At 35.5% G+C, this 115,343-nt stretch carries 93 protein-coding genes, 3 tRNA genes, 2 pseudogenes and 1 riboswitch (2 of these 99 running past the window's edge); of the genes and pseudogenes, 45 read left to right on the top strand and 53 right to left on the bottom strand.

Going from position 1 to position 115,343, the window contains the following annotated elements:
• On the top strand, positions 1 to 409 hold the 3' end of the coding sequence (locus AAGD68_RS05870; RefSeq protein WP_265045132.1) for an ankyrin repeat domain-containing protein. Its footprint begins 1,172 nt before the window's first position; only the last 409 of its 1,581 coding nucleotides appear in the window; its start codon lies off the left edge, out of view; it ends in the stop codon at positions 407 to 409.
• Here the strand turns inward: AAGD68_RS05870 and AAGD68_RS05865 are convergent.
• From AAGD68_RS05865 to tldD, 4 genes are all read right to left on the bottom strand, one after another.
• Positions 354 to 1,286: a tyrosine recombinase XerC gene (locus AAGD68_RS05865; RefSeq protein WP_253309339.1), complete on the bottom strand. Its 933-nt coding sequence runs from the start codon at positions 1,284 to 1,286 to the stop codon at positions 354 to 356. The two genes, AAGD68_RS05870 and AAGD68_RS05865, sit on opposite strands and share 56 nt — an antisense overlap.
• A gap of 2 nt (positions 1,287 to 1,288) precedes the next feature.
• Positions 1,289 to 2,677 (bottom strand): dihydrolipoyl dehydrogenase, encoded by a 1,389-nt coding sequence (gene lpdA / locus AAGD68_RS05860; RefSeq protein ID WP_253309340.1) that lies wholly within the window; start codon positions 2,675 to 2,677, stop codon positions 1,289 to 1,291.
• On the bottom strand, positions 2,670 to 3,779 hold the full coding sequence (locus AAGD68_RS05855) for a PQQ-binding-like beta-propeller repeat protein (RefSeq protein WP_253309341.1): 1,110 nt from the start codon (positions 3,777 to 3,779) through the stop codon (positions 2,670 to 2,672). Before AAGD68_RS05855 ends, lpdA begins: the two co-directional genes overlap by 8 nt.
• 1,111 nt (positions 3,780 to 4,890) lie before the next feature.
• On the bottom strand, positions 4,891 to 6,309 hold the full coding sequence (gene tldD / locus AAGD68_RS05850; protein ID WP_265045130.1) for a metalloprotease TldD: 1,419 nt from the start codon (positions 6,307 to 6,309) through the stop codon (positions 4,891 to 4,893).
• A gap of 62 nt (positions 6,310 to 6,371) precedes the next feature.
• On the opposite strand from tldD, the gene AAGD68_RS05845 reads away from it, so the two are divergent.
• The 5 genes from AAGD68_RS05845 (at position 6,372) to AAGD68_RS05825 (ending at position 9,104) form a co-directional block, all read left to right on the top strand.
• Positions 6,372 to 6,456: transfer RNA gene (locus tag AAGD68_RS05845), tRNA-Leu, on the top strand.
• Between the two features lie 70 nt (positions 6,457 to 6,526).
• Complete coding sequence (locus tag AAGD68_RS05840) at positions 6,527 to 7,000, top strand: hypothetical protein (protein WP_264688469.1); 474 nt, start codon at positions 6,527 to 6,529, stop codon at positions 6,998 to 7,000.
• A gap of 81 nt (positions 7,001 to 7,081) precedes the next feature.
• Positions 7,082 to 7,465 carry a hypothetical protein gene (locus AAGD68_RS05835; protein ID WP_253309343.1) on the top strand — a complete coding sequence of 128 codons (384 nt, stop codon included), beginning with the start codon at positions 7,082 to 7,084 and terminating at the stop codon, positions 7,463 to 7,465.
• A gap of 152 nt (positions 7,466 to 7,617) precedes the next feature.
• Entirely contained in the window at positions 7,618 to 8,325 is a 708-nt protein-coding gene (locus AAGD68_RS05830) for a uroporphyrinogen-III synthase (protein WP_264687969.1), read from the top strand.
• Positions 8,325 to 9,104: an exodeoxyribonuclease III gene (locus AAGD68_RS05825; RefSeq protein WP_253309345.1), complete on the top strand. Its 780-nt coding sequence runs from the start codon at positions 8,325 to 8,327 to the stop codon at positions 9,102 to 9,104. Before AAGD68_RS05830 ends, AAGD68_RS05825 begins: the two co-directional genes overlap by 1 nt.
• A 37-nt stretch (positions 9,105 to 9,141) precedes the next feature.
• Here AAGD68_RS05825 and AAGD68_RS05820 read toward each other — a convergent pair whose 3' ends face one another.
• The 10 genes from AAGD68_RS05820 to AAGD68_RS05775 form a co-directional block, all read right to left on the bottom strand.
• Complete coding sequence (locus AAGD68_RS05820) at positions 9,142 to 10,209, bottom strand: hypothetical protein (RefSeq protein ID WP_406719585.1); 1,068 nt, start codon at positions 10,207 to 10,209, stop codon at positions 9,142 to 9,144.
• 59 nt (positions 10,210 to 10,268) lie between these two features.
• Positions 10,269 to 12,833 (bottom strand): DNA polymerase I, encoded by a 2,565-nt coding sequence (gene polA / locus AAGD68_RS05815; protein WP_265045127.1) that lies wholly within the window; start codon positions 12,831 to 12,833, stop codon positions 10,269 to 10,271.
• Between the two features lie 1,610 nt (positions 12,834 to 14,443).
• Complete coding sequence (locus AAGD68_RS05810; RefSeq protein WP_253309349.1) at positions 14,444 to 15,694, bottom strand: citrate synthase; 1,251 nt, start codon at positions 15,692 to 15,694, stop codon at positions 14,444 to 14,446.
• A gap of 80 nt (positions 15,695 to 15,774) precedes the next feature.
• Entirely contained in the window at positions 15,775 to 16,044 is a 270-nt protein-coding gene (gene rpsT / locus AAGD68_RS05805) for a 30S ribosomal protein S20 (RefSeq protein WP_164225118.1), read from the bottom strand.
• Between the two features lie 51 nt (positions 16,045 to 16,095).
• Positions 16,096 to 16,821, bottom strand: coding sequence for a lysophospholipid acyltransferase family protein (locus AAGD68_RS05800; protein WP_320109404.1), 726 nt, complete (start codon positions 16,819 to 16,821; stop codon positions 16,096 to 16,098).
• Between the two features lie 55 nt (positions 16,822 to 16,876).
• Positions 16,877 to 17,863 carry a tyrosine recombinase gene (locus AAGD68_RS05795; protein WP_253309350.1) on the bottom strand — a complete coding sequence of 329 codons (987 nt, stop codon included), beginning with the start codon at positions 17,861 to 17,863 and terminating at the stop codon, positions 16,877 to 16,879.
• The gene (locus AAGD68_RS05790; protein WP_309166781.1) at positions 17,853 to 18,023 is read right to left on the bottom strand and encodes a hypothetical protein; all 171 of its coding nucleotides are present in this window, start codon (positions 18,021 to 18,023) and stop codon (positions 17,853 to 17,855) included. The genes AAGD68_RS05795 and AAGD68_RS05790 overlap by 11 nt, the downstream gene beginning before the upstream one ends.
• A 213-nt stretch (positions 18,024 to 18,236) precedes the next feature.
• Positions 18,237 to 18,872, bottom strand: coding sequence for a DnaA ATPase domain-containing protein (locus AAGD68_RS05785; RefSeq protein WP_253309351.1), 636 nt, complete (start codon positions 18,870 to 18,872; stop codon positions 18,237 to 18,239).
• A gap of 129 nt (positions 18,873 to 19,001) precedes the next feature.
• Positions 19,002 to 20,075: an AI-2E family transporter gene (locus AAGD68_RS05780; protein WP_341814184.1), complete on the bottom strand. Its 1,074-nt coding sequence runs from the start codon at positions 20,073 to 20,075 to the stop codon at positions 19,002 to 19,004.
• Between the two features lie 49 nt (positions 20,076 to 20,124).
• Positions 20,125 to 21,033, bottom strand: coding sequence for an alpha/beta hydrolase (locus AAGD68_RS05775; RefSeq protein ID WP_253309353.1), 909 nt, complete (start codon positions 21,031 to 21,033; stop codon positions 20,125 to 20,127).
• Positions 21,034 to 21,117: 84 nt separating this feature from the next.
• On the opposite strand from AAGD68_RS05775, the gene ispF reads away from it, so the two are divergent.
• Together ispF and prmC are read left to right on the top strand one after the other, a co-directional pair.
• Positions 21,118 to 22,446, top strand: coding sequence for a 2-C-methyl-D-erythritol 2,4-cyclodiphosphate synthase (ispF, locus tag AAGD68_RS05770; protein WP_253309354.1), 1,329 nt, complete (start codon positions 21,118 to 21,120; stop codon positions 22,444 to 22,446).
• A 597-nt stretch (positions 22,447 to 23,043) separates the two neighbouring features.
• Positions 23,044 to 23,883, top strand: a complete 840-nt coding sequence (gene prmC, locus AAGD68_RS05765) for a peptide chain release factor N(5)-glutamine methyltransferase (RefSeq protein WP_253309355.1) — start codon at positions 23,044 to 23,046, stop codon at positions 23,881 to 23,883.
• 171 nt (positions 23,884 to 24,054) lie between these two features.
• Here the strand turns inward: prmC and AAGD68_RS05760 are convergent, their stop codons facing one another.
• The 8 genes from AAGD68_RS05760 to AAGD68_RS05725 form a co-directional block, all read right to left on the bottom strand.
• Positions 24,055 to 24,906 (bottom strand): P44/Msp2 family outer membrane protein, encoded by an 852-nt coding sequence (locus AAGD68_RS05760; RefSeq protein ID WP_341814183.1) that lies wholly within the window; start codon positions 24,904 to 24,906, stop codon positions 24,055 to 24,057.
• Positions 24,907 to 25,028: 122 nt separating this feature from the next.
• Positions 25,029 to 27,044, bottom strand: a complete 2,016-nt coding sequence (locus AAGD68_RS05755; protein ID WP_265045125.1) for a type IV secretory system conjugative DNA transfer family protein — start codon at positions 27,042 to 27,044, stop codon at positions 25,029 to 25,031.
• A 30-nt stretch (positions 27,045 to 27,074) separates the two neighbouring features.
• Positions 27,075 to 28,067, bottom strand: a complete 993-nt coding sequence (virB11, locus tag AAGD68_RS05750; RefSeq protein WP_253309358.1) for a P-type DNA transfer ATPase VirB11 — start codon at positions 28,065 to 28,067, stop codon at positions 27,075 to 27,077.
• 1 nt (position 28,068) lies between these two features.
• On the bottom strand, positions 28,069 to 29,565 hold the full coding sequence (locus AAGD68_RS05745) for a TrbI/VirB10 family protein (RefSeq protein WP_253309359.1): 1,497 nt from the start codon (positions 29,563 to 29,565) through the stop codon (positions 28,069 to 28,071).
• 16 nt (positions 29,566 to 29,581) lie between these two features.
• Positions 29,582 to 30,382, bottom strand: coding sequence for a P-type conjugative transfer protein VirB9 (gene virB9 / locus AAGD68_RS05740; RefSeq protein WP_253309956.1), 801 nt, complete (start codon positions 30,380 to 30,382; stop codon positions 29,582 to 29,584).
• The gene (locus tag AAGD68_RS05735) at positions 30,369 to 31,049 is read right to left on the bottom strand and encodes a virB8 family protein (protein ID WP_253309360.1); all 681 of its coding nucleotides are present in this window, start codon (positions 31,047 to 31,049) and stop codon (positions 30,369 to 30,371) included. Before AAGD68_RS05735 ends, virB9 begins: the two co-directional genes overlap by 14 nt.
• Positions 31,050 to 31,121: 72 nt before the next feature.
• Positions 31,122 to 32,204 (bottom strand): GTP cyclohydrolase II, encoded by a 1,083-nt coding sequence (locus AAGD68_RS05730; protein WP_253309361.1) that lies wholly within the window; start codon positions 32,202 to 32,204, stop codon positions 31,122 to 31,124.
• 31 nt (positions 32,205 to 32,235) lie between these two features.
• A tRNA-Leu gene (locus tag AAGD68_RS05725) sits at positions 32,236 to 32,323 on the bottom strand.
• Positions 32,324 to 32,513: 190 nt separating this feature from the next.
• Here AAGD68_RS05725 and AAGD68_RS05720 point away from each other — a divergent pair.
• The gene (locus tag AAGD68_RS05720) at positions 32,514 to 33,779 is read left to right on the top strand and encodes a metallophosphoesterase family protein (RefSeq protein WP_253309362.1); all 1,266 of its coding nucleotides are present in this window, start codon (positions 32,514 to 32,516) and stop codon (positions 33,777 to 33,779) included.
• A 27-nt stretch (positions 33,780 to 33,806) separates the two neighbouring features.
• Here AAGD68_RS05720 and dnaA read toward each other — a convergent pair whose 3' ends face one another.
• Entirely contained in the window at positions 33,807 to 35,189 is a 1,383-nt protein-coding gene (gene dnaA, locus AAGD68_RS05715) for a chromosomal replication initiator protein DnaA (protein ID WP_253309363.1), read from the bottom strand.
• 326 nt (positions 35,190 to 35,515) lie between these two features.
• Between dnaA and AAGD68_RS05710 the strand changes: the two genes are divergently transcribed.
• Positions 35,516 to 36,253, top strand: coding sequence for a glutamine synthetase (locus AAGD68_RS05710; RefSeq protein WP_265017437.1), 738 nt, complete (start codon positions 35,516 to 35,518; stop codon positions 36,251 to 36,253).
• A 3-nt stretch (positions 36,254 to 36,256) separates the two neighbouring features.
• On the opposite strand, the gene AAGD68_RS05705 is transcribed toward AAGD68_RS05710, so the two are convergent.
• Positions 36,257 to 36,820, bottom strand: a complete 564-nt coding sequence (locus tag AAGD68_RS05705) for a hypothetical protein (protein ID WP_341814182.1) — start codon at positions 36,818 to 36,820, stop codon at positions 36,257 to 36,259.
• 175 nt (positions 36,821 to 36,995) lie between these two features.
• On the opposite strand from AAGD68_RS05705, the gene AAGD68_RS05700 reads away from it, so the two are divergent.
• From AAGD68_RS05700 to ubiA, 5 genes are all read left to right on the top strand, one after another.
• A complete protein-coding gene (locus AAGD68_RS05700) occupies positions 36,996 to 40,070 on the top strand; it encodes an efflux RND transporter permease subunit (RefSeq protein ID WP_264687957.1) in 3,075 nt (1,024 codons plus the stop codon).
• 88 nt (positions 40,071 to 40,158) lie between these two features.
• On the top strand, positions 40,159 to 41,721 hold the full coding sequence (gene nusA, locus AAGD68_RS05695; protein WP_264731488.1) for a transcription termination factor NusA: 1,563 nt from the start codon (positions 40,159 to 40,161) through the stop codon (positions 41,719 to 41,721).
• Between the two features lie 9 nt (positions 41,722 to 41,730).
• Positions 41,731 to 44,055 (top strand): translation initiation factor IF-2, encoded by a 2,325-nt coding sequence (infB, locus tag AAGD68_RS05690; RefSeq protein ID WP_265045123.1) that lies wholly within the window; start codon positions 41,731 to 41,733, stop codon positions 44,053 to 44,055.
• Positions 44,056 to 44,064: 9 nt separating this feature from the next.
• Entirely contained in the window at positions 44,065 to 44,481 is a 417-nt protein-coding gene (locus AAGD68_RS05685) for a ribosome-binding factor A (protein ID WP_164225054.1), read from the top strand.
• Positions 44,482 to 44,484: 3 nt separating this feature from the next.
• Positions 44,485 to 45,342 carry a 4-hydroxybenzoate octaprenyltransferase gene (gene ubiA / locus AAGD68_RS05680; protein WP_253307364.1) on the top strand — a complete coding sequence of 286 codons (858 nt, stop codon included), beginning with the start codon at positions 44,485 to 44,487 and terminating at the stop codon, positions 45,340 to 45,342.
• Positions 45,343 to 46,650: 1,308 nt separating this feature from the next.
• Here the strand turns inward: ubiA and AAGD68_RS05675 are convergent.
• The gene (locus AAGD68_RS05675; RefSeq protein WP_265017439.1) at positions 46,651 to 48,069 is read right to left on the bottom strand and encodes a hypothetical protein; all 1,419 of its coding nucleotides are present in this window, start codon (positions 48,067 to 48,069) and stop codon (positions 46,651 to 46,653) included.
• Between the two features lie 122 nt (positions 48,070 to 48,191).
• Here AAGD68_RS05675 and AAGD68_RS05670 point away from each other — a divergent pair, with 122 nt between their 5' ends.
• Positions 48,192 to 49,469, top strand: a complete 1,278-nt coding sequence (locus tag AAGD68_RS05670) for an APC family permease (protein WP_253307367.1) — start codon at positions 48,192 to 48,194, stop codon at positions 49,467 to 49,469.
• An 8-nt stretch (positions 49,470 to 49,477) separates the two neighbouring features.
• Here the strand turns inward: AAGD68_RS05670 and AAGD68_RS05665 are convergent, their stop codons facing one another.
• Positions 49,478 to 49,924 (bottom strand): hypothetical protein, encoded by a 447-nt coding sequence (locus AAGD68_RS05665; RefSeq protein ID WP_253307368.1) that lies wholly within the window; start codon positions 49,922 to 49,924, stop codon positions 49,478 to 49,480.
• A gap of 140 nt (positions 49,925 to 50,064) precedes the next feature.
• Between AAGD68_RS05665 and AAGD68_RS05660 the strand changes: the two genes are divergently transcribed.
• The 5 genes and pseudogenes from AAGD68_RS05660 to AAGD68_RS05645 all read left to right on the top strand — a co-directional run.
• Positions 50,065 to 51,099 carry an aspartate-semialdehyde dehydrogenase gene (locus tag AAGD68_RS05660; RefSeq protein WP_341814181.1) on the top strand — a complete coding sequence of 345 codons (1,035 nt, stop codon included), beginning with the start codon at positions 50,065 to 50,067 and terminating at the stop codon, positions 51,097 to 51,099.
• Positions 51,100 to 52,302: 1,203 nt separating this feature from the next.
• Entirely contained in the window at positions 52,303 to 52,425 is a 123-nt protein-coding gene (locus AAGD68_RS05655; RefSeq protein ID WP_265016654.1) for a hypothetical protein, read from the top strand.
• 122 nt (positions 52,426 to 52,547) lie between these two features.
• Positions 52,548 to 52,832 (top strand): annotated as a pseudogene (locus tag AAGD68_RS06785) (DnaJ domain-containing protein); the annotation flags it as partial.
• Between the two features lie 72 nt (positions 52,833 to 52,904).
• A complete protein-coding gene (locus AAGD68_RS05650; protein ID WP_410529955.1) occupies positions 52,905 to 55,004 on the top strand; it encodes a hypothetical protein in 2,100 nt (699 codons plus the stop codon).
• Between the two features lie 87 nt (positions 55,005 to 55,091).
• Positions 55,092 to 55,304: pseudogene (locus AAGD68_RS05645) on the top strand (toprim domain-containing protein); the annotation flags it as partial.
• A gap of 535 nt (positions 55,305 to 55,839) precedes the next feature.
• On the opposite strand, the gene AAGD68_RS05640 reads toward AAGD68_RS05645, so the two are convergent.
• Entirely contained in the window at positions 55,840 to 56,904 is a 1,065-nt protein-coding gene (locus tag AAGD68_RS05640; protein WP_253309191.1) for a 5-(carboxyamino)imidazole ribonucleotide synthase, read from the bottom strand.
• 96 nt (positions 56,905 to 57,000) lie between these two features.
• On the opposite strand from AAGD68_RS05640, the gene apaG reads away from it, so the two are divergent.
• Complete coding sequence (gene apaG / locus AAGD68_RS05635; protein ID WP_253307374.1) at positions 57,001 to 57,402, top strand: Co2+/Mg2+ efflux protein ApaG; 402 nt, start codon at positions 57,001 to 57,003, stop codon at positions 57,400 to 57,402.
• 323 nt (positions 57,403 to 57,725) lie between these two features.
• The gene (locus tag AAGD68_RS05630) at positions 57,726 to 58,619 is read left to right on the top strand and encodes an Rpn family recombination-promoting nuclease/putative transposase (protein WP_265045118.1); all 894 of its coding nucleotides are present in this window, start codon (positions 57,726 to 57,728) and stop codon (positions 58,617 to 58,619) included.
• A gap of 10 nt (positions 58,620 to 58,629) precedes the next feature.
• Here AAGD68_RS05630 and AAGD68_RS05625 read toward each other — a convergent pair whose 3' ends face one another.
• On the bottom strand, positions 58,630 to 60,228 hold the full coding sequence (locus tag AAGD68_RS05625; protein ID WP_264687949.1) for an ABC transporter permease: 1,599 nt from the start codon (positions 60,226 to 60,228) through the stop codon (positions 58,630 to 58,632).
• A 129-nt stretch (positions 60,229 to 60,357) separates the two neighbouring features.
• Here AAGD68_RS05625 and AAGD68_RS05620 point away from each other — a divergent pair, with 129 nt between their 5' ends.
• Entirely contained in the window at positions 60,358 to 61,185 is an 828-nt protein-coding gene (locus AAGD68_RS05620) for a rhodanese-related sulfurtransferase (RefSeq protein ID WP_265017441.1), read from the top strand.
• 164 nt (positions 61,186 to 61,349) lie between these two features.
• Here the strand turns inward: AAGD68_RS05620 and topA are convergent, their stop codons facing one another.
• Positions 61,350 to 63,800, bottom strand: coding sequence for a type I DNA topoisomerase (gene topA, locus AAGD68_RS05615; protein ID WP_253309187.1), 2,451 nt, complete (start codon positions 63,798 to 63,800; stop codon positions 61,350 to 61,352).
• Between the two features lie 292 nt (positions 63,801 to 64,092).
• Between topA and AAGD68_RS05610 the strand changes: the two genes are divergently transcribed.
• Together AAGD68_RS05610 and AAGD68_RS05605 are read left to right on the top strand one after the other, a co-directional pair.
• Positions 64,093 to 64,215, top strand: a complete 123-nt coding sequence (locus AAGD68_RS05610; protein WP_264687946.1) for a hypothetical protein — start codon at positions 64,093 to 64,095, stop codon at positions 64,213 to 64,215.
• Positions 64,216 to 64,516: 301 nt separating this feature from the next.
• Positions 64,517 to 65,530, top strand: a complete 1,014-nt coding sequence (locus AAGD68_RS05605; protein ID WP_253309186.1) for a pyruvate dehydrogenase complex E1 component subunit beta — start codon at positions 64,517 to 64,519, stop codon at positions 65,528 to 65,530.
• Positions 65,531 to 65,573: 43 nt separating this feature from the next.
• Here the strand turns inward: AAGD68_RS05605 and AAGD68_RS05600 are convergent, their stop codons facing one another.
• From AAGD68_RS05600 to AAGD68_RS05590, 3 genes are all read right to left on the bottom strand, one after another.
• Complete coding sequence (locus AAGD68_RS05600) at positions 65,574 to 65,915, bottom strand: TrbC/VirB2 family protein (RefSeq protein WP_341814179.1); 342 nt, start codon at positions 65,913 to 65,915, stop codon at positions 65,574 to 65,576.
• Positions 65,916 to 67,148: 1,233 nt separating this feature from the next.
• Positions 67,149 to 68,945, bottom strand: a complete 1,797-nt coding sequence (gene lepA, locus AAGD68_RS05595; RefSeq protein ID WP_265045113.1) for a translation elongation factor 4 — start codon at positions 68,943 to 68,945, stop codon at positions 67,149 to 67,151.
• A gap of 79 nt (positions 68,946 to 69,024) precedes the next feature.
• A complete protein-coding gene (locus AAGD68_RS05590) occupies positions 69,025 to 70,428 on the bottom strand; it encodes a malonyl-CoA decarboxylase (protein WP_264687944.1) in 1,404 nt (467 codons plus the stop codon).
• A gap of 652 nt (positions 70,429 to 71,080) precedes the next feature.
• Between AAGD68_RS05590 and AAGD68_RS05585 the strand changes: the two genes are divergently transcribed.
• Positions 71,081 to 71,212 (top strand): hypothetical protein, encoded by a 132-nt coding sequence (locus tag AAGD68_RS05585; protein WP_341814178.1) that lies wholly within the window; start codon positions 71,081 to 71,083, stop codon positions 71,210 to 71,212.
• Positions 71,213 to 71,386: 174 nt separating this feature from the next.
• Here AAGD68_RS05585 and AAGD68_RS05580 read toward each other — a convergent pair whose 3' ends face one another.
• The 8 genes from AAGD68_RS05580 to pgsA all read right to left on the bottom strand — a co-directional run bounded on the left by AAGD68_RS05580 (position 71,387) and on the right by pgsA (position 77,497).
• Complete coding sequence (locus AAGD68_RS05580; RefSeq protein WP_253309182.1) at positions 71,387 to 72,076, bottom strand: thiamine diphosphokinase; 690 nt, start codon at positions 72,074 to 72,076, stop codon at positions 71,387 to 71,389.
• Between the two features lie 13 nt (positions 72,077 to 72,089).
• Complete coding sequence (locus AAGD68_RS05575) at positions 72,090 to 72,332, bottom strand: SemiSWEET family sugar transporter (protein WP_253309181.1); 243 nt, start codon at positions 72,330 to 72,332, stop codon at positions 72,090 to 72,092.
• A riboswitch (TPP riboswitch) is annotated at positions 72,321 to 72,423 on the bottom strand. Its footprint overlaps the gene before it by 12 nt.
• 76 nt (positions 72,424 to 72,499) lie before the next feature.
• On the bottom strand, positions 72,500 to 73,345 hold the full coding sequence (locus tag AAGD68_RS05570) for an SPFH domain-containing protein (RefSeq protein WP_264688468.1): 846 nt from the start codon (positions 73,343 to 73,345) through the stop codon (positions 72,500 to 72,502).
• Between the two features lie 7 nt (positions 73,346 to 73,352).
• On the bottom strand, positions 73,353 to 74,291 hold the full coding sequence (locus AAGD68_RS05565) for a M23 family metallopeptidase (RefSeq protein WP_253309180.1): 939 nt from the start codon (positions 74,289 to 74,291) through the stop codon (positions 73,353 to 73,355).
• Positions 74,288 to 75,028, bottom strand: a complete 741-nt coding sequence (locus AAGD68_RS05560; RefSeq protein ID WP_253309949.1) for a YebC/PmpR family DNA-binding transcriptional regulator — start codon at positions 75,026 to 75,028, stop codon at positions 74,288 to 74,290. Before AAGD68_RS05560 ends, AAGD68_RS05565 begins: the two co-directional genes overlap by 4 nt.
• 59 nt (positions 75,029 to 75,087) lie before the next feature.
• Complete coding sequence (locus AAGD68_RS05555; RefSeq protein ID WP_253309179.1) at positions 75,088 to 75,795, bottom strand: outer membrane protein assembly factor BamD; 708 nt, start codon at positions 75,793 to 75,795, stop codon at positions 75,088 to 75,090.
• A 60-nt stretch (positions 75,796 to 75,855) separates the two neighbouring features.
• Positions 75,856 to 76,854, bottom strand: coding sequence for a hypothetical protein (locus AAGD68_RS05550; protein ID WP_253309178.1), 999 nt, complete (start codon positions 76,852 to 76,854; stop codon positions 75,856 to 75,858).
• 100 nt (positions 76,855 to 76,954) lie between these two features.
• Positions 76,955 to 77,497: a CDP-diacylglycerol--glycerol-3-phosphate 3-phosphatidyltransferase gene (gene pgsA, locus AAGD68_RS05545; RefSeq protein ID WP_253309177.1), complete on the bottom strand. Its 543-nt coding sequence runs from the start codon at positions 77,495 to 77,497 to the stop codon at positions 76,955 to 76,957.
• A gap of 126 nt (positions 77,498 to 77,623) precedes the next feature.
• Between pgsA and AAGD68_RS05540 the strand changes: the two genes are divergently transcribed.
• The 3 genes from AAGD68_RS05540 to grxD all read left to right on the top strand — a co-directional run bounded on the left by AAGD68_RS05540 (position 77,624) and on the right by grxD (position 79,582).
• Positions 77,624 to 78,946, top strand: coding sequence for a malic enzyme-like NAD(P)-binding protein (locus AAGD68_RS05540; RefSeq protein WP_265045111.1), 1,323 nt, complete (start codon positions 77,624 to 77,626; stop codon positions 78,944 to 78,946).
• Positions 78,947 to 79,024: 78 nt separating this feature from the next.
• The gene (locus tag AAGD68_RS05535; RefSeq protein WP_341814177.1) at positions 79,025 to 79,243 is read left to right on the top strand and encodes a BolA/IbaG family iron-sulfur metabolism protein; all 219 of its coding nucleotides are present in this window, start codon (positions 79,025 to 79,027) and stop codon (positions 79,241 to 79,243) included.
• Between the two features lie 15 nt (positions 79,244 to 79,258).
• Entirely contained in the window at positions 79,259 to 79,582 is a 324-nt protein-coding gene (gene grxD, locus AAGD68_RS05530) for a Grx4 family monothiol glutaredoxin (RefSeq protein WP_164224629.1), read from the top strand.
• Between the two features lie 73 nt (positions 79,583 to 79,655).
• Here grxD and AAGD68_RS05525 read toward each other — a convergent pair whose 3' ends face one another.
• Positions 79,656 to 80,738: an efflux RND transporter periplasmic adaptor subunit gene (locus AAGD68_RS05525; protein ID WP_264687940.1), complete on the bottom strand. Its 1,083-nt coding sequence runs from the start codon at positions 80,736 to 80,738 to the stop codon at positions 79,656 to 79,658.
• Positions 80,739 to 80,922: 184 nt separating this feature from the next.
• A complete protein-coding gene (gene dnaG / locus AAGD68_RS05520) occupies positions 80,923 to 82,671 on the bottom strand; it encodes a DNA primase (RefSeq protein ID WP_264735691.1) in 1,749 nt (582 codons plus the stop codon).
• Positions 82,672 to 82,846: 175 nt separating this feature from the next.
• Here dnaG and ubiG point away from each other — a divergent pair, with 175 nt between their 5' ends.
• On the top strand, positions 82,847 to 84,016 hold the full coding sequence (gene ubiG, locus AAGD68_RS05515) for a bifunctional 2-polyprenyl-6-hydroxyphenol methylase/3-demethylubiquinol 3-O-methyltransferase UbiG (protein WP_341814176.1): 1,170 nt from the start codon (positions 82,847 to 82,849) through the stop codon (positions 84,014 to 84,016).
• Between the two features lie 25 nt (positions 84,017 to 84,041).
• Here the strand turns inward: ubiG and AAGD68_RS05510 are convergent, their stop codons facing one another.
• Positions 84,042 to 84,512 (bottom strand): TrbC/VirB2 family protein, encoded by a 471-nt coding sequence (locus AAGD68_RS05510; protein ID WP_264687938.1) that lies wholly within the window; start codon positions 84,510 to 84,512, stop codon positions 84,042 to 84,044.
• A 139-nt stretch (positions 84,513 to 84,651) separates the two neighbouring features.
• On the opposite strand from AAGD68_RS05510, the gene metG reads away from it, so the two are divergent.
• Positions 84,652 to 86,229, top strand: a complete 1,578-nt coding sequence (gene metG / locus AAGD68_RS05505) for a methionine--tRNA ligase (RefSeq protein ID WP_264687937.1) — start codon at positions 84,652 to 84,654, stop codon at positions 86,227 to 86,229.
• Here the strand turns inward: metG and AAGD68_RS05500 are convergent.
• The 4 genes from AAGD68_RS05500 to AAGD68_RS05485 form a co-directional block, all read right to left on the bottom strand.
• Complete coding sequence (locus AAGD68_RS05500; RefSeq protein WP_341814175.1) at positions 86,226 to 86,471, bottom strand: hypothetical protein; 246 nt, start codon at positions 86,469 to 86,471, stop codon at positions 86,226 to 86,228. The genes metG and AAGD68_RS05500 overlap by 4 nt on opposite strands.
• Positions 86,472 to 86,635: 164 nt before the next feature.
• Complete coding sequence (locus AAGD68_RS05495; protein WP_341814174.1) at positions 86,636 to 86,956, bottom strand: hypothetical protein; 321 nt, start codon at positions 86,954 to 86,956, stop codon at positions 86,636 to 86,638.
• A 62-nt stretch (positions 86,957 to 87,018) separates the two neighbouring features.
• Positions 87,019 to 87,705: a hypothetical protein gene (locus AAGD68_RS05490; RefSeq protein ID WP_341814173.1), complete on the bottom strand. Its 687-nt coding sequence runs from the start codon at positions 87,703 to 87,705 to the stop codon at positions 87,019 to 87,021.
• Between the two features lie 124 nt (positions 87,706 to 87,829).
• Positions 87,830 to 89,281, bottom strand: a complete 1,452-nt coding sequence (locus AAGD68_RS05485; RefSeq protein ID WP_253309169.1) for a replicative DNA helicase — start codon at positions 89,279 to 89,281, stop codon at positions 87,830 to 87,832.
• Between the two features lie 107 nt (positions 89,282 to 89,388).
• Here AAGD68_RS05485 and AAGD68_RS05480 point away from each other — a divergent pair.
• Together AAGD68_RS05480 and AAGD68_RS05475 are read left to right on the top strand one after the other, a co-directional pair.
• Positions 89,389 to 89,471: transfer RNA gene (locus AAGD68_RS05480), tRNA-Leu, on the top strand.
• A 24-nt stretch (positions 89,472 to 89,495) separates the two neighbouring features.
• A complete protein-coding gene (locus tag AAGD68_RS05475) occupies positions 89,496 to 90,092 on the top strand; it encodes an RDD family protein (protein ID WP_253309168.1) in 597 nt (198 codons plus the stop codon).
• Positions 90,093 to 90,125: 33 nt separating this feature from the next.
• On the opposite strand, the gene AAGD68_RS05470 is transcribed toward AAGD68_RS05475, so the two are convergent.
• Positions 90,126 to 91,661: a lysine--tRNA ligase gene (locus AAGD68_RS05470; RefSeq protein ID WP_265016662.1), complete on the bottom strand. Its 1,536-nt coding sequence runs from the start codon at positions 91,659 to 91,661 to the stop codon at positions 90,126 to 90,128.
• Positions 91,662 to 91,777: 116 nt separating this feature from the next.
• Between AAGD68_RS05470 and AAGD68_RS05465 the strand changes: the two genes are divergently transcribed.
• From AAGD68_RS05465 to rsmD, 8 genes are all read left to right on the top strand, one after another.
• Positions 91,778 to 92,074: a type IV secretion system protein VirB3 gene (locus tag AAGD68_RS05465; protein ID WP_253307377.1), complete on the top strand. Its 297-nt coding sequence runs from the start codon at positions 91,778 to 91,780 to the stop codon at positions 92,072 to 92,074.
• A 9-nt stretch (positions 92,075 to 92,083) separates the two neighbouring features.
• Positions 92,084 to 94,489, top strand: coding sequence for a VirB4 family type IV secretion/conjugal transfer ATPase (locus AAGD68_RS05460; RefSeq protein ID WP_264688467.1), 2,406 nt, complete (start codon positions 92,084 to 92,086; stop codon positions 94,487 to 94,489).
• The gene (locus tag AAGD68_RS05455) at positions 94,482 to 97,034 is read left to right on the top strand and encodes a type IV secretion system protein (RefSeq protein WP_264687933.1); all 2,553 of its coding nucleotides are present in this window, start codon (positions 94,482 to 94,484) and stop codon (positions 97,032 to 97,034) included. The genes AAGD68_RS05460 and AAGD68_RS05455 overlap by 8 nt, the downstream gene beginning before the upstream one ends.
• A 33-nt stretch (positions 97,035 to 97,067) precedes the next feature.
• Complete coding sequence (locus tag AAGD68_RS05450) at positions 97,068 to 99,467, top strand: type IV secretion system protein (protein ID WP_265045104.1); 2,400 nt, start codon at positions 97,068 to 97,070, stop codon at positions 99,465 to 99,467.
• Complete coding sequence (locus AAGD68_RS05445; protein ID WP_265045102.1) at positions 99,464 to 102,457, top strand: type IV secretion system protein; 2,994 nt, start codon at positions 99,464 to 99,466, stop codon at positions 102,455 to 102,457. Before AAGD68_RS05450 ends, AAGD68_RS05445 begins: the two co-directional genes overlap by 4 nt.
• A gap of 90 nt (positions 102,458 to 102,547) precedes the next feature.
• On the top strand, positions 102,548 to 105,922 hold the full coding sequence (locus AAGD68_RS05440; protein WP_341814172.1) for a type IV secretion system protein: 3,375 nt from the start codon (positions 102,548 to 102,550) through the stop codon (positions 105,920 to 105,922).
• The gene (locus AAGD68_RS05435; RefSeq protein WP_253309160.1) at positions 105,906 to 106,538 is read left to right on the top strand and encodes a hypothetical protein; all 633 of its coding nucleotides are present in this window, start codon (positions 105,906 to 105,908) and stop codon (positions 106,536 to 106,538) included. The genes AAGD68_RS05440 and AAGD68_RS05435 overlap by 17 nt, the downstream gene beginning before the upstream one ends.
• Positions 106,539 to 106,658: 120 nt before the next feature.
• The gene (gene rsmD / locus AAGD68_RS05430) at positions 106,659 to 107,207 is read left to right on the top strand and encodes a 16S rRNA (guanine(966)-N(2))-methyltransferase RsmD (protein ID WP_253309159.1); all 549 of its coding nucleotides are present in this window, start codon (positions 106,659 to 106,661) and stop codon (positions 107,205 to 107,207) included.
• Here rsmD and AAGD68_RS05425 read toward each other — a convergent pair.
• The 3 genes from AAGD68_RS05425 to murD form a co-directional block, all read right to left on the bottom strand.
• Complete coding sequence (locus AAGD68_RS05425) at positions 107,204 to 108,562, bottom strand: hypothetical protein (RefSeq protein WP_265045100.1); 1,359 nt, start codon at positions 108,560 to 108,562, stop codon at positions 107,204 to 107,206. The genes rsmD and AAGD68_RS05425 overlap by 4 nt on opposite strands.
• 90 nt (positions 108,563 to 108,652) lie before the next feature.
• Positions 108,653 to 109,252 carry a COQ9 family protein gene (locus AAGD68_RS05420; RefSeq protein WP_264329272.1) on the bottom strand — a complete coding sequence of 200 codons (600 nt, stop codon included), beginning with the start codon at positions 109,250 to 109,252 and terminating at the stop codon, positions 108,653 to 108,655.
• 6 nt (positions 109,253 to 109,258) lie between these two features.
• Positions 109,259 to 110,665, bottom strand: coding sequence for a UDP-N-acetylmuramoyl-L-alanine--D-glutamate ligase (gene murD, locus AAGD68_RS05415; RefSeq protein WP_265016666.1), 1,407 nt, complete (start codon positions 110,663 to 110,665; stop codon positions 109,259 to 109,261).
• 919 nt (positions 110,666 to 111,584) lie between these two features.
• On the opposite strand from murD, the gene AAGD68_RS05410 reads away from it, so the two are divergent.
• Genes AAGD68_RS05410 through AAGD68_RS05400 form a run of 3 tightly spaced genes read left to right on the top strand, consistent with a single transcriptional unit; the run spans position 111,585 to position 113,366 of the window.
• Positions 111,585 to 111,944, top strand: coding sequence for a ferredoxin family 2Fe-2S iron-sulfur cluster binding protein (locus AAGD68_RS05410; protein WP_341814171.1), 360 nt, complete (start codon positions 111,585 to 111,587; stop codon positions 111,942 to 111,944).
• 2 nt (positions 111,945 to 111,946) lie between these two features.
• Entirely contained in the window at positions 111,947 to 112,987 is a 1,041-nt protein-coding gene (locus tag AAGD68_RS05405) for a hypothetical protein (RefSeq protein WP_341814169.1), read from the top strand.
• Positions 112,971 to 113,366, top strand: a complete 396-nt coding sequence (locus AAGD68_RS05400) for a cytochrome c-type biogenesis protein CcmH (protein ID WP_264735675.1) — start codon at positions 112,971 to 112,973, stop codon at positions 113,364 to 113,366. The genes AAGD68_RS05405 and AAGD68_RS05400 overlap by 17 nt, the downstream gene beginning before the upstream one ends.
• 9 nt (positions 113,367 to 113,375) lie before the next feature.
• Here the strand turns inward: AAGD68_RS05400 and AAGD68_RS05395 are convergent, their stop codons facing one another.
• Together AAGD68_RS05395 and gltX are read right to left on the bottom strand one after the other, a co-directional pair.
• On the bottom strand, positions 113,376 to 114,257 hold the full coding sequence (locus AAGD68_RS05395; protein ID WP_265016667.1) for an Rpn family recombination-promoting nuclease/putative transposase: 882 nt from the start codon (positions 114,255 to 114,257) through the stop codon (positions 113,376 to 113,378).
• Between the two features lie 163 nt (positions 114,258 to 114,420).
• Positions 114,421 to 115,343, bottom strand: partial view of a glutamate--tRNA ligase gene (gene gltX / locus AAGD68_RS05390; RefSeq protein WP_264687925.1) — the 3' portion only. Its footprint extends 400 nt past the window's final position; the window shows 923 of its 1,323 coding nt (coding positions 401–1,323); its start codon lies beyond the right edge, outside the window; the stop codon is at positions 114,421 to 114,423.

Genomic DNA, 115,343 nt, shown 5'->3' with positions numbered 1-115,343 from the left:
GAGCGAAACTAGCAAAATTTCACAATTAGAAAGAGATTTGAAACAAGTAAGGGAAGAAAGAGATAGGCTTTCATCAGAAAATATACTGCTCCGTACTAAAAGTCTGAGTAATAAAAACGAAAAATCCTCGGAGGCAATTTCTCCTGGTAAAAAACAAAGCAACTATGCTTATGCATTTTTTATATTATCTGGAGCATTGACTGGTTGTGTAGGTTTAGCAATTTTATACGATTATCTAGTAATAGGTGCTTGTCTTACAGCAGTTGCACTGGTTCTTTTTTTAGTAGGATATTATTTATGTAAAGCGGATGAACGAGATATAGGACCTGGTGGTACCACCGACAATCCTCAAGTTACAAGGGTTTTGATTTCTTCTCCAGGCCCTGCTGAAAATTTTTGTACATGTTAAAAACATCTTGATAATTGAGGTGAGTGTAAACCTGGGTGGTTTCCAGGCTTGAGTGGCCAAGCAGTTGTTGTATTGATCTTATGTCAATATCTTCTTGAAGCAAATGAGTAGCAAAACTATGACGAAATGCATGTGGAGATAAGATTTCTGGCAGATTTAATATTCTCCTTATTTTCTGCAAACGATTAGCCACATAAGTTCTTCCCAATTTTTTTCCTCTTACTCCCAAAAAAAGATATTGTGTTTCATTATTAATGCCAAGATAAGGACAGGCTTTTACATATTCCTGTATACACTTTTTTACTACCGGAAGAATGAATACCTGCCTTTGTTTATCTCCCTTACCTGTTACTATTAAACTTTCATTGTTAATATCACTAACCCCAAGGTTCAACGCTTCACTGATTCTTAAGCCTGTACCATATAGCAGGACGATAATTGCAATTTCTCTTTTTACCACCCAAGGTTCGCTCAAGTCAGATAATTTCATTTCTTTCACCAAAGTTTTTATATCAGGTATTGATAATGCTTTGGGCAGAGTTCTTCTCTGAATTGGCCTTGATAAGGAAAATACAGCTTCATTGTCTATATTGTAGTTGTTTTTTATGTACTTGAAGAAATTTCTGATTACTGACAATGCACGAGCGTTAGATCTTGCATTCACACCTCTTGCATAACGAGAGGTAAGCCAACTTCTTAACTCAGGTATACTTAAATTTTTCAGAGTACCAACATTTACTTCTCCACCAATGTGAGTATTTAGGAAACTTATAAGATCCTTCAAGTCCCTCATGTATGACTCTAAAGTGTTTGGTGAATAAGATCTGTTGCACCTCAGCCACTCATACCATTTTTCAATGATTGAACCGAGGTCCACAATTATTTTTTAAAGAAAGCATCGATGCACGCATCTCGAAAGGCTTCATTTATATCAGGATGAGAATGACAAATTCTGTATATATCCTCTGCTGCTGCGCCATATGCCATTGCAACCGCTGCTTCGTTGATTAGCGTATCAGCGTATGCTCCTATGATATGCACACCTAGTATTGTATCTGCTCTGCTACAAGTCAGCACTTTCACGAATCCTTCAGCATCATCAGTGATTTTTGCTCTGCCGTTTGCAGCAAATTGACATTTACCAACTTTGTACTTATAGCCAGCATTTTTGAGTTCCTCTTCGGCTTTACCGATCGAAGAAACCGCAGGGTGAGTGTAAATGACAGATGGTATAATTTCATAATCAACGTGAGGTGACTGTCCTGCTATTATCTCTGCAACTGCCACTCCTTCTTCCTCTGCTTTATGAGCAAGCATTGCTCCACCAATCACATCACCAATAGCAAATATTCCTTTCACATTAGTTTCATATCTGTTGTTAACTTGAACGAAACCGCGATTATCTTTTTCTATTTTTTCATCAATACTAAGATTCTCAGTGCATGGTTTGCGTCCTGCTGCCACCAATACCTTATCCGCCTCTATAGTGTTTGTTTGATTATCTTTTACAGAGCAAACTTTCACACTCAAAGAGTTACTACTTTGTTTTATTCCCTCAACTTTAGTGCTAAGTAAAAATTTTATTCCTTGTTTTTGTAGACTAGAAAGTAGAGACTTACTTAATTCTCCATCCATTGCTGCAGCGATTCTGTCAAAAAATTCTACTACAGTGACTTCAGACCCTAGCCTCCTCCATACAGAAGACATTTCAAGCCCTATTGCCCCGGCTCCGATTACGACAAGTTTTTTTGGTACTTCAGTTAAAGACAATGCACCAGTTGATGAAATAATACTTTTCTCATCGATATTAATTCCTGGCAAAGAAATAACGTCAGAACCGGTTGCAATTACTATATTTTTTGTCTTCAGCACCTTATCTTCAACTGAAACTTCAAGATTACCTTGGTCAAAAGAAGTAATTTTCCCAAGTCCATTGATTTTAGTGATTTTGTGAAGGTTAAACAGATATTCTATACCTTTTCCAAGTTCCTGAACTCTGGCGTCCTTATAGCCTAGCATTTCTTTTAAATCGAAACTTGCATCCTTAATTTTTATGCCAAGCTTCGACAGATCATTTTTCGTGTGAGCATACTGATAGGAAGAATGAAGTAGTGCTTTGGAAGGTATGCACCCAACTCGCAAGCATGTACCACCAAAAATGCTATTTTTATCTATGCAGACAACTTTCAATCCAAGTTTTGCAGCAGCGATAGCACACTTATAACCGCCTGGACCACCACCTATAACAATCAGGTCATAATCAATCATAAAGAACAAACCTATTTTCTAAAGAATAAACACCATTTCCCTCAGTTGTTACATATATTTTATCGTGAGTAAACACTGGAGTGTGAAACACATTACCAGGTACTTTGATTACCTTTCCTGCACTTTCAGATCCAGGAAAAGCAAGCATTGAACCTTTATTGCTTGTCACCCACAGTGTATGGGCATGCACAATTGGAGCAAACAATTGCGTATTTTCTATTAAATCAGATGCCCAGACTGTTTCTCCATTTTTTATATCCAGGCCGATTATTTTATTATCTTCAGTTACTATAAAAATTCTTCCGCCTTCTTTTTGTTTCTCTGCAGGAATAAGAGGACTATAATATGACTCAATGTCTGATACACTTTTTACTTGCAGTGACTTTGACCACAAAATATTTCCTGATTTCACGTCAATACCATAAATATAAGAATTGTTTGTAGCTATTAAAGTATCGCCAAGCACTCTCGGTGTAGTAGTTACATCTGTGAGCTGTGTATCCAAAAGGTTTGTAGCCAATTTTTGGCTCCACAATTTTTTACCGTCTTCATTAAAAGCTATTAACTCACCATTTGAAAATGGTGCTATTATTTTATCGTTAGAAATTGTTGGCGATATGGAATACAAACCTCGAACCTCATTGATACCGTTTTGATAAGCCCAAACGGAGCTGCCATCTTTTATATCAAACACGTACAGATAATTATCAATAGTCAATACTACCAATTTATTATTTATTACTGCTGCTTTCCCTCTTACTGGAGCTCTCAATTCTTTTTCCCACTCAATCTTGCCAGTTTTTGCATCTATTGCGTGTAAAGTGTTATCCACTATAAAGAAAACATTTTTTTCATAATGCGATAGGCTCATGTTACCAATTTTTTTCCTACGTGAGAGGTGTAATTTCCAATTCATAGCCTTTGAGTTATCAATATCAAAGGAATATAAAGCGCCGTGCTTGTCTGATAAAATAACGCTATCTTCTGTAAGCACTGGAGCTACATATCCTTGAGATAGTTTTTTATCCACTAGACTTATTCGCTCGCTTGCCATTGTGTAACTGCTACACAATAACATTATTATAACAATTATTACTTTCATTACTTAGTTGAGAACAAGATTTATTAATATACATACTAGAAATCTTAATCACAATGAAAATGTTCTTGTTGTACGTTGAAACATTGATTTATGAACAGAATATTATATTATTATGTAAAAATCATACTCTTAGAGGTAATACACCTCATCCACTATGCGGCAACGTGCATAGCTGTATGAACATTGAGATATAAAAGTAATTTATACCAAGAAGAAAGATGTCATCCAAGTAGCTTGACTACTTGGATCCAGATTGGATACTGAGTTGGAGTATAAAAGTATAGCTAACGCGAGCTCTGCGTCATACCGTGATTAATTCGCGGTATCTCAGCCGCTAACACATAGCGGGATGACAGCAATCCTACGTCATGCCGCCGCGAACCGTCATACTGCCGCAGATCGTCATACCGCGATTCATTCGCGGTATCTCTTAGCATAGATCCCGCTAACAAGCAGCGGGATGACGAGGTTATCGTCATGCCACCACGAACCGTCATATCGCCGCAGACCGTCATACCGCGATTCATTCGCGGTATCTCTTAGCATAGATCCCGCTAACACGTAGCGGGATGAAGGTTTTCAGGGTAGCTGTCATCCGAGTAGCTTGACTACTTGGATCCAGAAAACTTAACTTTAAATAAGTGGCTGCATAATAAAGACTAGATTACAGCGTCACGCGCTGGAATGACACCATTTTCGGTCTCTTAAATTGCTTTAGCTACAAACATTAAGAAATTTACCAAGCGGAAAAAAAGGCAAAAGAAGCCCCGTGGTGCGAGTTTTGACTCTATATTACTGTAAGTGGCGCTGCAATAATGTGCTAACGCTTAAAATAAGCGCGATTTGGCTGAATGTAGAAAAAATTTAAAAGACATGCAGCCGCTATAATTTTATGTAATCCGCCAAAAAATACCCTAAGTTTTTTACTGAATTTTGTCATTGAGCCTGCAGGTCAAAAACAAGTTTTGAGTCATAAATACCCTTATTGTCATAATAAGGAGGCTGGCGAAGTTTGTCAAGTAAGTTTTTTCGTTTCTGCGGGCTACTTGAATAACGGCTACAATGTTTGTACAATTGTTCGTCATGCGCTGGAACCCGTTTTAGCCCTTATCTATATCTCAGTTCCACCAACAGTTATTGCGTCGACTTTGAGTGTTGGTTGACCAACTCCAACGGGCACATTTTGTCCATCTTTTGAGCATGTGCCAACACCGGGGTCCAACTTTAAGTCGTTGCCAACCATGGATACTTTTTTTAGCACTGTTGGCCCATCACCAATTAGTGTTGCTCCTTTGACTGGCTGTGTAATTTTACCATTTTCTATTAAGTAAGCTTCTGAAGATGAAAAAACAAATTTCCCTGACGTTATATCAACTTGCCCACCACCGAAATTTACTGCATACAGACCTTTCTTTACGCTAGATATTATTTCTTCCGGCGTATGTTTCCCTGGTAACATATAGGTGTTTGTCATGCGCGGCATAGTAACTTCTTTATAACTTTCTCTTCTACCATTACCAGTTGGATTCACACCCATGAGTTTAGCATTCATATGATCCTGCATGTAGCCTTTGAGAATTCCATCCTCTATCAACACATTATAACTGGGTGGAGTACCTTCATCATCTATGCTAATAGAACCACGCAAATTAGGCAGAGTTCCATCATCAACTACTGTGATGCCACTAGCTGCTACTTGTTTACCAATAGAATTTGAAAATGCTGAGACTCCTTTACGATTAAAATCGCCTTCGAGTCCATGACCCACAGCTTCATGCAACAATACTCCCGGCCAGCCCGGACCTAGAATAACTGTCATTTCTCCGGCTGGAGTTGGAATTGCTTCAAGATTTACCAGTGCTTGTTCCAAAGCCTGGTTTGCAACTTCTTTCCACTTTTTCTCAGAAATAAACTTACTATAAGAATCCCTTCCACCGTGTCCTGCGGAGCCTCTCTCGGTACGGCCATCCTTTTCTACAATGACTAGCACATTAAAACGTACCAGAGGCCTGATATCGCTTAATCTGTGATCACCCTTTATTATTTGTACGACTTGCCATTCTCCACTTAGAGTTATTTTTACTTGCTTCACGCAGTTATTTTTGGACCTTATATACTCATTAACCTCATTGAGTAGTTTAATCTTTGAATTCAGATCCATTTCATTTGTAGGGTTAATCCTCGAATATAGGCTTTTTGTCTCTTCGTTTAAATTTATTGAATTTGTCTTGTTTAAAGACACTGAGCTTTTTACCATAGAAGCAGAATTACTAATTTCTTTTTCGCTAATCTCAGAAGAACAAACGAAAGATGTACTATCCTCACAAAAAGACCTTAAACCAAATCCCCTTCTGGTATTCAAATCCACGTGTTTTAATATGTTATCATCGAAAATCAGGGACTCCGACTGGCAAAATTCTAGAAATAGCTCACCACCATCGCTATTGCTCAAAGCGTTATTGACTATTTTATATACGTTATTAATATTAACATTGTTTTGAGCGAAAAATATTTGATCTAGATTTGGCATTACCTTTGAACTAAAAATTGTTTAAGTATATTATTTAACTTTAACATAGTAAACTATAAAAAGCCCGGGTGGCGGAATTGGTAGACGCGCTAGCTTCAGGTGCTAGTAACTTTTTAAGTTGTGGAAGTTCAAGTCTTCTCTCGGGCACTTTTAGCTTCCATATTGCTTGTTGAATTAATTAATGCTACAATATAACGTATTAGGTAATATTTATGCTATGTATGGTGAAAAAGATAAGTTAGCCTACAGAAAGAAGGTACGAACTTACTCGAAACGCTTAGTTACTACACTATCTACTGCTTCTTTTATTGGATATATAGCAGCATTAGCCTTTAGTATTCCTGTCTTAAGTCTGTATTTTAGTATTGCCGGCACTATATTAAGTGTACTTTCGTTTGCTTTAAATATATGGTCATTAAAGGATCATTTCCTACAGCAGAAGCAACTTGGTGTAGCAGGACAAAAAAAACTAACAAAGATCTGTCTTGATATTACATCTAACGTTTCGTTTTTAATAGGAGGAATTGCATCTATATTGCCTCTCGAATCTCCTATCATTCCTTTTGTTTCTACTGCCTTTTTTATTCTAGGCTGTACCTTTATGGCAGCTAATATCGTTCGGACTTTGATCAGCAAACCACAGGCAGAAAAACCTACTGATACCCTCTCTCCATCTGTAAAAGCAGTTTAAGTGTCAACAAGTTAACTTATTTGACTTGTATAGGAATATTAGCTATAATATTAATAGTTTAATAATAAAAGAGGTTAGTATATGGATTTTTTAAACAGTCACCCAGATTTTTTTGAGGATAATGCTTATTATGTAATATCTGAATATAATACGGATAATCGAGATCTTACAGATCTTAGTACATATGTAGTAGAACGTGATGCATATGAGAATTTGGTATTCAAAAACTTATATACATATATACGTTCCGATGGAAACGTACATAAAGATATAATGCTTAATCCAAAATCTTTACAAATAGAAGAGAGGATAGAAGATAGCAGAATCGAACAGTGTTATACAAATAACTATAAGATAGATAATGGAACTTTATCTTTAGATGAGAGAGAATTAGTATTCAATATAACTCCAGGTAAATGGAATGATTCAACAGAGTTCAATGTAATTAGCATTAGAAAAGTATAAGTGAATTTAAAGCTTAGTGGTAAATAGGGGACTGAGTATCCTTATTTCAACATCAATTACTTGAATAGTTGCTCAAGCCATCAAAATAAAAATTTTTATTCAGTAATTTGTGTATAAAGGGTACTATTTTACTAGTAGTGAAATAAATCAGAATGAAGTCTATTTTATTAACGAGGCCTTTATTGGATTCGTTCAATACAAGAAATATATTGAGAAAGTATGGATACAAAGTTTTTATAGAACCAGTATTCACAATAAAGTACTTAAATCCTGATATATCTGCGTACGAATTTGACGTTGTGATATCTACAAGTAAAAACAGTGTAAAGGCTTTTAGTCAAATATGCAAAGAGGATGACTTTCCGATTATTACAGTTGGTAATTCAACCATGCAGGCTGCAAAAAATTTGGGATTTTCTGATATAATCTCAGCAGACAGCAACGTTGATGGTCTGATATCATTCATAAAAGCTCATTATTCAAACGCAATAAAGTTCTTGTATATAAGGGGACAAGAAGTATCATGTGACCTAAAAAAGAGATTATCTGAAGAAGATTTTAATGTAAGAGAAGTTGTACTCTATAAAACAATTATAAAAAGGAGTCTAACTAATAGGTGTAAAAATTTACTGTTGGATGGTAAAATTGATAGTGTTGCTTTTTTTTCCTCACAGACAGCAAGGGTATTTTGTTCATTAGTTCTAAAAAGTGGGCTATCTCATGTGATGAATAATACAGTTGCATATACCATGAGTAAAAACATTGCTGATAGTTTAAGGTTAATCAAATGGAAAAAAATTATAACATCGAGGTTGCCTACTGGGGAGAGTTTAATTGATATAATTAATAAGGATTGTTGATGCTAAAGATTGCAACTTGGAATGTAAACTCCATACGTAAAAGAGTTAACCAACTTTGTAGTTTTATAGTTGACAGTCAGATAGATATAGTTTTGCTGCAAGAGATAAAATGTACGGAAGAGCAATTTCCTTATGTAGAGATAGAAAAGTTAGGATATGAATATGCTATCTATGGACAAGTTGCAAGAAATGGCGTTTGTGTTTTATCTAAATATCCGATACTGGAAAAATTAAAAATTGATGTTGTAGAGAGTCATCAAGAAGCACGTTATATAGAATGTGTGATAAAACACACCAATCATAAGGTAAGGGTAGGAAGTGTATACGTTCCAAATGGTCAAAGCCCAGACTCTCATATGTTTGAGTATAAACTCAAGTTTTTTGATAACCTATATGAAAGGATGAGCACTTTGTTGAAAAATGAAGAGTTAACTATTATAGCTGGCGATTATAATGTTGCACTGGATGAAATTGATGTTTTTGATTCAAATTTATTGAATGGCCAAGTGTGCTTTCATATAAAAGAACGTGAGAAGTTAAGAGCAATCTTGAATCTTGGGTTTAAAGACACGTTTAGAATATCCCACCCCAATTTGCAACAATTCACTTGGTGGCATTATCAAGGCAATTCACTCAGAAACAATCAAGGAATGCGAATAGATTATATGCTATTATCGCCACAAGCTGTAGATAAATTGGAAACATGCTACGTAGATGATAGATTGCGTAAGCTAGAAAACCCGTCTGATCATACTCCTGTTGTATGCGTTATAGAATAATAGTAGACCTCTTACACAACTCACTTTATTGGCAAACTCAGGTAGTCTTACTTGGTTGCTGCCCTGTGGTTTTTTGCTGATCTAAAGTAACTTGTTCAAGCACAGTAGACTGCTCACTCTTTTGAGTAAGTTGCTCCTCAGTTGTTACAGCAGGTTGATTACCCTGCCCAGTTTCATTAACTTTGGATCCTAAAATTTTACTAATACCATCAAGAATTTTCCCATCCCATCCTTCTTTTTTCTTTTCATCTCGTGAATGAGGGTTATATAAAGTACCTTTTTTGTCATTTGAAAAAAGAACCTCCACTCCCCCTTTTATGGCGAATATTGTACCAATAACGGCAGCAACTATCGCGAGTGTAGTAGGACCAAAAATTAATATTGAAGCAATGGAAAAAGAAATAGGAAGAAAAATCTTACGTAAGAATGCTGTTGCCATCTCTTCATCACTGAGTGGTGGTTCATCCTCTTCTTTTTTATCTTTACCTAAGAATGGTATTTTTTCTTTCACCCCATTCATAAAAGAGCTGGAAATATTTTTTGGGTCTATCTTTATTCCAAGCGGCCACCCAGCAAGCTTTATGAGTGAATCTTTAGCTTCTGTACCGCGTATATCAGCTACACATTCAGCTACTTCTTGCTTTATTTTGTCATTCTTTAAATTCTCTTCACTAGCTAAATTTTTTTCTCTAATTTTTTCAAATACGGAAAGTAAAAGCTGACAAAAGTTTTCTTCACTTAGTAACTTTATATCTTCTTGATTAATATTATTGAATATACCTTCATGATTTTTTGATATAAAAGTAAAAATTTTCTTTTCATTTCCATTCTGTAATCGCTCTAATCGTTCATCTAATGACTTCAGATCATCCTGTAATTCTTGTTTTTCTCGATCTGGAAGTTCTTCTTTCAATTTCTGTTCCTTCTTTTCTATTTCCTGTTTCGTTTGCTTTTTTAGATTTTCTAGAGTTTCTGGATTTTCTAAAGTATCTAGGAAAGCACGATAGATTAACTGGTGCTCCTCGTTTTTAAATTTAAAAACTTTCTCATCTTTGTTAGTTACCTGATTTGAAGGCTCCAAATTCTTTGTTTGTGGAGTTAATATTTTTGTCATAACTGAGTTACTCACATTTACTATACTTTAATTGTAGCATATTTTTCATATTAATTCAAATAATCTATACTCTTAGAATCTGCCATGTTTAAGTCATAATTAAGAGCCCAGTTGTCGCCAATTTTTATTTCTACTTCAAGTGGTATAGAAATTTCTATTGCATTTTCCATTACGTCTTTCATAAGTTTTGCTGTTTCTTGTACCTTTTCGTCTTCTACTTCAACCAGTAGTTCATCGTGAATTTGGAGGATTATTTTACCTACTTTTAACTGATCAAAAAGCTGAATCGTCGCACGTTTTATTATATCAGCAGCAGTTCCTTGCAGTGGTGCATTTATCGCTGCCCTTTCTGCAAATTGTCTTACATAAGGAATTGTATTGTTTATGTCTCTTACAAAGCATCTCCTGCCAAACAAAGTTTCTACATAACCATGCAATCTTGCGATAGACACTGCTTTTTCCATATAGGCCTTTATTTCTGGGTAACAGGAAAAATAGTAATTAATGTATTCAGCAGCTTCCGCAATGGTAATTCCAAGCCGTTTTGCAAGGCCAAACGGGCTGATTCCATATATAATTCCAAAATTAATGGATTTTGCTTTGCGTCTTAATTGCTCATCTATTTCTTGCACTCCAAAAACTTGCCTAGCGGTGATATCGTGAATATCTTGTCCGTTTGCAAAAGCTTCTTTAAATGCTGCAACGTTTGCAACGTGTGCCAGGAGCCTCAATTCTATTTGCGAATAGTCAGCAGAGATTATCTTGCACCCTTTTGGCACAATAAATGCTTGTCTGATAAGATTTCCCTCTTCGCTTCTGATAGGAATATTCTGTAAATTAGGATTGCTGGAGCTCAGCCTTCCAGTTGCAGTTGCAGTTATTGAAAAGCTTGTGTGTATTCTATCATCGAGCGGATCAACCTGTTTTATTAATGCATCAGTGTAGGTACTCTTCAATTTACTTGAATGTCGCCAACTTAAAATTTTACCTGCAATTTCTACCCCTTCTTCTTCGAGTGCCTCTAGAACTTCATAATTGGTGCTATACGATCCAGATTTTGACTTTTTCTTTTTATTAAGCCCCATTTTATTAAATAAAACATCACTTAATTGTTTTGGTGACGCAATGTTGAATTTCTCCCCTGCCAAATTATATATCTCACTTTCAAGTACAGCAATTACCTGCTGAAATTTATCGGACAGCTCCTGTAATTTTTGAATATTTAGCAATATTCCATTTTTCTCCATATTAAATATCACTTTCATAAGTGGCTTATCGAAGCGCTCGTAAATTGTGAACAATTTTTCCTGAAATAACCTTTGCTTTAGCTTTTCATGAATTGCTATTAAAGTTTTTGCCGAGAAAATTTCTGCATTTTCACTCAAATTATGCGCAACTATGTTTGGAATACTGTGATCATGTTTTCCTGTATCCAAGCTATACGACATTATCATCAAATCATCAACTGAATCTAGCATCTTCTCCACTGCAGGGAAGATTTTCCTCATCTCTTTAATGTTATGTATTATTTTAAGCACCCCATTTGAGAGTAAAGTTGAGTTGATTGTAATGAGTGCATTTTGTATGCTATCTTGCTCTATACAAAAAATATTACTTTCGCTATAAGATAGACTTAATACATTGTTTTCAAGGTGGTAATGAATTGCAATTTTGCCTTCATATCTACAATGCTCCAAAAATTTCTCTAACTCTTCACTACTATATTCTATTTTCTCTTTTGTGCTAGATCCATTATAGGAAAAAAGCTTTTCTATTTTACCTATTAAGGAATTGAATTCATACTTCTTTAAAAAGGATAATAGTTTTTCCATATTTGGAGGGCGAACTTCACATTTTGCAATATCATGTTGAAGGTCTACTTTTTCGCATAGTGATAAAAGTTCTCTTGAAATTAGCGCTTTTTCCTTATGTTCAGCAAGAATATTACGAATCCTCGTTTGCTCGATGTTATCAATGTTCTCTATAATATTATTCAATGAATCAAATTCATCTAGTAATTTAGCTGCAGTCTTCGGACCTATTCCCGGAACGCCTGGAATGTTGTCAGATGCATCACCAGTTAGAGAAAATAAATCAAGAAGCTTGTGTGAGTTTACACCAAATTTTTCTATTACTTGTTTTTCATCTATATATATATTTTTAATGGGGTCGAATATTAAAATATTGTGGTTCAAGAGTTGAAATAAATCTTTATCTGATGAAACGACTACCACTTTAAAGTCTTGGTGGTTGGCGTATTTTGCAGCTAGTGTTGCGATTATGTCATCTGCTTCATAACCTTCAATTTCTTCATAGCTGAGGTTAAAAGCTTCTACCGCTTCCCTCAGTATGGTGAACTGTGGAATTAGATCCTCAGGAGGCGTTACTCTGTTTGCTTTGTATTCAGGATATAAATTGTGCCTAAAATTCTTTTTTCCTGCATCAAGTGCTATAGTTAAGTAGTCCGAATGGGCAATGTACTTAAGAACCATATTCAGAAAGCCATATACACCACCTATTGGCATTCCTGTTGTGGTAATTAAGTGAGGTAGTACATAGTAAGCTCTGAAAAGAAAACCATAGCCATCGATGATTGTGAAAGTTTTTTCTTTCATTGTAGATATTTATGCGTGCTTTTGATGGTCCACTATTTAGCTGCGAAAATCAAGTTTTTGTTTTTCTGCTTTTGAGCATTGTAAGAGATTCTGCCGAAAATAGCATTCATGCATGGTTATACCAATTAGACTTCTTGCATAACCATATAACATTGGGAATAGAAACGAAAAAGCTACTTGACAAACTCCGCCAGCCCCCTTATCATGAAACTGAAGGTATTCAGTTATCTTCATCTGTGCAGATTAAACAGCAAGAAAACAACGTAGTTGGCGTCTTATTTTTAATTTTTTGCACTATGTGCACCTTATGTCTTCACAACATTTCTAGGTTTTTGCCTATATAAGCTGAAACGCGCTTATAAGTCGTTTAAGACAGTATAGTACGCCAATTTGCAGGATTAGAGAGTGACAACTAGCTAACACGGGGTTTCTTTTGCCTTTTTTTCTGCTTAGTAAATTTCTTAAACATTTTAGCTAAGGTAAGTTGTATTTAAAAGCAGCTAAATTGCAGTGTTTAAGACTTAAAAAACGCCAATGTTTTTAAATAGATATTAATCGGGGCTTCTTTTGCCTTTTTTTTTATTTGGTAAATTTCTTAATATTTGTGGCTAAACGACAATCGTCATCCCGCTACTTGTTAGCGGGATCTAGAGATACCGCGGCGGTATGACGGTGTAGATGATGGTTAAGTAATTCGTCATCCCGCTGCTTGTTAGCGGGATCTAGAGATACCGCGGCGGTATGACGGTTCGCGGTGGTATGACGGTCTGCGGTGGCATGACGGTTCGCGGTGGCATCTCGTCATCCCGCTACTTGTTAGCGGGATCTAGAGATACCGCGGCGGTATGACGGTGTAGATGATGGTTAAGTAATTCGTCATCCCGCTACTTGTTAGCGGCTAAGAGATACCGCGGCGGTATGACGGTTCACGGCGGTATAGTAACTCGTCATCCCGCTACTTGTTAGCGGCTAAGAGATACCGCGGCGGTATGACGGTTCGCGGTGGTATAGTAACTCGTCATCCCGCTACTTGTTAGCGGCTAAGAGATACCGCGGCGGTATGACGGTGTAGATGATGGTTAAGTAATTCGTCATCCCGCTACTTGTTAGCGGGATCTAGAGATACCACGGCGGTATGACGGTTCGTGGCGGTATGACGGTCTGCGGCGATATGACGGTTCGCGGTGGCATGACGATAAGCTCGTCATCCCGCTACTTGTTAGCGGCTAAGAGATACCGCGAATGAATCGCGGTATGACGATGAATGAATCGCGGTATGACGGTTCGCGGTGGTATAGTAACTCGTCATCCCGCTACTTGTTAGCAGGTGAGATACCGCGGCGGTATGACGGTTCGCGGCGGTATGACGGTTCGCGGTGGTATGACGATAACCTCGTCATCCTGCTACGTGTTAGCGGATGAGATACCGCGAATGAATCGCGGTATGACGGTCTGCGGCAGTATGACGGTTCGCGGTGGCATCTCGTCATCCCGCTACTTGTTAGCGGGATCTAGAGATACCATGAATAAATCACGGTATGACGTGTTAGCTATACCTTTTTTCTACTTAGCTTGGGTTATACAAGAAGTCTAATGAAGTGAAAATAAATTTATTTACCAAAATAGAGTTGCCTTGGTCTACAGATCTTAGTTTCTTTATCATTTATCATTTCATACCACTGAGTAACCCAACCAGTGGTTCTTGCAAGTGCAAAAATAGGCGTGAACATATTTGAGGGAATATCGATAGCATTCATTATTATACCTGAGTAAAAATCAACATTTGGATATAACTTACGCACGATAAAATATTCATCCTTTAAAGCTATTTCTTCAAGTTTTTTTGCAATTTTGAGCAATTCATTATTTTGTTCTAGTTTACTTAGAACCTCATGACAAGCGTCTTTCAATATCCGCGCGCGCGGATCATAATTTTTATAAACACGATGTCCAAATCCCATCAATTTAAATGGATCTTTATCATCTTTAGCTTTTTCGATGAATTTATCTATATCTTCACTTTGCTCTATCTCTTTTAGCATATTTATAACTGCTTCATTAGCTCCACCATGTGCTGGTCCCCAAAGTGTAGCAACTCCTGCAGAGAGGCTTGCAAACAGATTAGAGCCAGCCGATCCCACCAATCTGACAGCCGCCGTAGAAGCATTCTGTTCATGATCAGCATGGAGAGTAAATATTTTATCCAGAGCTTTTGCAAAAAGGGCGCTTTTATCATTATCAACAGCATCGCCAAATATCATCTTTAAGAAATTTTCACTGTAACTTAATTCATTGTTAGCATTTATGAATTCCTGATTGTTGATATGCCTATAAATCATTGCAACAATTGCAGGAACTTGTGCTATTGCAGAAATTCCAAAATCTAAATCTTCACCATTGACATTGTTGCCATGTGTTTCATGGTAAGATGCTGACAAATTTGCAAAACATGCAACTAAAATCGACATAGGGTGAGCAGTTTTTGGAAATGCTTTGATTACATTTGTAACTTGCTCTGATACTTTGGATGATTCTTGTATTTTGAGAAGAAATTTTTTGTGTTGCTCTGAACTGGGTAGTTCACCATAGAGTAATAAATAAATCACAGCAGTAAAACTATTATTCTCTGCCAAATCAGCTATATCATGTCCCCTATATTTAAGAACTCCTTCATCTCCATCAATAAATGTAATCGAAGAAGAACATGAAGCTGTGGAAACAAACCCCGGATCATAAGTGAATAATCCTGTCGTCTTATATAAATCCTTGATATTTAACACGTCAGGACCTATTGTTCCACTTAATATGGGTAGCTCAATTTTTAATCCATTACTTAGTTCTAATAGCACTTTTTTATCCATCACTTAAGCTACTTAAATTTTATACAGAATATACAAACTGAAGAGTATATATTAATACAGTTAACTTTACATTAACCGTATTAAGCGGTCATCAATGCTTTTACTTTTGCATTTAAGCGACTTATTTTACGCGCAGCAGTATTCCTATGAATAACACCTTTATTCACACACTTGTGTAAATTAGATTCAGCATTCCGAAATGCCAGAACAACATTTTCTTTGTTGCCAGACTTGATTATATCAACCAATTTTCTAATAGCGGTGCGAGTTTTACTTTTCCGCATCTTATTTATTAAAGTGCGCTTTGCTATTACCTTTATCATTTTTTTAGCACTCTTATGATTTGCCATATATTAATACCTAAAATACTGTACTTTTTTTTTAATTATAAAGTTTTTTTGTTAATTTGCAATATCAGTTTTTTCTATGGTTAATCTACTGCTTCTCTCTTCAATAATTTTTTCTAAACTTTGCAAGAATTCATTTTTGTTTAACCCAGGATATATTGGGGGCAATATTTCTATTACTGCCTTTCCGGGATTCTTTCTCAGAGAAAGTATGCTTTTTGGCCAAAACAAACCAGTCTTTAAAGCAACCGGTAACACAGGAACAGATAATACGCTATATAAAGCAGCAATACCTGGTTGATATTTTATATTTTGGTTTATAGTCGTTCTTGTACCTTCAGGAAATATTATTATGCTTCTATTTTCTTTTATACGCATTTTTGCTAGTTTAATTATATGGCGTATAGAACTGATACCATCTGAACGGTTAATAAAAATCATTTTCAGCGCTATAAGATGTAAACCAATGAATGGAATCCATTTCAATTCACGTTTTAAAATAAAAACCGCTTTTCTAAATAGTAGTATAAAAATAAATGTTTCAAATGGAGATTGGTGTTTAGATGCAATGATAAAAGGTTGCTTAGGAATGTTTTCCATTCCCCTCACTTCATATTTAATGCCACATAATAAACGCAGCATGAATAATACAACTCTCACCGAACAGACGAGGAAAATGGTTATTACATACTCAGGAAAGAAAATTACAGGGAGAGCAATTAAAGTATAGAATACTTCCCATAATATAAGGAAGAAATTAAACAATAAACTTGAAATCACAAACTCACATAAACTTATTTGAATTTAACTTTACTACAAATTAAAAGCAATAAGTTTAATTATTGATCATCTGAGTAATAGGATGCGAATCAGCTAATTTGTCCTTTAACTTTTCGTTAGCAATATGAGTATATATTTGTGTTGTAGAAAGGTTAGTATGGCCAAGAACTTTCTGTATCAACACAATATTTGCTCCGCTATCCAGTAGATGGGTAGCAAAAGAATGCCTAATCACGTGTGGAGAGATCTTATTTTCATCAATATTGCATTTTCTTGCTAACTCCTTCATTAATTGACCGACCCTCTGCCTTGTAATTGGTTTATTAGGTTTATCACCTGGGAATAGCCAATCGGATTCCTTTTCGTTAGGGATCAGATTGTCACGAACTGATAAATAATTTCTAAGGCTCTGCAATGCTTGTTCATTAAAAAGAATTTGCCTCTCTCTACCACTTTTTCCTTTTATTATTATATAGCATTCTTTGTTATTACTGTTTATTAAATGTGACACTTCACATAACTTCATATCAATTAGTTCAGAAACACGCATTCCAGAAGAGTAAAGGATATCTAAAATCGCACATAGCCTTTTACTGCTTATCTCTTTATTCGATTCGCTTGCTGATTTTCTCACTGCGTCCATTAGCAAAAATATTTCTTCGACACTTAAATACTTAGGCAAAGGACGAGAAACTTTTGGATTCTTTAATTCAGCATCATTAGCCGGTGCTGGATTAAAATCTATTATTCCGTCATTAAATAGACACTTATAGAAATTTTTCATAGCGGATATTTTTCTTGATATAGAGCTACTTTTATATTTTTTTTGTGTACATAGATATTTCACATAATCTTTAATATTGGTTTTGTTTACGCCAACCAAGGTAGTGCCGCTTTCTAATAAAAATTCTTCAAACTGGTGTAAATCCGAACGATAACTTTCCAGAGTATTTTGTGTAGCGGACCTCTCTGAAGCCAAAGCATCTATGTAATATGTTATGTAAAGATTTTCTTTTTTATTTTGCGACTGTTTATTTTTCATTATCAGCTCCTATATTTATTTCTTTGGCTATAATTTGATTGGAAGTGTTTCCTATGTGTCTTATGAGAAAATATGAGACAAATAAGGCATTTATCAATAGAGTGAACATCACAAACCTTTGCTTTAACCTTTTTTTTAAATTTAATCTTACTCTTATCATAGTTAAATTATAACGTCAAATCTATAAAAAACACCTTATAAAGTGAGCTCTACTATAAATATAGAATACTTCTTAGCTGTATCTATCTATATTTATTATAACATAACATTTATTATAATTCTAACATGGACAGATAGAGATTTCAATTACGTTAGTGTTATGGGTGTTAATAAATTTTTAATATATACAATGAGTACTTTACAAAAGAAGAAATCAAATGGCATCTTTTTTAAATAAAGTGCTAATAAAAGGAACGGTCACATTTGACCCTATAGATTCATTATCTATCTTCTCTATAATTTTATCAATGCTATAGAAAGAACGTTCTATTCTTGCTAAAATATAATTAATCACTTTTAAATCAATTTTTAACTGTTTATCTGAAAATCGTTTTATTAGCATGATTCTTAATAATTCTTCGCTTGCAGGCAAAATTTTTACGCTGATAGTTGATAATATTCGAGAACTTAAATCTCTTAGTTTGAAGTTAAGTTTTTTTGGCGAAATTGAAGAAGTGATTAGCAGCTTCTTATCATTTTCTTTCATGTAATTGTAACAATGTAATAACATTTCTTCATCTTTAATGTTTTGTACGTCTTCTAAAATAAAAGCATCGCTATACCTAATCTCGCTTACAAAGTTATTCACATTGATAAAAATTGCATCGTTTATTGACTGCCAAATATGAGCAAGATGAGTTTTACCAGAGCTTTTAGGTCCAAAAAGAATGAGAGATTTCCAAGATAAATCCTCAATTACTGAATTATATATGTGCTTATTTTCATCTAAGATGATGTAATTTTGCCGACTATAATCAGCTTGATTGTTGTTAAATAAATTTAATTGCACATTAAACCTCTTACGTAACCTCTTTCTGGTAGTAATTTTTGCGCAGAAATTTACTTACGCTCCTCAAATATCTCAGGTATTCTGGGCTCATTTCTCCTCTTACCATAAATTGATTATGCAAAAGGTCTGTTAGCCGTTTTTATAAAGCTCACTTTTAAAATATTTATTGATTGCATATTCTACTGATACATTGAACATTGCTATTATTGGAATAAAAAGTAATATACCTGTAAATCCAAAATATGAAGCGCATATAGTAATTCCCAGAATAATTACAGTTGGATGTATATGAACTTTTTTTCCTATTAATAAAGGAACTAATATGTTTGAATCTATTAATTGTCCAACACCAAATAATAGCAAAACGGCAGCACTTTCAAACCATTCACTAAATTGAGTAATAGCGCTCAAAAACCCAATAATGGTATATAATAATGGTCCTACGTAAGGTATGAACGTTAATATTCCTGATAAAATTCCAATAACAATAGAGTGTTTCAATCCGATTATGCTCAGGCTCACAGAGTAAAAGACCATCATGACAATACATACATTTACCTGCCCCTTTAGATAATTAGATATGATGAAATCCACTTTGGAAAAATAATTTGCAACTTTTTCTCTATAAGAAACAGGAATTAATTTATTAGCTTTTTCTATAATTAAAGGCCAATCACGTAATATATAGAAAAACACTACAGGAGTAATCACCATTAATGATACCGTGTGAATCAAGCTAAAGCTTGAACTTAACACTTGGATTATAAAGTTACTAGCAATATCAAGAGCATTTATGAAATAAGATACATAGTCGCTGTCATTTTCTGCTAGATTTTTAGATAAGTGATCAAATAAGCTATCCTCGATTTTTATATTAAGAAATTCTAATACAGAGGGGATTACTTTAAGTTTTAATGAAGGCACTTTACTCACTAAGAAATTTAATATTGAAGTAATTTGAACATATATAATAGGTAAAACAAATGTTATAACTAGTATAAAAGCTATTAATAAAACAAGTATTATAAAAATTACAGAACATGAACGCGGTATTCTATACTTTTCAAACTTGACTACTAGCGGATTAAACAAATATGCAATAACAATAGACATTAAACATGGAAAAATCATAGGACGCATCAGGAATAACATCCCTATTATAAAAAGCAGTATAAAACAAATAGTTATATGACGTTTTTGCATGCGTTTAGCATAGTCAATTTACTGAAAAATATACAGTTTATTGTAAATACTATCTATTCATTGTTTTATCAATTTTATTAAGTATTAGGTCAATCAAATTTTCACCCAATTCCCAACTAGATAAAACTCCGTTATGTGGATCATCTTCATACCTTTTCGAATTAACAATCTTGATCAATTTTCCACGTAGCAATACATCATTTTCTATTGCGTGCGCCAATTGTGCAGGTTGTGGTATTAAGTAATCTCTTTTGCTATTAATAACTATTATTGGCATATTCAATTTTCCCTCATCTCGCAACTTTCGTATATCGTTCACTAAATCAAAATCTAGATCTAAAGCCTTTAGCAATTTTTTAAAAATGGATGAGGGCAACATACTTAAAATTTTTGCTTGAGGGATCGGAAAATGCCCTATTGCTGTATGAAAAGAGCTGAAAGTGCTAGTAAAAATAACACTTCCAAGTTTAACGTTTTTGTCTGCAAAGTGCTTCAAAACTGCCGATGCAACTGCTCCTCCAAAGGAATGGCCAAAAAGTATAATGTTTTCAGGCCTCACACCCTTGTCCATTAATTCATTGATTTCTTCTATCGAGGGCTTAAGCAAACTTTGATCTCTATTTATAAAGGGAATAATAATAAGCATTACGGATAAAAAAATGCAAGTTAGAGCAGCTAAGCTTGCTAAACCAACTACTCCAGCTGTTATGGGGCTTATAAGTAGTAATATTGCAATGGGCGCTGATACAGATGCCACGAGGAACAAAAAGCTAACTGCAGCATAAGTTATGTAGTTTTGGAATATAGCCGGATATTTATGTGTATGAGCAATAGCTTTTAGCCTATTTCTGCCACATAAATGCTGTAAGCATTGTTGAGCATTTTTATGATTATCCCCTATTCCATGAAAGAATATAAGGTGTATCTCATTTTCTTTATTACACTTAGTAATGTGCATTCTAGCATCGTATTATATCTTATAAGATAATACACTCTTTTTTTAAAACTGTAAATAACTTGTTACTATACACTTACGCTGAAAATGATAAATATGCACACTAACAGACTTAAGAAATACAAAATAGCAGCATTAATAGTTGCAGCAGGAGTAGGCAGTAGATGCAGTAACACAATTCCTAAGCAGTATACAAAACTTGCAGGTAAATCTGTTTTATTTCATGCAATTAAAAGATTTCTGGCTAACCAATATATAGATTACATAAGAATAGCAATTAATAGAGACCATGAAAGTTTTTATAGGGAAGCAATGGATCTCTTATCCAACCATTATTTAAGTGAAAAATCAGCAGTACACTCCTTCCAGCGCGTGACGCTGGAATCTAGAAAAAAAGAAAGTATGGATCCAAGTAGTCAAGCTACTTGGATGACAGGAGGTGTAGATACTAAATTACTAAGTCCAATATATGGAGGAGAAAACAGGCAAAATTCAGTTAAACTAGGGCTTGAAAGCTTACAAAAAATTAACCCAGATTTTGTAGTTATACACGATGCTTGTAGGCCTTTTGTGTCAGATGTTCTGATAGATAACTTGGCTCAGTCCATGATTAATGATCAATATACAGGAGTAGTACCAGCAATAGAAGTCGAAGACACTATGTCATTGGTGGGTAATAATTTCGTTGAATCTACGATTTCAAGAGGAAAACTCAGAGCCATACAAACTCCTCAAATTTTTAATTTCAAAGAATTATTATCGTGCCATCAATCAGACAAAGAATTTACTGACGATTCATCACTAATGGTAGAGCACAAAAAACATGTTGCGATTATTAAAGGTGAGAAAAGCAATTTTAAGTTAACCACAAAAGAGGATATCAATATGGCAAAGCTTCTCTTTGAAGAGCCAAAATTTCGTGTCGGAACTGGTTATGATATACATAAGTTCATTAAAGTTCAAAATGGTGCTGAGAGCTTTATAAAAATTTGCGGTGTGAAAATTGAACACAACATGGCAATAGAAGCGCACTCTGATGGTGATGTTGCAATACATGCAATCGTTGATGCAATACTCGGAGCACTGGGATGTGGCGACATAGGAGAGCACTTTCCTCCTAGTTCCTCTGAATGGAAAGATTGCAATTCATCTCACTTTCTTGACTTTGCTGCTAAAAAAGCAAAGGAAAAAGGGTACAGCGTGTCTAATTTAGATATTACTATAGTTTGTGAGGAGCCTAAAATATCGCCTTACAAAGTAGAAATGAAGAAATTCATATCAAAAGCATTAGAGATTGATGATGAATTCGTAAATGTCAAAGCAACCACTGCAGAAAAATTAGGTTCTCTTGGAAGAAATGAAGGAATAGCAGCATATGCTTCTGTGTTATTGCATACAAACTTTTATTGGGAATAGAAACGAAAAAACTTCCTTGACAAACTCCGCCAACCCCCTTATCATGAAACTGAAGGTATTCAGTTATCTTCATCTGTGCAGATTAAACAGCAAGAAAACAACGTAGTTGGCGTCTTATTTTTAATTTTTTGCACTATGTGCACCTTATGTCTTCACAACATTTCTGGGTTTTTACCTATATAAGCTGAAACGCGCTTATAAGTCGTTTAAGACAGTATAGTACGCCAATTTGCAGGATTAGAGAGTGACAACTAGCTAACACGGGATTTCTTTTGCCTTTTTTTCTGCTTAGTAAATTTCTTAAACATTTAAACTAAGGTGAGTTGCATTTAAAAGCAGCTAAATTGCAGTGTTTAAGACTTAAAAAACGCCATACTTGAAAGTATAATGTAAGTAATTAGCCAACCACGGGGCTTCTTTTGCCTTTTTTTTCATTTGGTAAATTTCTTAAATATTTATAGCTTATATCTAAAATAATACCTTGTATCTTTTTTCTGTTTAGGTTATGCAAGAACCCATGCTTGACACTTGGATTTAGTGCAGCTACCCTAAATTGGAATTGCTATTCTTGGCTGAAAGGAACACATTTTTAGAATAATGAAAACAATCAGCACTTTAATTCAAGAAGGATCGGAGTTATTATCGTCACATAAAGTTGAATCACCACATTTAGATTGTGAAATCATCATGCAGCACGTACTTGGAGTGGAAAGATCATTCATAATTATGAACCATGCTGATCAAGTGCCGATGGAGAAAGAACTTTTATTTTGGAAATTAACAAAAAAAAGAGCGGAAAGATATCCAATATCGCAAATAATAGGTAATCGTGAATTCTGGAGTAAAAATTTTATAGTTAACCAGCATGTTTTGGATCCAAGACCAGATAGTGAAACAATAATCCTAGCAGTGTTAAAATATTACCCAAATAAAAAGCAGAGACTAAAAATTGCAGATTTTGGTACAGGCACAGGTTGTTTATTGATATCCGTACTTAGTGAGTATGAAAATGCCGTTGGGATCGGTTTTGAAAAAAGCTTGGAAGCATACAAAGTTGCCTATCAGAACACAAAGAAACATAATCTTCTCAGCAGAGCCAAAATATTTCCAAGCTCATGGACAGAGTGCAGAGGTTCATTCGATCTTATAATCAGTAATCCTCCATATATTAAAAGAAGCAAATTGAAAGACCTGCAAGCCGAAGTGCAAAAGGAACCAAGAATTGCTCTTGATGGTGGAATTGATGGTTTAAACTGTTACTTGAGTATTTTTTCAATATTAAGGAGGTGTCTTAAAAAAAATGGGTTTGCGATATTGGAGATAGGTGAAGATCAAAATGATATTGACAAAATAATACCCTCATACAAATTAGCTTTTCAGGAATATGTACATGATTTGGCAGGAATGAAGAGGTGCATTGTTGTGCAAAAAACATAGCTAATGTTTTCTTGTATTATCTCCTTCATCCCATATTATCCTATGTCATTCCAGTACCCTCTACCTCGTCATCCCAGTGCGTGACACTGGGATCTATATTTAACTAGATCCTATGGTCAAGCCATAGGATGACAGGAACGGTTTTATGCATTTTTTAAAAGGGCAACATGTTTAAGCTTTGCTGGCAAAGTGGAAAGTAAGGCCAGCCTCTATGCCGTGTGTATGAAAAAAGCCATTCTGTATGGTAGTAGATACTTGATTATCACCTGTTTGTTCAACCATTTTACCTTTTGGCTTACCTGCGCCATTATTAAAATTGGGATCCCACTTTGAGGTTTCTAGTTTGAACTCACTGCTACCAATAGCACCAAAACCTCTATATCCAATATGCATATTTACATCTTCGTTTATGCGATAATCAAGGCCAGCTTTTAATTGACCTGCGGGTCTTATTGACGATTTTTCAAACATTTTCATTCTTGTTGCACCGACTCCAATACCAACGTAAGGAAAAAAAGAGAAACGGTCACTTTTCCAATGATGATAAACATTTGCCATTAAAGACGCGTTTTCTATCTGGTCATGATTGACTATTGCTCCATATCTCTCTTCTGGGTTAGCTTTATCCTTTATGTAGGATATTGTTATCTGGCTGCTTGCTAAACCAATATTACCCACTTTTACAGAAGAATACATTCCTTCCAATTCAGCTCTGTAGCTATTGCCATTCAATTCCCCTGTATAACCAAGTGCCACATTTGCAGCAAAAGGTGGATTATAATCTCCTTTATACTTACTTAGTGATTGACCTTCTGTATTCTGAGCACTCCTGTCATTTACAGATACATTATTGGCAGCTGTAGCAGCAGTATCTCCAATTTTTGCTTTCAACTCACCCATGTAATTTAAATATTGACCGTAATACCCACTGCCAAAGTAAAACCCTTCTGTTTCACTTGCAAAAGATTGTTGTGACAACAGCAAAGCAAGTGCTGTAACCGCTAATGTTTTTTTACTAATCATTACTACTCCCCTAGTTAAAATAGCTAATCTAATACTAATTAATTAAAAATGGCTTAATATGAAAAACCTAATTATTTGCATAACTTGCACTTTTCTGAGCTAAAAATAGGCAAAGTTAACCTTTATTTTTGATCATTTTTTAATTTATCGTCAATATCCTCATCTTCAAATTCATCCTCCTCGTCTTCGTCATCAAACCCATCATCGCTCCTCTCGTCATCAAACCCGTCATCATCATCTTCAAACTTATCGTCAATATCTTCATCATCAATATCTTCGTCTGCAAATTCATCTGATTCATCATACACTGCATCCTCTGTTTTAGTTTCAGCAGGATAATCAGCAGCGCTAGGCCCCTCAAGAGCATTATTCCCCTCGTTATTAACCTTATCTTTGCTCGCAGCAGCAGAAAGAACTTTGTTTGGGTCATATGGTTCTTGTGTAGGCACACGAGTTTGCTTGAGCAGTCTTTTTGTGAAGGTGCTATCACTATAGTACAAAATTTTCCTTGATTTAATTGGGTAAGTTGACTCTATTAAAATTATCTGATCGTCGCGTGGCAACATAATAACTTCTTGAGGCAATAGCAATGCCCTCTGTGTTTCAGAGATATGCAACGACCTTGAAGCAGGATTTAAATCTAAAAATTTAGGCTTATTCAACGATTCTTGTTGTACAGTTTTGTTTCCTATAAGTTGCGATATTAAATTAGCTGTTTCAATATTATTGGCTGCAAAAGTTATTCTGTAAGTCGAGTTTGACAAAAAGGAGTTCATTCCTGCTTCTTCGTATATTCCTTTGAGCTGCTCAGTATCTTGAACAATTAAGAATAACCTAACTCGATAACCACGAAAATATGCAATACCTGTTTGAAATTGCTCCATTTTTCCAAGTGTAGGAAACTCATCCATTAAAAACAATACGCCATAAGGCTCGTCATCCGATGGCAATTTTCTACATAAAAACTCAGTTGCCTGTTGGTAAAAAACCTGCATTAAAGGCCTGAGCCTAGTCAAGTTGTCAGGAGTTAAACCAACATAAACTGTAGTTTTCTTCTTTTTAAAATCTAAAATATTAAAATCACTTGACGCAGTTGCAGTATCAATCAATGGGTTTGCCCACAATTCAAGCGATGAGTTCATAGTTGATACAACACCCGACCTTTCTTTATCAGCTTTTTGTAAAAAAGCTGCAATATTCATATATGCTACAGGGTGTAGTATTTTACCCATTGTATCAAGAGCAACAGCAAGATTATAAACTACGTCATCACTACGCATCGTACGCACAACTTCACCAAAAGATTTAACTTTCTCTGGTGCAGCAAGTAAGTATAATACCACTCCAACAAATAAGCTTCTTGCTTCATTTTGCCAAAAGTCTTGTTCAGGCATGATGAGGTTAGCTATTTTTTGCACATCGTCAACCATCTGCCCAGGTTTTTTACTAATCCATTGTAATGGATTGTAACAGTGACTTATTCCATCTGGCTGCGCTGGATTCCATACGTATACTTTTTGTCCTTGTCGTTCTCGCCAACCACTTGTTATTTCATAGTTTTCTAATTTTATGTCGTGTACAATTACCGAGTCAGTCCAAAATAATAAATTAGGAATTACAAAGCCAACACCCTTACCAGAACCTGTAGGTGCAAATAACAATGCATGCTGAAACCCATCAGCAATAAAGTATCCTCTTTTATCTTTACCAAGCAATAATCCCTTTTTGCTTCTTAATCCTGCTTTTCGTATGTCTTTCTCTGATGCCCACTGCGAGTCTCCATGAAGTGATTCTTTCTTTTTAAATGGTCGCCACTCAATTATCCTTTCTCTTAAATTCCATAAGATAATCATTAAAACAACAATAGGCATTGTAGAAGATAGAATTAATTTTAATTTGAGCTCAAGGCTATATAACTCTGGGTGGTGCCAACAATATTGTATATGATCAAAAATCGTTGGCCAAAGAGCTTGAGGGAAAGGCGTCAAACTAGGATTAATTGCCTTAAAATCCACAGCATCCGGACCGTCAACTAATAGAAAGAACAATATACCAGATAGATAGAAGCAAAACTCAAGTACGCTAAAAGCTACTACACCTCCTATGAGAATATTACGTAGGTGATTTCCATTACTCATAAACTACTCTTTTTTAACTTATGTATAAATTTAAGCATTTTCGCTTGCAGATCTAGTAAATAATATCTCAGAAATGCTTCTTTTGCCCCCACCGGTTCTTTTTAGCTGAATAACAATATCAATCACATTTCTAATGTATGGTATAATTTGGTCTGGAGGAATGCCAAGATTTGCCTGCATAACCATCAATTTTATTTGCTCAAGGGCCATTGTTGGACTATCCGCATGAAGGGTTGATATTGATCCAGGGTGACCAGTATTTATCGCCCTAAGAAAACTAAAAGCTTCCGCTCCACGGAGCTCACCAACTATTATTCTGTCTGGCCTTAAACGTAAGCACGCCTCTATCAAATCTTGAGTGGTTACTTTTGCTCTGCCCTGCCCTCCTTTGGAGGCAATCAGATGCACTCTATTTGGATGATCGTTCAAAACGATTTCCCTTGCATCCTCAACAGTAATAATTCTTTCCTCAGTTGGAATAGCACGCAAAGTAGCATTAGTAAAAGTAGTCTTACCAGTGGAAGTTCCACCGCTAATTATAATATTTTTCTTACTTATTACAGCGTATTCTAAAAACTCTTTTATTTTTTTTTGCCTTAACAGTAAATCCAAATGACGGTCAACTGGATTATCAGTTGCTTCTGTAACAGTTTCAGAAAAAGCCCCCATTTTTTCGTAATCATCGAGTGCTAATTGCATGCTAGAAGGCTTACGAATCGACATGACTACTTTATCAGGTTCACATGCTGGTGGAAATACTATCTGTATACGATAACCATTTGGTAATGTTGCCGAAAGTAAAGGTGCTTCTTCGCTAAGTTTTTGTTCTGTAGCTTGAGCAATCAGTCTGCCAAGAGATTTCAAATGGTTAAGATCGAATACTTCTAATTTTTCACACCTTATTTCACCGCGATTTTCAATCCATACTTCCTTTGGCTTATTTATTGATATTTCATTTACGCCTTCTTCTTGAAATATGCCTTGTAATGGCTCCAAATATGTATCAAGTGCAGCATAATTCATTTCATTGATTTAATATTGCCTGTGGAGGAAATACTATATCTTGGTTAACAAATACTTTCAACGCGGTGCCTTGATCAACATAAATAGTTGGTTTTTTATCTGTGTATCTGCCTACTATATCCCGCATATCTTTAGAAAAATCCTCGATTGATTTCCCGATTGCTTTATCATAAACAGACTTGCTTCTTTTCTGAGTTTGCCTCAACAGTTGACGTACATCGTCTAAAGTTATACCGATATTGTCACTAGTAATTGCATCAACTCCACTAGCTCCAGAACTTTTTATCACACTTACTATTTCTTCCTTTATTATTCTCAGTAAATCCTGATCACTTTTAGCATTCCGAATTTTTTCAATAGCCCTAAGACCCAATTTCCATTTTTCGTCTCCTACCCTCCCAACTTCAGTTTTTATAGCATCCTCCAATCTCTCAACAATAGCCCCTTTGAGAGAAGAGATATCTATTTCAGTTGCAGTGATGGATCTCACCGCATCCATAGCAGTTAGCGTATCAATAAGATTAGAGGCCTTTTGCCCTATAACAGCCGAACCAATTGAAACACCAGCAAGTGCCACTGAAGAGAATAATGCACTTACTATTTTATTATCAACTATTCCAGCTATTCCTGCTCTGCCAAGTTCATCCGTACCAAGTGATGAAATAGCAATATCTATTCCATGAGGAAGAATGACCCTACTCCAGTTTATATTTACACGAGCTCTTGCGACATTCGAGTCAAATGAATAACTGCCTATCAATCTTGAGCCTTTAGGTATTAAAACTGTATCACCAGTTTCTGCATAAACATCTCTACTCACCATAGCACGCAGCATTCCTTGCAGATCAGAGTTTATTGCAGTTTCAAGAACAGCATCAATAATTTTACCTTGAGTAACCATTAAACCAAGCTTTCCTACTCTGGTAGCTTTGCTCGATTGTGCTGAAGTGTCAGATAAAATAGCATCAGCAGCCTTATTCTCTCCACCATCACTTGAAATTGTTAACATTTGTGCACTACGTCTGTCTCTAGGATAACCGCTACCCCCTATTGTAGGAAACGAGGTAGGTAAATTGCCCATAACATTACTAGAAGGAAAATTTTGCTTTGGCAAAATAGGTATATTTGACACAGGAGTTTCTTTTGGTTTCTCTTCTTCTTTTCTAATTTGTTTTATTTCTGGTATGATTGGTGGTGTAGGAAGAGGAGGTAAGGGTGGTAAGGGATCAGTTATTATTCTTTCAGGAACCATTACATTATCTGGAACTTGTTCCAACTTTCCCTTCAATTCTTGAACATTTTGCTTTGTTTCCTCTTTTTTAATAACTTCTGAACCCTCTTTATGAGAAGGACTAAAATAGAGATAATACACTCCACCAACCAGAAGCACTAAAATAATGACCATCAATGCCCTATGACCTTGATTAGAGCCAACTGTTACTACCTTGTTCTCTATTTCTGATTCATCTTCTGAATTGTTACGCCTTTCTTTATTCATATTGCATATACCACAGCTAAAGTGACCTATTTATAATTTCAACTTCACCATCTTCATAACGCATAAATAGCTTTTTATGTACTCCTTTTATTATAACATAATCATCAAATAACAGCCTTTTACAAGGTTTATCCTCCTCTTCTACAAAAATCTGAGGTATTTTATTATTATTTCTAAATTTTAAATAGGTTAAATAACCATCATCAAATAGCTCAATCGGAACTATATCCGCATTACCACCTTCATCAATATATGTATAATTGTACTTCGTATCATTTTCTTGTATTATTTTTTCTGGCTTGTCTGTAGTATATTGCATTTGAGTAGGTAAAGAAACCTCATCTAAATCAAGATCAAATTCACCTTCTTCTTGAGGATAATAAAAACGTACTACGTAAGATATATCCTTTTCAGCAGAATAATCGTGACCCACTTTCTTAGCATCAGTATCTGGGTATTTATCGTAGTTTGGCCTTGAGATTAAATCAAAAATGTAATTTCTTTTTTTAGTTGTTGTAATAATCATGTTAGTGCGACTACTAACTTCAAATGGCATGATAAGCAATTTATTGTCATAAGGATTAATTTTCCAACTTGATGCATCACCAACAGCGATATTTTTAACTTTTTCTCCTTCCGCAAATTCAATATAAGAATAGTAACCCTGACTAAAAACCACCGTAAATACTTCATTAGGGCTATACACAAAAGTCTTTATTCTACTATCTACAGAAATAGGCTCATTATAATTAATGGATGCGTTTAAATTGCCACTTACAAGTAAAGCTAAAACTAATAATATCCTATACATATTCATCATCTACTCTATATGAAATAACTTGAAATCCTAATGGGTTAATATATCTTTGCTGATCATCCATTTCAAGCGATGCATATCTATATGACATAATAACTATCTTATTTTTTCTTGTGGAACTTCCATCTTTCCGTATAAATTCCACAAAAAACCTCACCTGAAGAGCATCGTTACCCAATTTTTGAATTGAGCGAATTTTAAATTCACTTTTGGTATCTGAGTACAAATTAAAAAGATCATCCATATTCTGTGATCCTACATAATTTCTAAATTCATTATACACATTAGGTGAGGAAAACAACCTCACCTTTGTATAATAGTTATAATTATAATGATATGGATCAAAAACCTCCCTTGCTTTTATATACTCTGAAATAAAATAAACGTTTAGCGCTTCATTTGCAGAATATTGTTTTACTGTGACAGGATCAACCAATTGCACTATTCCTGATTTCTTGTCAATTTCTATAACAAATGGCTCAATAGTGCTACTTGTGCTAATTTTAAATATGACTAATATGCTGATAGAGATCGTTGCTAATAATATTAATGCAAATAAAAGTAGAATATTCCTTTGAGCAATAACTGTGCTGTAGCGGTTTGAATTCCAATCTATATCCTTATCTAAGGATTCAGTATTTTTTTCTCGCTTAAAAAATCTTAGCATTTTAGTATTCCTAAAAATCTTAACTTATGTTAATAAACATAGCAAATTAACAAAGTAGTTACAACAAAAAAGCTAAAAAACTCTTAATCTATGGCCTAGCTTACCAAACTTTGTTTCCATATATGAATCGTTATATTTATTACGTTCCACAATAAGTGGTAGACACTTTGTAACTCCTATACCACTACTTTCCAATTCTGACAATTTCCTATCATTGTTTGTAAGTAATTGGATTTTGTTAATGTTCAATTTATTAAGCATTTTAGCTGCAACAGCAAAACTCCTTTCATCATCTTCAAAACCTAATATTCTGTTTGCATCAACAGTATCAAGATTATGTCCTCTTTGCACACTGTAAGCTCTTAACTTATTAGTTAAACCAATGCCTCTTCCATCTTGCATCAAATACAATATAATACCACTTCCAGAGTCAGCTATCATTTGAATTGCTTGATGTAACTGACTTCTGCAATCGCATGATAAGCTATCTAACAAGTCACCCGTATAGCACGAAGAATGAATTCTTACTAATGGTTCGCCATCTTTATCTGGATTGCCAATGATAATTGCATGATGTTCTCTTCCACCACTTTCTGTTCTATAAGATATGATATTTACTTCTTGAGTCTGTTTTAAAAATAATGATGTTTTGCACACTTCATATACATCCTGATTTTCTTGAAAATTATTTATGAATGACGTGTCCAGTGCAATAACGTCATTTTTCTCGCACCAATTTCGCATTTCATGGTTATTCTCAAAAGTCATATCAGCCACTAACGCGTATGGCAATAATTCTGAGAACTTAAGCAAGGCAATAGCACATTCATCTATTGTCTTTGAGCATTGCAACTCTCTTATGCAATCTTCCTTTGAACAGTTTATTAAATGGAGCAGTTCATCAAAATTATTCACCAACAGACGTTTGCTGTTATGTTCTTTATTCTGAGATATGTATTTTACCTTACTTGAAGTTAAAGTAACATATACATTACTTGATATAAGCTTGTATTGATTAAATAAATCTCTTTCTAAAGCCTCAGCAGCAGCGAACAATAGGTAATTACTTTTATCATATATTACAATTGGCCGGCCGCGCCTGATTTCGCTGATAGCTCTTTCTACCTTATTGCTACTCTGATTTCCTATAAACATTTTTACCCATATTAAGCAGCTATGAAAAAACTGGTGCGGCCGAGAAGACTTGAACTTCCAAGGCCTTATGAGCCACAGCGACCTCAACGCTGCGTGTCTACCAATTCCACCACGGCCGCACTATATTCTAGTTTTTATATAATTATTTTAAATTATTTAATCATTTTAGAATTTTTCATCTAGAGTGTCAATCTGATACTAGAATAATTTAGAAATTACTTGTATAATTTGATTATGAATTTTGTGATTATAAATTTTAATCATTTAAGATAACCTTACTACTAATTTTTAACTTAGGTTTTTATACAAATGAATGTAGCTAATATCTTTATTTTTTTAGCTCTCTCTCTTATAACTAGCTTTCATTTCGTCCATGCACAGATATTATACACATGGTCTCAAGTTATCCCAGAAAATAAATTAAGCATACGTGCAATTACAGACAATGACATGTGTCCCATTGTTTATGTCGATGGCGAGGAAATAGAAATGCTGAATCGCAGCTCAATTAACAATGGTGATCATAACGAAACAGTTTGTGAACTGACAGTACAAACAAGTGCCAAAAACATTAGTATTGAGGATCTACGAGTTCCTATATTACCAGAAAAGGTTAATAAAATTGCTTTTATTGGTGACACGGGTTGTAGAATAAATATGTTATTTCAGCAGGAATGTAATTCGGTAGATAGCTGGCCTTTAAAAAAAAATTTAGATTCAATCGCCCTTCATAAACCAGATTTAATTATCCATGTTGGTGATTATCATTATAGACAAACAAAATGTAGAAATACAAAAAAGTGTGGCGATATTTATGGATATAATAAAAAAGCTTGGTACGCTGATTGGTTTGAGCCTGCAAAGGATATTTCATTACAATCCCCTTTCCTTTTTGTTCGTGGAAACCATGAGAGTTGTAATAGAGCTTATGAAGGATGGTTCAGGTATCTAGATTCATACCCCTTTTCGTCTGAAAAATGTGGAAACTTCGTTTCTAGTTGGTCCTTAGATGCTGGACCGATGAAATTTTTTATCTTCGACTCTTCATCCGGTGAGGATATTTTTACAACCCAAAGCACAATTGATGCTTTTGAAAGGCAATTTGATAAATTGATACAAGATAAGCCCACGTGGTTTTTAACTCATAAACCGCTTTGGAGATCTCCAAAAAAAGAATTTTTGACATTAAAAAGCCATGGTAATCTTACACAAATTGAAGCTTTTGGAGATAAATTTCCAAGCAATGTCACTACCATAGTTTCTGGCCACATTCATATAGCCCAGATTTTATTAATGGATAATGTTCCAGACCAGATTATAGTTGGAAACGGTGGTGCATTATTACACGCTCAAGATCAAGAGCCTGTTTATCAAAATGTAGAATTTGACTATTCAAATGGTAGAAACTACTTAGCACACGAGGTTAGAAACTTTTTCGGTTTTGGCTTTGCAATACTAAACTTAGATGATCACAAATTTACCTTCTATAATCAACACAATAAGGAAATGTATTCTGCGAAGCTAACAGAAGATTTTAAACTTAAACGGATTAAAACTATAGTCGATTCATTTTAGGACTTGTTATTAGCTATTTTAACAACGCTACTTAAACATTTTTTTTAATCGATTGATTTCATCAGCAAATTTTGAGTCGGTCTTTATAAAATTTTCTACTTGTTTTACTGCATGTATAACGGTAGCATGGTCTCTGCCACCAAAGTTTCTCCCAATATCTGGTAGGCTTTTTTGCGTAAATTTTTTGGCAAAATACATAGCTATTTGTCTTGGCCTTGCAAGACTGCGAAGTCTTCTATTGGATTGCATATCTGCAACCTTTATATTGAAAAATTCAGCTACTTTCTTTTGTATTTCTTCTATTGTGATTGACCTATGATTTGACCTAAGAAGATCGATTAGGGTTTCACTAGCTGATTCTACCGTCATACTTCTTCCAATTAATGAGGTATGGGTAACCTTATTTAATGCTCCTTCTAATTCTCTTATATTAGATTTTATGTTCCTTGCTAAAAACTCTAGGACATCTTTCGGAACATACATATTCATCTGCTCCACTTTTGCCTGCAATATACCAAGCCTTAATTCAAAAGTTGTTTCATTAATATCTGCCACCAACCCCCAACCGAGTCGTGATCTTATTCTTTCTTCCACTCCATCAAGATCACTAGGAGACCTATCAGCTGATATAACCAATTGCTTATTTTGGTCTATCAATGCATTGAAAGTGTGAAAAAATTCTTCTTGTGTACTATCTTTACCACTGATAAATTGCACATCATCTACCATCAATACATCTACTGATCTAAATTGCTCTTTAAATAACATAATATCTTTGCTTCGCAGCGCTGTAATATATTGGTACATGAATTTCTCTGCTGATAAATATACTACTTTTCTTTTTTCTGATGGGGAATTGACTATGTGCCAGGCTATAGCATGCATTAGATGTGTTTTACCAAGTCCCACTCCACCATATAGAAACAAAGGATTGCTGCCTAATATTGGATCTATAGATTCTGCCACACGCTTTGCCGCCGTAAATGCTAATTCATTTGGCTTTCCCACTACAAAATTATCAAAGGTGAACCTTGGATCCAGCGGCGAACCAAGATTATGATTACTTTCCTCTCTGTTTTTTAGTATAACATTAAAATTTGAATTCCTTTCCTCAATTACTTGAATATCAATAGAACGTATGCTTTTATCTTCGCTTTGCCATAATGATAATATTTTTTTCATGTAATGAACTGTAATCCACTCTTTTATAAACCTTGTTGACACGGATAAAAGAACTTCCCCATTTCTGCTACTGACAAATTTTAGCGAACTCAGCCAGCTGTTATATGTTGCTTCTCCATAAAGATTATAAAGACAATTTTGGATTTTTTCCCAAGTAACATTGTGATCCGTTACTGTAATAATCTGATCAAAAAACATAGTAGAAACCTTAGGGCTAGTTAAGTTCATATACCATACCAAGAAAAAAGCAACAATTAGAAAAATATAAGATAATCAATAGCTTACTGCAAAATGAAAAGCTAATACTACTTAATACATACTAAAAATTATGGTGATTTTTTGATGAGTTGTAAAGGGTATAAAAACACTAAAATTGATCATTTTTATTTCAAAAAAATGAAAAATTTGTAAATGTCGCTTGTATCGAGGATTAGAAGCATGCTATTAAAAATAGTAATACATTATGTATAAATAAGATGTTAAATTTACTGGCAAATAAGTAAAGTATTCATATAAATATAGCTAACCTAATATAGATTTACTGAAGCAAATTTATGATTATATTAAGTAATTTGAGTTGTCATGCTGTATTCGGTATTGAACTAGAGTTTTACATTGAAGGAATAGAAAAAGAATATTTATTTCTGAATAGCATCAAAAATAAAATAGCATTTCTTGAATTTTCCTGCGAGAAGGAGAATTCTACACATCAATATGAGATAAAAAGTGGTTGTTATACGAACTCCGACAATTTAATTAAGCATTTTGAGTTAGCAAAACAATTACTTACTGAAGTAGTACAAAAACTTGGTGGGAACGTTTCTTTTAAAGCAAAGCCTTATTTGGATAGAGCAGGCAGTGCATTAAATGTGCATGTTAATCTCGTGAATTCAAATAACGATAACTTATTTTATATCAATGAGCAAAAGTATAGTGATTATTTGATTCATAGTATTGGCGGATTATGTGCAATGATGAAAAAACATATGTTGTTTTTTGCTCCAAATGATGATTCATATTTAAGATTTCAGTACCCGGATATTCACACTCCAACTACGATTAGTTGGGGAGTAAATAACAGAACTGCTGCGATAAGAATTCCCTATTTTGGCAACGATTCCAAAAGATGCCGCCTAGAGCACCGTGTTCCTGGAGCAGACTGTAACCTTGAAAAAGTACTCACAGCAATAATTGAAGGTATAGTTTTTGGTATAGAGAACAAAATTGCTCCGCCAAATAGGGTCTACGGCATTGCATCTGATTCTCAATATAAGATGAAGAGTTTGATATAAACTCTAACCACGTTGGTTAACAATATCTTCCATAGTTAGCCGCTCTGGCATTCTCATTAAGTTATCACTGAAAAAAGTCCTCGGAGCATTGGTAAGTTCTTTGATTTTTTTGTCATATCCATTCATATGCATAGGAGGGGATCGCATTAAGTCCATATAGTTCGTTGCGTATTTAGTCCGACTTGTATCATCAGCGTTAGTGCTTTTAGAAAGTGAATTACCTTTGAAATCCATATGTTCAGGTAGTCCATTTTTCATTTCTTCTTGTGCTCTTTTATTTTTTAATTCTTCTTCTAGCTCAGTTTCAGTTCTTTTTGGTTCTTTTACGGATATTTCCGTATCTTTTTCTTCACCTTCATCTTCTGAAACACGAGTAATTTCAGCTTTAGTTCTTATTTTATGAATCAGCAAAAGTAATAAGTAAGTAACTGCAGCAGCAGAAACGATAATGGCTATCTTTGCGGCAATGTGGATTGCTGTTAAAAATATTAAAGCTGATAAAGCTCCAGCTAATCCAGACACAATAACTTTTCTCTTGCCTTTTGTTACATTTAAAATTGCCACCATAATAACCTCTCAAATACTGTTCTAGAATTATTATACAGAAATTTTCTTATACTTGCAATTTTGCGAAAATTTTAATTATTTGCGTAAAGTTTTAAAGCTATACAAGGATTAATTAATATGCAACGTATCTCGACTATAATATTGTACAAACACACATATTTAGTTAACATTCAACATGCAGAGCTTACTCATAGAGCGAAACAGGGCGGTGGTATTATTACTTATAGTAATTTTTATCTTCGGTTCATACGTTTATGTAAAAATGCCAAGGGAAAGTAACCCTGATATACAGATTCCTATAATCAGCGTGTTTGTTGGACTTCCTGGGATTTCTGCTCAAGATAGTGAAAAGCTATTAGTGCTGCCTATAGAAAATGAACTAAGATCCATCGAAGGTGTAAGAGAATTGAGAGCTTTTGCAACTAATGATGGTGCTCACATGATACTCGAATTTGGAACAGAGTATGATAATAAAGAAGTGCTCGATAATGTCCGTTCAAAGCTTTCAAACATAAAATCGAAGTTACCTGTTGAAGCGGAATCTCCGATAATCAATGAAATAAACTTGAGCTTATTTCCGATACTCAATGTCGGCTTAATTGGTAATTTGCCAGAAAGAGCCTTAACTGAAATAGCACGCAAGCTAAAGAAAGAAATAGAATCTCTGCCAAATGTTCTCAAAGTTGAAGTGGCAGGTATGCGTAAAGAAACAGTGGAAGTTATAATTGAGCCCACAGTTCTAACAAAATATAACATTCAATCAAACGAAATATTCCAAGCTATATCAAGCAATAATAGACTAGTGGGAGCTGGGTCACTGGAAAATGATACCGGTAAATATTCGATTAAAATATCAGGGTTATTAAAAGATATAGAAGATATTATGAATATTCCTATTAGATCTCAAGGCGATGCAGTTTTGAGAATCAAAGATATAGCAAAAGTATACCCTAGGTTTGAGGATCACCAAGGGTTTGCTCGCATTAATGGATTACCTAGTGTCGTGCTAGAAATTTCAAAACGTAACGGAAAAAACATAATAGACACAGTAAATCAAGTAAAATACTTAATGGATAAGGCAAAAGATCAATTACCTGAAAATTTAAAAGTGGTGTACTTAAATGACCAGTCAAAAAACGTCCGCGATGTGCTTGATGACTTGGAAAACGGCATAATATTCGCTGTGTTGTTAATATTGATCATAATGATGCTTTCTATGGGAACAAGGATTGCTATTCTTGTGGCACTCTCGATACCCGGTTCCTTTCTCATTGGGATAATAGCTCTTTACTTTATGGGCATAACCTTAAATATCGTTGTGCTCTTCAGTTTAATCATGGCTGTTGGCATGCTGGTTGATGATGCAATTGTGATCAGCGAATATGCCGATAGAAAGATGATCTGCGGAATGGACAAAGTAGAAGCCTTTCACACTTCAGTTCGTGATATGTTTTATCCGGTTCTATCATCGACGTTAACTAAATTAGCAGTGTTTTTTCCTCTATTATTCTGGCCTGATACTGTTGGTAAATTCATGCAGTACATACCAATTACAATAATTCTAACTTTGACTGGATCGCTCATTATGGCTTTGGTTTTTATACCAACACTTGGTGCAATATTTGGTAAGCCTTCAATAACTTCAAAAAAAGAAATAAAAAAAATGAGTGCTATAGAAAGTGGTGAGATAAAAAATGCTGGGTCTATAATAAGAGCTTACATACGCATGCTAGAGAAGGTTTTAGATCATCCTAAAAAATTCATATGTGCTACTGTATTCGTCCTGTTTTCATTTAGTGTGCTGTACTTTACCTTTGGTCCTGGAGTGAAGTTTTTTCCGAAAGTGGATTCAGATAATATTTTAATCAGTGTTAAAGCAAAAGAAAGCTTATCAGCCAAAGAACGAGATCTGATACTCAAAGAAGTGGAAGAACGCATTTTGAGCGTTGAAAAAGAAATTCATGTTTCTTATGCTAGATCAGGAGCATTTTCAGACAACGTTATCGCCAGAATTCAACTAGAACTTATGGATTGGCGCTTCAGGCGCAAAGCTAAGCACATATTAAACGATATAAGGAGCAGTGTGCAAGACATGAAAGGAATAATAATTAATGTTCAAGAGGAAAAGTCAGGACCGTCGGCTGACAAGCCAATACAAATTAACCTCAGCGGAAGTGCATCCAATCTGAATTTAGCAGCAGAGAAAATTCTAAAAATTATGGACCAACCTTCATCCGGGTTTATAAATATTCAAGATAGCAGATCAGCACCTGAAATAGAGTGGAATATGAGTGTTAATAAGAGTAAGGCTACAAGTTCTGGAGTAAGTGTTGCAACCATTGGCGATTTTATAAAGATGGTTACAAATGGAGTGTTGATTGGAAAATATAGACCAAATAACACGGATGAAGAAATCGATATTGTACTCCGTTTCCCCAGAAGGGACCGCAACATGAAGACTATAGATAATCTTTTTATCAATACAGTTAATGGCCCGCATCCTATGAGCAACATAGTAAAATATGCTCCCGAAAAAAAGGTAAACAAACTAAATAGGATTGATGGATTACGTACAGTGACAATTTCCGCTGATGTGGATACAGGCTATCTTGTTAATGAAAGAGTAAAGTTCATTCAGAATTCTATTGCCCAGGATTGGGACAAGGGAGTAAAAATTGATTTTAAAGGCGACAAAGAAGATCAACAAAAATCAGGAACATTTTTGTTAAAGGCTTTTATATTAGCAATTACACTAATGATATTGGTATTAGTGACACAGTTTAATAATGTATACCATACATTTATCGTAATGACAGCAGTGTTTTTATCCACAACATGTGTGTTTTTTGTTTTCTTTCTTATCCAACAAGTTTTCGTAGTTGTTATGTGTGGAGTGGGGATAATTGCTTTGGCAGGAATTATAGTAAATAATAACATACTATTGCTTGATGCCTTTCATCACCAAATTAAGGTACACAAAAATGACATCAAGCGATGTGTAATAAACGCTGCAATTTCTCGCGTTAGGCCAATATTGCTTACCGTTGCAACCACAGTTCTTGGTTTAATACCGATGATTACCAGGTTAAATATCAATTTTTTTACGCTACAAATCACATATGATGCTCCATCAAGCCAGTGGTGGGTTGACATTTCAACAACCATAGCAAGTGGAATATTGGCTGCAACGGTCTTAACTTTATTCTTTACTCCGGCGTTGCTTGTCATACAAAGACATGAAAAAACTTGACTTAAATTAGCAATCATTTAACATTTAAGATAGCGTTCTTTGCCCGTTGAAGCTATAATTATAACTAATTACATTGGATTTATTTATTATGATTGCTAATCGTAAAAGCAGTGTTAAGCAGAAAAGTAACAAGAATAACATAGTTGGAAGCCTTGATGTAATAAAAACAGCAGGAGAACTTTCACTTCAAAAAGGTTTAGATTTTAATGTTGTAATAAAGGCACTAGAAAGTGCTATAGAAGCAGTGGCTTATCAAAAGTATGGTAGCAAAAGTAAAATTGTAGTTAATATAGATAGAAATACAGGCAAAGTTACTTCATACAGAAAACTAAAAGTTATTGATGACGAATCAAATGAAGAAGAGAACACTGAGTATGAATCAATTACGCTGACACAAGCTAAATTAATAAAAGGAGATGCAAAAGTTGGAGATACTGTTAGTGAATTGCTCTCTCTTAACACTGATCTTGCTTCAGCAAGGATTGCCCAGCAAAAGATTGCTCAAATAATTAAAGATGAAGAGTCAAAAAAGCAATATGAGGAATTTAAAGATAAGGTGGGAGAAATAAGGTATGGTATTGTTAAACAAGTAGAATATTCAGATCTTATTATAGACATAAATGGCACTAGGGCATATCTTCCATTGCGAAATTTGACCGGTGGTGAATCATTTCGTGAAGGCGATAAGGTTAAAACTTACATACAGACCGTTAAGCGCTCTGATGATGGACGTCAAATTATTCTTTCTAGGACTCATGAAGGCTTTTTAGAGGCATTATTAAATCAAGAAATACCAGAAATTGCTGACGGGTTAGTAACAATTAAAGGTATAGCTAGAGACGCCGGCTCAAGGTCTAAGGTTGCTGTTTTCTCTCCTGACAAGAACATTGATCCAGTAGGTGCTTGTGTTGGAGTTAAGGGAGATAGAATAAAAACTATTATACACGAATTAAATGGTGAAAAAATTGACGTTATAAATTACTCCTCAGATTTGGGTCAATTTGTTATTAAAGCCATTACTCCTGCAGAAGTATCGAAGGTTATTATTGATGAAAATGAAAATTGCATAGAGTTAATAGTTGCTGAAGATCAATTGAGTTTAGCTATAGGAAAAAAGGGCCAGAATGTAAGATTAGCTTCAGAGCTTGTTGGATGGAAAATTGAGATATTAAGCACTCAGCAAGAATCAGAAAGGCGAAGTAAAGAACTTAGTCAATGTTCAGCTTTATTTGCTGAAGCTTTAAACTTAGAAGAGATTATGGGTCAGCTATTGGTAACAGAAGGTTTTTCAAGCGTAGAAGATATATCCAACGCTTCAATTAAAGAGCTTTCTTCAATAGAGGGCTTTAATGAGGATATTGCAAACGAACTTCATAACAGAGCAAACAAGCACCTGAAAGCAGAAAATGATAGAAAAATAGAAGAGCTAAAAAGTCTAGGTATGGAAGATGATGTAATCAATTTAACTTTATCAATAGACAATAAAATTGCTCTTAGTAAACATGATATTAAGACTTTAGAGGACATAGCAGATTTATCAAGTTATGAGTTTTGCAGCATACTCTCTTCCTCAGCTGATAGTAAAGAAAATCTAAAAGATACAGTAGACTCAATAATCATAGAAGCACGTAAAAAGCTTGGGTTAATATAATAAAATAATATGAATAATGAAGATATCAGTAATAAAAAATTAACGCTCCAAGGCTTAAGCAAGCTTAAATTAGACCTCAATTTAAACTCTTCAGCTAGCCCAAGTACTGGAGCTACAATAGTAAAAAAAAGAAGAAAAAAATCTCATGATGCAGAAGAACATAATTTATTTGACGAGAGTAAATTAGATTCTTTAACAGAGAAAGAACAAATTTTCCGCATTAATGCTGTGCAGAATGCTGCTTTGCTGAAAGAAAGAAATCAGAGAGAAGAAAAAGAGAAAACAGCAAAAGAAGACAGCAATAAAGAGATTGACGAGAAAAATGAAGCGGACACTTTATCTAAAGAAATAAATAAGAAAGTTTTAAGTAATACTCACTTAGTTGAACTAAGAGAAGATAATATTGACTATGAGAGCGACGATAAAAAGTCTTCTAAAGTCAACAAAGATATATATTCTAAGCATTCTAAACTGGTAATTGCACAGGCAATAGATGAAAAAACTGAACAACCCCCTGTATTTAAGCAAAGATTTGGTATAAGAAGTAGAAAGTCAAAGTTTACTAAGGGTAAAAATATATCAAGAGAAGTTATTATACCAGACAAAATAACTATCAGGGAGTTATCTGTTCGTATGGCAGAAGATAGCAAGAGTGTGCTAAAAATGTTCAAAGAAGAAGTCGGTGAGAGTTATAGAGTAGATGATCTGGTGGATCCAGATATAGCATATGAAATAGTGGAAAAATTCAATCATACGGCTAAACGAGTGAGCGATACCAACAGAGAAAAGGATTTATTTTTCATAGAAGACAGGGAAAGCTTGTCTAAAGAACCTAAACCACCAGTCGTCACTTTTATGGGACACGTTGATCATGGTAAAACCTCATTGCTCGATGCATTTCGTGAATCTAATGTTGCAGAAAGAGAGTCAGGTGGCATAACTCAACACATAGGTGCTTATCAAATAACGACAAAAGATAAGCAAAAAATTACTTTTATTGATACACCAGGACATGAAGCGTTCACTGCGATGCGTGCACGTGGTGCCAATATTACTAATATAGTTGTAATAGTAGTTGCAGCTGACGATGGAATCATGAAACAAACAGTTGAAGCAATAAATCATGCAAAAGCAGCAAATGTTTCTATTATAGTTGCTATTAATAAAATTGATAAATCTGAACCTGGTGATGTAGAAAAAATAATTAATAGTTTGCCTCAATATGATCTCATCTCTGAAGAGCTTGGTGGTGATATTATGATTGTGCCAGTATCAGCAAAAAAGAAAACTAATTTAGATAAACTAGAAGAGGCGATTTTGTTAATCGCTGAATTAATGAAGCTAGAAGCAATAGAAGATTGTCGAGCACTTGGATGGGTAATAGAATCCAAAATAGATAAAGCGAAAGGAATATCAGCTACATTGATAGTTGAGGAAGGAACGTTAAAGGTTGGTGATATATTGGTAGTTGGTACAACATACAGCAAAGTACGTAGTATGGTTAATCACCTTGGTCAAAGAGAAAAAGCAGCACTACCCTCCGCTCCAATTGAAATTACTGGTCTAAATGGTGTGCCAAATGCTGGAGATAAATTTGTTGTTGTAAATTCTGAAAAGCAGGCGCGTGAAATTGTTGAATACAGGCTAGAGTTGATCAAGAAAAAGAAAGAAGATTTAGACGACAATAATTTAGATATATTCAGTCGTAATAACAGTGAAACAGAAGAACTATCTGTAGTTTTAAAGTGCGATGTAACTGGTTCTATTGAAGCGATATCAAGTTCAATTGATAAACTCGGTAAAGACCAAGTGAAATTAAATATCCTACACAAAGCAGTAGGAGGGATAACAGATTCAGATGTGCTGCTTGCAGAAGCATCAAGTGCAGTAATTTTAGCTTTTAATGTAAAAGTGGACTCAAAAATAAGGGACTTGGCAAAACAAAAAGGTGTAGAAATACATATTTATAACATAATATACGAGCTCATTGACGACATGAGAATGTATTTAACTAAAATGTTAAAGCCTGTTACACGAGAGGTTCGTGTTGGTTCTGCATCTGTGAGGCAAATATTTAACGTATCTAAAGCTGGTAATATCATTGGATGTTACGTAAGTGATGGAGTCATAAGAAAAGATTCTTTAATTAAGGTAGTGCGTGGTGGCAAATTGGTGCATGAAGGAAAGTTAAAAGCACTACGTAGATTTAAAGATGATGTTAAAGAAGTAGGTGTAAACTTTGAATGCGGAGTATCACTAGAGGGTAATATCGATATTAAAGTTGGAGATATTTTGGAAGCTTATCAATTAGTGCAAGAAGAAAGGGTGTTATAGTAGATGGATATGAAAAAGGAAATTAGAAACCTAAAAATAGCATCGGTATTGCATAGAGCAATATCAAGAGTCCTAATGGAAGGTAAGGTGTTCAATAAAAATGTAGCGGTATCTGACGTAAAATTAAGTAAAGATTTGAAAAAAGCAGATGTATATATTGTGTTATCTTCATTGAATATCCAAGTAGCTGACTACTCAGATTCAGAAAAAAGTACATGGATTTCAGCATCACGCACTGGAGATCCTTCTGAGGATAATTGTGATATTAACACTGTTGTTAATGAAATGAACCAATCTGCATGGTCAATACGTAAATCTATATTGTGTTATGTTGATTTGCGATTTATACCTGAGTTAGTTTTCAAGCCTGATTTAGCGTTCGATAATTTTGTTAATGTAAGCAAAATATTACATAATCACACTTAATTAATGTATTTCAACCGTTACTTTTCATTAATGAGACTGCACAGTTTAACAGGTTTGTGGCTTGTGCTATTTCCCAGTTTGAGCGGTATTCTTTTAGCCTCAACTTCTCTATCGTATCAGGCTCTTTTTCTCCTTGTTTTATTTACTATAGGTGCATTTTTAATGAGACCTGCAGGGTGCATAATCAATGACATTTTCGATAGGGAAATAGATGCGCACGTTGAACGAACAAAATATAGGCCACTTGCAAGTGGTGCATTAAACATAAAGCAGGCTTTGGTTTTACTCTCACTGCTACTATCTATCGCCTTGGTAATTTTATTGTTAACTAATAAAACCACACTCATACTTGGAATAATCTCAATGTGTATGATAGCTACTTACCCTTTATTAAAGCGGTATGTTTGGTGGCCACAATTGTTCTTAGGGTTTACCTTCAATATGGGATCGCTCATGGGCTCAGCAGCAATAATAAACCAGATCAGTATAGAATCCTTGCTGTTTTATATAGGATGCGTCTTTTGGACACTTAGCTATGACACCATATACGCTCATCAAGATAAAAAAGATGATGAAAAACTCGGAATGAAATCTACCGCATTATATTTTGGTGATACAACAAAATCTTGGTTGAAAAGATTTTATTTAATATCTCTTATGACGTGGCTATATGCTGGTATCTTATCATCATTAAATAACATCTTTTATATTGCTCTACTTGCTGTAGGGTTTATATTTCACCGCCAATACAAAAATTTCAATCCTGACGATCCCAGTCAATGCATGTCCATATTTAAAAATAATTCCTACGTAGGGTTGCTTCTCTTTTTTGGCATCCTTTTAGATAGAATTATCACCTAGGTCTCAAGAGTTTTGGCTCTAATGAAGTCAATAAACTCAGGTAGCTCGCAGAAACGAAAAAACTTCCTTGACAAACTCCGCCAGCCCCCTTATTATGATAACAAGGGTATTCATGACTCAAAACTTGTTTTTGACCTGCAGGCTCAATAACAAAATTCAGTAAAAAACTTAGGGTATTTTTTGGCGGATTACGTAAAATTATAGCGGCTGCATGTCTTTTAAATTTTTTCTACATTCAGCCAAATCGCGCTTATTTTAAGCGTTAGCACATTATTACAGCGCCACTTACAGTAATATAGAGTCAAAACTCGCACCACGGGGCTTCTTTTGCCTTTTTTTCGTTTGGTAGATTTCTTAATGTTTGTAGCTAAAGCAATTTAAGAGACCGAAAATGGTGTCATTCCAGCGTGTGACGCTGGAATCTAGTCTTTATTATGCAGCCACTTATTTAAAGTTAAGTTTTCTGGATCCAAGTAGTCAAGCTACTCGGATGACACCTTGACGATTTGAAGAATCGTCATCCCGCTACGTGTTAGCGGGATCTATGCTAAGAGATACCGCGAATGAATCGCGGTATGACGGTCTGCGGCGATATGACGGTTCGCGGTGGCATGACGATAACTTCGTCATCCCGCTGCTTGTTAGCGGGATCTAGAGATACCGCGGCGGTATGACGGTCTGCGGCGATATGACGGTTCGCGGTGGCATGACGATAACTTCGTCATCCCGCTGCTTGTTAGCGGGATCTAGAGATACCGCGGCGATATGACGGTTCGCGGTGGCATGACGATAACTTCGTCATCCCGCTGCTTGTTAGCGGGATCTAGAGATACCGCGGCGGTATGACGGTCTGCGGCGATGTGAAGGTTCGCGGTGGGATGACGATAACTTCGTCATCCCACTGCTTGTTAGCGGTTAAGAGATACCGCGGCGGTATGACGTAGGGAAACCTTTCTTGGTTAGCTACAGCAGCTTGCAAACCATTCAGAAAAGGGAAGACAAAACTATAAAAAACCATAGGCGCCAGATGGTTTTTAGCTAAAGTCAAGTGTCTGGAATTTTAGACATAGAATCCCCCATATGAACAAGATTCAGAAAAAATGCAACGTACATTGGGCAGAGATTAAGTATATGTATACACGCTGAAGAAGATACGCCACATTTTTAACTGAAATTTAGATGAAAAGTCTGCAGACGGAGATAGATTTTGAGCTCTCTAAATATCTCTAATTGTCATTATAATAAGGCTTTGAATATGCAGAAGTAATTTTTTTAGTTAAAATAAAAAAGTTTTCTGCTATAGCACTACTAAGCAGCAGAAGACCTTGCATGACCTCCAAAAAATGCTTTTACTCTTTCAAGATAAGTAGGTGGTACTGGAGGAATTTCTATACCATCTATAACAGCGCTTATTGCTTCTTTTACATCATCGCTTGTAATTAACTCTTTTAATTTATGCTTTATAGGGCCTCTTCCAACATCTTGCCCATACCTATTGTAATAATCCACATATAATTCATTAAAGACAGATTGTTTTGCTTCTTCTATCAGTTTACTGATGTTGCTTTTTATTTGAGGATCCATATCACCATCAGAATAAAAATTATCAAAATTGTCCTTTAAAACTGTAATTTTTTTATTGTTACAGCTTCTCAGGAATTTTTCTGTAATGCTTGGCATTCTCTCATACACTTGAGCGTTTACCTCAACTGTAAAGTTATTTTTAGCTTCAAGACAACTGAGTGAATAAATAATACGATTGAACATTCCTAGATTGCACTTACCATTTCCCTCTTTGAAACGTATCAGTAACATGCACTTTAGAAAATCTATATCTGACTTTTGATCCTTAGCTGCAGTCAAAACTAAATTTGCAGCTTGCGTGAGAGTAAGGCTAGTTTTTGATTCTCTATAAGCTGCTCCATTGGAACCATTAAAGTTAAGATAAAGTTTTAATTGCTCTTTTTGCTCAGTTGTAAGCTCATCTGAATTATTTATGTAGTCTTCAAACTCTTTATTGAGTACATTTGGTTGAGCTCCAAATTTCTGTTTTAACTCTTGAGCGCATTGGAAAATACTATGTTCAAAACTACTCGTGTGAACACTTTGACTGCCAGTGCCCACATCACTTACATTAAACAAAAAGCTTAGCTGCTTTACATTCAAACCCAAAGGTGAGAAAAGCCTCACTAATGGATACTTTATCAATTCAAGAAGTGCTACTGGAATTAATAATACAGCATTTATAAGCACAAGAAATATGTGATTACTTGGTATTTCTCTTCTAGTACTCAGTAGCAGCCACCCATTAAGGGCAGATATTTTCGATGCACAGTACAAAAATGGTAATTGAATGTAATATATTAAATATATAGAGAAAAATAGAATCTTATCTTTCAACCCTATTGTTGGGTCGTTATATACTTCAGAAAAAATACTATCATCACTGTTTTTATTTTTGAAAGACTGATAGTTGCTTGTAATTTTTTCTGTAAAGATAGAACAGAGCTTATGTATGCCATAGCATGCAACACAGGCAGCAAGAGAAATTGCAAGTGTTCCAAAAGCAGCTAATACCTCACTTGAAGTTTTGGCAAGAAGGAATGCATAAAGCGCATTAATAAAGATCTTAAGCAGAGAATCATGATAAAATAATGTTCCAATAGCAGCACCAATTAATAAAACATACCCACAAACAACCAAAAATGTTTTTAACCTCGGATTCATAGCCTTCTCCTAATAATCTATTTCATTATATGCATAAATTTAAAAAATGCAAGTTTTTATAAAGATCGATTGAAATTTCTGAGCTTCAGTTATATCGTTAGTCTATTTAGATAAAAATTATTGTGTCAAATAAAATAGGTTTTTGGGCTATTTTTGCCTTAGTGATTAGTAGCCAAATTGGCTCTGGAATTTTTATGCTTCCAATTAGCCTTGCTCCATATGGCATGTACAGCCTTGTAAGCTGGGTGATATCAGGGCTTGGTGCTATATCTCTTGCTTTGGTTTTTGCCTTACTCTGTGCAAAATTTCCAGAAACGGGTGGTCCTCACGTTTATGTAAAGCATGCTTTTGGCCCTGCTGCAGCTTTCTTTGTTGGTTGGACATATTGGGTAATTTCATGGGTTAGCACGACAGCAGTAATCGTTGCAAGTATTGGCTATCTTACTTCGCTTTTTCATGGAGATATTCAAAATATACGCTTATTTTTAGAAATACTATTATTTACGATCATTACACTAATAAATTTAAGAGGTGTCACTGCTGCTGGATGTGTTGAGCTTTTATTGATGACTGTCAAAATTACCGCACTGCTTGCTATACCAGTAACAGCGTTGTTTTTCTTTGATAGGAATAATTTTATCATAAGTGAGGAAATATCAACCCTCACGATGTCTCAAGTCCTTGCTCGCTCTACACTACTCACTCTATGGTGTTTTATTGGACTTGAATCAGCAACAGCACCTGCAGGATCAGTCAATGATCCAGCAAAGACTATACCAAGAGCCATAGTACTTGGCACAATCTCTGTTGCAGTTATATATTTCATTAATAGCCTTGCAATCATGGGATTGATAAACGGCAATGATCTAGTTAATTCAAAAGCGCCGTATGTTGACGCAATAAAAATTATGTTTCCTGGTAATTGGCATTTGATCATTTCTATTGTTGCTTTTATTGTTTGTGTTGGCAGTTTAAATGCTTGGGTACTAGCTAGTGGACAAGTGGCCCTTGGCCTTGCAGAAGATAAACTGATGCCACAGTTCTTTGCTAAAAGAAACAAGCACGGTTCTCCTTTCTGGGGCATAACAATCAGCTCCGTTGGCACTTCAGTTCTACTAATTCTCACTTCAAGCAACAATTTTGCTAAACAGATCACATCAATTATCGACTTTTCTGTAGTTTCATTTTTATTTGTTTACCTTGCATGCAGTCTTGCTTTTCTCAAGGTTATTATAAAGGAGAAAAACTATTACAAATTTTTAATTGGCAGTATAGCAACAACCTTTTGCTGCTGGGTAATATTTGAAACTTCTGTGAATACCTTGCTGATCGCAAGCTTATTCACCGCAAGTGGCATACCCATTTATTTATTTTGGTACTGCAGAGCTCCTGCACAATAAAATAGAGTTTAACGACTTTTCTTATTGTCCACTTGTTCAACATTACCCTTCTCAAGTTTACTATCTACTTCTTTTGCGTGTTCATCATCTACACTAGTCTCATCTTTTATCTTACTGGAGTGACCTGCTTGCGATTTTTCATATGCTTCCATGTTGTCATATATAGGGTTACTGATGATTTCTATTTTTTCAGGTGTGAAAATCCTTGCTAAAAATCTCCCTATTATTGGTATTGATCTTAAGAAATCTCTTAGCTTTGAAGATTCTTGTCTTTTATTTAGGAACTGTTGGTCTATTTTAAGGTTTTTTACACCATACTTTTTATCATCAAAATTTATTGCAGGCTTTCTTTTTTTCGAAAGAACATTTTGAGCCTTTAATCCATTGGTTCTTTCAGGCTCTTGAGGTGTAGACATTGCAGGTTTAACCTTAGTTTCATTGTATTCTTTATTCATCTTTCACTTTATTATGTAATATTACTAATATTGCATAATAATAGCTAAATTACAATTAATTGCAAGGTAAAAATATAAAAACAATTGTAAATTTTGTCAGTAAAAATATAATAGAACTTTAAAGTTAGAGGTTCATCTATATGGGATACAAAATTGCTGTTATTGGAGCAACCGGAAGAGTAGGGCGTGAGGTATTAAGCACGCTTGCTGAGTTTCAAGATGAGGCAATAGATTCTGTTATTGCACTTGCGTCGAAAAAATCAGAAGGGAAGAAGGTGAGTTTCGGTAATGAAGAATTAACTGTCTTGTGCCTTGAGAATTATGACTTCGTTGGAGTTAATATAGCCATTTTCTGTGCCAGATCTCATGTTTCTGAGAAACACGTACCGACTGCAATTGAGGCTGGGTGCATCGTAATAGATAACACTTCCCATTTTAGAATGAAAGAGGGTGTGCCACTCATTATTCCGGAGATTAATAAAGAAAAAATTATGGAATATAAAAACCACAACATAATATCCAACCCAAACTGTACTACAATACAGATGCTGCTAGTACTACATCTATTACACCAGAAAGCAAAAATAAAGAGAATCGTTGCTTCAACTTATCAATCAACTTCTGGCGCAGGCAAAGCAGCAATGGATGAGCTCTATGACCAGACAAAAAAAATCTTCATGAATGAGACTAAAAAGCCCGAGATATTCCCCAAGCAAATAGCGTTTAATTGCATTCCCCATGTAGGGAAATTCATGGAGAATGGTTCTACAGAAGAGGAATGGAAAATGCAAGAGGAGACAAAAAAAATTTTAGAGGAAGATATAAAAGTTACTGCAACTTGTGTAAGGGTACCCGTCTTTATCGGCCACGCTATGGCAGTAAATGTGGAATTTGGTCAACATATCACTGAAGAACAAGCTCGTGAAGTGCTAAGTGAAGCCGAAGATAGTGGAGTTTTAGTATACAACAGACGTGAAGACAGTGAATACATAACTCAAATTGATGTTGTACAGGAGAATGCTGTATATGTATCGCGTATTAGACGAGACAATACTGTTGAGCACGGATTAAATATGTGGATAGTGGCTGATAACCTGCGCAAAGGTGCAGCACTAAATATAGTGCAGATTCTTGAGATTTTGATAAGAGAGCATTTGTCAATCAAGTGCATATAGAGTGCACGTACGTTGTAATTCGAAGGAAATTTGTATACCACATGGCAGCGCGTGACGCTGGAATCCAGCTTTTTAAACCATGAGAGCTACGAAAACTTACTTGACACCCTTCGCCAGCCCCCTTATCATGATAGTGAAGCTATTTATTTATCTTCGCAATCTGTGCAGGTTAATGACAAAAAACTTAGGGTATTTGGCGTCTCATGTTTAATTTTTCGCACTACGTGCATCGCATGTCTTTAAAAATTTTTAGGTTTTTACCTATATAAGCCGAAACGCGCTTACAAAGCGTTTAAGACAGCAAAAAACGTCAAATTGACAAGGGAGAATTTGAATACTAGCTACTCTGGGTTTTCTTTGCCTTTTTTCCTGCTTGGTAAATTTCTTAAACACTTGCGGTGTAGGTGAGTTGCATTTAAAAGCAGCTAAATTGCAGTGTTTAAGACTTAAAAAACGCCAATACTGAAAATAGACAATGACTAGGGCTTCTTTTGCCTTTTTTTTCGTTTGGTAAATTTCTTAATGTTTATAGCTAAAGTAACTTAGGTTCACCGACAACCGTCATCCCGCTACGTGTTAGCGGGATCTATGTTAAGAGATACCGCGAATGAATCGCGGTATGACGTAGGGCTACAGGTGTCATCCCAGTGCCTAGACACTGGGATCTAGCCTTTATTATTTGGTTGAAATTAAGTCTTCTGGATCCCAGTGTCAGCTACTTTCATGACATCATCATAAAGTAAAATGAGATCCCAGTGTTAGCTACTTGGATGACAGGGGAAGGTATTTGGATGACACCGTCATAAGGTGAACCAGTGCTCCTTTTTTTGTCATCCCAGTGCGTGACACTGGGATCTAGCCTTTATTATTTGGTTGAAATTAAGTCTTCTGGATCCCAGTGTCAGCTACTTTCATAACATCATCATAAAGTAAAATGAGATCCCAGTGTTAGCTACTTGGATGACAGGGGAAGGTATTAGGACGACACCGTCATAAGGTGAACCAGTGCTCCTTTTTTTGTCATCCCAGTGCGTGACACTGGGATCTAGCCTTTATTATTTGGTTGAAATTAAGTCTTCTGGATCCCAGTGTCAGCTACTTTCATAACATCATCATAAAGTAAAATGAGATCCCAGTGTTAGCTACTTGGATGACAGGGGAAGGTATTAGGACGACACCGTCATAAAGTAAAATGAGATCCCAGTGTTAGCTACTTGGATGACAGAAGAAGGCACTGGGATGACAGAAGAAGGTACTGGGATGACAGGAGAAGGTACTAGCCTGACAACCGTCATCCCGCTGCTTGTTAGCGCCGTGGCGGTATGAAGTAGGAAGCTATAGTATATAGAAATTCCAGCATTGTCTACATCTCTACTTTTCCTGGGTGAGTTCACTTGATTTTTATGTCATATGATGCTAATATATATTATTTGTGAGTTGGGGTATATATGGCTAGGAACTACTATGAAATACTAGAAGTAAATAAAGATGCTACTCCGGAAGAAATAAACAAAGCTTATAAAAAATTAGCACTGAAATATCATCCTGATAAACTCCCACCTAAAAAAAAAGAAAGATATCGAGAATTGTCAGAAAAGCAACGTGGTGGTGGTATTTTATCTGAGTCCGAATCGAAAGAAATGCAAGATCTTGTAATGCCATTTCTAGAGGTTCAAAAGGCATATGAAGTGTTATCCAACGAGAAAAAAAGAAAAGAATATGATAAAAGTGGTTGTGAAGAGAAAAATACAGCAAAATCTGATGATTTATTTGCAGATTATATAAGGAAGCAACCATACCACTTTTTGTACCAATCAATTCTTGCAGGTGATCTAGAATCTGTACGCACAGTAGTAGAAAAGTTCAGTGTCGATATTAATATTAAGTATGATTGCATATATATTGGTATTACTCCGATTAATTATGCAATTAAAGAAGATCATGAGCAAATTGTTGATTATTTGATTAGCAAAGGAGCAAAAGTATCTCTTATTGACGCTTTACGTCTTGCTATCAAATTAAATTCTTATAAAACCGCAGGCTTGCTGTTAGGGAAGTTAGATGTGGACGATATTAATGTGCAAGATAGTGACGGGAATACGATTTTCCATGATTTCTTTAAGTATTTTAATAACCCTAATTCTGATGATTTTGTTCTAAAAAAGACGTTATTTAACTTTGATGCTTTTAATTTTGGTCAACCTTCTTCTAAGAAGTCTTCTTCCGAAAATAGTAGTAACCCTAATGTTCAGAAAGATACACAAGATAATAACATCAGTTGTAATACAAGTCCTCTCTATAAAAATATAATTAAGCTTTTTGATCAATGCCAGTCAAAAATGAACTCAATGGAATTTAGGGAAGGTTGTGCAAGAGAGAGTGTAATTATATCTTTTAAGAATGCTGTTTCCTTTTTTCACTCACTTATAGATAAAGGTGTACGTTACGATATTTCAAATAGTGAACACGTAACTTCACTTGATGTGTGTATTGACCAGTTTGTAGATAATCATAGAAAGAGTTTATGGACTGATTACATCTTTTATTATGATCGCGTGGAAACAGAGAAAGCATACTATTCAATGATGAATGTTTTTGTTGAGAAAGGAATTATAGGATTAAAGGATGCAAACGGTATTCCTATATCACACAAGATTGTAGAGCATAATATTTATCCACACGTCGAAAATAAAGCAAACATTGACTTAATGGAAGAGGATAACAGTGGCAAAAACGCATTAGTTAAAGGATGTTGTGATGTTTCTACTATAGAATCTTTAATTGAAAATGGAATAGATCTAAATACTCCTGATTCTTTAGGGCAAACCTTGCTGCATTACGTTGTTTCAGAATATTGCAACAGCGTTGAGGAGGTAGGTCAGAGTTTTCAGCTTGAAGAAGTAAATAAACGTTTTTATCCCAAATTAGAAGCATTAATAAAAGGTGGGGCAAAAATTGATGCTAAGGACAATAATGACAAGTCCCCAATAGACCTATTGGTAGAAAGAGGTAAAAATATGAAGGAAGATATTAATTGTTCTGCTGAGGAAAAATCTGCTGCTCTTAAAAATTCATTAGAAGTTTTGGGAATAAAACAAGAAGAAGAAAAAACTCCTGAACAGGAGCAGCCTGAAGTTTTGGATCAAGTAAATCAAGACGATGATGTACTGCCAAGTAACCTAGAAGAAGAAAAAACACCAGGAAATAAGCAGGAGCAGCTAAGCCAACCTGAAATACCAGTTTCAGATCAAGCAAATAATACTCAAGGCGATGGTGTACAGCTAAGCAACCCAGAAAAAGAAAAAACTCCTGAACAGGAGCAGCCTGAAGTTTTGGATCAAGTAAATCAAGACGATGATGTACTGCCAAGTAACCTAGAAGAAGAAAAAACACCAGGAAATAAGCAGGAGCAGCTAAGCCAACCTGAAATACCAGTTTCAGATCAAGCAAATAATACTCAAGGCGATGGTGTACAGCTAAGCAACCCAGAAAAAGAAAAAACTCCTGAACAGGAGCAGCCTGAAGTTTTGGATCAAGTAAATCAAGACGATGATGTACTGCCAAGTAACCTAGAAGAAGAAAAAACTCCTGAACAGGAGCAGCTTGAAGTTTCAGATCAAAAAATTGGTATTCAAAACAATAATCAACAACCAAGTAAACCAAATGCTGCTGCTCCACGAAGTGAAAAGAGAACTATTATAGCTGCTTCTGTACTGGCAATAGCTGGAGTTGCTTTAGGAATAACTATTGCAGTTTACTTAGAAATGTTGGCGGTTGGAGTAGCGGTTGGAGTTTGTTGTCTTATTGCTGCTGCAATCATATATTGTTGTAATCAGCCTTCAAAGTCACTTGAAAATAGCAAGGTCCAAGGGTTTTCTGGAAACCATGAACAACCTACTCTGTAAAATTCACAAGACCTATTAAAATATTTTTTTACTTTTCATCGTATATTTCTCAACATATTATCTTTAAGTACTAAAATAATTAACAATATGGCGTTATTAATAGTTGAATCACCTGCGAAAGCAAAGACAATAGGCAAATATTTAAGTAAAGAGTTCAAAGTAGCTGCATCCTTTGGACATGTGAGAGATCTTCCAGCAAAAAACGGCTCTGTTGATCCAGATAATGATTTTGCCATAAAGTATGAGATTATTGAGAAAGCAGAAAAATATGTAAAAGAGCTGGCAAAGCAAGCGAGTAAAACATCACCTTGCAACAGATCCATCCCAGTGTCTGGGCACTGGGATGACATCTTTTTTCTTGACTCTTATATCTCAATGTTCGTACAAACACAAAGGCAGTGCTTGACACTGGGATGAAACCTTGACAACCGTCATCCCGCTACGTGTTAGCGGGATCTAGAGATACCGTGACGGTATGACGTAGAGTCAGCGTTAGCCATAACACAACACTTTTATACTCACCAACTCAGTATCCAATCTTGGATCCAAGTGCTTGACACTGGGATGACAAGAGGGGCTACTTGGATGGAAACCAGTGTCAGCTACTTGGATGACACCCTCATAAAGTGAAATGAGATCCCGCTAACACGTAGCGGGATGACGAGAAAGGGGCTACTCAGATGACAACAAAGGGGCTACTTGAATGACATCCTTCCTGGTGTGCTCAAATAACAATGTTCGTACAAATACGTGCTAGAGTGACACCGTTTACTATGTAACATCTCATCATATCACAATGTTCGTACAGTTGTGGCAGAATGACGTAGAAAAACTATTAACTTAAATCTATATTGACATGTCCCATTTTACGCTTATCTCTAACCTCTTTTTTTCCATATATGGTTAAACTAGCTTTTTCGTTGCTCAAATACTTATGAGAATCATATATATCGTTACCTATTATATTTTTCGTCATACAAGGAAAGCGTAATACTACTTCCTGCATAGGTAGCCCGCATATTATCCTAACCAGCTGTTCAAATTGACTAACGTTACATGCATCCAAGCTCCAGTGGCAAGAATTGTGAGGTCTTGGAGCTAGTTCATTAACTAACAATTCGTTATCTTTAGTAACAAAAAATTCAATAGCCAGAATTCCTATTACATCGAGCGCATTTGCTATTTTCTTTGCAGCTCGTTGTACCTCTTGAGTTAATTTGCTATCTATTTTAGCTGGCACTGTTGAAGTATCAAGTATTCCATCAACGTGGTAATTTTCTGCTATAGGAAAAAAAGCTACTTTACCGTTTTTATCTCTTGCAATGACTATTGAAACCTCTTTCAGTAAATCAACACTTGCTTCAAGAATGTACTCTGTATTCCAATCAAAGGAAGCAAATTGCTTCACTTCAGAATCATTCTCAAGCACATATTGCCCTTTTCCATCGTAACCCATTTCTGTTGTTTTCAGCCTTGTTGGATAGCCAAAAGTTCTACTGCTTTTCAGTAGCTCATTATAATTTTGTATACTTTTGTATTCAGCAGTTTTTATACTCAAGCTTCTAATGAAATCTTTCTCTCTAAGCCTATTTTGCGCAATGTGTAACGCTTTTTTACCCGGATAAAAATTTACATCGATATCAATTGCACTACATGGAATATTTTCAGACTCAATAGTGACCAAATCCACACTCTGTGCAAAAGATTCAAGCGCTTTCTTATCAGAGAAATCTGCTATTGTGAAATCATCAGCAACAGAGCAAGCCGGATCGTCCTTAGCACTGGCAAAAACATGTGTTTTTTGTCCAAGTTTTGTTGCAGCGATAGCAGTCATTTTACCTAATTGTCCACCACCTATTATTCCTATTACTTTTTTGCTAAGCGCATCTGGTTCGTTCATACTATAAATTGATATTTCCTAATTAAAGTATACTTGAAAAATCTATGAAAAAAGTATATAATTAAAATACTATCTTTTTATCATGAATATTCTATAATGATAGAGTACACACTAACTACCAACTTTGTTGAAGTTACAGTTTTACCAATTTATATTGAAGAGCAATCCATTCCTTATGAAAATTGCTATATATGGATGTATAACGTTAAGATAAAAAACAAAAGCCAATCAACTATTCAATTATTAAGTCGTCATTGGCAAATAATAGATTATAAGGGAAAAATAAATGAAATTGCCGGAGTTGGTGTTATCGGAGAACAACCTGTGATAAAATCTGGAGAGGTATTTAAATACACAAGTGGAACATACTTAAATGCACCGTCAGGAATAATGCAGGGTAAGTATGAATTTCTGAATGAAGAAAGCATAAAAATTTTTGAGGTTATGATACCACCCTTTTCTTTGGATAGTCCATACGTCAAAACTAGACCCCATTAACTATCAAAATAGTTTATTTGTAACCAGACTGCATTCTGTGATTTTTAGCAAAACATGATCTTTCATTTGAGCTTTCTTCAATTTAAAATAAATACAGAAAATTGCTGCCTATAGCTAAACTGACTTAGATTTACCGACAATTTGAAAAACCGTCATTCCGCTACTAGTTAGCGCCGCGGCGGCATCCTCGTCATCCCGCTACTTGTTAGCGGGATCTATGCTAAGAGATACCGCGGCAGCATAGCTATAGCTATCTTCAAAAATATGGTTGAATAATTGTTAATAATAGTGTATAATTATTAATATTTTCAAGCATTTTTGCCATGGCTCTTTCAAAATTTCTCGATCCTCGCAATGATTTGTGTTTCAAAAAAATCTTTGGAACGGAAAAAAATAAGAATATCCTGATCCACTTTTTGAACGATATTTTAGGGTTTACTGAGATAAATGCAATACAAGAAGTTGAGTTTCTTAGCACTATTATGGATCCCGAAGTTGCCTCTGATAAACAAAGTATTGTTGATGTTCTCTGCAAGGATTCTCACGGAAATAGATATATAGCAGAAATGCAGCTCGCTAGAGACAAGGGCTTCGAAAAACGCGCTCAATTATATGCCGCTAAAGCCTACTCAAGACAATTAGATAAATCTGGCAACTACATTGATTTAAAGAAAGTCTTCTTTATTGCTATATCAAATTGTAACTTACTTCCTGAAGAAGTTGGTTATATCTCTACTCACAATATACGTGATATAAAAACTAACGGCCATTACTTAAAAGATTTTCAATTTATCTTTATAGAATTGCCCAAATTTTCAAAAAGTAAAGTAGAGCAGTTAGAAAGTATAGTAGAAAGGTGGTGTTTCTTTTTTAAATACGCAGAAGAAACAACAGAAGAGGACTTAAAAGAGATAGCAGAAAAAGCGCCAATAATAAAGCTAGCATATGATGAATTAGACAAGTTTCGTTGGAACGAAAAAGATTTAGTAGCTTACGAAGAAAGAATAATGGATCTACGGAAAGAAGAAGCCATTCTTGAATACAGACTTGATCTTGCTGAAGAGAAAGGTATACAAAAAGGTATAGAGAAAGGAAAAATTGAAGGGAAAATTGAAGTCGCAAAAGCAATGCTGGCTAATAATGTTGATGTCAACACTATTGTCAAGTTTACTGGCCTTTCTATTAGTGAGATTGAAGAATTAAGTGGAAATCTGTGAACGGTTACGTTTATTTTTTATCCTTATCATCAAGTGTAAATAAGGTTATTGTAGAGATTAAGCCTATTATAACTATTATCAACGAAAATGGGGCAGCTTCTCTATAGCGCTCATCGCTTACAAGTTCATATATTCTAGTTGATATAGTTTCAAAACTAAATGGTCTTATAATGAGTGTTGCTGTGAGCTCCTTGATAGTATCCATAAATACGAGCAAAAATCCCGATAATATACTCTTCTTGATGAGAGGGATATGAACATTCAAACATGTGGAAATAGGCCCATGACCCATGGTATATGCAGTCCACTCAATTTCATTTGGTGTTTTTTTGAGCCCTGATTCTACCGCCTTGAAAGATATAGCAAAAAAACGAAATAAATATGAGTAAACTAATGCGCCAATAGTTCCTACCAAGCTAATTTCCACAATATATTGAGTAATGAAAGAAGATATTCTGCTTAAAAATATTATTATGCTAATTGCGATAATTGCATTTGGAATTGCGTAGCCTAAAGAAATGAGACGTGCTACATTATTGATTACCTTACTTTTACGCGCCGTATATCCAATCATTATTGCAATGCTAATTGAGATTAATGCGGTGATAAATGATAAACTAACGCTATTTGCTATTATATTATAGAACCTTGCTTCGTATATGAAAAACCCCTTCTCTATGCTCCAATATATGAGCGGAATCATTGGCAAAATAAAACCTATTAATATCGGCAATACACACATAAGATAAGCAAAGATCAATGGTATAGTGCCACTTACACTCCGTTTGTTGTGATAATCTGCATTAGCGTTGATTGAAGAGTAAGATATTCCTTTTTTTTGTAGTTTCTTTTCGATAGCTATTAGTGTTGCAACGAAAATCAATTCTGCAACTGCTAAAACAGTAGTTGAATATTTATCATGCAGTAAAAACCAGGTGCGATATATTCCTGTCGTAAAAGTATCGATAGCAAGAAACTGTGGTGTGCCGAAATCCGTAATTACCTCCATTAGTACCAAGGACAACCCAGCTATAATTGATGGACGTATGGAAGGTATGATGACAGAAAACAGGCTCTGTAATGAGGAGAACCCAAGTGTTGACGCAATAGTGACTGAGTTACTAACATTCTTTAGACTTGAGCGGACTAGCATATAAACGTATGGATATAAACTAAATCCCATTACTAATATTCCACCACCTAGGGATTTTATTTCAGGAAACCAATAGTCACCTTTGCTCCACTCTAAAATGTCTCTTAATGAGCTCTGCACCGGACCTGAAAATTCTAGTGTATTTACATAGACGAACGCTACTATATATCCAGGAATCGATATCGGAAAGAACAAAGCAATCTCAAAAATTTTACTTCCAGGAAATGAAAAAAATGTGGTGAGCCATGCTGGAATCACTCCAAATATGAAGGATATCCCCCCCACTCCTATCATCAAAATTAGCGTACTCAGTATATATTCAGGGAAAAGTGTGCTGATTACCCATCCAGAATTTGCTGATTCTGTAAATAGAATCGATATTAACGATAGTATAGGACAGACGAATAATATACTTACTAAAAATAAGAATATATTTTTAAATACTCTCAAAAACATTAATTTGGATCTATATTTGATATTAAAATGTTATATGTAAAAACTGAAGATATCCAGTAATTAACAGCCGTACTATTGAATATCTTTATAATTTTGTATATCATGTTTTTAGTTGATAAGTGAATAATCATGAGCTTCGTCATTGCAACTTTCTATCACTTTGTAGAACTCTCTAATTATTATGACATGAAAGACGAAATAAAAACTGCATGCGACAACATTGAATTAAAGGGTACTATACTCCTTGCAGAAGAGGGTATTAATGCAACCGTATCTGGTGAAAGAAACGCGATTGATAAAATATTCGATTTTCTACGTTCTGATTATAGGCTAAGGGACCTTACATGGAAAGAGAGTGCAGCAGAATATCAACCATTTAGCAAGATGAAGGTAAAATTAAAAAGAGAGATTGTGAATCTTGGTGTAGGCAATCTTGATATTTCCCTTAAGGGTAAATATGTTGATCCAGAGCATTGGGATGATTTTACTTCTCAACCTGACGTTTTAGTAATAGATACACGAAATGAGTATGAAGTGAAATTAGGCAAGTTTAAAAATGCAATCAATCCACATACTCAGCGTTTTCGCGATTTTCCTGAGTGGGCAAAGTCTTTCTCTGAGAGTAAAGACCTGAAAGTAGCTATGTACTGCACTGGTGGGATTAGATGCGAAAAATCAACAGCGTACATGAAAAATCTTGGATTTAACAATGTATACCACCTGAAAGGCGGCATTCTTTCTTACCTTGAAAAAACTTATAATAAAAATGGTAATTGGGAAGGTGAGTGTTTTGTTTTTGATGATAGAATTACTGTTGACAACTCACTTACTCCAAGCAACACAATAAAATGTATATTCTGCTCAAATCAAGTTTCAACGGACAAGCTGAAGTCAGTTCCACGTGGCCAAGTGGTTTGTTCTGATTGTAAACTTCAGTGTTATAGCTATAATAAATAAAACATCATGCCGCTGCAGTTGTATGCACGTTGTGATTTGAGAGCAACCTCTACCAGAAAGGGTGTCATGCCAGTGCCCAGACACTGGCATCCAGGTTCTTTTTTTCTAGATTCCAGCGTCGCGCGCTGGAATGATAATAAAGAGCATATGGTTATGCAAGAAGTCTATTTCTTACCCTTAATCAACTCTAAAGCCTTCTTCAAATCTATGCTTTCAATATCTGCATTCTTACCCAAAGCAACGTTTGTTCTATCGCATTTTATATAGAATCCGTACCTACCGTTGCAGATGAAAACTTCTTTTCCTTTTTCATTAACCCCGAGAGATTTTAACTCTTTGCGTGGACTGTTTGCAATAATTTGTACAGCTTCGCTCAATTCTGTATTCAGCACCTCTTTAGAGCTTTTTTTAAGAGAAAAATATCTACCATCATAAAAAATATAGTACCCAAATCGTCCAAGGCCTATTTTTATTTCCTTTCCGGTCTCAGGGTGTTCTCCGATTACTTTTGGCAAGGAAAGTAACTGAGTAGCGGTATTCAGATCAATATCATTAACATTTAGATCCTTTGGTATGGAAACTGTTTTTTTCTTTTTGGACTCACTATTAAACTCAAGGTAAAGCCCAAAAGGACCTTTTTTAATTACTACCTCTTGGCCTGTTATATCATCTACACCTAAACTTTTTGGATATTCTAAATTGTCATTACTACCTGTAATTTCTTTTGTATGGTTGCATTCAGGATAGTTAGAGCATCCAAGGAACACTCCTGCTCGCCCAAAGTTCAATTTTAATATACCATCAGAGCAAGCAGGGCATTTCTTACCTATTTCTTCTTTTCCTTCCTCTGAACAAAACCAATTAACTACCAAATCGTGAATGCCGCTGAAAACTTCATCATGTGTCATTTGCTTGACAGAATTTACATGACCAAAAAATGGCACCCAAAAGTGGCTCAATTCTTTTTTCCAATCTGCATGTCCATTTGAGATTAAATCAAGCTTTTCTTCCATTTGTGCTGTGAAATCATACTCTACACAACGCTGAAAAAAAGTTTCTAAAAATATGGTAACGATCTTACCACGACTGCTTGGAATAAATCTTTTATTATCCAGTGTAACATACTCACGATCCTGCAATACCGAAATAATTGTCGCATAAGTTGATGGACGGCCTATACCGATTTCCTCCATTTTTTTAACGATACTTGCTTCACTATAACGAGGTGGCGGTTGAGTGAAATGCTGTTTTGGCTCAACTGAAATCAGCTTACACGCTTCCCCTTCCTTCATGGCAGGTAGCAGGCCTTCATTTTCGGCTTCCATGTTATCTTGATAGACTTTATAAAAACCATCAAAGAATATACTTGATCCACTTGCTCGCAGAATCACTTTCTGATCAGTAGAACTAATTTCAACTACCACTTGATCAAGAATCGCCGATTCCATTTGACTTGCAATGGTTCTTTTCCAGATTAAATCGTACAATTTAAATTGCTCTGGCGTTAAGTAATCCTTAATACTACCCGGCGTTCTATTGATATCAGTTGGACGAATTGCTTCATGTGCTTCTTGAGCATTTTTGACCTTTTTTACATATTTACGAGGAGACTGTGGTAAATATTTATCACCATATAACGACTTAATTGACCCTCTAATTGAGTTTATAGCCTCATCTGCAATATGAAACCCATCTGTACGCATGTAAGTTATCAACCCTACAGTTTCACCACCAATATCGATACCTTCATATAAATTTTGCGCTATGCGCATAACATTTTTCACATTAAAATACAGCTTATTCACTGCATCTTGCTGTAGAGTAGAGGTAATAAATGGAGGAAGCGGATTTCTCTTAACTTGCTTGCGTTCTACTGTGCTTACAGCATATTGCCTTGATTCAATCTCCCTGACTAAGTTCTTTGCTTCTTCTTCATTTTTAATATCAAATTTTTCTAGCTTCTTATTGTCATAGTGACTCAGCATAGCAAAAAAAGCCTCATCTTTGCTATTTTGCATTTCTGCCTTTATGCTCCAATACTCCTGTGTTATAAACTTACTGATTTCATCTTCTCGTTCGCATATAAGCTTTAATGCAACAGATTGAACTCGCCCCGCAGATTTGCTTCCCGACAATTTTGTCCACAGCAGCGGTGACAAGCTAAATCCAACTAGATAATCCAAAGCTCTGCGTGTTTGCTGTGCGCGCACTAAGTCCATATTAATTTCACGTGGATTCTTTATTGCTTCTTGAACTGCTCTCTTTGTTATCTCATTAAAGACTACTCTATAAATGTTGTTTTCATTACTGATTGCTTTCTTTTCTTTTAATGTCTCTATCACATGCCAAGCCATTGCTTCCCCTTCTCTGTCTGGGTCTGTTGCAAGATATATATCTGATGCTTTACTCGCTGCTTTTACTAACTCTTTTATATACTTTTCTGCTTTTTCAATGGTTTCATACTTTATAGCAAAATCATTATCCGGATCGACAGAACCGTTTTTTGCTGGAAGATCCCTCACATGTCCAAAGGATGCAGCTACTTTGAACTCTTTACTTAAATATTTGCCTATTGTCTTTGCTTTCGCAGGTGATTCAACTATTAATAATGCCATATTGTTAATTATTTTAGTATTTAAAGATAATATGTTGAGAAATATACGATGAAAAGTAAAAAAATATTTTAATAGGTCTTGTGAATTTTACAGAGTAGGTTGTTCATGGTTTCCAGAAAACCCTTAGACCTTGCTATTTTCAAGTGAATTTGAAGGTCTATTACAATAGTATATGATTGCAGCAGCAACCAGACAATAAGCTCCAACTGCTATTCCCACTGCTATAGCTAACCCAAGAAAGGTTTACCTGAAGGATAGAATAGGTTATAATGGCATATTAAAGAGATGAAAAATGCCAAGCCCATATAGTGAAGACCTCAGAGAACGAGTTCTCAAAGCAGTTGATGAAAAAACAATGACGATAAAAAGAATTAGTGAAATATTTAAACTGAATATAAAAACAATATATTTATAGAGGAAAAGGAAAAAAGAAACAGGAAACATAAAGCCATCTTCAGGCTATCAAAAGGTGACTGAGCCTCATCGGTGGCAGAATCTGGGTCACGAGGTCTTCTTCCTACACTCCATGTAAGAGCAGACAGTGCCTCAAAAGAACTGCCACCTATCCACTCTGAGAAGTTATTATCTTCTCTTGCTTTCAACCAAGTAATACTTATTCATATCATCTGGGTAAGGTCAGTTTGTAAAACTTAATTTGTACGCTTCCTAGTAATTCTGATATAGTTACTTTAGTTAAAGTCTATAAAAGTTTATAAATGGCAACCTTAAGTGTAAGAGAAGCTTTATGCACAGCGATCAGAGAAGAAATGCAAAACGACCCTGACGTGTTGATCATCGGTGAAGAAGTTGCAGAGTATGATGGTGCCTATAAAGTAACAAAAGGATTACTGAAAGAGTTTGGAGAAAATAGAGTGGTTGATACGCCTATTACCGAACATGGATTTGCTGGCCTTGCTGTTGGAGCAGCATTCGCTGGATTAAAGCCAATTGTCGAATTTATGACTTTTAATTTTTCTATGCAGGCTATCGACCAAATCGTGAATTCTGCAGCAAAAACAAATTATATGTCAGGTGGACAACTTGGATGCCCCATAGTATTTCGTGGGCCAAATGGTGCTGCAGCAAGAGTTGCTGCACAACACTCTCAATGCTTTGCATCTTGGTATTCGCATATACCGGGATTAAAAGTGATAGCACCTTACTTTGCCTCCGATTGCAGAGGTCTGCTTAAAGCTGCAATTCGTGACCTGAGTCCGGTAATATTTCTAGAAAACGAAATAGCTTACGGACATGAACATGAAGTTTCTGACTCTGAGCTGTCAAATAAAGATTATCTACTTGAGATAGGCAAGGCTGCTGTTATACGGGAAGGAAAGGATGTAACTATCACTGCTTTCTCACTGAAATTAATGGATGCTTTAAACGCAGCGGATTTACTTTCAGGTGAAGGTATAGAAGCTGAAGTTATTGACCTCAGAACCTTAAGACCACTTGACACTCAAACTGTTATTAACTCTATTCAGAAGACTAATAGGTTAGTTAGTGTAGAAGAAGGATGGCCATTTGCAGGAATAGGAGCAGAGCTGTCAGCCGTTGTTATGGAACAAGGATTTGACTACCTTGATGCTCCAGTTATGCGCGTAACTGGCAAGGACATCCCCTTACCTTACGCTGCAAATCTAGAAAAAAAAGCATTACCACAAGTGGAAGATATAGTTGAAGCCGTGCATCAGGTCTGTTTTAGAAAAAAAATAATTTTTAACTTCTAATACAATATATAAAAGCAATTTACTGGCAAAATGTTATCGGAATTTATTTCTGTTTGTTCACTCCACATTGGTCCATCAAAGAAGTATTTCCACCTATACCACCCATTACTTTTGTCACAATAGTTTTAGCACCGAAAAATACAGCACAAAATATACCGAGTGCAAAAAGAGCTGGCCATGGCATTCTACCAAATATCGCAAGCAAAGCTGCACCTATTATCACTACGGTCATAAGCGGTCCACCTATTCCCCAAACGTAGCCAATAATATTACATATTACTTGAGCAGTTGTATCAGCATTAGTGTCAGCGGCAGCACTCCCAACATGAGAAAAAGAAATAAATAATACTATAAAAAGAATATTAAAAACTTTCCTAGGGTTCATCCCTATACCTTAAATTTAGATATTGCAATTATACCTAAAATACTATAATTTTTAGTAAAGCTAGCATAAAGATTGAATAACAAACGGTGCCACAAAAGTAGTTGACACACAACTGCACGAACATTGTAATATGGCACGATATCACATAGTAAACGATGTCATCCCAGTGCCCAGACACTGGGATCCGTTTTCTTTTTTCTAGATTCCAGCGTCACGCGCTGGAATGACAGCAGTCCTATGTCATACCGCCGCGGTATCTCTAGATCCCGCTAACACGTAGCGGGATGACGAATTGCTTAACCGTAATACCGCCACGAACCGTCATACCGCCGCGGCGCTAACAAGTAGCAACTGTTCTCCCTCGTCATACCGCGATTCATTCGCGGTATCTCTTAGCATAGATCCCGCTAACAAGTAGCGGGATGACGAGATGCCACCGCGAATCGTCATACCGCCACGAACCGTCATACCGCCGCGGTATCTCTAGATACCGCTAACAAGCAGCGGGATGACAGCAATCCTACGTCATACCGTGATTTATTCACGGTATCTCTTAGCCGCTAACACGTAGCGGGATGACGAGATGCCACCACGAACCGTCATACCGCCGCGGTATCTCTAGATACCGCTAACAAGCAGCGGGATGACAGCAATCCTACGTCATACCGTGATTTATTCACGGTATCTCTTAGCCGCTAACACGTAGCGGGATAACGGTTGTCGGTGAACCTAAATTACTTTAGCCATAAATGTTTGAGAAATTTACCAAACGAAAAAAAAGGCAAAAGGAACCCCATGGTTGGCTAATTATCTATATTAACTTTATAAATTGGCGTTTTTTACTCTCAACGCTCCAATTTAGCTACTTTTATAACAAAATTGTAAACGTTAAGAAATTTACTAAGCAGAAAAAAAGGCAAAAGAAACCCCGTGTTAGCTAGTTGTCACTCTCTAATCCTGCAAATTGGCGTACTATACTGTCTTAAACGACTTATAAGCGCGTTTCAGCTTATATAGGTAAAAACCCAGAAATGTTGTGAAGACATAAGGTGCACATAGTGCAAAAAATTAAAAATAAAACGCCAATACGTTGTTTTCTTGCTGTTTAATCTGCACAGATGAAGATAACTGAATACCTCCAGTACCATGATAAGGGGGCTGGCGGAGTTTGTCAAGTAAGTTTTTTCGTTTCTAACGGTTGTTGCCAAAAACTATACAAGAAGTCTTTTAAGATCAATCACTTATCTTCAAAGCTTGAATAAAAGCATTCTGTGGAATATTTACGTTCCCTATAGAATGCAACCTTTTTTTACCCTTCTTTTGCTTTTCAAGTAGTTTCATTCTTCGCGTTACATCTCCACCATAGAGTTTAGCTGTTACATCTTTTCTATATGGATTAATCGTTTCTCTGGCAATAATTTTCCCGCCCACTGCCGCTTGAATCGCGATTTTATATTGCTGACGTGGTATTAGATCCTTCAAGCGTGCGCATATTTCACGCCCCCTTTTTTCTGCTCTGCTTTTGTGAGCGATACAAGCCAGTGCATCTACGGGCTCTCCATTAATTAAAAGGCTTAATTTATCTATTTGGCTTACCAGATAGCTGGAAATTTCCCAATCCAAACTTGCATACCCCTTGGAAATTGATTTTAATCGATCATAAAAGTCAAAAACAACTTCAGACAGTGGTAACTTATATCTTAACAATGCTGTTGTTGTGTTACCAATGTAAGATAAATCTTCCTGTTCTCCCCTCCTCTCTTCACATAATGATATAATCTCACCTAAATATTGGTCAGGGACCATTATAGTTGCAGTAATCCACGGCTCTTCTACCATTTCAATCTTTGTTGGATCTGGCATGTCACTAGGATTATGAATGCTCAGAACTTCACCACCTTGCGTTGTAACCTTATATATAACACTCGGTGCAGTTGCTGTTAGATCTAAATCAAATTCTCTCTCGAGCCTTTCTTGAATAACTTCAAGATGCAACATTCCCAAAAAACCACAACGAAATCCATAGCCTAGCGCATTTGAAGTTTCTGCTTCAAAAGTAAAACTTGCATCATTCAAATGTAATTTTTCCAGTGCTTCTCTTAAATATTTAAAGTCGTCCGTTTTATTAGGAAAAATACTACAAAATACCACAGGGTGCACTTCTTTAAAACCAGGCAATGCCTTGCTGCACGGTCTTTTCTCTTCAGTAATAGTGTCTCCCACTCTACAGTCTGCAACTTCCTTCATTGAAGCAGTGATAAAACCAACTTCACCTGCTGAGAGTTCACCTGTCATTACTTTTTTAGGAGTAAAAATACCGATATTGTCCACTTGGTATGTAGAGTTATTAGACATCATAACAATCTTCATGCCCTTTTTTAGCACTCCATTTTTAATTCGTACTAAAATTACTACTCCCAAATAAGTGTCATACCAACTATCAACTAAAATTGCCTGTAGTGGAGCATTCACATCACCTTGAGGAGCTGGAAGTTTTGTCACTATAGCTTCTAATACATCCCTTATTCCAAGACCAGTCTTGGCTGATATTAAAACTGACTCACTTGCGTCAATGCCAATTACTTCCTCAACCTGGAGTTTTACCTTTTCTGGATCTGCAGCAGGGAGATCAACTTTATTGAGTACAACTATTATTTCATGATTGTTGTCAATAGCTTTATATACATTTGCAAGAGTCTGAGCTTCAACACCCTGGCTACTATCTACCACTAAAAGTGAACCTTCACATGCAGCTAAGCTTCGACTTACCTCATAAGAAAAATCAACGTGACCTGGGGTGTCCATGAGATTTAGGCAATATTGATTACCGTCGTTTGCCGTATAATTGAGTTTTACCGTCTGTGCTTTAATTGTAATGCCACGTTCACGCTCTATATCCATTGAATCGAGTATTTGATTGATCATTTCTCTTGCTTCAAGGCCGTTACATTTCTCTATTAAACGGTCAGCAAGCGTTGACTTACCGTGGTCTATATGCGCTATTATTGCAAAATTTCTTATGTTGTTCATTTATGGCCTACTATACTTAATTAGTAAAACTATTTTACATTTTAAGTGTTGTGAGGGCAATTATTTATTAAGAGACTATTTACTCCTTCAACATAGACGACACTTTTTTCGAGCAGGAAATCACTTTATTAACCATATAGTTTTCATGATTGTTATCTATTTTAGGCAACTCATACAGATAATTCACCATCATTCCAGCCGACTGACTAATACCCTTTTCAGAAGTATCCGCCATCCAGTTTAATTGTTTTATTGATGCGCCATTGCTTAAATGAAAATGTGCCACCGGATCATAAGCATTTCCATTACTATTATTCACTTTTAGTAAATAATATGTACACAGTTTAAGCATGCATTGTTTAGTTTCATTTGTACATTCAACGTTAGTTTTTAATTGCTCTGCACTTTCTAAAATTTCTGCACTAGATTGTTTTATATTTAGTTTGCCCAATAAAGTGACATCTTGGTTTAGATTGTTTTTTAGCCATTTCGTAAAGCCAGGTATTGGAGAAAGAGTTGCGTATGTTTTTATACTTTTAAACTCTTGCGATAGCTTTTCTACAACCCTTTTGATCAAAAAATTACCAAGGCTGATTCCAGATAACCCTGCTTGAGTATTTGATATTGAGTAGAATATAGCAGTGCTTGCACTACTTGGATCACTTGAAGGTACTGATTCATCTAAAAGGTGTTGAATGCTATCTGCAATCTTATTCACCAATGCAACCTCTACAAAAATTAGAGGTTCGTTTGGTATTTTGTAATGAAAGAAAGCAAAACAGAGACGATCAGAATCTAGTCTGTTTTTTAAGTCATCCCAAGAGGAAATTTTATGCACAGCTTCATATTTTATAAGTTTTTCTAGCAATGATGCAGGTGAATCCCAGGTGATTTGACGAAGATCGAGTAGATCAACATCAACCCAAGTATAGAGTATATTTTTTAATTCATTCTCTAGTGGATTCAAGCTTCTATATTGGTTCTTTAGCTTAAGCACATCAGAACGCATATCAACAATAAACTTGAGGCCTTCTGGTAGAGAAATAAATTGCTTCAATATTTTAGAACGCGGTGATTCAAGAATTTTTATTAAATCCTGTTCAAATTTATAGTTTAACTCGGGATCTTGGTTTTTCTTATACTCTTTAATTTTCTCATCTATTTCCGCTTTATTCGGATTAAATTTTTCTGCCAGGGTTTGTAGAAATTTTATTTTACCTTTCTCTGATAAGCTCAAGTACAGGTTACCAAGAGATACAGCGTTCTTACGTGCTGAAACCTCTCCTCCCTTTGGGTTTAAGCACTCGTTCATCTTCAAGACTAAACTATCGATATCGCGACTGTTGCTTAAATCAGGACCGATGTTACCAATCCACGATCTTACAGCATCTGCCACTCCACCTAGTATTTTAAAAAAGCTTCTTACCGCTTTTTTGTCTTCAACTTTCACTATATCAGTTTTTACCAATGATTCTTTTGTCATAGATTCCCTTTATTATACATGGCTAATGCAAGTCAGGTTTCCCTACGTCATACCGCCGCGGTATCTCTAGATCCCGCTAACAAGCAGCGTGATGACGAATTTGTCGTTTGTCAAATCGTCGGTAAACCCAAGTTATTTTAGCTACATATAGCTTAAGTTAAAGGAAAATTTTAGCTACATAGCAGGCACTATTACTGAATTATTAATAATTCAGTAATACAATAGACTTCTTGCACTACCTCCCAAGCCACAACTGTCATTCAGTAGAAACAAAAAACTTCCTTGACAAACTCCGCCAGCCCCCTTATTATGATAATAAGGGTATTTATGACTCAAAACTTGTTTTTGACCTGCAGGCTCAATGACAAAATTCAGTAAAAAACTTAGGGTATTTTTTGGCGGATTACATAAAATTATAGCGGCTGCATGTCTTTTAAATTTTTTCTACATTCAGCCAAATCGCGCTTATTTTAAGCGTTAGCACATTATTACAGCGCCACTTACAGTAATATAGAGTCAAAACTCGCACCACGGGGCTTCTTTTGCCTTTTTTTCCGCTTGGTAAATTTCTTAATATTTGTAGCTGAACGACAACCGTCATCCCTGTAAAGGTCAAGTATCCCGCTACGTGTTAGCGGATGAGATACCGCGAATGAATCGCGGAATGACGGTCTGCGGCGGAATGACGGTTCGCGGTGGCATGACGATAACCTCGTCATCCCGCTACGTGTTAGCGGGATCTATGCTAAGAGATACCGCGAATGAATCGCGGTATGACGGTTAAGCAATTCGTCATCCCGCTGCTTGTTAGCGGGATCTAGAGATACCGCGGCGGTATGACGTAGGACTGCTGTCATTCAAGTAGCTGACACTGGAATGACACGTCATAAAGGAACCAGTGTTAGCTACTTGGATGATACCTTTTTTCTACTTAGTTTGGGTTATGCAAGAAGTCTATTTACTTCTTAACTTGACGCACATGATGTCTTGCAGCATCATCTACTGCTTCTAAATAAACCATCGCCAAACATATACCACTGTGTACTTCTATAGATAACTTACTGCCTAAACTTCGATTAAAGCAAGAATTCTTTCCTGGAAAAGCAAGGTTGCTAAGATGCAGTTCCCATTTTAATCCTTTGGTTGATATTTGAGCTCTCGGTATACCAAGTAAAGATATTTTAGTATCTTTCGGCAAAGAAAAATGGGTAATACTTTTTTGTAGGATGTAACCTACCATGGGAGGTGAAGGTGTGTAAAAGATACTGCCCGTACTTAGAAAAATGTTAATATTCTGTAGTATGTGATCAATTGCTCCTCCAGTAATACCCGTTACTATTGATGGCAATAACTTTACTGTTTTTAAGTGAGCCATTGCTTTAGAAAAGTCGCAATAATCTTGATCAGGTAGATATATCGTATTCAAATTAGCACGTAAATCCAGATTTACGCTATCCAAATCTCCTACTACAAGATCAGGTTTTACGCCAATTGATAGAAGCTTGTTTGCTCCTCCATCTACAGCAATAATAGGTATATCTCGTTTAAAAAACGATGAGCTCGGTATTTCTCCATTTAGCACTACAATAGAACGATATTGTTGTTGTGTACTGCAGTGCAGCACATGATCATGGTGCAGGTTTTGCATCGTAGTAACATTTTTAAATAATTGATATTATGCTAATCACTAATCCAGCAATATTGCTAAGCACCACAAAAATTGAGCTCTGGTAAAGACCATAGCCAATCCAAGACAATGAACAAATAAGATAGTTTACTAACATTAGCATCGATACATCACGAGTAACTTTAGTGATATATGCTTTATATACTTGAGGTGATAATCCAATTAGAGATGCAATTAACGCAATGAAGCCGAAGCATTCTTCAATATTTATATACATATATTTTCCTACGCTTGCTTTAACAATATCAGGTTCAAAGGGTTGTACTTTATGTACTCTCAGCTTTTCTAGAGCACCCCTAATGCGTGTAATTTATAACATCATTTAGTCTATTAATCAAGAAATTAATAGTGACTTGCATTCATGAAACCCAATCGGCTTCTATGCTAATTATTATCCAAACTAATCGTCGGTTGTGCATCTTGCTCAGAGATTAGGGCAACCAACAAATTATTTATCAATTGAACCTTTTGCTTGCCATCTAATTGTAAGCTTTTGTTTTTTTCAAAATGAGCTATTACTTCCTCGACAATTCCTATTGCATTTTGCACTATATGCCTTCTTGCCGAAGTGATAGCATGTGCTTGTTGACGCCTTAACATTGCTTGTGCAATCTCGGACGAATACGCCAAATGCGATATTCTTGCTTCTGTAATCTCAATTCCTGCAATATCTAATCTTTGTTGTAACATTGACCGCAATTCATCTGAAATTTTATCAGAATTTTTACGTAAAGATTCCTCATCGCTTTCGCTATCATACGGATAATTGCTTGCTAATTCTCTTATTACTGAGTCACTTTGTACAAAAACAAATTCGTGATAGTTGTTAACATTATAATACGCCTTTGCAGGGCTGTTTACTCTCCAAACAATTACTGCAGAAATCTCTATTGGACTTCCATTTGCATCATTCACTTTTATTTTTTCTGTGTTGATATTTTGAAATTTTAGGGAAACTATATATTTGCTTGAAAAGGGAAGCGTTACACATATTCCAGACTTAAAATAAGTTCCAATATAATGACCAAAAAACTCTATCACTCTTGCTTCATTAGGGTCATTAATAAAAAATCCTTGAAGAAAAGTCAAAATTGAAACAGCAGCAACTCCAAGCGCAATTGTGCTGTCATATGCAAAAAAAAGCAGCGATAAAATTAATCCTAGCGCTATTAGTACAGGAAAAAACCGGAGTTGACTTAAATTTCTATCGTTTATCGTATTCTTATCCATATTGTCTTTAAACTTCTTTTTCACTTGAACCCTCTCTGTTGATCGTTTTATTTATCTTATTTACAAATAGTTTAAACTCTCTTAATTCATGATCAGGCAATTTTACTTCAGTTTCATGCGCTATCGTAAGCGGATCGATGTGTTTGCCGTTATATATAACTTCGTAATGTAAATGGGGTCCTGTTGCAACACCAGTGCTACCAACATAGGCAATGACCTGCCCCTGTTTTACTTTAGAGCCTAACTTTATATCGCCACTAAATCTACTTATATGCGCATAACAGGTTGAATATTCATTTTTGTGTTTTATTTTGATGTAATTTCCATAGCCACCATTCTTTCCTATATATTCTACCACACCCTCTGCAGCAGCGTATATGGGAGTGCCAAGCTTAGCTGCATAATCCACTCCTTTGTGAAAAGCAATTTTACCGCGAACAGGATGCTTTCTATTGCCAAATTTTGAGGATATGCGATAATCTCCATTTAAAGGATTTGCAAAAATTTCGCCATTTTTTAAGCTTATTCCTTCTTTATTAAAATACCTTTCTTTGCCGTCTTGCGATTTATAATGATATAAACTAATAGCTTTCTTGTTTATTGTCAGTGAAGCATATAAAATCTTTTCTTCAGTCTTCTGATTACTGAGCGATCTCTCAAAAAGAACCTCCAATTTACTCTTCGGCACAATGTCTTTTTTAAAATCAACACCAAAATCTTTATATATGTTGATCAATTTTACCACTGTATTTGGCGCCAACCCTTCCGTGTCAAAAAAAGAGGATTTTATGTCACTAGATATGAATAACAACTTTCCATCACTTTCTGTCGTCAAAGTAGCTTTTTTTTTTCTGATTCCATGCTGGAATGGCTGTGCAAGATCTGTTGATGTTTCAGTAGCATATGCTGGTAAAATACAAAGCAATACAAATATTACCAGCCTCATAGCTTATCAACAAAAGTAAAATTACCTTCAACATACTGTACATCATCATTATCTTCTAATTCTTCAACCAATGTGGATAATTTATCGATCAACTCTTTATCGCTAATTTCAACTAGATCCTTTGGTTGCCACGAAAGACGAGCAAGTTCTGGTTCTCCGAATTTTGCATAAAAGGCATCGCGTACTTTACCAAAATCTTTTATTTCACAAGTTATAACGTGTAATCCTTCTTTGTCATTTTCCTCAACATTCAATACTTCTAACTCGATCCCATAATTAAATAAATCATCAAAATTCACACCCTCTGCTTTATAGACGATTAAGCCTACATGATCGAAAAGGTAACTAACACTTCCTGTTTCTCCCAAGTTTCCACCCTTGCGAGAAAATATATAACGTACCTCAGAAGCAGTACGGTTGCGGTTATTAGTCAAGGCATGGACAATAAGTGCAGTGCCAGAAGGCCCATGACCTTCATATTGGATTTCCTCATAATTTTCTCCAGCAACGTTACCAGTTGCATTTTTTATTGCTGTTTCTATTTTATCTTTTGGTAGATTTTCCTTGCGTGCAGCAAATATAGCAGAGCGAAGGCGCGGGTTGAGTTCGGGATCGGGTAGCCCTTGCTTTGCAGCAACTGTTATTTCTCTAATCAGCTTCGTAAATTTTTGAGAGCGCTTTGCATCCTGAGTGCCTTTCCGATGTTTTATATTTGAAAATTGTGAATGACCAGCCATATTCAAATAGTTAAAAACCTAATTATATATCAAAGCATAGAAAAAGCTAAAGCAAATTTTCAAGCCTCTGGCTTGGCATCTTGCAGGTTTTCTGCTAATAACATACTTTCATACTGCTCAGCTTCTAAGTCAAGGCCAAGAGCTGAATGGGCTGCTATTAAATAGTTAATAGACTTAGAAAAATATTTAGAATCCTTATAGCTTGCTATATTCTGGAAACGCTTAATTGCTGCTAAATATTCACCACGCCTCAGGTAAAACTTACCGATAGAGTACTCTTTTGTTGATATATGCTCTGTGATCAGCTTTGCTTTTTCCTTCATCTCGTCTACATATTCGCTGCCTGGAAAGAGATTAATGTACTCTGTAGCTAGCTCTAAAGTTTTATATGCAACTTGTTGCCCGAGCTGCACTTTGTTAATTTGCATGTAATAAGATAGTACTCTTAAGTAATACACATATGGCAAATCTTCACCATTTGAATAAACGTATATATAATCATCCATATCACTTGCAGCACTACTGTAGTTACCCATATTATAGTGAGAAACCCCAGATAATAATTTTGCTTTCCTTGCCCAATAAGAGAAAGGGTACAAATCTTCTATCTTTTGAAATGCCCTAATAGCTTGTTTATATTTTTTCTGGTCAAAAAGTTCAACTGCTTCCTCATATAGTTCAGCTTCAGTTTTTTCAAGATCATCCGCATACGATTGTGTAAAGGAGCAAATTAGGAAAATAAAGCACGTGATTAAAGTCTTATACATAAGATTTTTTTCGATCAAAATAAAGTATAGACCTAAATATTACTTAAATAAATAAATTTCTTAGGCAATAGCCGGCCCTTCCTCTTTATAACTACGGTCAGAACTACCTGCATTCCTCGATTTACCTTGTCCTTCCACTTTTGGATCTTTCAGCGTTTTGCTGTAGGAATGTGTAGTTAATATCTGTACAACCATAAAAAGTGCAATACCTATCAAGCCTAAAGTAGGCCCAACAGCAGGATTTAAGGACGATGCTAATGCCATTAACATTATCCTTCTTATTAAAAATATAGAAGAACCAGCAAGCGCCAATCCGGCTACAGACATATTGCTAGTTTTCTTGCTAGATTTTTCATCAAGATTAGATTTTTCTGTTTCCTTTTTCTTATTTTTTTCATGCTCATCAATATAAGAAACAAGAGTTACAAGAAAAGCAATTGCATTGGCAAGAAATAAAATTGCATCCTCTGCTGCTTCAAGTGAAGATGTTTCACCCATTATCATACCTACAATAATCAGTGCAGTTGTTATAGCCTCAATATAGATCAAACACTGACCTATATCAGAAATATTGTGCTCTTTTTCCTTTACTTCCTCTCCATTTTCAATATTCTCCAACTCTCGTTCTTTTTGTGCTATTTTCCTATTATTGTAAATTAAATATAGCGTACAAATAAGAGATAGGACCATAGAAGGTAATATAGTGTGGCTTAGCGCGCCACTTATCACGCCAAGTAATACCTGATCGCTACATATTTTTTCCAGTTCAATAGCCATAAATAATGCAAATGGAACCATTGTTACCAATGATACACATTGTCTATATAGCTCTCTTTTTTTTAGTGTTAATAGCTCTTGTTCTAGCTTCTTCTTTTTTTCTGCTTCTCCTACTTTTAGCATTAATAACTCCTGTTCAAGCTTCTTCTTTTTTTCTGCTTCTTCTTTTAGTGTTAATGACTCTTGTTCTGACCTTTCTTTTTTGACTTCCTTATCAACTGTCAGCCAAAAATCCCCAAAAAAATCTTCAGGAGAAAACGTAGTCTTAAAGTTATCAGTCATATAAACCCTATTAACTAATATATTATACAGGATTTTAACTATTCAGTCAATATTATGAAAGTATTAACTACTTTTGTATATTAACTGTTTCTCAAGAAATTCAGTCAACCTGTTTGATGCCGGCTAGGATATAATTATAGCCTGACCACATAGTTATAATAGCTGCAACCCATAAACAAATTGCACCTATATATTGAGTTGTGTCGTAATCATTCATTATTAGCGCTACTACAGCAACCATCTGCAAAAATGTTTTAATTTTGCCAGCTTTGCTTACAGGTAGACTAACATTTATAGCTATAAGGAACTCCCGTAAACCCGAAACTAATATTTCCCTACAGATGATGATAATCGATGGTACTATTGTAAAATCATTTATCTTCTGCTTATAAACTAGCATAATTATCGTTGAAACCACTATTAATTTATCAGCAATTGGATCAAATAGCTTGCCAAACTTTGATTGGACTTTCCACGCACGCGCCAAGTAACCATCAAAAAAATCCGTAATGCACGCAAACACAAAGATTGATATTGTTATCAGGCCTGCATATTTATTTTCTATATAAAAACTTAATATTATTGCTGGTATTGCAAGTGCACGAGAAATTGTAAGCAAATTAGGCACGTTTTTCTTAAGCATGTAATATCATCTTACGTAATAGGTAAACTTATACAGAAGTACAACAGAGTTCACAAGCTAATAGTTTACAATTGAACATTTATAAAAACTCCATATACTTAAAAATTACAAGCTTAAAATATAAGAATGAACGATGATTTAGATAATACCACAAAACAAGAGGCACTTAAGTATCACAGTAGAGGTGGTAACCCTGGTAAAATTTCAATCATGCCAACAAAACCTTTATCTACCCAGTATGATTTGTCACTTGCTTATTCTCCTGGCGTTGCAGCTCCGTGCCTTGAAATAGCTAAAAATCCTGAGGTTGTTTATGATTATACGGCAAAAAGCAATTTTGTAGCTGTCATTTCAAATGGCACTGCAGTGCTTGGGCTTGGTAATATCGGTCCTCTTGCTGCAAAACCTGTCATGGAAGGCAAAGCTGTTTTATTTAAGCGTTTTGCTGATATTGATGCAGTTGATATAGAAGTTGGTACAGAAAATATAGAAGATTTCATCAATGCAGTAAGGTACCTTGGGCCAAGTTGGGGGGGGATAAATTTAGAGGATATAAGATCTCCCGATTGTTTTATAATAGAGAAACGTCTGAATGAACTGATGGATATTCCAGTGTTCCATGATGACCAGCATGGAACTGCAGTGGTTGTTGCAGCTGGTATAGAAAATGCTCTTGATATTGTCGGAAAGAAATTAGAGGACGTTAAGATCATTATGAATGGTGCTGGAGCAGCCGGTATTGCATGTTTAGAAATACTAAAGTCCATGGGCGCTAAAAATATAGTGCTGTGTGATAAGCAAGGAGTAATATACAAAGGTAGAAACGAGGACATGAATGAGTGGAAGGAAAAATATGCAATTGATACTTCCGAACGTTCTCTACTTGATACAATAAAAGGCGCTGATGTATTCATCGGATTATCTGCAAAAGATGTGTTAAATGAAGAGATGTTAAAGAGTATGGGCAAAGACCCGATTATTTTCGCTCTCGCCAACCCCGATCCAGAAGTAAGGTCTGAGTTTGCAAAATCTGTGAGGCCAGATGCAATAATCGCAACTGGCAGGTCAGATTACAACAATCAAGTCAACAACGTAATGGGATTTCCTTATATATTCAGAGGAGCGCTTGATGTACATGCAACAACAATAAATGATGAGATGAAAATTGCAGCTGCAGATGCAATAGCAAAGCTTGCCCGTGAGCCAGTGTCTGACGAGATATCTGCAGCCTATGGCGGTCGTAAAATGAGCTATGGACGTGAATATATAATACCTACTCCATTTGACCCAAGATTAATTTCTATAGTATCTCCTGCTGTTGCAAAAGCCGCAGTTGATTCAGGTATTGCAAGAAAGGCAATACAAGATTGGAGTAAATATGAAAATCAATTGAAATCTCGCCTTGCTAGTACACTTAACACGCTGAATCTACTGTCTTCACAATATTAGTAACCATATAATCAATAATTCAATTGCACCCAGTCGTTTTAGATTTATAATGAAAGTATTGTAATTTAAAGCAAATCAATGACTATTGCAATTCACGAATTAGAAAGTATCATCAAACAATCGTTCCCCGACGCTGATATAAAGGTTCAGGACCTTGCTGGAGATGATGATCATTATCATTTAAAAATAACCTCCAAGCGCTTTCTTGGAAAGACAAAAATAGAACAGCATAAAATGGTATATAAAGCTCTGGAAGGTCAGTCTATACACGCCTTGCAACTGGAAACTAATACTTAAAAATAAGGTGAATTTATGAGCAGTTTTGAACAAATAAAAAAAGATATAGCGGAAAATGATGTGGTGTTGTACATGAAAGGCACTTCTGATTTTCCTCAATGCGGATTCTCTGGACTCGTCGTGTCAATCCTAAAAAAATTGAACGTGAAGTTTAAGTATATTAACGTGTTGGAGAATGATGAAATACGTGAATCTATAAAAAAGTTTTCTGATTGGCCAACAATTCCACAATTATATATAAAGGAAGAGTTTATCGGTGGTTGCGACATCACTCGCGAGATGTACGAAAAAGGCGAACTGCAAAATTTATTGAAGGAAAAAAAAATTATTGCGGAATAAGTACCAAGAAACCAGTGCCCAGACGCTGGGATTGGTATAACGTAGTATAAGCTATGAAAAAGGATCTTATGTCTTAAACCTTATCACCAGGCTTAACAAATAGGTGGCCCAATACTATTAACTTTATGGGTTTACCTTCGTTATTTGCTACTATCCAAACCCCATCGCTCTCATGATCAACAATTTCTATTGGTACAAATATTACATAATTATTGTCATCAACAATCTTTATTCCAAGAGCACCCTCGTCACTTAAGCTCAGGGCTGAAGAAGGAACTTTATATGCAAATCTTTCGCCTGAAGGTAGTCTTACGTTGGCAGTTAGTCCCTGCAAGGATATCATTTTATTATTAATTACCTTTACCTCTACCCTATAAGACCCAGTTTTAGGCTCAGCAATTTTACTAATAAAACTTACTTCACCTGCCAATTCTTTTCCGTCCAGTAAACTAATTTGAGCTGTGCTGCCTAGCTCTATTTTATTTACTTCATTTTCCGAAACGTATAACACCACAAGAATTTGATCGAAATCAACCACGTCAGCTATTTTTTGCCCAGCATTAACAAAATCCCCTTCGTTTGCATTGATTTTATCAATATAACCATCTATAGGAGATTTGACTGCAGTATTTTCTAAATCCAATTCTAGCCTTTTTAGGTCAGCTTTTGCACTTTGTAACGCAGTAAAAGCTGCTTCTACTTGTATTTGTGCTCCATAGCCTGTTTTATTCAGTTTGTGAGAGGAATCATACTCAATTTCACGCTGCTTTAATAAAGCTTTGGCTTTCTGAGATTGCTCAATCCTGTCATAATCTTCTATCTTTAACACTACATCATCTCTTTTTACCTTTTCACCATCAGGTAAATAAATAGCAATAATCTTACCACTTATTTTTGAGACAAGGCTAGCTCTATGTAAGGGATTTACTGTACCAGAAAAATTTAAATATATAGTGCGGTTTTGCGGCGCACATTCTTGAGTTTTTACTGAAAAGCTACTAGTTGCATTATCACTATGAACCGCCTGATCTTTTTTTAAAAATGCACTGCTGATAAAAAACAGTAGAATAAAAGCAATACTAGAAATGATGATTACTTTATTTCTCATCTTTAAACAATAGAATTTGTTGACTAATTTTGTTAGAAACAACTGCATAAATTTTCGAATCAAAAATGTAAGTATAATACATGCACCATTGTCACTCCATAAATAGTTTTATATGAGAACAAACACAAGATTTTCCTACAATAAGTAAGTTTTTTATTGCTAAGAGGCAGTATAAATTCCGTTAAAAAGCAGCAGAATGACAAACAACCTAAAAATAATTAACTGTAGCAGCCTACTTTTCAATAAACTCCATTTGCATTTCTTGTATATTACTTTCTATTTGCTCTATTTGTTCTATCAACCTTTCCTCTAAGTCAAGATTACCGCTCAGCCTCGCTTCGGTTCTTTCTTTTCGTAACGCATTTAATTCTTTTAGTAACACTATATTATTCCACACAATTTCTGCAGATTTTCTCTCGTTCAGTTGGCTATTTAGTACACTAGTTTTTTCAAATACATACTTTATAACGTCAAACTGTTTCAATTCTTGTAACAAAGCCTCTTTACCAAGTTTGCTTTTGTTACTTATTACATCAATTACACGCTGTTGTAATCTTTTCATCTCATTAGTAAATTCAAAATGAGAAAATTGCTCAAAAAATATAGGACGGTTCAAGATTTCAGGAAATTCTACGGCTATACGCAAAATTATGGCCTGATTTTGCTCTGCCTCAATTAGCTCTGGAGATTTGTTATGAAGATACTCACCTTTTGTTGCTCTAGTTTTACTATTAAAAATCTGTTTTTTGAAGCTACTTCTTAGTTCACTAGCCTTATTGTAAAAATAATCTCTATAATACCTTCTAATACTGCTGTTGCTAATAGTATTTACATATTCCATGAACTTGTGCTCAAGAATTGAATATTTTTCCGGAGCAAGTTTTTCATAATTTTGAAAGTTGCTATCGATTATGTGACGCCATAAATATTCAGAATGCAGTTTTGTTGAATGGTCAAGAGCAGTCAACACGTCTTCTTTCTTGTATGCCAGTTCGTTACATATATCGTATGGATCTTTATTACTCGGCAAAGTCACAAACTTTAACGTGTATCCAGGCTCTAATATTGGCAGAGCAAGTTCCGCAACTCGTGTAGCAGCACGATATCCGGCATTATCGCCATCCATACAGATGGAGATTTCTTTAGCAAATCTCCACAGGTTTTTTATCTGTTCTGCAGAAATTGCGGTACCAAGTGGAGCAACTGCATTACTAATTCCCGCTTGATGTAGCGCTATAGTGTCCATATATCCTTCAACAACAAATATGTGCTGTTTTTTACGTATTTCGCTTAAAGCAAAGTTTAATCCGTATAAATTCTCCCTCTTCTTGAAGAGCTGACTCTCTGGGCTATTTAAATATTTTGGCTGTTGCTCAGAACTCAGCGCACGTCCGCCAAAACCAATAACTCTTCCTGCAATGTTGTATATAGGAAATATCAGCCGGTCATAAAAATAATCATGAAAATTTTTGTTTACTAATCCAATATCAATTAAAATTTTGTCTTCAATACCTGAAGAGTTTAAATACTCTTTCAAACCAGAGCTTGGTGCATAACCTATCTTAAATTTATCTATGATTTCAGGTAAAATCTTGCGCTGCTTTAAATAATCTACAATGCCCTGATTTTTTTGTGCAAACCAATTTGCAGCTAAATCAAGCGCTAAAAATAGTTTATTGTCCCCTTTTGTAATACTAAGACTTTTGGGCAGTTCAACACCTGTAACCGATGCTAATCTTTCCAATGCTTCTTTAAAGCTTAATCCTTCAGTTTGTGAAATAAATTCAAATGCATCACCACTAGCTGAACAACCAAAACAGTAATATAACCCCTTAGTATTGCTCACCGAAAAAGATGGGGTTTTTTCGTTATGAAATGGACAGAGCCCAACAAAACTATCTCCTCTTTTTATTAGCCTGACTTTTTTACCTACTATGTCAGATAATAATAATTTTGATTTTATAATATCTATGTGATCCATCTTATTGAATTAGTAGTAGGATAAAAATTATATAGAATTTATACACATCTGACTCGAAATTTATTTCAAGCTTTAGGACTCCCGAAAGATCAGGAGTATTAAAACGGCTTGACAGAAAGATCAAAATAAATTACCCATATAAATATCCTTAAGTTATGCAAGATCAACTTTTTATATGTCAGATATAATATCAATTGCCTCAGATCATGCTGGTTATGAATTAAAATCAGAAATAAAATCCTACCTGGAAACCCTGGGTTACACAGCGGTAGATCAAGGCTGCACTGCTAAGCAAAAGTGTGTAGATTACCCAGACTATGCTGTTAAAGTTGTAGAAGATATAACAAGCAAAAAAGCAAATTATGGGATATTAATTTGTGGTACAGGTTTGGGCATGAGTACTGTGGCAAATCGTTTTGAAGGAATCTACGCTGCTTTATGTAACAGTGTTGAGATCGCAAAATTAGCTCGCGAGCATGGCAACGCAAATGTACTGTGTCTTGGTGCAGGGTTTACTGCGAGTGGATTAGCAAAAGACATAGTCAAACAATTCCTCGAAACAGAATTTTCAAAAGAAAGCAGACATAAAAAACGCCTTGATAAACTCAGTAATATAGCCTCTAAGAAAAAAAAAACAAAAACTTATAACGAAGATGAAATATCAAAATTCGCTAAAATGGCAGGCCAGTGGTGGGATGAGAACGGCAAATTCAAACCATTGCACATGATGAATCCTGTTAGAGTATCTTACATTATTGAGAAAATAAAAGAGTTAAAAAAATGCAATTTGAAAGAATTATCATTGCTTGATGTTGGATGCGGTGGTGGCATTTTGTCAGAGTCAATGGCACGCGTTGGCATTAACGTTGTGGGAATAGATGTATGTGAAGAAAACATCAAAGTGGCACAGTCACATGCGAAAAAAGTAGGGCTTAATGTAGAATATATGCACACCAGCATTGAAGAGCTAAGCAATGACAAGAAGTACGACGTGGTTCTGCTGATGGAAGTAGTCGAGCATGTAGATAATTTAGAATTCTTTATGAGAAGAGCAATAGAATTGCTGAAACCAGAAGGGCTAATCTTTATATCCACAATAAATAGAACTATCAAATCCTTCTGTCTTGCAATAGTCGGCGCAGAGTACATATTAAATTGGCTGCCTAAGGGTACGCATAATTGGAATAAATTTCTCAAGCCGTCAGAAATTGCAAATCACTTAAGAGAAAATAATGTAACGCTGCAAAACATGGCTGGCATGGAGTACAACGTAATAAAGCGTGAGTGGAATTTAACTAAAGGTGTGGATATTAATTATATACTTTGTGGTTTGATGAGTAGTTAGATTTAACTCTATAAAAGCACCATTTTCACTTCCAATACTTTGAAGGATCTTGGCCAGCTTTTATACAGTAGCCTTTATTAGTTAGCGCCCAACCGCGACGACAAGAATAACTTGTACCTACACGTTCATATCCAGGAGCAGCAACACACTTTCCTTGAACCAACGTTTGACCTTTATAAGGACAACGAACCGGCATTTGATCTTCAAGAAAATTACAAACGTTTTTTTCTGTTATCGCTGTTGCAATTTTAGGTGCACCAAAAAACACAGCAACAAACATACCAAGTGAGAAAAGTGAAGGCCAAGGCATTCTTCCAAATATTGCAAGCAAGCTTGTACCAATTACTACTACTGTAATCATTGGTCCACCTATTCCATGAACGTAACCTATTACATTACACATTACATCTGTTGCTCCATCAGCGTGTGCATCAAATGCATAGAAAACTATAAATAGAATTACAAGAAAATTTCCCATTGTTCTTTCAATAATCATACCTGATTGTTTCTTATTTTAATAAAATTTCAGTAAATAGCTTTTTTCAAAAATTATGCTTAACCCAATCAATATTTATTTATTACTGCCTTTTTAATACTATAATTAACTCAGTTGATTTTTATCAAAATGCTAAACCATGGATCGATTTGAGAGTTTTTACATCACCACGCCAATATATTACGTAAACGATAAGCCGCATATCGGTCATGCATACACTTCTCTCTTGTGTGACGTGGTGGCAAGGTTCATGAAACTAGCTGGGAAAAATGTCAAATTTACCACCGGTACAGATGAACATGGACAAAAAATAGAAAAAGCAGCTAAAGCAAAGGAAATGCAGCCAAAAGAATTTACAGATGAAGTGAGTGTTTCATTTAAAGAATTAGCTAAGTTCATGAATTTTGAGTATGACGATTTTATTCGCACTACGGAGGAACGTCATGAAAAAGCAGTGGTAGCTTTATGGAATAGGCTTGAAGAGAGAGGACAAATATATTTGGATTCCTATTCGGGTTGGTATTCAGTTCGTGATGAAGCATTTTATCAGGAATCAGAGCTGATAGATGGCAAAGCACCAACAGGTGCTGAGGTTGAATGGGTAAAAGAAGAGAGCTACTTTTTTCGTTTGTCGAATTGGCAGGATAAATTACTAGAACTATATGAAAATCAGCCAAATTTTATCTTTCCTGAGAGCAGAAAAAATGAAGTGGTATCGTTTGTAAGATCAGGGCTCATTGACCTCTCAATCTCTCGCACTAGTTTTAACTGGGGAATAAAAGTACCAGGTAATGACAAACACGTAATCTATGTCTGGATAGATGCATTAACCAATTATCTTACATCAATAGGTTTCCCTAGTACTGAAGGTGAAGAATATAAGAAGTTTTGGGCAGAACCAGAAATACAGATTCCAGTGTCAAGCACTGCAAACCTAGCTGACAACTCTTTCAACGTTCATGTAATCGGCAAAGACATATTGCGCTTTCATGCTGTGTATTGGCCAGCGATTCTCCTTGCAGCAGATTTGCCACTGCCAAAACAAATTGCAGTTCATGGTTGGTGGCTAAACGAAGGAGAAAAAATATCCAAGTCTCTTGGTAATGTCATAGATCCAATTGGCCTCGCTCAAGAGTTTGGTGTTGATCAACTACGCTATTTTCTCCTTCGAGAAGCAAGTTTTGGCCAGGATGGCAACTTTAGTAAGAAAAACATGATCAGCCGCATAAACTCAGAACTTGCAAACAATATAGGCAATTTAGTACAAAGAACAATTTCATTTTTACACAAGCAATGTTCTGGAATTGTACCAACAATCGATCAAAGCCTACTTAAAGGTGAAGAAAGTCTTCCAGGTTGCAAAGCTATACTCGATCAGGTGATGAATCACCTATCAAAGTATGAGTTTAACCATATCATACTTCTAATCATCAACATCTCTTCTGAAGCCAATGCTTATATAGATAAAAGTGCACCCTGGACACTAAGCAAAACTGACAGAGAGCGCATGAACTTAGTAATTTATAAGCTACTGGAATACATCAGGATAATTGGCACTTTATTGCAGCCAATTGTCCCGAGGTCAGCGGAAATGATACTCGATCAATTGCAAATTCCGAAAGAGCAACGAGGTTTAAAATCTTTGTGCGATACGTGCGTAAGTTCAGGCATTACGCTGCCTAAACCTACGCCGGTTTTTTTGAGGGTTGATGTTTAACTAAGGAAGCATTCAGGTAGCAACACATCATATTTATTACTTGTTGTAACTGTATACACTATAGGTTGTTCTACTCGTGCTTGTTTTCTTTTTCTTCTTGCGGCTCCACTCCTTTTATTTTTACCGCCTTCTTCCGTATTGTTTATGCTGTTGTCCCTTTGAAGATTTGGCTTTTGGTCTGCTTGCTCTTCTGGCTTTTGAGCTTCTTTATTTACAACCTCTTCTTGTGGTACATTAGCCAAGGTGTTTTTATGTTGAGCATGCAACAGATCAGTACCTAGTGCACATTATAAACATTCTTACTATAAATACTTTGTACCCCACTTCAAAAGCTGGTAAACTTTCCTTTTACTGACTCACATAAATCAGAAATTCTTGACGGAACTTTTGCTTTACTGTTTTCATCTCACTGCTCTTTCAGGCTAGAAGTCTCAGTATCTTTTTCACCACCAGATTCTGCATCATAAAATATCTCCTGATCCTCAGAAAGACTCATTAAATACCTTTTAGCAGCATCAATACTTAAATGATCAGGTTGCTTAGGAACGTCGTTATCAATATTTAAATAATCCAAACTATTAGCTCGTTGCTTTTGCTCACTGGAAGAAACTGCAAGATCTAAGTAATCCAAACTAGTTAGTTCTTGCATACTAGGTTTAGATCCATCTTCACGCTTAAACTGCTCTTCCGAACTAGAAACCTTAGTACCATGAAATCTACTGTACAAGCTGCTTCCAACGCTGTTAAGTGCTCCTTTTGTATACTCAACTGATGTACCATAAACATTTTTTAATTTATTTCCAGCACATTAAATTTCCCTTTTACATACTCAACTGATGTGCCATAAGCATTTTTCGCACTACCTACGACATTTTTTAAGTCATTCGCAACATCACTACGGCGCTGCTTAATAGTACTATGAACGCGCCCACTACTGTAGGCTTCTGCTACATATGCAAATACTTCTTGAGATGCTTCTTTGATATTCTTCATTGCTTGCGGAACAAAAGTTTTCTTGTGTTTAAGTTCTTCTATTTCTTTTTTTTGATTATCAATCTCCTCATTTTTTTTATTAATTTCAATTTTTTGCTTAGAATTTTCCTCCTCTTTAGCTTTTACTTCCGCTTCTTTTTTAGTCAGTTGGTCATTTTGCCCAGAAATTGTTTGCTTTTGAGCCTGTACTTTATCTTCTTCTTTAGCTAGTTGAGCATCTTTTTTAGATATTTCTTCTACTTTCTCAGTCAGTTGAACATCTTTCTCAGAAATAGTTTTATTCTTACTAATTGCTTTATACGAAAGTGCCATAGCTACAGCAGAAAATACAGCACCACCAATAATAAATGGCAGGCCAACACTTAATGCTGCAACAGGAGCTAAGAAACCAATATAAGGAGCTGCAGCAAACACTCCAGATGCTAATAAAGTTAAAGCAGCCAGAGTTCCAGCTATATAATAGGGTAAATTGTTTTTACTCATATGATTATTCCTCACGTATTGTAAAATATAATACCATATAAAAGGATTTAAAGGAAGTTGTCAAGCTAACTTTTTACATAAAAAAACAATTGATGAACTTGGGAACAAGAAGATTGCTGCCAAGCTACACACTATGCCTCTCCGTGTAATCTTTAAACGAACCTCTGTTAGAGTCAAAATATAGCTTCACACTGCCAATTGGCCCATTTCTCTGCTTTGCAATAACAAGCTCTGCAATATTTCTAATTTTTTCCATTTTTTCTTGCCACTCTCGATGTTTATTGCTTCCTTCACTTGGTTGCTTTCTCAATTCATAATATTCCTCTCTATAGAGGAACATCACTATATCTGCATCCTGCTCTATGCTTCCTGAATCACGCAAATCAGAAAGTTGTGGTTTTTTGTCGTCTCTCTGCTCAACAGAACGAGAGAGCTGAGATAGTGCAACAACGGGAATATTCAGCTCTTTTGCAATTGCTTTCAAACCCTGCGTCACTTCCGAGATTTCTTGTACTCTATTTTCATTACTTCTTTTTGTTGTTCCTCTGATTAGCTGCAAATAATCAATGAATACCACTTCTACATTATATAATTGATACAGCAAGCGTATTCTGGTGCGAAGGGCACTAATTGATAGCGCAGGGGTGTCATCTATGATGAAAGGCAGTTCAGATAATTCTGTACTAGCATTGATAAATTCATGCAATTCAAAATCACTAATTCTCCCGGTTAATGCCTTATAATAACTAATCCCTGAATCTATAGTGATCAGCCTTGCGGTTAATTGTTCTGCTGACATTTCAAGTGAGAAAAACGCTACATAATGTTGTTTATCTGCTCTTTTTTGCAACATCTTACAAGCATTAAGTGCGATGTTTAGCGCCAGTGCTGTTTTACCCATAGAAGGCCTTGCAGCTAAAATTAATAAATCAGATTTTTGTAGGCCACCAAGAAGCTGATTTAGATCTTGAAGTCCGGTTGTAACGCCCAGCGCTTCTGGATTATTTTTCAGTGTGCTGATCTTCTCAACTACGTCTTTAATTGAACTTGCAAGTTTTATATATGTTTTCTCACCTTGTTTTTTTACTGCTAAGTTGAACAATTTTGTCATTGCTTGTTCAATTTGCGCCTGTGCAGGATTTTCAATATCGTAGTTGTAGCTATCACCAACTATTTCTTGCCCGAGCTTAATTAAACATCTCCTTAAGTAAGTATCACGGATTATTCTAGTCAAACTATAGATATCAAGTGCAATACTTGCCTTTGCTGCAAGCTTTGCTAAGTACTCTACCCCACCACACTCGGTAAACGCTTGGTCGTTCTCAAAAAACATTTTGAGGCTTAGTTCATTGGCAACTATACCGTGTTTCCTGGTTTTGGATATCTGCGTAAAAATACTTTGATGTAATGGATCATAGAAATTTTCTGCTGTGATTGTGTCTTCAACTGCATCACAGATTCTATTATCACGAATCATTGCACCAATAAGCATCTGTTCAGCTTCTAAATTATGCGGTAATTTACATATTTCCTTATCTACACTTCTTGAACTGAGGAGACTAGCTAATTCATTCATTTTAAGTTTTGAGAGTAACTGTTGATTATTGTAGAATATTTAGTCCTCATTTGAAAGACATATAAAATTTGACTAATTCCGTGTTGCCTATAGCATTAAAACTTAATGCCCCTGTGGTGGAATGGTAGACACGGCAGACTCAAAATCTGTTGCTTGCAAAAGCATGCTGGTTCAAGTCCGGCCAGGGGCACGTTAAATATTGGAAAGTATATATATGTTACATAAATTTTTTAATCGTTTATTTTCTATTTTTTCTTCTATAAATGTTATTCAAAAGGTAAAGAAAGATGAAAATGGGATATGTTATGTAACAGGACTTAGGCGCTATATATCAGTATTGCTTGATTTGATTATTATCGTTTTGTTCTTGCAGTTTTGCAGCCAAGCCTTAAATAAGCTCTTTATGAACTCAGAGGATAGCAAAATATTAAGTCAAATTGCTGCAAAATACCAAATGCAAGCGCCACTGTCTGCAGAAGAAAAGACAACGCAGAGTAGACTTATAAAATTACAAATCCTAAATCAAATAGTCCAATGCATTATGCTCTTTTGCTATGTAACATATATGTGGGTAAGGTTTGCTGCTACACCTGGAAAACTATTACTTGGGCTTAGAGTTGTGGATGCACAAACTTTCGAAAAGATGACCCTAAGACAAGCAACAAAGAGATTTTTTTCCTTTATATTGTCAGCTGCACCATTATTCTTGGGCTTTTTATGGTCAAATTTCAACAAACGCTGTCAAACTTGGCACGACAAGATCGCAGGCACAGTGGTTGTCACGAGTAAAAGCCTTAGAAGGCAGAACTAAAAACTAAAGAGCTCAAATGAAAGAAGGTAAACTCTACAGTATACATTTAGTAGCGCTTTCTATGAGAGAAATCGTATTATCTATTCCATAAAGCTTTATGAAAGATCCCATTCTTGGACCGGTTTTTTGGCCAAGTAACGTTTCATATAATAGCTGAAACCAGTCACGTAAGTTGGTATAATCATATTTTTTTCCAATAGAAAATACCTGAGATTGAATTTCTTCAGCAGTAACAGTTGTAGATAGAGAGTGTAAAGTGTCCTTCAAATCTAGTAACGCTTCTTTCTCTTTTGCATTTGGAGTTTTATATGATTTTGTTGGTTTGATAAAATCGTGGTAATACTTTACTGCAAAGTCTGAAAGTCTATCAAGCATTTTATTATTTTCTGGTGTGACGCTTGGTGCATAAGTGGATATAAAACCCCAGAGAATCTCTTTGTTTTCAGCGTTACAAGCCGCCGCTAGGTTTAAAAGTAGCGTAAAATTTATACCTGAAGTTTCTATACTGGGAACTTCACCTTGATGAATATGCCATGCAGGATTATTTATATCTTTTTCTTTACTCTCATTATAGCACCTTACAAACTCTAGATACTCATCGGTTGATTTTGGTATCACATCAAAATATAAACGTTTAGCTTTTTTAGGACTCTGAAAAATATACAGTGATAAACTCTCCGTTGGTGCGTAAGTTAGCCACTCTTCAATCGAAATGCCATTTCCTCTTGATTTTGATATTTTCTTTCCTTCTTTATCAAGGAAAAGCTCGTAGCAAAACAGAAGTGGTGGCTTTTCTCCAAGTATTTCACATATTTGACTTGAAAGCACAGCAGATGGAGTTAAATCTTTTCCGTGAGCTTCATAATTTACTCCAAATGCGGCCCACCTCATTCCCCAATCAGGTTTCCATTGCAGTTTACATTTTCCTTTTGTCACTGGAACTTCTATTTTTTCCCCGTTTGGGTCTTCATACGTGATTGTTCCTTTATCTGTATTTGTTTCAATTACTGGAACTTGTAAAACTTGGGAAGTTTTTGGGCATATCGGCAAGAATGGACTGTAAGTCTGCTGCCTTTCTTCCCGAAATGATGGAAGCATTACGTCCATCACTTTATCATAATTTTTCAGCAGGAGTAAAAGTTTTTCATCGTAAACGCCAGATTTATAACACTCTGTTGCACTCCTAAATTCGTATTCAAATTCAAACAAATCAAGAAATTTACACAACAACGAATTCATGTGATGACCATAACTCTCATGAGTGCCAAATGGATCGGGTATCATAGTCAATGGTTTATTTAAGTGCTCCCTTAGCATCTCTTGATTTGGCACATTATCTGGTATTTTTCGCAAACCATCCATATCATCTGAAACTGCAATGATTTTGGTTTTTATACCAGGAGCTATTTTTTTTAATGCATTTACAACAACTGTAGTGCGGAAAACCTCTCCAAAGGTTCCTATGTGGGGTAAACCAGAGGGTCCATAACCAGTTTCAAATATTATTTCTTTTTTATTAGGAAACTCTTGCAATATTTTTTCTGCTTCTTGAAATGGCCAACTTGTCATTATCTGGGTTAAATTATTAATCAATGTATCTTAACTTAAAGTGCTACTAGTTTCAATGGATTTTTAATATAATGATATAGTATTAGTGTTAGAGCTATTATTAGAAGGTTAAAGATATGTCCACAGGTAGTATACAAACAGATCAATTATTTAAAGGTCTTACAAGACCTGCAATGCTCTTTGGTGTGAGTTATATGTTTGCAATATTAAACGTCCTGATTTGCCTGCTAATTTTCATTAATTCAAATGATTTGAGAGTGATTCTTTTAATGTTACCAGGTATACATGGACTTGGCTATATAGCTTCTGCAAAAGAACCTTTGTTTATTGAATTATTTATGGTAAAATTAGGAAAGTGCTCGAAATGTTTAAATCGTTTTTATCATGGAGCCAATTCTTATGATATTGCTTAATGTTGTGTGATGCTGAGGTTTAGGGCTATTCAATCAAAGAGTAAATCTACTCTGAGCAGGGAAGTTCACGCTGCTGAATTTATTCCTTATTCTTGCTATTGGAATAGCACAACCTTGATGACAAAAGAAAATTGGTTGGTTAAGGTTATAAAACTAAGTGGCTTTGCATTTGAAACCGCCGATGACGAGGATTTAGTAATACAAAATAATATCAGGAATCAGATGCTCAGAAGCATTTCATCTCCGGCATTTAGTTTGTATTTTCATACTATCAGACGTAAAAAAAATATTTTTTCTGATGAATTTGCAAGTCAAGGTTTGCCGAATTTTTTCGCTAATCACGTAAATCTAAAATGGAGAGAAAAACACGCAACAAGGCAATCATTTATTAATGACCTATACATTACGATTATCCGTAGAGCAGACACAAAAGGAGTAGAATTTTTGTCATATCTACTAAAAAAATTCGGACATGTAACTTCAAAACATGCTTGGGAAAGTGATATGCGTGCCACGTATGAAGATTTAGAGGAAACGACAAATCGTGTAGTGACAAGCCTTAGAAATTATTCGCCTAAAATTCTTGGAGTAAAAGAAACTCCAGATGGTTTGTTCTGCGAAATAATGGAGTTTCTATCTAGAATCGTAAATTGTGGCTTCGTTACAAATACGCTTTTTCCGCTAAGAACTGAAATATCAAGATACTTACCAGTACATAGGTTATTCTTTGGCCGTAAGATGATACAGGTTGTGACTCATAATGAGAGTAAATATGCTGGAGTAGTTAGTATCAAAGAATATGGAAATCATACTTCTGCAGGAATGCTTGATTCGTTTTTACAACTTCCTTACGAGTTTATAATTACGCAATCTTTTCAATTTATAAACAGGCAAATGGCGATTGGAAAAATGCAGATACAGCAAAATCGAATGATACAGTCTGCAGATAAAGCTATTTCTCAAATAGCAGAAATTTCTCAAGCGCTTGATGACGCAATGAGTGGTAAGATTGCATTTGGTCAACATCACCTGACTATTTTATGTATAGAAAAAAGTCCTAAATCATTGGATAACGCTCTGTCGTTGGTAGAATCAGAGCTTTCTAATTGCGGTGTTTACCCTGTCCGTGAGAGAGTTAACCTTGAACCAGCATTTTGGGCGCAAATTCCTGGTAATTTCGATTATATAGTGAGAAAAGCTACAATAAGTAGTCTTAATTTGGCTGGATTTGCATCTCAACATAATTATCCTACTGGTAATAAATTCAATAACCACTGGGGAGATGCCGTTACAGTTTTCGACACGACATCTGGTACTCCATTTTTTTTCAACTTTCATATAAGGGATGTTGGACACACTATGATAATTGGCCCAACTGGTGCTGGTAAAACTGTTTTAATGAATTTCTTATGTGCTCAAGCGATAAAATTTTCTCCAAGGATATTCTTTTTTGACAAAGATCGCGGTGCAGAGATTTTCTTAAGAGCACTTGGTGGTATCTATACTGTAATAGAACCAAGAACTAAAACAAATTTTAATCCTTTGCAACTTGATGACACCTCTGATAATAGAACATTTTTAATGGAGTGGATAAAGTCTTTAATTTCGGTATATAATGATAAATTTACTTCAGAAGATATTGCACGAATTAATGATGCAATTGAAGGAAATTTTAAATTAAGAAAAGAAGACAGGTTCTTGAGAAACCTTGTACCGTTTTTAGGACTTGCAGGTCCTGATACTCTAGCTGGGGCAATATCTATGTGGCATGATAATGGTTCTCATGCTGCAATATTTGACAATAAAGAAGATTTGCTAGATTTTTCACGAGCAAGAGTATTTGGTTTTGAGATGGCTAGCTTGCTCAAAGATCCTGTTGCCCTTGGACCAGTATTGATTTATTTATTTCATAGGATTAGTATATCTCTTGATGGCACTCCATCTATTATCGTTCTTGATGAGGCATGGGCATTAATAGATAATCCAGTTTTTGCACCCAAGATAAAAGACTGGTTGAAGGTACTGAGAAAACTAAATGCTTTTGTGATTTTTGCTACTCAGAGTGTTGAGGATGCAAGTAAAAGTGCTATTAGCGATACGCTTGTACAACAAACAGCGACACAGATTTTTTTACCAAATCTGAAAGCTACTAGTGTCTATCGGGATGTTTTTATGTTAACTGAACGTGAATATATATTAATTAAGCACACAGATCCGAGTACTAGATTCTTTTTGGTGAAACAAGGAGTTAATGCTGTGGTAGCTAGAATAGACTTAAAAGACTTAGATGATATAATCAACGTATTATCCGGACGTGCAGAAAGTGTTCTATTGTTACACGATATATTAAATGAAGTTGGGGACAACCCAAAAGTATGGTTGCCTATATTTTATCAGAAGGTAAAAAATGTTTAAGACTAAGCTGTCATTGCTATTAATTGCGATATTTTTACTAAATATAGACTTTTTACTCTCATATCCAGTGCTTGCAGATGGAGTAAGTGGTACTGACAAGACAGAATTTGTTAGCAGATTTAATTCCACTGGCAGCTTCAGTCGTGCCTCTAATCCTGATTGTGGGGCGTTTAAAACAGCTGCAGCACTTGCTGGAATAGCGATTGCTGTTGGCGCAATATTTACTGGCATTGTCTTAATCGTCTCTTCTGCTGGTTTGTTTACCGCTCTTGTTATTGTTGGAATGATAGCTGCAATTGTTGGAGTCTGGAAAGCAATAGGGGGGCTTGTTGTTTGTGAACATAGTTTTGTTAAACACCCAGTTGCACGTGGTCATGATGGAAAATACAAAAATTTTAAAGAAGACACAGGTTATAGTGGCTGCACCAATAAAAATTACCAAACAGAAGATGAATATTTTTCTTGTTTGCAAGATAAAGCTCGGGAAGACGTGAACAAAAAAGACTATGACGGGAAAAGAGCAGAAAAAGAAGCCTTAAATTCTAACGTTCAGGAGAGTACAGAAAGTTATTACTGGCCAAAAAACGGTGTGCAATACAGTGAATATATAGAAATATGTCATCGAAATCCTTTAACTTTTGGTAATCTTTTTAACAAGAAAGACTTTGATTCCAGAGAAAAACCTGGATACATAGACTTTGATGTAAGGGAAAAAGATACTGGATATGTAGATGGGTCATGGTCCCCGACGGTCGATGGTGAGCTGAAATGTAAAGTTCTTAAAGCTGGGCAAAGCGAAACCATACATGGGTCAACATTTAAAGCAGTAAGAAAAATGGGCAGGTTGTGTGTGGAGCTGGGAAGTGTGAGCATGCTTGGTATCGAAATGACTCCTTGGCCGCAAGGGGTTGATATGGGGTGCACGGAATTGCCACCTGACCCACTTGCTCCTATGTGTGAAAAATCTATGATGACATTCAAAAATAAAGATGGTACAGGAGAGGAAAAAGTTTCTATTGGTAATAATGATGACTATAAAACTATTATCAGATCTAAAGAAAAAGGACTCAACGGACAAGGGGGGAAAATTTTTGTAGGTTATGATAATGCTGGCTGTTTTAGCTCGTATGTCTCTAAAGCTTGCTATAATCAGGCAGGAAGTAAATCATTAGCTCCTATTCCCATCACTTCTATGATAGTGCAATGCATTAAGGAATCGTTAGATAATTTAGTTGCAGGTATTGATTCAAGTGGCAGCCCACTTAAAGATAAAGATGGACATAACAAGGGCAGTTTCTTATCTGTAGCACAAAAGAGGTTGAAAAACACTGTAACTGCTGTTTTGGTTTTAGCTTTAATACTGTTCTCTATAAAAGCTATGTCTGGTGGAGTTCGCAGCCCACAAGAAATGTACATGTTGATTATTAAATTCGCTTTAGTGATTTACTTCACAACAGGCAGTACCATGTCTCATTATTATGGAGAATTAACTCGTCTCTCAAATGGTTTGTCAGAGATAGTGCTAAAAGCGTCATCTGAAAGTAAAGGCATATGTAATTATAAAGCAGGTACAGATTATGAATATACTCGTGAAGGAAAGAAGGTATCTTACAGTTATCTTGCACCTTGGGATAGGCTTGATTGTAGAATTTTATTTTATTTAGGTGCCCCTTTAGATGGAATTGGTGGCAAAATTGGTACTGGAGGTGTTGCAACGTTAGCAGTCTTGCTTGGTGCTGCTCCTGTCTTGTTAGTTGCAGGTTCGGTGATTGGTATTATTTTCGCTGGTGGACAAATTTTAGTAGCTCTTGTCTGTATATTTATGGCCGTTCTGATGATGATGGTTATTTTGTGGCTGTGCTATGTATTTATTTTATCTCTAGTTGCTTTAAGTGTAATTGTTATTCTATCACCTTTGTTTATTCCTATGGTTTTATTCCAACACACCAAAGGATATTTTGACGGCTGGGTGAAAGAGTTGATTACCTATAGCTTATACCCGGTTATCCTTTTTGCGTTTTTGTCCTTTATGTTCATAGCATGTGATAAAATATATTTTAAAAATTTGAAATTTGAATCGGATAAGCTATATGAAAAGAAACAAGCAGAAACCTCAGATAGTAAGAAAAAACAGTGGTTCAAATTGAAGGATGGTGAATGTGATAAAAATGAAACTACTCTTGCATGTATGATGCAAAATTATAGCTTTAAAAAGAGCAACATACTTGGTCTATTCTACTTTAAATACATGGAGTTTGGCAGCTCTCTCATCGGAGAGTTATTAAAGTTGTGTCTAGTGTTATTCCTCTTTTACCACTTTTTAAACATTCTTCCTAACATGGCTGCTGAACTTGCTGGTAACCATAGAGCATTACTCGGTTCTGGTAGTACACCTGGACAAATGGTGGGCAAAGCTTTATCTGCTGCCAAAGCCGCTGCTGGAGGTGTTGGTCAAGCTGCTGCTGCGGCTGTCAAGAAGGCAAGAGGTGGTGCTGGTGGAGGAGGTGGAGATAGTGGTAAAGGTTCCAGCGAAAAGATTAACTAAGGTGGCGGTGATGCTAGTTAAGGTAAGTAACAGATGCTTAAACGTTTAAGTAACCAAAACTTGGGTAAGCTATGCATAAGTTTTGTGGTACTTTTTTTATTGTCTGGATGCGGGGAGGATCACTGTATTAAGCCAGAAAATTTATCAGGTTTGCGTGAAAAACTAGATATAGTGTCAACAGAGCAGAAGTGGGTTGATTCTGGTGTTTACATCTCAGATGGGATAAGAAGCGTAACAGAGATTAATATAGTGCCTAGTAAGGTTAATTTTTGTCCTAAGCAGTATGCAGATTTTGCAATTAGGCCTGGGAGAAATGACGTTACATTACCATTTGCACTTAAAAAAGACGATACGATAAGCTTTAGTGTTATTGGAAGTAAAGTGTGTAAAGATAAAGAGAGTGAGACAAAAATCAGGTATGTGAAAATCGATGAAAAGTGTAGCGAGCAAGAAACGGAACATTTTGCACATGTTTTAAATCAAGAAGAATGTCAAGGTAGTATTCAAGATGGAATATGTCCTAATAAATATATAATAGGCGATGCGCAATGGTTGAATGGAAAAGAGTACTGGTTTTCGAAGTTAGATCAAGATGAAAAAAAGATTAAAAATATCATCAATTCTATAAAACAAGGAGAAAATATAGACTGTAGGAGCCTTTCAGATAGCAGCGCAAGCGAAATAGATACGCGCATTTTGAATTTACTCTGCGGACGTATATGTAAATTTCCTTCCGGCAGCGGAAACAAAGGTTGCGCATATATTGAATACAATAGTGTAGAAGGTGAGATATCCCGGTCTGATGTTGAAGCTATTAGTAAAATACTAAAAGAAAAACAGATAAAAACTGGCATTACACTTTTGAAAATTCACATGGATGGTGAAGATTTTGAATACATTCCAACAGGTGGCATATGTACTAACTGTGATTATAAGATAGAAAAATACCATCGAACACCAAGTTTAACTTTTAGTTTATGTAGTAGAAATGACGAGCACTGCTACGATAGAAATGACAAAGGTGGTTTCAACATAAGAGTAACAAAGAACCATAGCCTAAAAAATAACTTATATATACGTGTTTCTGATAAATTCCCTGACCATAAGCCTGGTGAAGACCAAACGGATATATCTGTGGATATTAGCCAAGTTCATGACGTTCAATACATGGAAAGCTTAAAAGAAAAGTTAAAAGACAAAACAGGCACCATATATTACGGAATAAGAGACCATGGCTGCGATTACAAAAATGAAGGTCAGTTTAGCATTAACCTAACAACTAAAGAGCCACCTACAAGAACTTTTAGTGCAATCTATAATTTTTTTGACGAAAAAGTAAAAACTGCATTTTTTGGTTCCAGCTATAAAGACTCCAACGCGATTCACTCTGATACTAGTCCTGTAAAGCATCTTTACGAAAGTTTTCTAAAATCAAGCAAAACAAATATCATTAGATCTACGATAATATCGCTGTTAGTATTATACATAATCTTATATACCCTTTACTACTTTTTTGGATTAACTCATATTTCTATATATGAGTTTCTAATTATATGCGTAAAGATAGGAGTTATTACCCAGCTGCTGCAGGACAACAGTTGGAATTTTTTTTATAACAATGCATTTTCTATTTTTATTAACACCCCAAAACAGTTAATAGAAATAGCAAATTTCAGAGGCACTACTTCAAATGTTTTTGAGTTTCTTGATTTGCCGTTAAATAGATTTCTGTCATCGCATTCAGTATTGTTAATAGTATCTCTTATATTTTCTGGCCCTTTGGGCATTGTATCTTTTTGCTTGGTGATTTGGGGTTTAATCACAGTGAGCTTATCTATTTTTAATGCCTTATTTTCTTTTATTACATCTATAGCAATAGTTGCGTTATTGCTTTCTTTAGCACCTATTTTTATTATTTGTCTTTTATTTGCGTATACTAGGCAGATGTTTCACAACTGGGTTAAAAATTTAGCAAGATTTGCGATTCATCCAGTAGTGCTTTTAATTTTTATATCACTGATAAGTCAGGTTATGGATTATATCATATATTCAGTATTTGATTTTGAAGTCTGCTCTACGTGTATACTTAGTATTAACCTAAAGATTTTTAACCCTTGTATCTTCTATGGTTATGCTTCCAAATATACACCTAATATTACCGCTATGATGGCTTTTGTTATTTTGGGACACGCTATGAAAGCTTTAGTTAAAGCTTCTTCGGCAATATCTGACTCGTTGTTTGGTGCTTATGTGCAAAACGAACCTGGAAAAGAATATCAACAAAGCTTAATGGGAACAGTAGGGTTAGATGAACAAAGCGTTCAAAGAAGAGGAGGAGGTACTTTTCAACAGTCAGGTGCGTCAAGACCTCAAATACCACAAGGGACTCAAAGGTCAACGCCTCAGATACCACAACCAGGAAGACAGCAATGATAAGTAAAAGATCACTATTATTGATACTGTGTCTTGCAATCACTGGTTGTACTATGGAGTGTGTTGAGCCTGGGTTGCAGAGCAGAAACACCAGCGTTAATGTGGATGTTCCAGTTCATAAAGCAGATGAAGGAGTTAAAATTCATTGGGTTGATTCTGGTCAGATAATTAGCAAGGGTGAGGAAATCAAATTCACCCTCGATGGATCAGTAAATTTTTGCCCTTTTAAAGAAGACAAAAATCCAAGGAAAGTACTTGTGCCAGCTAGCTTTTGTGCTGATGGCTCAGAACCAAATTATAGTAAAGCTGCAAATATTAACGATGTGCCTAATAATTATGGCGTAAATGAAAACGAATTGTGCGGCGGTAAAGAATTTGGCAGCAATAGACGTTATGTAGATACTGGAATAAAAGTAAGTCCTGGTGACAGGTTAAGCTTTAGCTTAGTTCCCAGAAAAATAACAATTGATTATGACAATCCAGAAGGGAAAGGCATCAATTTTGATGATAATTGTTATAAAGCTGTAGAAAATGACCGTAAGGAAACTGTATATAAGAAAGCTACAGTGAGTGAAGTACATCAGGGGGGAGAGTTTTTTTGTGATGGTAAAGATGGTACAAAAAATGAAATACAATTTTTACCTCTTGATAAAACAAAAGCAAAGGAAAGCAAAGTGCTAGTTGGCAATGGTTACACCCCATATGATAATAAGGTACATTTTAATAAAGGTTATATTCAAGACAACGAACCATGGATATATGGCTCGCTACTCGATTTACGCCGCGCTAAAATAGGATTGAACGAATTATGTGATGGAAAAAACTGCGATTCTAACGAGGTGAAAAAGTACAGCTCTTATGAGCTTAATTGTTACTATCAGAACGTGTGCTATACCGAGAAGGGTATATGGAATTATACATATAAAGACAAAGAACGGAACTGTGTCTCTTCTATAAGGTATAGCAAATATGATAAAGGAAATAAATGTGACATGTATTCTCACCTTAAAGGAGTTGAAGATAAGCTTAAGAGGATAGAAGAAAATAAAGGGGGTCCCATGCAGATTAACGTTGATTTTACATCAAACACTGAAGAAGATATCTCATGGGCTGAGGCTCTTGTTGCAAAAATTGGTGATCTTGGTGATCAAGATACTGCTAAAGGTATTCAATGTCTTCCAAAGGAAAGGGGTGCAAAAGGGGATAATGTGTGTTCACAAATTAAAGATGAATTTGGAGATTTTTCTCTGAAATTAAATCATGACTATCCAATAGGAAGTGTAACACCTGGTAGCAGTGTGATGCTTGCCATTGCAGATTATGATCATTATGGAGCTAATAGGGGTGGGTACCATGTTAAAGTGACTAGATCATGTGAATATATTAATGGCGAAAAACTGTATGTGTATTTGGGTGATGAGCCACCTAAAGATTTGCATGGTGTGGGAACTAATGATTTCAAAGTGGTAGGAGTGAGAGAAAGAGTAGACGGAAAAGATGAGTACACTATATTAGATGTAATAAGCGGAAAACACTTTCAGAACGAAGAATCTAAGAAGATATATTTTGGTATTGATGTAAGCAACGTAGAGAGAGATGACATTACGGACAAAAATGGCAAATATTACGAAAACAATAAGTATAGTGTAACTTTATTTGTCAAAAGAAAAATTAATGATTTTATTTCATCAAATATAAACAAGATATTTGGTTTTATGAAAAAAGAAGTAATTGGTGACAGCGTTAAAGATTCATACAAAGGATATGCAAGAGGTCTTCTTCAAGGAGTAAGAGCTTTGCTTACTCTATACGTTATATTTACTGTCGTTGGCTATATGCTTGGAACAATACAGCTAAGTAAATTTGATTTCATTGTAAGAATGTTCAAGATAGCATTTATAGCTTTTGCCTTTAGCGATAGAAGCTGGGAACTTTTTGGTACAACTTTATCCAGACTTTTTATAGATGGTAGCACTTATTTAGTTGATAGCTTTTCTGGCTATATAGGGGAAGGGGGGAGAAAATTTGCATTCTTAGACTTGACAGCAGGAATATTATTCACAGCAGAAACTTGGTTAAAGTTTTTATCGTTGATGCTCTCTGGTCCTTTTGGCTTTATTGCATTTTTGGCAATACTCTACGCTACTTTTGCGTTTTTAAAATGCATTATTAGCGCTACGTTTAAATATGTAATATCTACTGTTCTAGTAGCGTTTTTACTGTCATTAACACCTTTGTTTATCGTGTTTATTTTATTTCAACAGACTAAACCCTTGTTTGATAACTGGATAAAAACGCTGGCTCACGTTGCAGTACAACCAGTTATTTTATTTTCATCTTTATCTCTTTTAAATCAGTTGATGTATTCAGTTCTATACAATCTCACAAATTTTTCTGCATGCTATCAATGTTTAATTAGCGTAAATTTCTTATCGTATGATCTGTGCTTGATGAAATCAATACTGCCTCTTGGATACAGTCCTGGCACTAATGTTGATGTTGCACTCAGTACCGGAGAAAGGGCTGGTGGGCACTTTGCAGCGTTGCCCATAGATCTGATCCAAGCATTTATGTACTTAATTATTGCTAATGCAATGGAAGCTTTTGTTACTATATCAGAAACTATGGCACAAGCACTATTCAGCTCTGGTTGGGGAGTTGCTGGCAGTGTTCGTCAAGTTGCCACAAGCGCATCACAAGCTATACTGTCAACTGTTGGCCTTGATAATAACACCCAAGGTATGATACAGAACATTAGGCAACAAGTGGGTAAAGATCGGACGGAAGTTGACGTGAAGGATAATTCCATGAGCCCTAAATCTGAAATACCAGAACAATCAGGTAAGCAAGAAGGTCCTGATAAAAAGGAGAGGGGGAGCTCTAAACCTGAAGCACCAAAACAATCAGGTCAGCAAAAAAATCCTGATGAAACAATAAGAAGTGATCCTAGTGATAAAGCTAAAAACAAGGAAGGAAATGGAGAGAAGTAAGATATGAATGATGTTATGGAGTAACTAATTAAAAAGATATTTTAAGTAAAGTTTTAGAAATTTATTTCTATATTTGGAAAAAGTTTAGATATGCAATCACGCTTAGGCAAATGTTGGTTTAGGGTATTACTTCTTGCAGCTTATGTGCTGATCACAGGTTGTAGTAAGAACGATATGCCTTTCCCAAGGTGCATATCTGCCGATTATTTTGGTCCTGAACCTATTGCAGTAAGCGCTCATTTTACAAACGATCACGATGCGTTTATTCCAGAAGATGGAGAAGTTATTGATCCTGAAACTGGCGAAATTAATTATGGTTTTCACCATAACCAAGTGGTGAAGTGGGAGGATACCGGACTCGAAACCAATGGAGATAGTTTAAGAGTGCGAGTTAATGGTGCATGGACATCTTGGAGCAATAATAACAAGAAGGAATCTAAAAAAGGCAGTTATACCTTACAAAGCTTGGAGCAGTTAAAATATGCAACTAAATTTGAAGGCAAGTCAAGTGATAATAGTCTACCTGACTTTCACTTAGTTTGTAATGATTATAAACCTAGCATACAAAAATTTTCAAGTAAGCCTAATGCAAGTTGCACTGTAAATTGCAAGTGCATTAATGAAGATGATAGCGCAAATACAGTATCACGTGGTGCTCCATGCTGGTTTACCAATGGTCATGGTGCTTATCTTTTGTTTCAAACGGGGAAAGATGATCCTAACGAAAATCTAAAGTTAATGCGCGATCCTCAATATCCTACTGTACATCTAGGTTATAACTCCACAGCAGAGGGCGCCAATGGACTTTTTACTTTAGACAGAGATAGCACTGAATTAAAGGACAGAAATTGTAATGAGTTGAAGTTAGAAAAGGGATGGAAAATATATGTAAAAATATTAGATAGATATTACTTAGATAATGTAGGTGGCTACTCTTTTGAGTTTTTGTATGGAGTACAAAAACCAGGTACCTTTGGATTTTTCAATGAAGTTTATCATTATCTAAAAGACACTTTATTGATCTCACCTAATAAAGATTGTAAAGGTAGTGAGTGTGCGGCTGCGCAAACTATGTTTGAGAATATAGTTAAAAAAGGTTCAAGTTTTCACAATTTTGTTCTTTCCTTGCTTGTTCTATTTGTAATGATTTCATCGCTTCTTTATCTTTTTGGCATGATACGAGAAACTAAGCATGATATGCTCATCAGAATGATGAAAATCACTCTAGTAATAGTGCTTATATCTCCTGGAAGTTTTAGATTTTTCTATGATCATTTTCTCGTTCTATTCGTTAAAGGTCTTGAACAACTGATAAGTATAATTACTAATTTTGCTCCCAACATGAACACCGGAAGTATTGCTCAAGGAGATGAAGCTAAGTTGTTTAAGTTCATGGAGGACATGTTCAATAAGTTTTTTGCTTATTCTGTTTGGAAAAAGTTTGCAGCGTTTTTACATTACCAAATGTGGGCAAGCTTACTTATGATACCAGCAATTTTCATAGGGATAGTTTTATATTTCTTGCTGTGCTTATATGCTTACATAATATTTCTCTCTGGTTTTATGGGTATAGCTTTTCTTATAGCTATCATGCCATTGTTCCTGATCTCTATTTTATTTTCACCGCTGAAAAGTCTGTTTGAAGGTTGGATAAAATTCTGCATCAGCTTTTGTTTACAGTCGATTATGATATTTGCTCTCTTGTCATTACTGGCTTCCATTATAATGAATACCTTTTATAGGCAGTTAGGTTTTACTGTATGCTACAATAAATGGTTTGAGGTAAGGTTATGTGTTCCAAAATGGGTGTTTGGCGGTTTTTGTATCGTTGATAAGCAGTACTTTGGTTGGACCCCAGGGCAAATTTTCGTACCTTACACTCTTGGAGAAGCTTCTCCGCTGAACGTAGATAAGAACATAGAAGGTATAGAAAAGATAAGCAGAGAAGGTGGTACAATAAAATTTACTGGAGGCGCTGGATATATCCTGCTTCCACCGGATTACATTGAAAAAGGTTTTCGTTATATAGATTATCCTTTCTTTAATCCAATTCCTGGTACTAAAAGGAATCCAGCAGACCACTATATTGCGGGAAGTGATATAGTAGTGGATAATAACTGTAGTGCAAAGGATCTAGTACGCTTAACAAATAGTTTATCTCATGCATCAGAGAGGGCTAACATTATATTACTGATCAACAATATAGACAAAAAGATAGGTGGTATGAATAGTAAAATAACAGAGCTTTACTGTCAACCTCAGCAAGATGAAGAAAAATGTAAAAATTATAGGAAAATAGTGGATGACTACAGAAAAGGTACCATAAGACCAGATCTTAAAAGAGAGATAAAGTCTTTGGTGCAGGATGTTATTAGACGAGAGCCACATTGCCAATTACAGGATTTGCACAAATTATATAGGGATCCCAACAGTGAATACTGTCAGAAATGTAAAGATTGTGAGGATTGCAAAAATTATCAAGAAAATAGCGATTACCAAAGGGTGCAAGACATACAGAGGGGCTATTTAATCAATGCGGGGGAAATCTTTGTATTATTCTTGCTCTCATTCTTAATGTTCTCCTTACGTGAGTTTGTGCAACAAATGGGCTCAAGTATTGCCGGTGGTGGATACAGCGTTTACAGCATATCTAGCATGTATCATGCGTCACCTTTAGCTGGTGTAGCAGAAGGATTAAAGCAGAAGTGGCAAGATTTTGCTGGTGGAAAACTAGAGTCTTTAGGCAGTTGGGCTACTCATTTACCAGACAGATTAGCCGGAGGTACAGCTAATCTACTGGGTAGGATACCAAGAGTTGGAGGTGTACTGAAACATGCTATTGATGCGCCACGTAAACTTGTAAATGCTACTATTGAAGCAACAAAATTTGTGACATCGCCTGAAAATGACATTGATAAGCTTGAGGAAAAAATTTACAGGGCATTTGGAGTTGATAAAGAAGATATTACACATAGAAGGATTGGTAAATATTTAGATTATTATAAAGGATATGTAGGGTCACATTTGGGCTATACAATAGAAGATGCTATGAAGTTTACTTGGGAGCATGGCCTTGATTCTATAGGAGTTAGCCACCGTACAGGAGAAAAAGATGGTTACCAAGGTAATCTGCTCTGTAGAGCAAAATCGCATAGGCGAGATTTCTTAGAAAAACTTCATGATTACACTATCGGACGTAAGAGAGAACCAGAAAAAGACAAGCTTGATCAACCACTAAAGGAAAATAAGTCTGATCAATCAAATGAATTAGCACGAGAGTTAGGCACAGAAAAATACACTAATACTCCGGAAGATATAGAAAAACGTGCTGAAAGAGCTAGAAGAAAAAAAGAAAGAGATCAAGAAGGCGAAAATTACGACACCTCATTACTTTTTGGAGAAGATACAGAACGTGAGAATAATGAAAGGGCTGATAACAGGGGTGATAATGACGAAGAATCATAACTTTAAAGGATTAAATTATTATGGTCTGCAGCAAGACGGTGATGGTAATATAAAGTTAAATGACTACGATGACATTTTAAATGCGCGTAGGGCAAGAGTAGATCTACTATTAGACAACACACTAGACAACAATATCGACCTCACTAAATTAAATAAAGCTTTGAGTGAGAAATTTGTAGATAATCATAGTTTATTGTCTGAATTTGATAAGGAAGACAAAGAGATTGCACAAGAAAGGCTTAAGGTGTTTAATATTTTAGACAATCTTGATAATCTTGCAAACATTAAAAGTGAAGATCTATTAGAGGTTAGTTTATTACTATCAGATCTTAGCTTCGTAGAGAGAAATGTTGTACTGAATACCGATCAGAATTCCAATTTAGTAGGATTTAAAAACCTATTTGTTGAAAAAAAAGCATCTGGCGAAGAGTATAGTGATGAAGAATGTAAAAGCTTTCTCGATAACATAGATAAAATTAATACTATAATTAAGCTGGAGTTAGAAAGCAGAATTGAAGGGATAAATCATGATGAAAGAAATGATTATGGTGGTTTACAAGATGAGATTGGTCAAGCAATTAATGCAGTAGGCAAATCAGAAAAAAATAACGGATGAGTTTTGTGTTTGTGTTTTTCTTACAAGCGACTCGATAGCTTCTCTCTATTAAACTGCTAAAGCCATATTGACATTAATCATATAGTATTAAATAATTAGTTATTTTGGAGCTTATTTAGTATGCTACGCATCATTGCAGGCAAATATCGCGGAAGAAAAATAACTACAGGTAAGCATTTAGCTGCACGACCAACTATGAGTGTTGTCCGAGAAGCAATATTTAGTATACTTTCCTCAAGAAAACCTATTTATAACTTGAATGTACTTGATTTATTCTGCGGAAGTGGCTCTTTTTCATTTGAAGCACTTTCTCGCGGCGCTAAACATGCATTCATGGTGGATTCAGATTATTACAATTTGCAACTGCCTAAAAAAACAGCAGAAGATTTTGGAATTACGAACAATGTCACGCTAATTTGTTGCAGTGCTAACAAATTGCCACAACCTATTTCAAAGTGCGATGTAGTTTTTATAGACCCACCTTACAATAGCAATCTAGTTGAATCAACGTTGAATGGACTAGCTCACTCAGGCTGGTTAAGTGATGATGCATTGATAATTCTAGAGATTAGGAAAAACGAAGGTTTTGAGTGCAATAAAAACTTCAGTATAATCTTGGAACGTACCTACGGTATAGCAAGAATAATTTTTCTTTCTCTATTAACTTAAACTTGTATATGCTTTTCATTGATGGGTTTCAGTTCTATTTCCGTCAAGCTTCCAAAGATACTACTTTTACAGTAGTCTTTTAGCTTAAAATTTCTATTAAATTTACCTTTCAACAAATACTTATGTGCTTTTTCAATAAATTTATTTTCTTTTTCTTCGTAACTGGTGTATTTTGTTATATCATCATTATCCTCACGATAAACTAAATGTTCTTTATGATCAGCATGAATATTTTTGCTCTTACACTCCGTGTTTTGAGGATCGTGTTCAAGTACTATATTCCATCTAAACCATTCAGATGTGTCAGATGTGGATGAATCTGGAAGTTTACCAACGAGTTGTGCTTCCTGTGGAATTACAGTATCGCCTTTCCTGCCAGCAATTAATACAGGGCATTTTGTATTCTCTATAATCTCTCGTGAATTAAATTCCAATCCGCAACGATTAAACCAAAAATTCAAGAATTTTGCAGGAAGCCGTCTCATGAAAAAATTCCCTATCCCATGAGGAAAGTTATTAGTTGCATCCTTAAGTGAGCTATAAGAATTACTATGAATTAATGTTAAATAGATACCTTGTTTTTCAAATCTTTTTAAAACTTCTGCTGCAATTCCTCCTCCAAGAGAGTTAGTATCCAAAATTATATTGTTTGGATGCACACCTTTTACAAGTAACATGTTTACCATTGCCATTCCAGCTTGAACTAACTTTTCACCGTTTGTTAGAAATTCATATAGCGCTACAATTTTCTTTCTTTCCAAGAGGAACTCTATAATATCCTCTATATCTTTTTCCAACTCTTGATCACAAGCTTCTGCATCTCTTTTCGAATCTTTATCTATAAGTTCTTTTTTATAACGCTTTATCCACTCAGGGCTGACTTCATTTTCTAAAAAGCTTTCAATTCTGTGTACTACAAATCTCTTCTTAATAAAGTCAAAAAGCATCCATAGGCAAAGTACGATAAAACATATGGTAGCCAAAATTGATAGCACTACTGATGCAAAAGCTAACCCTGTAAGTACCTTTTTTGATTTTTGATTCTGGTATGCCAAGTATAACGACACAATAGAAGCAGTGGACAATATAGCAGAACATAACCATAGTGAGATTATTCTCCTATTGAATTTTTTTTCTTCAGCATTTAATTCTTCTTGAAAGAATCTTGGATTAACAATTCTAGAGAAATAGGGATAGTCAAAATAATGCTTAACTAACTTACTTTCTTGTCCCTTAAGTGGATTTTTACCACGAGCATTAACCTTAATACACCCAAGTACTCCAAAAAAGTTTATCACGTGTTTTGTATTTTTTTCTGGCTTGATATCACTATTGGTATGATAAATAACTTTCATTTTATCGTTAATGAATATTTAGTTATTTTAACATAAAGATCAAAAAAAAACAAGAGAATATAAATATGAATAACCAGTATGATGAAAAGCTTATAAGAAATTTCCTATGATTCCTTTTAAGCGAGTTTTGAATTTTTGAAATGTCATGACATTGTTGATACGGTTATCAAGAAACGATAAAGTATCCGCAAAATCTTCTGAATAATCATTGATAAAAAAAAGTATCGTACTTAAGTACACTCCAGCTAATATTGCTCTTTTTGTATAGTAGTTAAAATCTGTTGATTGGTCATGAATGCCATACCAAATCGCGCTAATAGTTCTGTATAAAAGTTTACTAGAAAAATATGTATTTTTTGGTGATACGGAGAATGATAAAACATTTTTTAAAAGTTCTCTATAATTCGGTAGCTTAGCGTAGTTTGAAAGGCGTATTTGAATAGCTAATTTTACCCGCTCTCGCACTTTCATATCTTCTAAATTGGAATTTCTTAGTTCAGCTTCCATTGAGCTATTTAAGTCCTCTGCTATGTGCTCCAAAGCGCTATATATTCCATTCTGAAATTTGCAAAAGCTATTAGCTAGATTAAGGTCTGTGCAAATTTTTAATAGGGTTTCATCGCTTATCCCTTCAAATGGAATAACCCTAATTAGCTTATCTATTATTAACTTTATTTCATCTTGTTCCACGCAACATTATACTAAACAGCATGTGTGATTGTACCTGAGATTTTCAAACATTCTACAAAATGCTTCACCACGTTCCTCGAAATTTTTCCATTGATCAAAAGAAGCACACGCGGGAGAAAGTAATATAGTTACTTCTTCTGCGCTATTTAAGGCCTCTTCAAAAGCCAATCTGAATGCATCTTCTAGATTGCAACATCTAACATAATCTACTTTATTCTCCATAGTGTTTGCAAAGGCTTCGGTTGATTCTCCAATAAGAAAAGCTTTTCTAATCCTCGTGAAATGCTTGCTTAATGATTCTATTCCACCTTTTTTGCTTCTTCCACCAACGATCCAATTTATGTTTTCATAAGATAAGATCGCCTTTTCGCTCGACTTTGCATTAGTTGCTTTGCTATCATTCACGAAAAACACATTTCTTATTTTGCCAAGCAGTTCATTCCTATGCCTCAGTCCTGAAAAGGACTTGATTCCATTGATAATAGTGTTGCTATCTACTCCAAGTAGCTTACATACGGCATATGCGGCTGCTATGTTTTCTGCGTTGGATATTAGGTTTATTTTCACGTCGCTTACTGATAAGCTATGACTCTCTAGTTTTAACGAGATCTTCTGGATCCGAGTAGTCAAGCACTGGGATGACAAAAGAAGTGGCTGGAATGACAAAGAGGATGACATCGAAGCTGAGATTGGAATTTTGTTTCCAGTGAATTTGTTGAATATGTCAGCAGTAATCTCATTGTCACATCCTATTACGGCAACCTCACTACCGTTTATCAGTTTTAATTTAGTTGCTATGTAGTTCTCCATACTTCCATGCCTATCTATGTGATCTGGTGTAATATTGAGCAGTGCTGAAATGTCCACGTTAATTTCATTCATCAACTCCAATTGAAAAGAGGAAAATTCAATTACATAAATTTCTGCATCTCTTTCTAGATCCAAAACAGGAACGCCTAAATTTCCACCAATAGCTACTTTTTTCCCTGCAGATTTTAATATGTGCCCTATTAGTGATGTAGTGGTTGATTTACCATTTGTTCCTGTGATGCCTATTACCTTCTGGTTCGTAGTTTTAGCTTCAAGAAATAGCTCAATGTCTGATTTTATTTTGCAATCAAATCTCCTTGCAAGTTTTACTATCCAATGTGGCTCTGTTGGCACTCCAGGGCTTAAAACCAATGCACTGATCTCATGCCAATTGTATTCCTTGGGATGAATAAAATTACATTTTTTATACATCATTTTTGCATTTGCTATTTGCTCTTCATGATCATCCCATGCATATATTCTTGCACCACTCTTTATTAGAGCGTTAATGGCGGATAAACCAGTTTTACCAAGACCAAAAACCGCGACGTTTTGATTTTTGTATTTGTTTAGTTGCACTGCTAGATAACTTATGCGAACCATTTTATAAAGATATCGTACAAACTACAACAGACTTCTTGCATAGGTCACAACTGTCATTCAGTAGAAACGAAAAAACTTCCTTGACAAACTCCGCCAGCCCCCTTATTGTAGTATTAAGGGTATTTATGACTCAAAACTTGTTTTTGATCCGCGCGGGCTCAACAACAAAATTCAGTAAAAAAACTCAGGTATTTATTGGCGGATTACATAAAATTATAGCGGCTGCATGTCTTTTAAATTTTTTCTACATTCAGCCAAATCGCGCTTAAACTAAGCGTCAGCACATTATTACAGCGCCACTTACAGTAATATAGAGTCAAAACTCGCTACTCGGGGCTTCTTTTGCCTTTTTTTCGTTTGGTAAATTTCTTAAATATTTATAGCTAAACGACAACCGTCATCCCGCTACGTGTTAGCGGGATCTGGAGATACCGCGGCGGTATGACGGTCTGCGGCGGTATGACGGTTCGTGGTGACATGACGATAACCTCGTCATCCCGCTGCTTGTTAGCGGGATCTATGTGAGATACCGTGAATAAATCACGGTATGACGGTTAAGTAATTCGTCATACCGCTACTTGTTAGCGGGATCTAGAGATACCGCGGCGGTATGACGGTCTGCGGCGGTATGACGGTTCGCGGCGGCATGACGATAACCTCGTCATCCTGCTGCGTGTTAGCGGATGAGATACCGTGAATAAATCACGGTATGACGGTTCGTGGCGGTATGACGTAGAAGCTATACTTTTATACTCACCAACTCAGTATCCAATCTGGATCCAAGTAGTCAGCTACTTGAATGACAAGAAAGGGGTACTTGGATGACAAAAAATAGGCACTGGAATTGCAAAGAGTTTGCAAATATTAGTTATTACCTGTAGAATACAGAGAAATTAGTAAGGATTTTAATAGGAATAATATGCCATCTGTTACTTTTGTTTTACCTGATGGGAGTAAGAAAAGCTATGAAGCTGCAGAGGGAGAAACTCTGCTTAATTTAGCCCACAGAAGTGATCCAGATCTGCTTGAAGGTGCATGTGAAGGCTCTCTTGCTTGTTCTACATGCCACGTGATTGTTGATCCAGAATTTTATGATGCTGTAGAAACGCATAATCCCATATCTGATGAGGAAAACGATATGTTAGATCTAGCCTTCGGCTTAACAGAGACATCAAGACTTGGGTGCCAAATAAAAATCATAAAAGATATCGACGGTTTGTGTGTAACCATACCAAGGGGTACAAGAAATATATCATTGGATAAACAGGGGAATAATTAGCTATGCGTAAGATTTTTATCTATATTATCATCTCTTTACTTTTGTTTATTCCTGTAGCGTATGGTGGTTTTTGGTATTTTTCTGCATGTAAGGTAAAAAATCTTTTAGCTGAAGCAATACTATACATTAACGACGAAAAGTTTGATATTTCACATGATTTCAGTGGACTTCCTTCTAACCTAATTTTCCGTGTGACAAACCCAAAATTTTCCAATAAGCAATTAACCATCTCATCTGATGCTTTATTGATAAAAAATAGATTGTTTGATAAATCAGTATATATCTACATACCAAGCAATGAAGTCAACATTGTTGTTCATGGTGATGAGAAAAAGAATATAAAATGCCACACAAACGATAGCAGCCACTTTGTTGTTAGACTAAATGATTTACCATCTTCATTGCGATTCAACAGAAATAGTACCGTGATAGACTATATAGATACACTTCGTTACGCAGATTATGGATTAAAATGTGATGTTTCAGAAAATCAGCAAAGTGTTATAACTGAAGTGAATGATAAAAGCAATTACATTCAATTTCACCTCGATAAAGAACCAAGTGGAAATACTAAACTAGGATTTGATTTTTATACTTATCGGTATAAAAATACTGCAAGTCCTGAAAGTTACCTTAGTATCGACACTAAATTTGATTACGAATTTGTAAACCACATCTCAGCTTCCAGAGTTAATTTCAACATAGAGAAATTTTTAATTCAAAGTAATAATTTTTCTCTTGCTGCAGATGGTGGAATGCAAAATTATAATTTGGTTACGTCTTCATTTAAAGACAAAATCAACGTGGCTATATCAAATTATAAAGAATTAATCTCGTTTATGATTGGTGACTCAAAAACTTCAGATGCGTTTGAAAAATTAATGTCTTCCTTATCAGAAAAAACAACTGATGACAGCGTTCAATTTTCAATAAAGTACGATGATGATGTAGGGTCAAGATTTATTGGAAAGTTATCCACCACTGATTTTATGAACCAACTCAGTAAAATAACCCAATTAACCAAGGATGAGAGCAGTAGTTAGTTTACTTTTCATATTGATATTTCACTCAGGCGTAAACGCTTTTACTCTGGATAATAAACTCAGAGATAAAAGCATGGAAAAACGAGCAACCAGTTTATTTGAAATAATAAGGTGTCCAATATGTTCTGGCGAATCATTGTCTGAATCTGGATCTCAGATTGCGTATGATATGCGAGAAGCAATTCGTAAAAAAATCAATGATGGATACACAGATGAAGAGATAATCTCAGAGTTAAAAAATTCTTACGGCAATTCAATTATAACTACCCCACCTAGCACTTACATTTTGTGGTTTATTCCACTCACAACTCTGCTTATTGGGTGTTTTTTAATACGAAAGTATATCAGTATGTCCAGTATATTTAAACCTTTTATGTAATGTAACCGTTCACAGATTTCCACTTAATTCTTCAATCTCACTAATAGAAAGGCCAGTAAACTTGACAATAGTGTTGACATCAACATTATTAGCCAGCATTGCTTTTGCGACTTCAATTTTTCCTTTCTCTATACCTTTTTCTATACCTTTCTCTTCAGCAAGATCAAGTCTGTATTCAAGAATGGCTTCTTCTTTGCGTAGATCCATTATTCTTTCTTCGTAAGCTACTAAATCTTTTTCGTTCCAACGAAACTTATCTAACTCATCATATGCTAGCTTTATTATTGGTGCCTTTTCTGCAATTTTCTTTAGATCTTCATCTGTCGTTTCTTCAGCATATTTAAAGAAAAATAGCCAACGATCTACTATGCTTTCTAGCTGTTCTACTTTGCTTTTTGTAAATTTAGGTAACTCAATAAAGACAAATTGAAAATCTTTTAAGTAATGGCCGTTGGTTTTTATATCACGTATATTATGAGTAGAGATATAACCAACTTCTTCAGGAAGTAAGTTACAATTGGAAATAGCAATAAAGAAGACTTTCTTTAAATCAATGTAGTTGCCAGATTTATCTAATTGTCTTGAGTAAGCCTTAGCAGCATATAGTTGAGCGCGTTTCTCAAAACCTTTATCACGAGCCAGTTGCATCTCAATCACAAACCTATTACCAATAGAATCCTTGCAGAGAACATCAACAATACTTTGTTTATCAGAGGCAATTTCGGGATCCATGATAGTACTTAAGAATTCTACTTCTTGTATTGCACTTGCCTCAGCAAATCCTAAAATATCGTTCAAAAAGTGAATAAGGATATTCTTATTTTTTTCCGTTCCAAAGATTTTTTTGAAACACAAATCATTGCGAGGATCGAGAAATTTTGAAAGAGCCATAATGCTTGGAAAATATTAATAATTATACACTATTATTAACAATTATTCAACTATATTTTTGAAGATAGCTAGTTTCTGTATTTACTTTAAATTGAAGAAAGCTCAAATGAAAGATCGTGTTTTTCACAGAATGCAGTCTGGTTACTATATAATTTTTTGATTTTCACTTTTTTTTTAACCTTGCAATGATATTTTCTTTGCCGATAAAAATTAATAATTTAGCGAGCTCTGGTCCTGTTTCTGTTCCTGTTAAAGCTGAACGCAACTGCATAAATAAGTCTTTTGCCTTTATATCCACTGTCTGTCGAATAGCTTTTACCCACTCTGATAATGTGTTTTCGTTACAATCGCCTTGAGGCAATGCATTGAACGCAATTTTTATAAGCTCCTTATCAAGAATCACAGGCTCTATATCAGATTTGCATATTTTCCACCACTTGGCCACCTCAGAAAACCTTTCTATATTGTTCCTTATAAAATACCAAAACTCTGAGGAGCCCACTCCAATTTGATTTAAACGTTCTTGTACAATTTCAAATGACATTTGTTGCAGCACTTTGCTATTTAGCTTGTATACTTCACTCAAGCTGAATTGTACAGATGCTGAGCTAAATTTTTTAATGTCAAATGAGTCAATCAAAGATTGCATACAGGCGCAAGCTTCAATTGGATTGGATGTTCCGAGCTTCACTAAATAACTAACTAGCGCCATTGGTTCAGTCTCATCTTCTCTTATGGACTTGATATCCAGCCCGCCTTTCCGTTTCGATATCTTGCTATCATCAAAATGTAGTAGAGAAAGGTGAGCAAATATAGGAATTTTCGCTTTTAATGCTTTAATCATTTGGATCTGAACTGCGGTATTAGTTACATGATCTTCCCCACGTACAACATGGGTTACATTAAAGTCAACGTCATCAATAACAGAAGGTAGCATGTATGTATAAATTCCATCTTCTCTTTTTACCACAGGATCGCTGATGTGACTTGTTGCAATATTTATTTCACCTTTAACTTCATCATTCCATTTAACAACTTCATTTCTATCCAATTTAAACCTGAAATGTGGTCTTCTTCCTTCTTGCT

It is taken from the genome of Wolbachia endosymbiont (group A) of Machimus atricapillus, from assembly GCF_964027095.1.
Lineage (GTDB): Bacteria > Pseudomonadota > Alphaproteobacteria > Rickettsiales > Anaplasmataceae > Wolbachia.
The sequence above is the reverse complement of the archived record's forward strand: the minus strand, read 5'-3'. Positions and strand labels throughout refer to the sequence as shown.

Coding starts and splice junctions, on each gene's coding strand:
- lpdA (WP_253309340.1), bottom strand. CDS start 2,677: ATGATTGATTATGACCTGATTGTTATAGGTGGTGGTCCAGGCGGTTAT.
- AAGD68_RS05855 (WP_253309341.1), bottom strand. CDS start 3,779: ATGAAAGTAATAATTGTTATAATAATGTTATTGTGTAGCAGTTACACA.
- tldD (WP_265045130.1), bottom strand. CDS start 6,309: ATGCCAAATCTAGATCAAATATTTTTCGCTCAAAACAATGTTAATATT.
- AAGD68_RS05840 (WP_264688469.1), top strand. CDS start 6,527: ATGTATGGTGAAAAAGATAAGTTAGCCTACAGAAAGAAGGTACGAACT.
- AAGD68_RS05835 (WP_253309343.1), top strand. CDS start 7,082: ATGGATTTTTTAAACAGTCACCCAGATTTTTTTGAGGATAATGCTTAT.
- AAGD68_RS05830 (WP_264687969.1), top strand. CDS start 7,618: ATGAAGTCTATTTTATTAACGAGGCCTTTATTGGATTCGTTCAATACA.
- AAGD68_RS05825 (WP_253309345.1), top strand. CDS start 8,325: ATGCTAAAGATTGCAACTTGGAATGTAAACTCCATACGTAAAAGAGTT.
- polA (WP_265045127.1), bottom strand. CDS start 12,833: ATGAAAGAAAAAACTTTCACAATCATCGATGGCTATGGTTTTCTTTTC.
- AAGD68_RS05810 (WP_253309349.1), bottom strand. CDS start 15,694: ATGGATAAAAAAGTGCTATTAGAACTAAGTAATGGATTAAAAATTGAG.
- rpsT (WP_164225118.1), bottom strand. CDS start 16,044: ATGGCAAATCATAAGAGTGCTAAAAAAATGATAAAGGTAATAGCAAAG.
- AAGD68_RS05795 (WP_253309350.1), bottom strand. CDS start 17,863: ATGAAAAATAAACAGTCGCAAAATAAAAAAGAAAATCTTTACATAACA.
- AAGD68_RS05790 (WP_309166781.1), bottom strand. CDS start 18,023: ATGATAAGAGTAAGATTAAATTTAAAAAAAAGGTTAAAGCAAAGGTTT.
- AAGD68_RS05780 (WP_341814184.1), bottom strand. CDS start 20,075: ATGCAAAAACGTCATATAACTATTTGTTTTATACTGCTTTTTATAATA.
- AAGD68_RS05775 (WP_253309353.1), bottom strand. CDS start 21,033: ATGCACATTACTAAGTGTAATAAAGAAAATGAGATACACCTTATATTC.
- ispF (WP_253309354.1), top strand. CDS start 21,118: ATGATAAATATGCACACTAACAGACTTAAGAAATACAAAATAGCAGCA.
- prmC (WP_253309355.1), top strand. CDS start 23,044: ATGAAAACAATCAGCACTTTAATTCAAGAAGGATCGGAGTTATTATCG.
- AAGD68_RS05760 (WP_341814183.1), bottom strand. CDS start 24,906: ATGATTAGTAAAAAAACATTAGCGGTTACAGCACTTGCTTTGCTGTTG.
- AAGD68_RS05755 (WP_265045125.1), bottom strand. CDS start 27,044: ATGAGTAATGGAAATCACCTACGTAATATTCTCATAGGAGGTGTAGTA.
- virB11 (WP_253309358.1), bottom strand. CDS start 28,067: ATGAATTATGCTGCACTTGATACATATTTGGAGCCATTACAAGGCATA.
- AAGD68_RS05745 (WP_253309359.1), bottom strand. CDS start 29,565: ATGAATAAAGAAAGGCGTAACAATTCAGAAGATGAATCAGAAATAGAG.
- virB9 (WP_253309956.1), bottom strand. CDS start 30,382: ATGAATATGTATAGGATATTATTAGTTTTAGCTTTACTTGTAAGTGGC.
- AAGD68_RS05735 (WP_253309360.1), bottom strand. CDS start 31,049: ATGCTAAGATTTTTTAAGCGAGAAAAAAATACTGAATCCTTAGATAAG.
- AAGD68_RS05730 (WP_253309361.1), bottom strand. CDS start 32,204: ATGTTTATAGGAAATCAGAGTAGCAATAAGGTAGAAAGAGCTATCAGC.
- AAGD68_RS05720 (WP_253309362.1), top strand. CDS start 32,514: ATGAATGTAGCTAATATCTTTATTTTTTTAGCTCTCTCTCTTATAACT.
- dnaA (WP_253309363.1), bottom strand. CDS start 35,189: ATGAACTTAACTAGCCCTAAGGTTTCTACTATGTTTTTTGATCAGATT.
- AAGD68_RS05710 (WP_265017437.1), top strand. CDS start 35,516: ATGATTATATTAAGTAATTTGAGTTGTCATGCTGTATTCGGTATTGAA.
- AAGD68_RS05705 (WP_341814182.1), bottom strand. CDS start 36,820: ATGGTGGCAATTTTAAATGTAACAAAAGGCAAGAGAAAAGTTATTGTG.
- AAGD68_RS05700 (WP_264687957.1), top strand. CDS start 36,996: ATGCAGAGCTTACTCATAGAGCGAAACAGGGCGGTGGTATTATTACTT.
- nusA (WP_264731488.1), top strand. CDS start 40,159: ATGATTGCTAATCGTAAAAGCAGTGTTAAGCAGAAAAGTAACAAGAAT.
- infB (WP_265045123.1), top strand. CDS start 41,731: ATGAATAATGAAGATATCAGTAATAAAAAATTAACGCTCCAAGGCTTA.
- AAGD68_RS05685 (WP_164225054.1), top strand. CDS start 44,065: ATGAAAAAGGAAATTAGAAACCTAAAAATAGCATCGGTATTGCATAGA.
- ubiA (WP_253307364.1), top strand. CDS start 44,485: ATGTATTTCAACCGTTACTTTTCATTAATGAGACTGCACAGTTTAACA.
- AAGD68_RS05675 (WP_265017439.1), bottom strand. CDS start 48,069: ATGAATCCGAGGTTAAAAACATTTTTGGTTGTTTGTGGGTATGTTTTA.
- AAGD68_RS05665 (WP_253307368.1), bottom strand. CDS start 49,924: ATGAATAAAGAATACAATGAAACTAAGGTTAAACCTGCAATGTCTACA.
- AAGD68_RS05660 (WP_341814181.1), top strand. CDS start 50,065: ATGGGATACAAAATTGCTGTTATTGGAGCAACCGGAAGAGTAGGGCGT.
- AAGD68_RS05640 (WP_253309191.1), bottom strand. CDS start 56,904: ATGAACGAACCAGATGCGCTTAGCAAAAAAGTAATAGGAATAATAGGT.
- apaG (WP_253307374.1), top strand. CDS start 57,001: ATGATAGAGTACACACTAACTACCAACTTTGTTGAAGTTACAGTTTTA.
- AAGD68_RS05630 (WP_265045118.1), top strand. CDS start 57,726: ATGGCTCTTTCAAAATTTCTCGATCCTCGCAATGATTTGTGTTTCAAA.
- AAGD68_RS05625 (WP_264687949.1), bottom strand. CDS start 60,228: ATGTTTTTGAGAGTATTTAAAAATATATTCTTATTTTTAGTAAGTATA.
- AAGD68_RS05620 (WP_265017441.1), top strand. CDS start 60,358: ATGAGCTTCGTCATTGCAACTTTCTATCACTTTGTAGAACTCTCTAAT.
- topA (WP_253309187.1), bottom strand. CDS start 63,800: ATGGCATTATTAATAGTTGAATCACCTGCGAAAGCAAAGACAATAGGC.
- AAGD68_RS05610 (WP_264687946.1), top strand. CDS start 64,093: ATGCCAAGCCCATATAGTGAAGACCTCAGAGAACGAGTTCTCAAAGCA.
- AAGD68_RS05605 (WP_253309186.1), top strand. CDS start 64,517: ATGGCAACCTTAAGTGTAAGAGAAGCTTTATGCACAGCGATCAGAGAA.
- AAGD68_RS05600 (WP_341814179.1), bottom strand. CDS start 65,915: ATGAACCCTAGGAAAGTTTTTAATATTCTTTTTATAGTATTATTTATT.
- lepA (WP_265045113.1), bottom strand. CDS start 68,945: ATGAACAACATAAGAAATTTTGCAATAATAGCGCATATAGACCACGGT.
- AAGD68_RS05590 (WP_264687944.1), bottom strand. CDS start 70,428: ATGACAAAAGAATCATTGGTAAAAACTGATATAGTGAAAGTTGAAGAC.
- AAGD68_RS05585 (WP_341814178.1), top strand. CDS start 71,081: ATGAATCGCGGAATGACGGTCTGCGGCGGAATGACGGTTCGCGGTGGC.
- AAGD68_RS05580 (WP_253309182.1), bottom strand. CDS start 72,076: ATGCAAAACCTGCACCATGATCATGTGCTGCACTGCAGTACACAACAA.
- AAGD68_RS05575 (WP_253309181.1), bottom strand. CDS start 72,332: ATGTATATAAATATTGAAGAATGCTTCGGCTTCATTGCGTTAATTGCA.
- AAGD68_RS05570 (WP_264688468.1), bottom strand. CDS start 73,345: ATGGATAAGAATACGATAAACGATAGAAATTTAAGTCAACTCCGGTTT.
- AAGD68_RS05565 (WP_253309180.1), bottom strand. CDS start 74,291: ATGAGGCTGGTAATATTTGTATTGCTTTGTATTTTACCAGCATATGCT.
- AAGD68_RS05560 (WP_253309949.1), bottom strand. CDS start 75,028: ATGGCTGGTCATTCACAATTTTCAAATATAAAACATCGGAAAGGCACT.
- AAGD68_RS05555 (WP_253309179.1), bottom strand. CDS start 75,795: ATGTATAAGACTTTAATCACGTGCTTTATTTTCCTAATTTGCTCCTTT.
- AAGD68_RS05550 (WP_253309178.1), bottom strand. CDS start 76,854: ATGACTGATAACTTTAAGACTACGTTTTCTCCTGAAGATTTTTTTGGG.
- pgsA (WP_253309177.1), bottom strand. CDS start 77,497: ATGCTTAAGAAAAACGTGCCTAATTTGCTTACAATTTCTCGTGCACTT.
- AAGD68_RS05540 (WP_265045111.1), top strand. CDS start 77,624: ATGAACGATGATTTAGATAATACCACAAAACAAGAGGCACTTAAGTAT.
- AAGD68_RS05535 (WP_341814177.1), top strand. CDS start 79,025: ATGACTATTGCAATTCACGAATTAGAAAGTATCATCAAACAATCGTTC.
- grxD (WP_164224629.1), top strand. CDS start 79,259: ATGAGCAGTTTTGAACAAATAAAAAAAGATATAGCGGAAAATGATGTG.
- AAGD68_RS05525 (WP_264687940.1), bottom strand. CDS start 80,738: ATGCAGTTGTTTCTAACAAAATTAGTCAACAAATTCTATTGTTTAAAG.
- dnaG (WP_264735691.1), bottom strand. CDS start 82,671: ATGGATCACATAGATATTATAAAATCAAAATTATTATTATCTGACATA.
- ubiG (WP_341814176.1), top strand. CDS start 82,847: ATGTCAGATATAATATCAATTGCCTCAGATCATGCTGGTTATGAATTA.
- AAGD68_RS05510 (WP_264687938.1), bottom strand. CDS start 84,512: ATGATTATTGAAAGAACAATGGGAAATTTTCTTGTAATTCTATTTATA.
- metG (WP_264687937.1), top strand. CDS start 84,652: ATGGATCGATTTGAGAGTTTTTACATCACCACGCCAATATATTACGTA.
- AAGD68_RS05490 (WP_341814173.1), bottom strand. CDS start 87,705: ATGAGTAAAAACAATTTACCCTATTATATAGCTGGAACTCTGGCTGCT.
- AAGD68_RS05485 (WP_253309169.1), bottom strand. CDS start 89,281: ATGAATGAATTAGCTAGTCTCCTCAGTTCAAGAAGTGTAGATAAGGAA.
- AAGD68_RS05475 (WP_253309168.1), top strand. CDS start 89,496: ATGTTACATAAATTTTTTAATCGTTTATTTTCTATTTTTTCTTCTATA.
- AAGD68_RS05470 (WP_265016662.1), bottom strand. CDS start 91,661: ATGACAAGTTGGCCATTTCAAGAAGCAGAAAAAATATTGCAAGAGTTT.
- AAGD68_RS05465 (WP_253307377.1), top strand. CDS start 91,778: ATGTCCACAGGTAGTATACAAACAGATCAATTATTTAAAGGTCTTACA.
- AAGD68_RS05460 (WP_264688467.1), top strand. CDS start 92,084: ATGCTGAGGTTTAGGGCTATTCAATCAAAGAGTAAATCTACTCTGAGC.
- AAGD68_RS05455 (WP_264687933.1), top strand. CDS start 94,482: ATGTTTAAGACTAAGCTGTCATTGCTATTAATTGCGATATTTTTACTA.
- AAGD68_RS05450 (WP_265045104.1), top strand. CDS start 97,068: ATGCTTAAACGTTTAAGTAACCAAAACTTGGGTAAGCTATGCATAAGT.
- AAGD68_RS05445 (WP_265045102.1), top strand. CDS start 99,464: ATGATAAGTAAAAGATCACTATTATTGATACTGTGTCTTGCAATCACT.
- AAGD68_RS05440 (WP_341814172.1), top strand. CDS start 102,548: ATGCAATCACGCTTAGGCAAATGTTGGTTTAGGGTATTACTTCTTGCA.
- AAGD68_RS05435 (WP_253309160.1), top strand. CDS start 105,906: ATGACGAAGAATCATAACTTTAAAGGATTAAATTATTATGGTCTGCAG.
- rsmD (WP_253309159.1), top strand. CDS start 106,659: ATGCTACGCATCATTGCAGGCAAATATCGCGGAAGAAAAATAACTACA.
- AAGD68_RS05425 (WP_265045100.1), bottom strand. CDS start 108,562: ATGAAAGTTATTTATCATACCAATAGTGATATCAAGCCAGAAAAAAAT.
- murD (WP_265016666.1), bottom strand. CDS start 110,665: ATGGTTCGCATAAGTTATCTAGCAGTGCAACTAAACAAATACAAAAAT.
- AAGD68_RS05410 (WP_341814171.1), top strand. CDS start 111,585: ATGCCATCTGTTACTTTTGTTTTACCTGATGGGAGTAAGAAAAGCTAT.
- AAGD68_RS05405 (WP_341814169.1), top strand. CDS start 111,947: ATGCGTAAGATTTTTATCTATATTATCATCTCTTTACTTTTGTTTATT.
- AAGD68_RS05400 (WP_264735675.1), top strand. CDS start 112,971: ATGAGAGCAGTAGTTAGTTTACTTTTCATATTGATATTTCACTCAGGC.
- AAGD68_RS05395 (WP_265016667.1), bottom strand. CDS start 114,257: ATGGCTCTTTCAAAATTTCTCGATCCTCGCAATGATTTGTGTTTCAAA.